The organism is Sphingopyxis sp. JAI128 (genome assembly GCF_014207235.1).
In the GTDB taxonomy this organism is placed as follows: domain Bacteria; phylum Pseudomonadota; class Alphaproteobacteria; order Sphingomonadales; family Sphingomonadaceae; genus Sphingopyxis.
Genome location: NZ_JACHDA010000006.1, coordinates 114,361 through 227,813, shown reverse-complemented (window position 1 = coordinate 227,813; position 113,453 = coordinate 114,361). Strand labels below are relative to the sequence as shown.

Here is a 113,453-nt window from a genome sequence, read left to right as displayed (position 1 = left end):
ACGATATCGGCATAGAATTGCGTCGCGGCAAAGCTGCCGCCGGTCTGATAGCTTTCGAGCTTGGTCATGTTGACGCCATTGGTCGCAAAGCCGCCGAGCGCCTTGTAAAGCGCCGCGGGAATATTCTTCACCTCGAACATGAAGGTCGTCATCACCGGCCCTTCGATCGCCGAAAAATCGGGCAGCGGCTCGCGCGCGAGCACGACGAAGCGCGTCATATTATGATCGGCGTCCTCCATCCCGGTGCCGTGCAGCGTCAGCCCGTACAACTCGGCGGCGTGCGGCGGCGCGAGCGCGGCCAATCCCACTTCGTCGCTGTCGGCGACCCACGCCGCCGCGCCCGCGGTGTCGCTGTGCGCAACCGGGGCGATATTGTTGGCGCGCAGCCAGTGGCGGCATTGTCCGAGCGCCTGCTCATGGCTCATCGCGCGGGTGACGGGGCCAAGGTCGCGGCTCATCAGCCCGTAACGGATCGGCAGAAAATGCTCGCCGACGATCGACAGGCCGGATTCGGGCAGCAGAAAATGAATGTCGGCGACGCGGCCGTGCAGGCTGTTCTCGATCGGGATGATCGCGCGATCGACGCGGCCGTCGCGCACGGCGTCGATCGCATCCTGAAAGGCGTAGCAGGGCATCGGTAGCGAGTTCGGGTCATATTCGCGCGCGGCAAGATCGCTGTTCGCCCCCGGCGCGCCCTGAAACGCGAGCCCGCGCGCCGGATCGGCAAGTGCCACCGTCCGCATTTTATCGACCAGATGCTGCGCCGAAGCCGAATAACTGCCCATGACTGCCTTCCCAGGGTGGAGCCGCGGCGCATAGCCGCCCCGCAGCGGCCGCGCAACCGGCGCCCGCCCTCTTCGCTCCCCACCCGATTTCATCCTCTTGCGCCGCCGTCGCCGCGCCAGTAAGGGAGCGTCCAAATCAAATATGCGCCCGCCACACGGGCGTCAGCTAACGGGGCTGTTAGAGCATGGACAATCGCAACAACACTATTGCCGGCTGGGTGCTGTTCGCCGGCATTTGCGCGCTGGGCCTGACGATCGGGTCGAGCATGTTGTTCGCCAGCCACGCGCCGGAAAAGCCCGGTTACCCGATCGAAGACGCCGAAGCCGGCGCGGGCGGCGGCGAATCGGCCGTGCCGCTCGCCAACCTGCTCGCCGCCGCCGACCCGGCGAAGGGCGAAGCGGTGTTCGCGAAATGCGCCGCGTGCCACACCATCAATTCGGGCGGCGCGAACGGCATCGGTCCCAATCTGTTCGGCGCGCTCGGCAAGACCCACGGCCATGTTCCGGGCTTTGCCTATTCGGATGCGCTGAAGTCGGTTCCCGGCAACTGGGATTTCGAAGGCATGAACGCCTGGCTGACCAGCCCGCGTAAATATGCCCCGGGCACCAAAATGTCCTTCGCGGGCCTCAGCAGCCCCGAAGATCGCGCGAACCTGATCGTCTATATGAACACGCAGGGTTCGAACCTGCCGCTTCCCGCCCCCGAAGCCGCGCCGGCGGCTGCCGAAGGAACGGCCGCGGCGGAAGGCGACGCTGCGGCACCCGCCGCCGAAGGCGCCGCCGCCCCGGCCGCCGACGCAGCGGCAGCAGCCCCCTCACCGGCCGAAGCCAAGAAATAATGCGGACCGCGCCCGTCCTGCTGGCGGGCGCGCTGGCGCTCGCCGGTTGCGGCAAGGGCGACGAGCAGGGCAGCCAGTCAGACCCGGCGGCGCCCGGTTCCGTTCCCGAAACCCCGGCCGTCGCGCCAACAGCGGCGATGGGCGAACAGGTCTTCCGCCGCTGCGTCGCCTGCCACACGATCGACGAGGGCGGCGCGAACGGCATCGGCCCCAATCTGCACGGCGTTGTGGGGCGGCCGGTCGCCTCGCACGCGGGCTTTTCCTATTCGGGCGCAATGAAAGCCAAGGGCGGCATCTGGGACGAAGCGGCACTCGACACCTATCTGGAAGCGCCGATGAAGGTCCTGCCTGGAACGCGCATGGCCTTTGCCGGGGTGATCGACCCCACGGATCGCAAGGCGCTGATCCTCTATCTGGGAAGCCAGAAATAGCCTGAAAAATCCCCCCTGTGACGAAGTCATGGAGAGGTGGCAGCGCCCCTCGGCTGCCTTGCAGGCGCTGTGCGTGAGCTGCGCGCCCTTGGCGCAGCCGCTGACGGAGGGGCGTTGCGAGGTTGCAGCCCCTCCACTACCGCCTATTGCGGCGCCCCCCTCCCCACCGCTGCGGCAGGGAGGATTCGAAACCTCAATGCTGTTCGATGTTCGTGTAAAAATCCTGAATGATTTTCCACGCCTCGTCGGCGGTCTCGACGAATTTGAACAGGTCGAGATCGCGCGCGCTCACCACGCCTTCCTCGACCAGCGCATCGAAATTGACGACGCGGTGCCAGAATTCCTTGCCGAACAGCACGATGGGGATCGGCTTGATCTTGCCCGTCTGGATCAGCGTCAGCAGCTCGAACATCTCGTCGAACGTCCCGAAGCCACCGGGAAAGACGCAGACGGCGCGCGCGCGGAGCAGGAAATGCATCTTGCGCAGCGCGAAATAGTGGAACTGGAAGCTCAGCGACGGGGTGACGAAACGGTTCGGCGCCTGCTCGTGCGGCAACACGATGTTGAGCCCGATCGATTCGCGACCTTCATCGTCGGCACCGCGGTTCGCGGCCTCCATGATCGACGGCCCGCCGCCCGAACAGACGACGAAATGGCGGCACCCCTTGTCGTCGCACGGATATTGGCTCGCGAGCCGCGCGAGCGCGCGCGCCTCGTCATAATATTTTGCCTTGGCCTTCAGGCGCCGGGCGATATTGCGCGTGGCATCGTCGGTCGCGGCCGCCTCCAGCGCGTCGGCCTGCGACGGTTCGGGAATGCGCGCCGAACCATAGATGACCAAAGTCGATTCGATTCCCGCTTCGTCGAGCAGCAATTCGGGCTTGAGCAATTCGAGCTGGAAGCGGACGGGGCGCAAATCCTCGCGCAGCAGGAAATCATTGTCCTGGAACGCCAGTTTGTAGGCCGGGTGTGCCGTCTGGGGAGTGGTGGTCGCCTGCTGGGCGAACTGCGCGTCGTCCTTGGCCTTGTGAAACCGCGAACGATGGGGTTGTTTGTCTTCTGCCATTGGCGGACGGCTAGCGGGTTCGGCCCGCTTTGCCAAGCTCAGCGGCAGTAGCCGTTGCCGCTCATGTCGAAATGGAAATGATTATAATGCGCCGCGTTGTAATCGGGCCCAAGCACCGTCCCGAAGCGGCGGCAGCCCGATTTGTGGAGCGCGCGCAGGAATTCCTGCGAGGACCTGTCGCCCTTCCACCCGCCGTCGAGCATGATCCGGCGCCCGTCGGCCAGCACAAAGCCCGACACGTCGATCGCATTCGAATAGGCATGCTGCGACAGGCGCCCCGAACGCCCGCCGTAAATGTTGCGGCAGCTATAGGTGCCGAAAGTCTCGATCTTCACGACCTCGGTGCCGAAATATTTGCGCGCCGCGGGTTTCACCGCATATTGCGCCCACGCCGCGAAATTGCGGGCGAGCGGACAGGTCATCGCGCCGAGTCCCGAAACCGGGACGCCGACGTCGAGCAGCTTCACCGAATCGATCGACGTACAACCGCCGCCATGATCCTGGTTGGCTAGCGGCGTGAAGCGCACTCCTGCCTGCTTCAGGTCGAACGCACATTGCTGCGCCTCGGCGCTGGTAAAGGAGGGCGTTCCGACCGCTTGCGGCCGGCTGGGCTTGCTCGCCGCCGGACGCTTGCCGCCGCTATTCTTCATCGCCTCGGGGGCGCCGAAACAGGCGGATAGCGCCAACGCCGCGCAGGTGGCGATCAACATCCGGGGCTTCAGGAAAGTCGGGATCGGCATGGCCGTCAAAATACCGACGAAATGGTTAACAAGCTGTATACCCTTTGCTCCACTCATCGAAAATTTCGCGCGGCCGGTGCAATTTGTTTGACAGTTGCGCCCCCGCCCCTAAAGGCGGCGCCGGGCCACGCGGTCCCAACGCCGCGCGAGCTCTCTGCAAGGAGAGACTATGATGAGTGAAGTGACGACGCCACAGGTGCGCCCGACGCGCCCCTATTTTTCCTCCGGACCCTGCGCCAAGCCGCCGGTCTGGTCCCCCGAAAAACTCGCTACCGAATCGCTGGGCCGTTCGCATCGTGCGAAGATCGGCAAGACGCGCCTCGCCTGGTGCATCGACCTGATGCGCGAGATGCTGCAGCTTCCCGACACGCACCGTATCGGCATCGTTCCGGGCAGCGACACCGGCGCCTTCGAAATGGCGATGTGGACGATGCTTGGGCAGCGCCCGGTCACGACGCTCGCATGGGAGAGCTTCGGCGAAGGCTGGGTGACCGATGCCGCGAAGCAGCTCAAGCTCGACCCCACCGTCATTCGCGCCGATTACGGCCAGCTTCCCGATTTGACCCAAGTCGACTGGTCGAACGACGTCCTTTTCACCTGGAACGGCACCACCAGCGGCGTCCGCGTTCCGAACGGCGACTGGATCGCCGCCGACCGTGAAGGCCTGTCCTTTGCCGACGCCACATCGGCCGTGTTCGCGTACGACCTGCCGTGGGACAAGATCGACGTTGCAACCTTCAGCTGGCAGAAAGTGCTCGGCGGAGAAGGCGGCCATGGCGTGCTGATCCTTGGGCCCCGCGCGGTCGAACGGCTCGAAAGCCACACCCCCGCCTGGCCGCTGCCCAAAGTATTTCGCCTGATGTCGAAAGGCGCGCTTGCCGAAGGCGTGTTCAAGGGCGAGACGATCAACACTCCCTCGATGCTCGCGGTCGAAGATGCGATCTTCGCGCTAGAATGGGCAAAGTCGCTCGGCGGTCTCGACGGCCTCAAGGCGCGCAGCGATGCGAACGCCGCGGCACTCGACAAGATCGTTTCGGAACGCGACTGGCTCTCCCACCTTGCCGCCGATCCCGCCAGCCGCTCGAAGACTTCGGTCTGCCTGTCGGTCGCGGGCGCCGACGCGGATTTCATCAAGAAATTCGCCGGCCTGCTCGAGAAGGAAGGCGCAGCATACGACATCGCGGGTTATCGCGACGCGCCCCCGGGGCTTCGCATCTGGTGCGGCGCGACCGTCGATACCGCCGATATCGAAGCGCTCGGGCCGTGGCTCGACTGGGCCTACGCCAGCCTTTCGGCCTGACCTTTGCGTACCCCGGCGAAAGCCGGGGCCATTTCCCCATTCCGCCACAGGTCCCGGCTTCCGCCGGGATACGGAGACTTAAAATGACCGCACCCAAAGTCCTCATCAGCGACAAGATGGACCCGAAAGCCGAAGCGATCTTCAAGGAACGCGGCATCGACGTCGATGTCATCACCGGCAAGACCAAGGACGAACTGATCGCAATGATCGGCGCCTATGACGGCCTCGCGATCCGCTCGGCCACCAAGGTCACCGCCGACGTCCTCGCCGCCGCGACCAATCTGAAAGTCGTTGGCCGCGCCGGCATTGGCGTCGACAATGTCGACATCCCCGAAGCGTCGAAAAAGGGCGTGATCGTGATGAACACGCCCTTTGGCAACAGCATCACCACCGCCGAACACGCAATCGCGATGATGTTCGCGCTCGCGCGGCAGATCCCCGAAGCCAATGCCGGTACGCAAGCCGGAGAATGGCCGAAGAACGACTTCATGGGGGTCGAGCTGACATCGAAGACGCTCGGACTGATCGGCTGCGGAAATATCGGCAGCATCGTCGCCGAGCGCGCGCTGGGCCTCAAGATGAAGGTCGTCGCCTTCGACCCCTTTCTGACGCCCGAGCGCGCGATCGAACTCGGCGTTGAAAAGGCCGATCTCGATACCTTGCTCGCCAAGGCCGACTTCATCACGCTGCATACGCCGCTGACCGACCAGACCCGCAATGTGCTGTCGAAGGAGAATCTCGCCAAGACCAAGAAGGGCGTGCGCATCATCAACTGCGCGCGCGGCGGATTGATCGACGAGGCAGCATTGAAGGAAGCGCTCGACGGCGGTCATGTCGCTGGCGCGGCACTCGACGTGTTCGCACAGGAGCCGCCGCCGGCCGACCACCCGTTGTTCGACACCCCCAACTTCATCTGCACCCCGCACCTCGGCGCCTCGACCGACGAAGCGCAGGTCAATGTCGCGATCCAGGTTGCCGAGCAGCTCAGCGACTATCTGCTCACCGGCGGCATCACCAACGCACTCAACGTCCCCAGCCTCTCGGCCGAAGAAGCGCCGAAGCTGCGCCCCTATATGAGCCTTGCCGAAAAATTGGGCAGCCTCGTGGGCCAGCTCGCGCACGACAACCTCACGACGATCTCGGTGGAGGTCGAGGGTGCAGCAGCCGAACTGAACCTCAAACCGATCACCGCTGCGGTGCTGACCGGCCTGATGCGCCGCTATTCGGACAGCGTGAATATGGTCAACGCCCCCCACCTCGCGCGCGAACGCGGTCTCGACGTGCGCGAAGTCCGGCATGATCGCGAAGGCGACTATCACACGCTCGTGCGCGTGACGGTGGCGACCGAAGCGGGCGATCGCTCGGTCGCGGGCACGCTGTTCGGCAACAACGAGCCGCGTCTCGTCGAAATGTTCGGCATCAAGGTGGAGGCCGACCTCGACGGCGACATGCTCTATATCGTCAACGAGGACGCGCCGGGTTTCATCGGCCGCATCGGCGGCGCGCTGGGCGATGCAGGTCTGAACATCGGCACCTTCCACCTCGGCCGCCGCGCCGCGGGCGGCGAAGCCGTGCTGCTTTTGAGCCTCGATTCGCCGATGCCCGAACCTTTACTGTGGCAGGTCTGCCAGCTTCCCGGCGTGAAGACGGTGAAGGGCCTGAAGTTCTAAAAGACGAACTCTCTTTCCCGCTCGTGTCGAGCGAAGTCGAGACACCCATCGGTGTCCATGCCGTCCCGGCATCCCGACTTCGCTCGATGCGAACGGAATTCGGGATTGTTGACTCTCCTAGACCATCCTAAGGCCAGCCCCATGACCAAGGCCCCTGCCCTGCTGCCCGAAGGCCTCCGCGACCGCCTGCCCGCGCAGGCCGAGGCCGCCTCACGCGTTACCCGCGCGCTCGTCGATGCAATGCGCGCGCACGGCTATGGCCGCGTGTCGCCGCCGCTCGCCGAGTTTCGCGAAACGCTCGGCGGCGACGACGAGCGTTCGACGCGCGACCTGCTGCGCTTTACCGATCCGGTGTCGCAGCGCACGCTCGCGCTGCGCCCCGACATAACGCGGCAGGTCGGGCGCATCGCGACTTCGCTGCTCGCCAAGGCGCCGCGCCCGCTGCGCCTCTGCTACGCCGGGCAGGTGGTAAAACTCCGCGCAAGCCAGCTGCGTCCGGCGCGCGAAATGCTCCAGGTCGGCGCCGAACTGATCGGCAGCGACAGCGTCGCGGCGGCGCGCGAGATCGTGACGGTCGCGATCGACGCGCTCGAAGCGGCAGGTATCGGCCCGGTCACGATCGATTTCACCCTGCCCGATGTTGTTGACCTGCTCGCAAGCGGGCCGCTGCCTGTCGAAACCGATATCCAGCAATTGCGCGACGAGCTCGATGCCAAGGATGCCGGCGCGCTGACGCGGATCGGCGCAACCGCCTATCTGCCGTTGCTCCGCGCGACCGGCCCGTTCGATCAGGCGATCGCCGATCTTCGCGCTTTCGATACCAGCGGAGTTCTCACCGCCCGTATTGACGCGCTCGAAGCCATCGCCGCGCCGATCCGCGATCGTGTGACGCTGACGCTCGATCCGACCGAGCGCCATGGCTTCGCCTATCAAAGCTGGTTCGGCTTCCAGATCTTTGTCCCCGGACTGGGCGACGCCGTCGGCCGTGGTGGCGGCTATTCGATTCCTGTCGGCGAACAGGAAGAGGCGGCGGTCGGCTTTTCGCTCTACCCCGATCCGCTGATCGACGCCGGACTTGGCGCCGAGAGTGACCGCGAGCGCCGCATCTTCCTGCCGCTCGGCCACGATCCCGCGCTCGCCGCGAGCCTGCGCGCGGACGACTGGCAGACCGTGGCGGCGCTCTCCGGCAGTGACGATGCGCGCGCACTGGGTTGCGGTTATGTGCTGGCGGCAGACGGCCCGGTCAAAGCCTGACTCACCGTGATCCCCGGCGCAAGCCGGGACCCGTGGACAGGTTGCGCGGCATTTATGGGCCCCGGCTTTCACCGGGGATCACGCGCCTAAAAATCCGCCCCGCCAAAGCGCGCTACGCCCCGATTGAACCCCGGCGGGTCGAGCACGGTGACGTCGAGGTCGACCGCTTCGCCGATCCAGTGTGCAAGGCTCGTATGGTCGGCAAGGTCGTCGTCGGTCAGCGGGTGAACCAGCGCGCGCAGCCCCGTCGGCGCGATCGCCGCGATCACGGCGTCGTGCGACCGGGCCAGAAAATGCACTTCATATTGTGCGATCGGATGCGGGCCGACCGCGCGGTCGGTCATTGCCCCCACGAACAGGATCGCGGGATCGCGCGTAAAATCGTCGCGCAGCGCGACGGCGGCGGGCCGCTCGGCTGGATCATAATAGATATGGGCGTGATAGGGAGCGTCGGGATCGGTCATGCCTCGATCCTATCGCCTGAATCAGCGTGCGAATACCCGCTTCAACCACGCATCCACCGTTGCCGTCGGCGCATAAGCCGGATCGCCGAGGCTGCGGTTGATCTCGGCATGGCCTTTTAGCCCTTCGCCGGGAAAGCTGCCGTGCTCGACCCTACTCCCGCCCGCTTCCAACGCCGAGCCCAGTGCCTTCGCCTGCCGCACACCATCGGGACGCTGCACATAGAGCAGCAGGAAGGCCGGCGCATTGGGCGCGGCGGCCTGCTGCGTCGGCGACAAGGCCTTTTGCCGCGCGGGATCGGTGCCGAATGCCTGGGCATAGGTTTTCTGCATGATCGGCGGCCCCTCCTTCATCTGCGCCGCAACGTCATAGGCCGCCCCGTCGATCGGGATCACCCCCGATATATCGGCAAAAGACAGGCCCGCGCCCTGCAGATATCGTTCGTCGGAGCCGACCAGCGCGACCAGATGCGCGCCCGCGCTATGTCCCATCAGCACGATCCGCCGCCGGTCGATCCCCAGCGTATCGGCGCGGTCGATCAGCGCCCGGACCGCGCTCGCCACATCGGCCGCCTGCTGTTCGACCGTCGCGGCGGGGACGAGCCGATAATCGATCGATGCGAAGGCATAGCCCTGCTGAGGATAATGTTCGGCCTTGAAGCGCCCCGTCGCATTGTCCTTGCTGCCACGCTTCCACCCGCCGCCATGGACAAACACGATCAGCGGCGCCGCGCGCTTCACCCCTTTGGCGCGCCAGACATCGAGGGCTTGAAGCGCGTCGCTGCCATATGCAATCGTCTCGCCGCCCGGCACCTTGGGGCCTTCATCGGCGCCCATGCGCTCGGCAAGGCGCGCGCCGATCCGGTCGCGCAGCCTTTCGCGGGCATCGGCGAAGGGGCCGGGCACCGAGACACTCGCGACCGCAAACGCGGCAACCGCCATATATCCCATCCAGTTTTGCTTGGTCATCGTCGGCCTCCGCCATCCCGGTTTCGCACCGTGCCGCCCAAATGTCGCAATTTCATCCCACCTCCCTTGCCTCTGCGGCCAAATCCGCTAAGGCCGCGCCGGGTCAGGATGGCCCCGCACAGCAGGACATTGTCATGGCAAATGTTACCGTCATCGGGTCGCAATGGGGCGACGAGGGCAAGGGCAAGATCGTCGACTGGCTCGCCAGCCGCGCCGATGCCGTGGTCCGGTTCCAGGGCGGTCATAACGCCGGCCATACGCTGGTGGTCGGCGAACAGGTCTACAAGCTGTCGCTGCTTCCTTCGGGCATCGTCACGGGCACGCTGTCGATCATCGGCAACGGGGTCGTGCTCGATCCATGGGCACTGCGCGACGAGATCACCAAGTTGCGCGGCCAGGGCGTCGAGATCAACGCCGGCAATTTCGCCATCGCCGACAATTGCGCGCTGATCCTGCCCTTCCACCGCGACCTCGATGCGCTGCGCGAGACGGCGGCCGGCGCGGGCAAGATCGGCACCACAGGGCGCGGGATCGGCCCCGCCTATGAGGACAAGGTCGGCCGCCGCGCGATCCGCGTCTGCGACCTCGCGCATCTCGACAAGCTCGAACCGCAGCTCGACCGCCTGACCGCGCATCACGACGCGCTACGCGCGGGTTTCGGCGAGCCGCCGATCGACCGCGACCGCCTTATCGCCGACCTTCGCGAGATCGCCGATTATGTGCTCGAATATGCGCAGCCCGTCTGGAAGCGCCTGAAAAAGGTCCGCAAGGCCGGCGCGCGCATCCTGTTCGAAGGCGCGCAGGGGGTGCTGCTCGACATCGATCACGGCACTTATCCTTTCGTTACCAGTTCGAACACCGTCAGCGGCACCGCCGCGAGCGGTTCAGGCCTCGGCCCTTCGGCGGTGGGTTTCGTGCTCGGCATCGCCAAGGCCTATACGACGCGCGTCGGCAGCGGCCCCTTCCCGACCGAGCTCGAGGACGAGATCGGCCAGCGGCTCGGCGAACGCGGGCATGAGTTCGGCACCGTCACCGGGCGCAAGCGCCGTTGCGGCTGGTTCGACGCCGTACTTGTCCGGCAGAGCTGCGCGGTTTCGGGCGTCACCGGCATCGCGCTCACCAAGCTCGACGTGCTCGACGGCTTCGACACGATCCGCATCTGCACGGGATACCGCCTACGCGGCAAGATCCTCGACTATTTCCCGGCGCATGCCGCCGATCAGGCTGAGGTCGAACCGATCTACGAGGAAATGGACGGCTGGCACGAATCGACCGCGGGCGCGCGCAGCTATGCCGACCTGCCCGCGCAGGCGATCAAATATATCCAGCGCGTGCAGGAACTGATCGAAACCCCGATCGCGCTCGTGTCGACGAGCCCGGAGCGCGAAGACACGATCCTGATCCGCGACCCGTTCAGCGACTAGACCAATCCTCCCTGTGGCGAAGCCATGGGGAGGTGGCGGCGCGAAGCGCTGACGGAGGGACTTCGGCGCCGACGTCGCGGCCCCCTCCACCACTCGCTGCGCGAGCGGCCCCCTCCGCGTGCCTACGGCGCAGGGAGGCTTATTTGCCAGCTGCCACGTCGCGGATTGCCGCGAAAAAGCCCGCCGGGTCGTCTTCCTGGATGAAATGTCCACCTCTCAGCGTGCGGTGCGCCATGCCCTGCGCGTCCGGCACCCGCGCCGCGAACGGCATGTCGCCCCGCGCGCGGGTCGCCGGGCCGATCATATGGCGATACAGATAGGACCAGGTCGGCTCGCCGTGCAACATCGGTACCGGCTGCGCATCCTTCGCCCCTTCATCGATATAATGGACGCGAAGCCCGTCCGCGATCTCGACATATTTCGGTGCATAACGCCAGTCGGCCAGCCCCGCAAAACGCTCGTCCGGCGCGCGGTAGACGCGCATCATATCCCCCCCATGGTCGATGGCAGCTTAGGCGGCTTCCGTTTCGGCGCAAGCCATGCCAGATTGCGGCATGACCCGACATATCCTTGTCTTTTATGGCAGCTATCGCCGCGACCGGCAGGGCATCAGGCTTGCGTGCTGGCTGGTCGATGCCATCGTTGCGCGTGGCGACACTGCGGAGCTGATCGACGCCAAGACGGTCGACCTGCCGATGCTCGACCGCATGTACAAGGAATATCCGAAAGGCGAGGCGCCCGCCGCGATGGAGGAACTCGCGGGGAAGATCCGCGCCGCCGACGGCTTTCTGTTCGTTACCGGCGAATATAATTGGGGGCCGCAGCCGGGGCTCAAGAACCTCACCGACCATTATCTCGAGGAATGGTTCTGGCGTCCCGCCGCAATCGCCTGCTATTCGGCCGGGCCGTTCGCGGGCGTGCGCGCGATGATGGGCTGGCGCGATACGCTGGGCGAAATGGGAATGGCGGTCACCTCGTCGATCCTGCCCGTCGGGCGGATCGGTGGTGCCTTCGACGCCGAAGGTCAGCCGGCGGGCGAGGATGGCGCGCGGCTGGTCAAGAGTTTCCCGCGCTTCGCCGACGACCTCAATTGGTGGATCGACGCCGCCAAGGCGCAGCGCGCCAAGGTCGATCCGCCCTATTAACCCGATTTCAGCTCGCGGCTGAGCCGCAGGCTGGCGCGCCAGAAGAAGAAGGCGGGTATCAGCCCCAGCCAGGCCGCGCCGTAAAGGACGTAGCGTACGCTTTCCTGGCCATAGGCCGGCGCGAGCGCGTCGGACAGCACGCCGAACAGGAAGGGGCCGAAGCCGAGGCCGATCAGATTCTGGCCGAACAGCATGATCGACGCCGCGACCGCGCGCGCCTGCGGTCGCACCAGCCCCTGCACGCAACCATAGGCGGGTCCGTAATAGGCCGAATTGAGGATGGTGGGCACGATCAGCAAGGCGACCGCGATAATCCAGTTTTCCATATAATAGCCGAGGAACAGCACCGGCGCGGCGATGGCCATGCCATAGGCCGGCAGCGTCAGGATATGTTTCTTGTCGCGCGAACCCAGCTTGTCGGCGACCTTGCCGCCCAGCCAGGTCCCGAACACCCCCGCGACGCCCAGCACGACCGCCATCGACAATCCCGCCTCGGTGGTCGACAGGCCATGGCTGCGGATGAAGAAACTAATCGTCCACAGCGCCTTGCCATAGCCGAGAAATGCAACGACCGACGACGCGATCAATATGTAGACGAACGCGCGCGACGAAAATATCTCGCGCATCGCCTCGCGGGTCGACAGCGGCGTCACCGCCCTTGCGGTCGCGGTGGCTTCGGCGGTCCGGCTGTGCCGCGGTTCGCGCATCACGAAGAGCACGACGAGTGCGAGCAGCAGCCCCGGTGCGCCGACGAGCATCAGCGCGATGCGCCATCCGTAGAGATCGTTGACGATGCCGCCGATGATCAGGCCGAGCAGCGACCCGATCGGGACGCCAAGGCCATAGAAGGCGATCGCCGAGGATCGTTTCTCGGGCGCGACACTGTCCGAAATCAACGAATGTGCGGCGGGCGTGCACCCCGCCTCGCCCACGCCGACGCCGATCCGGGCGAAAAGAAGTTGCACGAAATTCTGCGCGAGGCCGCATACAGCGGTCATCGCCGACCAGACGGCGAGCGCAAGCGAGATCAGGCGAACGCGGTTCGTCCCCTCCTTGTCTGCATATCGCGCGATCGGAATACCAAGCAACGCATAGAAGACCGCGAAGGCCGGACCCGCGAGCAGGCCAAGCTGGGTATCCGAAAGCCCGAGATCCGCCTTGATCGGTTCGGCGAGGATATTGACGATCTGCCGGTCGAGGAAATTGAAGATATAGACGATCAACAGGATCCACAGCATCGTCCGCGTTTGCGCGGAAACGCCGTCGGCTGACGGCGAAACGATACCCGGAGCCGGCGCGGCTTTGTCAGTCATTCAAGTCTCCCGCCGCCATGGGAGCAGACTCGAGGGACCGGTGTCAACGTCCATGCGACGCGCCGGAAATGCCCGCTCGCAAATGCCGTTACGGCGCCCGCCGTGTAGCGCGCGGAAAAATTTTTCGGCCGGTCAGGGTCGGTCGCGCAGCGGCTTCCGATCCCGGCCCTCCAGTTCGAGCAATTCCATCGGCACATGAATCGCGCGTACCGCCAGCCGGACCTCGATCAGGAAGAGGATCAGCGAGACGAGCAGCAACAGCATCGCCGCCGCAAAAGCCCAGGAGGCGGCAACGCCGAGGTTGGCGCCGGTAAAGGCCTGCGTAAAAAGCAGCGCGACGAGCAGGCAGACGACGATCCCGCAGGCCACGGCGGAGAGGATCGAATTGTTGATGATCCCCATTCTTCGGTCGGCAATGCGCAACTCGGCCACGATGCGTTCATGCTCGAGGCCTTCGGTTTCGGCCCAGCGCTCCATAAGGTTGCGCGAGCGATCGACGACGCGCGCGAGGCGGCCGGCGATGACATTGAGCAGGCTGCCGGTCGCGACCAGCAGGAACACCGGCGTGACCGACAGCTGGATCGTCTGCGCAATCGCGCCGGCGTCGAGGTCCATCATCCCCCGGCTGCAACCGACGGCGTGTTGACTCCATGCATCGCGAGGAACTTGCGAACGTTGCGCGCAGCCTGCCGGATACGCTGTTCATTCTCCACCATCGCGATGCGGACATAACCCTCGCCGTCCTCGCCATAGCCGACGCCGGGCGCGACCGCGACCTTGGCATGGGTCAGCAATTGTTTGGAAAATTCGAGGCTGCCCATGTCCTTGAGCGCGGGCGGCAATGGCGCCCAGGCGAACATCGACGCGGGCGGGCTCGGAATATCCCAGCCGGCGCGACCGAAGCTTTCGACCATCACGTCGCGGCGCTTCTGATACAGTTCGCGGTTCTTCGCGACAATGTCTTGCGGCCCGTTGAGCGCCGCGCACGCCGCGGCCTGGATCGGGGTGAAGGCGCCGTAGTCCAGATAGGATTTGACCCGCGTCATCGCGGCGATCAGACGCTTGTTGCCCACCGCGAAGCCCATGCGCCAGCCCGCCATCGAATAGGTTTTCGACATCGAGGTGAATTCGATCGCGACATCCTTGGCGCCCGGCACCTGCAGGATGGAGGGCGTCGGATTGCCGTCGTAATAAAGCTCCGAATAGGCAAGGTCGGACAGGACCCACACCTTATTCTCCTTCGCCCAGGCCACGAGGCGTTCGTAGAAGGCAAGGTCGACCGCCTCGGCCGTCGGGTTCGATGGATAGTTGACGACAAGGATCGACGGGCGCGGCACGGTGAACGCCATCGCGCGGTCGAGCGCGCGCCAGTAATTCTCGTCGGGCGTCGTCGGCACGCTGCGGATCGTCGCACCGGCGATGATGAAGCCGAAGGTATGGATCGGATAGCTGGGGTTCGGCGCCAGCACGACGTCGCCGGGGCCGGTGATCGCAGTCGCGAGACTCGCGAGCCCTTCCTTCGATCCCATCGTCACGACGACTTCGGTCTCGGGGTCGAGGTCGACGTTGAAGCGGCGCCCGTAATAATTGGCCTGCGCGCGGCGAAGCCCCGGAATACCCTTCGATTGCGAATAGCCGTGCGCGTCGGGCTTCATCGCGACTTCGCACAATTTTTCGATCACATGGGCGGGCGGCGGCAGGTCGGGATTGCCCATCCCCAGGTCGATGATGTCCTCTCCCGCGGCGCGGGCGGCCGCACGCATCGCATTCACTTCGGCGATGACGTAGGGCGGCAGGCGCTTGATGCGATAGAATTCATCTTCGGACATGGGAAACTAGAACAACTCCTTTGCGTATGCGTTTTGACCTATGCTTTTGAATTGACGCGCGCGGCAACCTCGCCAGCCGCATCGCGGCTTGTTATAGGCATAATATCCGCACTGACCAGCAGGAACGAGCATGAGCGATACGGGCAAGGACGACACGATCGAAACACCGAATCCCTTCATCCCGTCGCCCGAAGATATGCAGCATTGGGCCAGCGTGATCGGCCGCGCGCAGCAGATGATGCTCGAATATGCGCTGGGCCAGGCGAACGAAGGCAACGCCAGCGCCGCGGCGCTGTTCGATCCCGCCAAATGGGCCGATAATCCCGCAGCAAAGCTCTGGTCCGAACAATTGGCGAGAATGTGGGATCAGGGCGTCGCCTTCTGGACCTCGCTGGCGACGCTGAACCCGATGGCTCCGCCGCTGCCCGATGCTGCGGCGAAGGATCGTCGTTTCGCGGACCCCGACTGGACCGCCAATCCGGTGTTCGCGATGATCCGCCAGACCTATGGCCTGCTCGCCGAACAGATGCTCGCGACGACGCGCCAGTTCGACGGTCCCGACCCCGTGGCGCGCGCCAAGATGGAATTTGCCGCCAAGGCGATGGCCGACGCGATGGCGCCCACCAATCTCGCGATGACCAATCCCGAAGTCATCCGGCGCGCGGTCGAAACGCGCGGCGAGAGCCTGCTCAAGGGTTTGAAGCACATGCTCTCCGACCTGTCGCGCGGCCAGCTCAGCCATGTCGACCCCGATGCGTTCGAGGTCGGGGTCAATATCGCGACGACGCCCGGCAAGGTGATCCACGAGACCGACCTCTACCAGCTCATCCATTATGCGCCGACGACGAAAGAGGTCTTCGCCGTCCCGCTCGTCATCTTCCCGCCGTGGATCAACCGCTTTTACATCCTCGACCTGAACCCCGCGAAAAGCTTCGTCGCATGGGCGGTCGAACAGGGCCTCAGCGTCTTCATGGTTTCGTGGAAATCGGCAGACGCGTCGATGGCGGAGATCGTCTGGGACGATTATGTCGCGGCGCAGGTCGACGCGATCGATACGGTGCGCGAATTGCTCGACGTGCCGCACGTCCATACGATCGGTTATTGCGTCGCCGGCACAACGCTCGCCGCGACGCTCGCGATGCTCGCCGCACGCGAAGAGGCGGACAAGGTCAAGTCGGTGACCTTCTTTACCGCGCAGGTCGATTTCGAACAGGCCGGAGATCTCAAGCTGTTCGTCGACGACAGCTATCTGGCGCTGCTCCAGCAATTGTCGGCGCCCGGCTTCCTCGACGGGCGCTATATGGCGGCGACCTTCAACTCGCTGCGCGGACGCGACCTGATCTGGAATTATGTCGTCAGCAATTACCTGCTCGGCAACGACTATCCGCCTTTCGACCTGCTCTACTGGAACGGCGACGTCACCAACCTTCCCGCGAAATGGCACCGGCAATATCTGATCGACCTTTATCGCGACAACCGGATGGTGATCCCGAACAGCCTGTCGGTGATGGGCACGCCGATCGACCTCAGAAAGATCGACACTCCGGCCTATATCCAGGCGGGCCGCGAGGATCATATCGCGCCCCTCGCCAGCGTGTGGCGGCTGATGGACCATCTGTCGGGGCCCAAGACCTTCCTGCTGGCCGGGTCGGGGCATATTGCGGGGGTCGTCAATCCGCCGGCCGCGGGCAAATATCAATATTGGACCGGCGACGGCACCGCCGCCTCGCTCGACGAATTTGTTGCGGGAGCGACCGAGACGAAGGGCAGCTGGTGGCCGCACTGGATCGAATGGATTGCGGCACAGGATGGCGCAAAGACCGCCGCAAAAGGCGCGCGCATTCCCGGCAAAGGTACTAAAAAGGCGATCGAGGATGCTCCCGGCCGCTATGTCAAACAGCGGTAATATCGGGGCGTTAAAAGGCCCTTGAGGTCGCGATCGGAATTTTTTTGTGCACTGCACAAAAATCTCTTGAAATCGCCGAACCCCTCCTATATTGTGCACTGCAACATAAAGGAGTTGTCCCGATGGCTACCAAGATGGATAGTGCCGAGAAGGCTTTCGAAGCCGCGACGCTGGAAACCGCCGCCAAGCCGGTGGCTGCTCCTGCCGCCCCGGTCGTCGAAGCTGCTCCCGCAGTAAAGGCCCCGGTGCCCGCAAAGACCAAGACCGTCGCGGCGAAGGCCAAGCCGGTCCAAAAGAAAGCCGCAAAGCCGGCAGCCAAGAAGGTCGCCCCCAAGAAGGCGGCTGCAAAGACCGTTGCCCCCAAGACCAAGGTTGCGCCGAAGCCGGCCGTCCTTGCCAGCAAAGGATTCAAGACCATGAACGACACCGTCAAGAAATTCGCCGACGAAGCGAAGACCCGCACCGAAGCCCTGACCGCCGACTTCAACGAAAAGGCGAAGGAAGCCATGGCCAAGACCAGCAAGCTCGCCGAAGAAGCCGTCGAATTCAACAAGGCGAACATCGAAGCGCTCGTTGAATCGGGCAAGATCGCTGCCAAGGGCATCGAAACGCTCGGCCAGGAAGGCGTGACTTTCGCCCGCAAGAGCTTCGAAGACACGACCGCCGCGCTGAAGGGCTATACCGCCGTCAAGACCCCGGCCGACTTCTTCAAGCTCTATGCCGAAAACAGCAAGAAGGCGTTCGACGCCGCTGTCGCGCAGACCTCGAAGACCAGCGAACTCTTCGTCAAGCTGACGAACGACAGCTTCGCGCCGATCTCGAACCGCGTTTCGGTCATCACTTCGAAGATGAAGGCCGCCTAAGGCGCTTTCAACTTCCACCGTTGGCGCGGGCACCTCCCCTCCCTCCCCGCCGGCGCCGACACCCCCAAGGCCGCTCGCTTCTTCGGAAGCGGGCGGTTCTTGTTTGCAGAGCGCGCAGGAAAAGGGGGTTAATGTCGCCCCGCCCTCTTGCGAATCCGCTGCGGCGTGCGATATTCTGCCAATGATGACCGCTTTCCCTTCCCGCATCCGCGCCATGGCGGACAAGGACGACGGCGCCTCCGGAACCCCCGGGGTCGGCATTGCGACGCGCACCCGCGCCAAGGCGAAGAAGCCGTCGATGTACAAGGTGCTGCTGCTCAACGACGATTATACGCCGATGGAATTCGTCGTCATGGTGCTCCAGCGCTTCTTCAACATGGACATCGAACAGGCGACACAGGTCATGCTGCACGTCCACCAGCAGGGCGTCGGCGTGTGCGGCGTGTTCAGCTATGAAGTCGCCGAGACCAAGGTCAACCAGGTGATGGACGCCGCGCGCCAGAACCAGCACCCGCTGCAGTGCACGCTGGAAAAAGCCTGATCAGCCAGATTTTGCGGCCTGCTCCGCGCTGAGCGCGGGCGAGGGTTCACCCTTCAGATCGCCATAACCCAGCGGCACGCCGCAGCCCGGACAGGCCGTTGACGTGCCGACGTCGGCGCCGCAGGCGCGATGAATATAGCGCATCGCCGGTCCCCCGCCCGTCTCGCCCGGCGCATAGGCCCATTGTTCGGCCCAGTTGCGCATCGCGTAAAGGACGTCGAAGAGATCCTTGCCTTTCGCGGTCAGGCGATATTCGTGGCGGAGTGGCCGGTCCTGATAGGCGTGGCGCCCGACCACGCCTTCGCCTTCGAGCAATTTCAGCCGTGCCGACACGAGTTGCGGCCCCAGCCCCGTATTCACCGCAATCGACTCGAACCGCCGACGCCCGAAAAAAAGATCGCGCAGGATCAGCAGCACCGCCCGGTCGCCCAGCAATTCGGCCGACCGCCCGACGGGGCAGAATGTGTCCGACAGATCCGCGCGTTTGGGCAAATTCAAACCTTCCCCTCGTCATTCCCGCGAAAGCGGGAACCCAGTTGCAGCACCGGCTCGCTGGATTCCGGCTTTCGCGCGAATGACGGATGAATTTCTCACTTGTCACTATGATTATCATAGTTACTATCGGGCGCAAGAGGAGAGTCGCCCATGCCCACCCCTGCCGCAGTCATCGTCGGAGCCGGCGACGCCACGGGCGGCGCGATTGCGCACGCCTTTGCCGCCGAAGGGCTCACCGCCTGCGTCAACCGGCGCGAGCGCAACGCCGTCCAATTGGAAGCGCTGGCGCAATCGATCCGCGATGCCGGGCACAAGGCGCGCGCCTTCCCCGGCGACGCCCGCGACGAAAATGCGATGATCGCGCTGTTCGAACAGGTCGAGGCAGAGGTCGGCCCGGTCGAGGTTGCGGTGTTCAACATCGGCGCCAATGTGAACTTCCCGATCGCCGAAACGACGCTGCGGGTCTACACCAAGGTCTGGGAAATGGCGTGTCTTGGGGGCTTCCTGATGGGCCGCGAAGCCGCGAAGCATATGGCGCCGCGCGGCCGCGGCACGATCATCTTCACCGGCGCCACCGCGTCGCTGCGCGGCGGGTCGGGCTTTGCCGCCTTTTCGGGCGCCAAGGGCGCACTCCGCATGCTTGCGCAGTCGATGGCGCGCGAGCTGGGGCCGCAGGGCATCCACGTCGCGCACACGATCATCGACGGCGCGATCGACACCGAATTCATCAAGGGCCGCCATCCCGATTTCGACAATGCGAAGGCGCGCGACCTCATCCTCAACCCCGATGCCATCGCCGCCAATTACGTCATGCTCCACAGGCAGCCCAAAAGTGCGTGGACGCACGAAATCGACCTTCGCCCCTGGGGAGAAAAATGGTGAGCAAGACGCTCGAGCTGATCTTCGACTTCGGCAGCCCCAATGCCTATTTGTGCATGAAAATGCTGCCCGAACTGCTCGACCGGACGAGCGCCGACCTCGTCATCACGCCGTGCCTTCTGGGCGGCATCTTCAAGGCGACGGGCAACAAGGCGCCGATGATCCAATATGCCGACGCGCCCGCCAAACTCGCCTATGAAAATCTTGAGATGCGCCGCTTCATCGAACGGCACGGCCTCTCCAGATTCCGGCTCAACCCGCATTTCCCGGTCAACACGCTGACGATCATGCGCGGCGCCATCGTCGCCGATGACGAAGGCAATCTCGACGACTATGTCGACGCGGTGAACCGGGCGATGTGGGAAGAAGGGCTCAAGATGGACGACCCGGAGGTGATCGCGGCCTTCCTGTCGGACAACGGCTTCGACGGCCCCACGCTCCTCGCCCGCACGCAAGAGCCCGACATCAAGGCGAAGCTGGTGGCGAATACCGAGGCGGCCGTGGCGCGCGGCGTGTTCGGCATCCCCACCTTCTTCGTCGGCGGCGAGATGTTCTTCGGCAAGGACCGGCTGGCGCAGGTCGAGGAAGCGCTCGCCTAGGCTTGCGCCGCAGCCGGCGCACGACCCGCAACCAGAATGCCGGCGACGATCAGCGCCAGCCCGGCGACATGGAACAGGCGCAGCGTCTCGCCGAGGAACAGCATCGCGAGTCCCGCGCCCATCAGCGGCATCACGTTCATATATTGCCCCGTCGCCGCCGATCCGATCAGCTCGACCCCGCGATTGAAGAAGAGATAGGCGAGGAAGGAGGGGAAGACCGACACATAGGCGATGGCAAGCGCGCTGCCCGCTGCCGGAACGATCAGCCGCCCCGACCAGAGCTCGTGCAGGTAAAAGGGCGCGATTACCGCGATGCCGACGACCATCGACGCCGCGAGAAAGCTCAGCGGATGCACCGCCGGGCGGCGACGCAGCAGCACCGAATAGAGCGCCCAGATCATCACCGCGCCGCCGATGATCGCATCGCCGATATTGAGCCGGAGCTCCAGTAATATCGCCGGATCGCCGCGCGCGATAATCGCGAGCACGCCGGCGAGCGAGACGGCAACGCCCGCAATCTGGCGCGGGCTGGTGCGATCGCCCATCACGACTGCGCCGACAATCAGCACGAGCGCGGGCAGCGCCGACTGGATCAGCATCGAATTGAGCGCGGTCGTGTTCTGCAAGCCCGTATAGAGCAGGATGTTGAAAGACCCGATCGCCAGCGCGCCGAGCAGCGCGACGATCCTCCAATTCGCGCGGATCGCGGGCCAGTCGCGCTTCAGATGTGGCCAGGCGAGCGGCAAAAGCAGCACGAGGGCGAACGTCCAGCGCCAGAAGGACAAGGCAGCCGGCGGCACAAGGTCGCGCGCCGCGCGGCCGACGATCGAATTGCCCGCCCAGAACAGCGCCGTCACCGTGAGCAGCGGATAGGCACGCGACCAGATTGCCGCCGCAGGACCCACGTTTTTCACCATGCTGTCCCCATCCCCCTTGCCCAAACGCGCTCCCGTCTTTCACGGTTCGAACGAAAGATGCAATCGGGGTGGATGACGGCCAGCGACCGGAGGTGGACGTTCGATCCTCCCTGTGGCGAAACCATGGGGAGGATTGGCCGATTTCGACCGATAGTTGCCATAAGATCCTCCCTGTACCCCAGGCATGGGGAGGCGCGAAGCGCTGACGTAGGGGCTTAACGCGGCCCCTCCACCACTCGCTACGCGAGCCGTCCCCCTCCTCATCGCTTCGCGACAGGGAGGATATTAGTGTCCGCTCACCAACCAAAAGCGACCCTTTGCTCGCCCGCCGGCCGCCAGTCGTCAGCTAAAGTCGAGCTGGATGATATCGCTCGGCGTCGCGCGGCAATACATTTCGATCTGCTTCGCTCCGTCGGGATAGGTAGCGGTCATCGCCGCGCGGATACGCCAGCCGCCATTGCCCTGCTCGAGATGGATCAGCCGGTCGTACGACAGCCGCGTGCCCCCGGTGATCCCGATCTGCCGGGCGGCATCGGTCATGCAATTCTGGACCGAAGGCCGCGATCCACTCGGCAGACCGCTCAGGTTTGCGCTGAGCGTCGCCGGGCCCTGCGGCGGATGCGTCGTCACGCTTTCGTCAGCGGTGCCGTCCGCCTTCTTCTTTTTCTGGCTTGCGAGCAGCGCGAGCAACCCGCCGGCCACAACGATACCCCCGATGATCAGCCCCGTACTCGGCCCCTTGTCCTTTTCGGGGGGGCGCGTGTTGCGATAGCCATAGCCGAACTGGGCGCGGCATCCCTTGTCGACCCATATATAATCATTGGTGTAGCCCCACTGGCGTCCGGCATTGCACTTGCCCGCGATCTTTCGTGTCAGCTCGACGCGATTGTCGGTGCGCACATTGCACTGCTCATAGCGATATTGCCACGATTCGCAGTTCAGCGTGCCCGCAAAATCACCCCCGGGATAGCCGCCAGCATAGCCATAGCGGAATTCGGCGCGGCAACCGCCCGACACCCAGATCTGGTTGGCGTCGAACCCCCAGTCGCGTCCTTTCGAGCAACGCCCGCCGATCACCCGCGTCAAATCGACGCGATTGTCGGTCCGCACGGTGCAGCGCTGTTGGCGATTGCCATAGGATTCGCAGCGGATAGTCCCCGCATAGTCCCGATCATATCCCAGCTGCGGCTTGGGCATCGGATAAGGATAGGTGGTCGTTTGTGCAAAGGCCGGAATCGCTATTTGCGACGCGATAAGCGAGGCCGTCGTAACGGCTGTGACGACTGGATTGCGCATGCCCTTGTCTCCCCGGTTGAACCTGTTTCGTCGCAAGCCCCTGTTCTGCGATCTTCGCGCGATAGTTTCATAATTTCCTGTCTAACGCCACGATCAAAACAAGGCGGGCCGATGCGCATTTAACCATGATATTCTCTCCTGCGGGTTCGGCGGCCCCGGCGCGCCTGCCGCATAGCTAGTCCGCTTGCACGGCCCCGCGCATGCGCTAAAGACGGCCGATGGATCAAATCGTCATTCGCGGCGGCCAGCGACTCAAGGGCCGTATTCCCATCAGCGGTGCCAAGAATGCGGCGCTCACCCTGCTGCCCTGCGCCTTGCTGACCGACGAGCCGCTGACGCTCAGGAACTTGCCGCGCCTCGCCGACGTCGACGGCTTCGGGCATTTGCTCAACCAGCTCGGCTGCTCGACGACGATCGAGGGATCGCGGCCCGAGGATTTTGGCCGCGTGATGACCGCGCGCGCGACGACGCTGACCTCGACCGTCGCGCCTTATGACATCGTCCGCAAGATGCGCGCCTCGATCCTCGTGCTCGGCCCGCTGCTCGCGCGCGCGGGCGAAGCGACCGTATCGCTTCCCGGCGGCTGCGCGATCGGCAACCGCCCGATCGACCTCCACCTGAAAGCGCTCGAGGCCTTTGGCGCCGAAATCGAGCTGGCTTCAGGCTATGTGAAGGCCGTCGCACCCGGCGGGCGCCTGACGGGCGGCAAATTCACCTTTCCCGTCGTCTCGGTCGGCGCCACGGAAAACGCCGTCATGGCCGCGGTGCTCGCCAAGGGCACCTGCGTCCTCGAAAACGCCGCGCGCGAGCCCGAGATCGTCGATCTGTGCAACTGCCTCGTCGCGATGGGCGCGCATATCGACGGCATCGGCACCGAAACGTTGACGATCGAGGGCGTCGACCGCCTCCACGGTGCCACCTATCGCGTCATGGCCGACCGGATCGAGGCCGGCAGCTACGCCTGCGCCGCGGTCATTACCGAGGGCGATGTCGAACTGGTCGGCGCGAAGGCGGACGAGATGGACGCGACGCTTGCCGCGCTCCGCCAGGCGGGCGCGACGGTCGAGGATACGAAGGGCGGCATCCGCGTCGCCATGTCGGGCCGCGCCGAACCCGTCACGCTGTCGACCGCGCCCTACCCCGGCTTTGCGACCGACATGCAGGCGCAATTCATGGCGATGGCGACGCTCGGCAAAGGCGCATCGCTATTCACCGAAACCATTTTCGAGAATCGCTACATGCACGTTCCCGAACTCGCGCGCATGGGCTGCGACATCGACGTGCGCGGCCGCAGCGCTGTCGTACGCGGCGTCGACCATCTGGTCGGTGCGCCGGTCATGGCGACCGACCTCCGCGCATCGATGAGCCTGATCATCGCTGGCCTGGCCGCGCAGGGGCAAACCGAGGTCAACCGCGTCTATCACCTCGATCGCGGTTACGAGCGGCTGGAGGAAAAGCTGCAGGCCGTCGGCGCCGATATCGAGCGGATCAGCGCGGGGTGAGATTCTCCGAACGGCCATAGGGTCCGCGCGCCTTGCCCTTGATCCAGTCGCCGAGCAGCTTGAGATAGCCGTCGGTAATACGCGTCGCGCTACGCGATCCGTCGGCATTGGTCCTGTATTCGAACATGCCGTGATCGGTGTCGGGGAACAGATACACGTCGAACGGCTTGCCGTCCTTCGCGAGGCCGAGCAGCGCGCCGCGCGTCGTTTCGATCGGCGCCTCGCGGTCCTCGCCCGCAAGCACCCACAGCAGCGGCGTATCGAGCTTCCTCAACGCCGCCACGGCGTCATAGTCCCAGATCAGTTCGAGATTGTCGAAACGCGCGGCGCCGATTCGCCGAAGCTCCTCGTTCGGCATGCGCGCGATCGCGCCGCTATATTCGCCCTCGATCTTTGCCGGCCAAGGCTTGTCCGCCATCTCGCGCCGCACGGCGTCGAGCGCGTCATAGCCGGTGCGGAAGTCTGAGAGCAGGAGGCTGGCGGTCGCCTGCGACAGGCGTGTGACCAGCGATTCGGCATCCTTGCCCAACCCCGCCGCGCGGACCTCCGAAATCATCTGCTCGCGGTCTTCCTCGATCGGCGAGGCGACAAGGCCAAAGCCGACCGCGACAAAATCGGCCTTGGTCCGCGTCGCTGCCAGCGGCGCGACCCAGCCGCCCTGGCTGCCGCCAAAGAATCCGGCACGGCCATAGCGGCCCGCCGCCATGCCCCGGGCGGTGTCGAGCGCTTTCGCCGCATCGGCACCCAGCAGCTCGAAATTCTGGGTATATTCGCCGTCCGACCCACCCGTTCCGCGCTTATCGTAAACGAAGACCGATATCCCCTGCGCCGCCATCGCATAGCCATAAAGTCCCCCGATCGGCGAACTGCGTTCCGACCCGTGGACCATGACCACGAGCGGGCGCTTCGGATCGACCCCCGGCGGTTCGATCAGCATGCCGGTCATCCGCGTGCCGGCGCTGTCGAAATTCGCCGGCGTCTCGCGGAACGCAATCGGTTGCCACGCCGCGCCTTTCACCGTCACGCCATCGGCATTGCAGGCCAGCGGTGCATTCGCGTCGGAGGTGGCGCCCCGGCGACCATCGCGAAACAGATAGCGCAACCCGGGCGCGGGAATTGTGGGCAGCTCGACGAGAACGACGAAATCGCCGTCGGGGGCGGCATAAGCGCCCGGCAGGCAGGCCGACTGGGCCAAAGCCGGTGCGCCCGGAATCGCGGCGAGAAGCAAAAGCGTGCTGGCGAATATCCTCATGCAGCCGTATTATTACGGCAATACAGTTATGGCAACTGCTCTTCCGGCGGTACCGGCATCGAAACGCTGTTGCCGCTGACCGATGGCCGCTCGGGACGCCGCGCGACCGCGATTCCCAGCCCGATGAGCGCGGCGATGCCGCCCGCGATCGACAGCGCCGCCCAACGATAATTTTCGAACGCGGTCGAAAAACCCATCGCGATGATCGGGATCAGCACGCTCGACCAGGCGGCCTGCCCCGGTCCGACGGCCCGGATAACGTTGAAATAGAGCGGAAAGGTCACCGCGCTCGCGACGATGCCCAGATAAAGGACCCCGCCGACATAGGCGGCGGTGGGCTCGATCGCCGGCGGACCCGTCGTCGCCCACGCATAGCAGCCGTCGGCGATCGCGCCGAACAGCATTGCCCAGGCGATCATCACCACCATCGGCTGCGAGCGGGCCATGCGCGTTCCCTGCATGATATTCGCGGTCGATGCGCTCAGCACGCCGGCAAGGGTCAGCGTGGTGCCGATCAGTACCTCGTCCGCGCCGACCGCGGCAACGCGATATTCGTGAAGGATCATCAGCCCGACGCCGACGATCGCGATCCCCGCCCCGGCCAGAAAGCGGCGCTCGAGCGGCGTCTTGAGGAACGCGCGGCCAAGGAGCGTATTGGGAACGATGAGCAGCGCGAACAGCACCGCGACGAGCCCCGAAGTGATATGCTGCTCGGCGCGATAGACGAAATTGAAGTTGAAGGTGAACTGCGCGACGCCGAGCACCGCCGCAAACGCCATCGCGCGGAAATCGAGCAGCAAATGTTCGCGGCGCACCATCGCAAATGCGAACATCGCGACCGCCGCGACCGCAAAGCGATAGGTCACCGACCAGCTGGGCGGCACGATCCCGAGCTGACCCTTGATGACGATCCATGTCGAGCCCCAGATCAGCGTCACCAGCGCAAAAGGCAGCAGGATACGCGGACTGAGCAGCGTCGGCTGCTCGCTGGTCATAGCGAGCCGATCGCGGCTGCCAGCGGCGCGACCGCCTGCGCATCCTGGTCCCAGCTGACGACAAGCCGAGCCGCCCCTTCGCCCCAGTCATAAAAGTCGAACCCTGCGGCGCGCAGCTTCGCGGCCTCTTCGGCGGTGAGGCGAACGAACAGCTCGTTCGCCTCGACCGGATACATCAAGCGGCTGCCGCATGCCGCCGCGAGCTTGGCGGCGCCGGCGTTGGCCGCGCGGGCATTCGCCAGCCACAGATCGTCTTTCAGCATCGCCCGGATCTGCGCCGCGACGAAGCGCCCCTTGCTGAGCAGGTGGCCGCCGCGCTTCTTGAGTTCGCGAACGCCCGGGCCGCCGCTGCCGCCGAAAAAGACGATCGCTTCGGCCATCATCGCCCCATTTTTGGTGAAGCCGAAGGACAGCGCATCGACCCCGGCGCGCCAGGTGACGTCGGCCGGCGCGCGATCGAGATAGGCGACAGCATTGGCAAAGCGCGCGCCGTCCATATGCAGTTTCATGTCGCTACCCTTGGCGATTTCGCTGATCTCGCCGATCTCCGCTGCGCGCCAGGCGAGGCCATATTCGGTCGCGTTGGTGATGCTGATCGCGGCGGGCTGCACCTGGTGCACATCCTTGCGGATTCCGGCGATACGCGCCTTCAGCGCTTCGGTGTCGATCTTTGCCCCACGCCCCGGCACGGTCATCAACTTCGCGCCGCCCGAATAAAAGGTCGGCGCCCCGCATTCATCGACTTCGATATGGGCTTCCTCGTAACAGAGGATGCCTTGCCACGGTCGCACGAAATGCGCCAGGATGATGCTGTTCGCCGCGGTGCCGGTCGGGATCCACACGACTTCGCAGTTCGTTTCGAACAGGTCCGAAAAGGCGGCATCGAGCGACTGGCTGAGCGCGTCGCCGTCATAGGCGGTATCGACATGATTGGCGGCGGCCAGCGCTTCCATCACCAGAGGATGCACCGTCGCAGCATTGTCGGAGAAAAATCGGGTCGCAGTCACGATTCGCGCCTTAGCGCAGTCGCGCTGCCCTGCTAACCCTTGATTTCGGCTGCACGCCGCCCGGCGGATCGACCGCCTCTGCGGCCCCTGTCCCGCCCCTTCTCCTCAGGCCGAATAGCTGCGGTAAATGCGGCGCCCCATGCTGCGCGATTGACGCACCATATAGCGCCCGGGCAAAAGCAGGCTGAGCCGGGTGCCAAAGCGCGTCGTCTTCAGGGCTATCCGCGGCAGAAGGATCGAACAGGGCCGCCATTCATAAATGGCGGGGTCGATCGGCGTCGTGTTTTCCATAAACCACCTTGTGACCCAATGCGGCCTCTCCCGGATGGTTCCGATCCTGTTGTCGAACTCCACGAATAAAAATACCGCATCGCGCCGCCGCTGTCGCGGCAAGGGCGACAACGACGGTGACGGCGGGGCGCAAAAATCCCACCGCTCGGCAAGGCGAAGCAGGACGGCGCGACGAACCGAACGGCGCGCAAGTCATTAGGATGATTTAAGCCGGCTCCGCAAAGCGCCGACTCGATCAGCGGTCGCGCTTGGCCAGCAGCTTCAACCGCAGCGCGTTCAGCTTGATGAAGCCGGCCGCATCCTTCTGGTCATAGGCGCCGGCATCGTCCTCGAAGGTCACGTGGCGCTCGCTATAAAGGCTGTTCGGCGACTTTCGGCCGACGACACTCGCATTGCCCTTGTACAGTTTCAGCCGCACCGTGCCACCGACCTTTTCCTGGCTGTGGTCGATCGCCGCCTGCAGCATCTCGCGCTCGGGCGCGAACCAGAAGCCGTTGTAGATGAGCTCGGCATATTTCGGCATCAGCTCGTCTTTCATGTGCGCGGCGCCGCGATCGAGCGTGATGCTCTCGATCCCCCGATGCGCACGAGCGTAGATTTCGCCGCCCGGGGTTTCGTACATGCCGCGCGACTTCATGCCGACAAAGCGGTTCTCGACCAGGTCGAGCCGGCCGATGCCATGCTTGCGGCCGAGGTCGTTCAACGCCGCGAGCAGGCTTGCGGGCGACATCGCCTGCCCGTTCAGCGCAACGCCGTCGCCCTTCTCGAAATCGATTTCGATATATTCGGGCGTATCGGGCGCATCCTCGGGATTGACCGTGCGCGAATAGACATAGTCGGGGGTTTCATCCCACGGATTTTCGAGCACCTTGCCCTCCGACGAGGTGTGGAGGAGGTTGGCGTCGGTGCTGAACGGGCTTTCGCCGCGCTTGTCCTTCGGCACCGGAATCTGGTTCTTCTCGGCGAAGTCGATCAGCGCGGTGCGGCTGGTCAGATCCCATTCGCGCCACGGCGCGATGACCTTGATGTCGGGGTTGAGCGCATAGGCGCTGAGTTCGAAACGCACCTGGTCGTTGCCCTTGCCCGTCGCGCCGTGCGCGACCGCGTCGGCGCCGGTTTCCTTGGCGATCTCGACCAGCCGTTTCGAGATCAGCGGGCGCGCGATCGAGGTGCCGAGCAGATAGTCGCCCTCGTAACGCGCATTGGCGCGCATCATCGGGAAGACGAAGTCGCGGACGAATTCCTCGCGCAGGTCGTCGATATAGATATGTTCGGGCCGGATCCCCATCAGTTCGGCCTTGGCACGCGCGGGCTCGAGTTCCTCACCCTGCCCAAGGTCGGCGGTGAAGGTCACGACCTCGCAGCCATAGGTGACCTGCAGCCACTTCAGGATGACGCTGGTATCGAGGCCGCCCGAATAGGCGAGGACGACGCGCTTGAAGGACTCGGACATGCTGGCACCTTTGGCGAGGGAAGACGCGGGCGCGGCTAGCAGGGCGCCGCGGAAGGCGCAACCGCATAGGACGCAACAAACGAGTTGGCGGCTCGAGCGAAAGCCGGCCGAAATCTGCCGAACGTCCCGCGCGAATCCCTGTCCGGCGCCGTCCGGGCGCCCGTCGCCGCGCTTAAAGCGACAAAGGATGGGGACATATCAAGCGAAACTGCCTCCTTTGTCGCGATATCGTTGCAGGGAAGAAAGGAACGACTCGTCGGGTCGGGTTGGGACGTCATGAACGCGCTACCCGATGTGGTTGTCCGGAAACGGGCGATTACGGATATCCTCCCTGCGGCGAAGCCATGGGGACGACGCTTTCCTCGTCATCCCGGACTTGATCCGGGCTCCATGACCGCCAGCGCTGCGATGGATCCCGGATCAAGTCCGGAATGACGAATGTCTGGAATCCTCCAAAGCCGGCGCCTGAAAAAAGGCCTTTCCTACAATATCCGGCTATGCCAGCCTCCGTCCCAGCTCTTTCAGATGGTAGAAAAAGGCGCTTGTCCGCCGGTGGGCGCCAGCGATCGCGGCCGGGCGCGTCCCGCATCCCCGCGGCGGCCAATCGGGCGGCGCACAGGGCTGACTTTTACTGACCTTTGGACAGCTTCGCAGGCGGTGGCGGCTTCCCGCCCTTAAGCCGGACCCCGCGCACCGTCCGGGTCCAGACGCTCAAGATAGCGCCTCTCGGCCTCCGCCATATAGGCGCGCGTCAACGGCAGCGCGTGGCGGCTGCGCGCGAACTGTATCTGGTAATTGCCCATCCCGCCGCTCTCGAACGCCGCGGTCGCCCCGGCGAGATAGAAGCACCACATGCGGAAGAAGCGCGCGCCCATCATGGCGACGATCTCGTCCTCATGCGCCAAGGTGCGCGCATACCATTGGCGCAGGGTCAGCGCATAATGCAGGCGCAGCGTCTCGACGTCGGTCGCGATCAGCCGGCTTTTCTCGCTGGCCGCCAGCGTCTCGCTCAATGCCGGGATATAGCCGCCGGGGAAGATATATTTGCGCGTGAACGCGTCGGTCGACCCCGGCTTGCCGAAACGGCCGATCGTGTGGAGCAGCATCACGCCGTCGGCGGTCATCAGATTGGCCGCAGCGCGAAAGAAGGTTTCGAAATTGGCCGCGCCGACATGTTCGAACATCCCGACCGAGACGATGCGGTCGAACCGGCCCGGCTCACGCGCAGCAAGGTCGCGATAGTCGATCAGTTCGAACCGGACCCGGTCCGCCACTCCCGCCGCCTCGGCGCGCTGTCGGGCCAATGCGAGCTGTTCTTCGGATAGCGTGATCCCCAGCACCTCGACCGCTTCGAGCTTGGCGAGCGTGATCGCCATCCCGCCCCAGCCGCAACCGATGTCGAGGATGCGCTGTCCGGGCGCGAGCGCCAGCTTTGCCGCAATATGCGCCTTTTTCGCCGCCTGCGCCGCTTCCAGCGTCATGTCGGGCCGCGACCAGTATGCGCAGCTATATTGCATGTCCTCGTCGAGGAAGAGCCGGTAGAGGTCGTTGCCGATGTCGTAATGATGTTCGACGTTGGCGCGCGACTGGCGCTGGCGATTGATCGAACCGATCCGCGTCTTCACCCATTCGGCGCGGCGGCCCAGCCATGTCTTGTCGCGCAGTTTCGCCCCGCGGTCCCATGGCGTATTCATGCGGATCAGGCCGATCAGATCCATGATGTCGCCGTGAACCAGCTCCATCTCGCCATCCATGAACGCTTCGGCGGCGCCCAGCCGGGGGTCGAGGATGATGCGGCGCATCCCCCGGCGGCTGGTGAAACGGACGGTGACCTCGGGAAATCCGGGCGCCGGCTGGCCATAGTCTTCGCGCACGCCATCCGGCGTGACGACGGTCAGCCGCCCCTGACGCATGACCCGGGAGAGAAACGGACGCAAGATCGACATATTTTATCCACCGAACAATCGTACCGCGAAATGGTTCCGGTCAAATTCCCGCATACCATTCATAATCGATACGATCTTCCCAATAGCCACCCTTGCCCGCGCCGATCCGGCCAAGATGCGAAACCGCCTCGATGGTATCCACATATTTGGCGTGCTTGTAGCCCAGTTGCCGCTCGATCCGCAGGCGCAGCGGCGCGCCATTGGCGATCGGGAGCAGTTCATCGTTGAGCGCCCACGCCATGATCGTCTGCGGGTGCAGCGCATCGACCATGTCGCAGCTTTCATAATAAAGCGCGTCGCCGAGCCGGTCGGCGCAGCGGAAGACGATGTAGCGCGCGCTGTCCTTGACCCCCGCCGCGGCAAGGATGCGGCTGAGCTGCGGCCCGGTCCACTGTCCGATCGCGCTCCACCCTTCGACGCAGTCGTGCCGGGTGATCTGCGTTCGCTGCGGCATGGCGCGGATATCGGCCATCGACAGCGAGAGCGGCCGCGCGACCAGGCCGGTGACCTGCACGCGCCAGTCGACGAAACCCGCCGCGGCGTGCGCCGCATAGGCATCGCCCGGCGGCAATTTCGTCCCGTTCGAGCGGAAGGTCGGCGACAGGTCGGCGCGCGTAAATTCGCGGGCGAGCGCGTCCCGATCCATCAGCGCGCGCTGGCTGGCGCGGTTCATTTCTTCGCCCATCGACAAAATCTTGCGGACCGTGGGCGCCTCGTTGATCGCATCGCAGCCCGCGAGCAGCGGCAGCGCCCCCACTGCGGCCACAAGGCCGCCTGCGCGCGCGATGGCCTCGCGGCGCGGAAGGATAAGATCGCTCATGCCTCCTGGTCCCTTTCGGGCGGGAGCCGGAACCGGCCGGTGAGCATCGACCGGATTTCATTGACCGGCCCGGCGAGCACCACCATCGCGATATGGACAAGGAAGAAGAGGACAAGCGCCCAAGCGGCAAGGAAGTGGATCGACCGCGCCGACTGGCGCCCGCCGAACAGGTCGAGCAGCCAAGGCGCCGACGCGTTCATGCCGGGCGACATGGTGAGGCCGGTGGCGATCATCAGCGGCAGCAGGACAAAGATGACGCCGATGTAGCTCAGTTTCTGAAGGATATGATAGCGGGCGGCGGCCTGCCCTCTCGGGAAGCGGAGGCGCGCGTGATTCTTCACATCCTGCCAGATATGGCGCGGTCCCCATTCGGCGCGGCGGATGTGCAGGTCCTTTTTCAAATGCCCACCGAAGAGGCTCCAAAGCATGTAGAGTGTCAGGCTGATTGCCAAAACCCACGCGAAGAGTAGGTGCCAGCGGCGCCCGTCGGCAAGGCTGTAGCCGGTCGGAATCGTCGCCCAGCCGGGAAAAGCCCAAGTCTGCTCGGCGCCCTTGGCATCGGTCCAGCGTCCCAATACCCCGGTCGTCTCGATCCGCGTTTCGCCGATACGTACGAATCCCGTCTTCGGCGTCGAACCGACCGCGAACCAGGCATAGTCGGGGTTCGCGCCATATTGACCCCAATAAAGGCGGGGATGGGCGTTGAAGATCATGAGTCCGCTCATCAGGAGAACAACCAGCGTGACGGCATTGACCCAATGCCAGACGCGTACGGGCAGCCGGTGGCGATAGACGCGCACTGGCTCCGGTTTCTCGGAAGCGACGGGATTTTCAGGCTCGGCCATGGTCCCGGTTCGCTCCTTCTTCCCGCTTGGTTACGCGACGGCCTCCGCCGCATATTCCTCGCGGTAGCGCGTGCGCAAGCTGACCTTATCGATCTTTTCGCTGCCCAGCTTGGGCAAGGCGTCGTTCGACATCCAGATTCGGCACGGCACCTTATAGGGTGCAAGGCGGGCGTTGAGGAAGGCGACCAGTTCCTCGGCCGTCACATTGCTGCCGGGTTTCATCCAGACCACCGCGCCGACGCATTCGCCAAGCCGCTCGTCGGGAAGGCCGAACACAGCGCATTCGTTCGTTTCGGCATGTTCGTAGATCGCCGCTTCGACTTCCTGGCAGCTGATATTCTCACCGCCGCGGATGATGATGTCCTTCTTGCGGTCGACGATGAACAGATAGCCGTCGGCGTCGAGGTAGCCGAGGTCGCCCGAACGGAAATAGCCATTTTCGAAGAAGGCGGCCCTGGTCGCGGGCTCATTGTTCCAATAACCTTCGAAATTGCATACCGAGCGGATGCACACTTCGCCGACGCCGCCGTCCGGTACCGGCTCGCCACTATCATCGAGAATCGCGAGGTCGACGAGCGGTTTCGACGCCGGGCCCGTCGACAGCGGCTTTTCGACGTAATTTTCGTTGATGATGCCGCACCCGACCGCGTTGGTTTCGGTGAGGCCGTAACCGAGCAAAGGCTTGGCCTCCCCCATCTCCGACGCAAGACGGCGCACATGTTCGGGCGGGCGCGGAGCGCCACCGCCGGCGTAGCTCTTGCACGTCGACAGGTCGTAATTCTTGCGGTTCGGGCTGACGAGTATCTCATAGCTCATCAGCGGCACTCCGACGAAATAATTGCATTTCTCATCCTGGATCAGCCGCATCGCCTCGTCGGCGTTCCATTTGGGCATCAGCACGAGTTTACGGCCCAAAGCGAAGCTTTGCAGGAACACGGGGATTTCGGCGGTGACATGGAACAGCGGCGTGCAGATGAGCGTCGCAGGCTGGATCTCCGACATCTGGCCGTCTTCGGTCAGCAAATGGACGATGCTCGCGGTCTGCGTGACATAGTTGAAAATCGCCTGCACCACGGCTTCGTGCCGCGAATAGGCACCCTTCGACTGCCCCGTCGATCCCGATGTGAAAAGGATGGTCGCGAGATCCTGCCCGGTCAGCGTCGGCAGCACCGTCTCCGCATTGCCTTTCGACGCGATCGGCGCGATCGCTTCGTCGATCGACTGCGCGATATCGAGCGTGACGATTGTCGCGCCATGCTCGATACCGTTAAGCCGCGCGGCGCGCTGCGGGTCGGCGATCACCAGCGTCGCTTCGCTGTCGATGATCCCCGCGGCGAGTTCGCCCCCCTGCCACCAGCCATTGAGCAAGGTCGCGCAGCCGCCCGCCATCAATATCCCGATATAGGAGACGCACCAGGCGTTGGCGTTGCGCATTGCCAACCCGACGCGATCGCCTCGCTCGATGCCAAAGCCTTCTACCAGCCCCGCGGCGACCTGCCGCGCCGCCAGATAGACCTGCTTGAACGACAATCGCTCGTCGCCTTCGACAAGAAAGGTCGCGTCGCCATGCTGCGCCGCGAAAAAAGCGACATAATCGGCGAGGTTGGTCGGCGCATTGGTGATGAAGGGAAGCTGTCGGCCGAAGCGTTCGACGGACCCGACCTGGATCGGTCCGCCCGGACCGGTGATCAGATTATAGGCGGCTTCCAGGCGCAAATCGAGCGCTGATGGCATCTTGTATCTCTCCTCTTGGTCTCGCTCGCCATACCCCTTATGGGGAGGCCTCTCCTGGGGAAGGACAGCGCGACTATATGTTTCTTTTTGCAACCTTAGCCGAAGCAACGCAATATGTGAACTTTCACGATCTCATGGGCGAGAACTCCGAGATCGCATTCAGCGTCTTCGGCCTGCCGATCCGCTGGTATGCGCTTGCCTATCTCGCTGGGATTTTCGTTGGTTACTGGTATCTGCTCAAGCTGATTGCGCAGCCCGGCGCCCCGATGGCGCGGCGCCATGCCGACGATATGATCTTCTATGCGATGCTCGGGATTATCCTCGGCGGGCGGCTCGGCTATGTGCTCTTCTACAACCTTGGAAACTATATCGAGAAGCCGCTCGAAATCTTCAAATTATGGGATGGCGGCATGTCGCTCCACGGCGGCGTCGTGGGCGTGCTGATCGCGATCTGGTATGTGACGAGGAAGGAGAAACTGAGCTTCCTGCGGTTCTGCGACTATGTCGCCTGCGTCGTGCCCTTCGGGCTCTTTTTCGGCCGCCTCGCCAATTTCGTGAACGGCGAACTGTGGGGGCGCGCGACGACCGTGCCCTGGGCGATCATTTTTTCCGGTAGTGGCACAATGGACCCGCGCCACCCGAGCCAGCTTTATGAAGCGGGGCTGGAGGGGATCGTGATGTTCGCAATCCTCGCCTTCTTCTTCTGGCGCACCGATGCGCGCTACAAGCCGGGCTTCTTGTTCGGCCTCGCAGCGATCATCTATGGCCTCAGCCGCTTTGCGGTCGAGTTCGTGCGCGAACCCGACGCTCAGCTTGGCACCCTGTCGTGGGGGCTGACGATGGGGCAAACGCTGACCGTCCCGATGCTGCTCGCAGGTGCTTGGCTGGTCGCGACCGCGAAGGGACGCCGCCAGCGGATCGAACCGGTGGCCGGAACCGACAGCATTGCGTGACGGCCCGCCGACCCCGAACGAACTGATCAGCGCAATCGCGGCCGCCCGGCCGGTCACGGTCGCCGACTATATGGCCGCTGCGAACGCGCGTTATTATGCCACGCGCGACCCACTCGGCGCGGCGGGCGATTTCACGACTGCGCCCGAAGTGAGCCAGATGTTCGGCGAGATGGTCGGCGTCTGGATCGCCGATCTCTGGTCGCGTGCGGGCAGTCCGGCGTTCCATTATGTCGAGCTTGGCCCCGGCCGTGGGACGCTCACCGTCGATGCGCTGCGGACAATGGCGCGCTTCGGCTGCACGCCGACCGGCATCGATCTGGTCGAGACGAGCCCGACGCTGCGCGCCGCGCAGCGCGTGCGCCTGCCCGGCGCCGCGCATCATGACGAGGTCGATGCGCTGCCAGACGACACGCCGTTGATCATCGTCGCCAACGAATTTTTCGACGCGCTGCCGATCCATCAATATGTCCGTACCGGCATAGGTTGGCGCGAGCGCATGGTCGAGCGGCGCGACGGCGTGCTGGCGCCGGTCGCGGGCGTCATTCCCGCCGAGGAAGCCGTGTCGCCTTCACTCCGCGACAAGCCCGAGGGGACGATCGTCGAGACCGCGCCGGTCTCGGCCGCGGTCATGCAGCGCCTAGCCTTTCGGCTTGCGCGGCAAAGCGGCGCGATGCTGGCGATCGACTATGGCTATAGCGGCCCTGCGGCGGGCGACACGTTGCAGGCGGTCAAGGCGCACCGCTTTGCCGATCCCTTCGCCAATCCGGGCGAGGTCGACCTGACCGCGCATGTCGATTTCGCTTCGCTGGCCGGCGCTGCGAGCGGCGCGGGCGTAGCCGTGACCCCGCTCGCAACGCAGGGCGAGTGGCTGCGGCGGCTGGGCATCGACGCGCGACTGCAATCGCTCGCCGCCGCCGCTCCTGCCCGCGCCGACGAATTGCAGGGCCAGCGGGACCGGCTCGTCGAGCCAAAAGCAATGGGCGACCTGTTCAAGGTGATGGCTTTCACCGCCAGGGACTGGCCCACGCCTGCAGGATTCACAGGAGACTCTGCATGACCCCCATTCGATTGGCCAAGCCCGGAGATGCCGAAGCGATCGCCGCCTTTGCCAACGGAGCGTTCACCCACACCTTCGGGCATATCTACGACCCCGCCGACCTCGCGAGCTTCCTCGCCGACTGGAATCCGCCCGAACGCGTGCGCGCGCAGATCGCGAGCGACGATCACGACATCGCGCTGGTGCGAAACGATGCGGGCGCGATTCTCGGCTATATCAAGATGGGGCCGCTCGATTTCGAGCTGCCAAAGGGCCAGCCGACCGACAGCGCGGTCGAACTGCACCAGCTCTATGTCGCCGAAGCCGCCAAGGGCACGGGCGTCGCGGCGGCGTTGATGGACTGGGGTATCGACTGGGCGCGGGCACGCGCCGCCATCCTCTACCTCAGCGTCTTCACCGAGAACGACCGCGCGCAGGCCTTTTATCGCCGCTACGGCTTTTACGACGTCGGTCGCAACGCCTTTCGCGTCGGCAATCATATCGACGAAGACCGTTTTTTCAGGCTCGACCTGTGAGCGCGCCGTTCGTCACCGCGCCGACGCTGGGCGGCATCGCCCACGGCTTTTTCGGGCGCCACGGCGGCGTCTCGGCGGGCGACCTCGCCTCGCTCAATTGCGGGCTCGGGTCGGGCGACGACCCGGCATTGATTGCGGAGAACCGCCGGCGCGTGACCGATGCCGCGCTGCCGGGCGCGGCCTTGGCCGGCCTGTATCAGGTTCACGGCAATCGCTGCATCACCGTTGACGAAGACAGCGACCTTGCCGCACGACCCGAGGCAGACGCCCTCGCCACGCGGACGCCGGGCATATTGCTCGGCATCCTGACCGCCGACTGCATCCCCGTGCTGTTCGCCGACCGCGAGGCCGGGGTCGTCGGCGCGGCGCATGCAGGGTGGAAGGGCGCGATCGCGGGGGTCACCGACGCGACGCTCGATGCGATGGAAAGCCTCGGCGCGCGGCGCGCCAACATCGCCGCCGCGATCGGCCCGTGCATCGGCCGCGCCTCCTATGAGGTCGACGACGGCTTCGTGCAGCGCTTCGTCGCCGACGACCCCGCGAACGAACGCTTCTTTGCTGCAGGAAGGCCCGGCCATGCGATGTTCGACATCGCCGCCTATGTCGCCGCGCGCCTTGCCGCGGCCGGCGTCGCGCGAATTGCCATCGGCGGACAGGACACCTATGCCTTGCCCCAAGATTATTTCAGCTATCGCCGCGCGTGCCATAAAGGGGAAAATTCCTATGGTCGCCAATTGTCGGTGATCGGGCTGGCGGGAGGATAAGAGGCAAGATGACGCGCACGCGCTGGCTGGGATTGATCGGCGGGATGCTCGTTTTTGGCATCATGCTCCTGATCCCCGCCCCCGCGGGCATGGAAGTCACCGCCTGGCGCGTCGCGGCGCTGACCGTCCTGATGGCGATCTGGTGGATGACCGAGGCGCTGCCGCTGACCGTCACCGCGCTCCTCCCCTTTCTGACCGTGCCCGCTTTCGGCGTGATGGACGCCAATGCGATCGCGAAGGAATATTATTCGCCGATCCTGTTCCTGATCCTCGGGGGGGCCTTCCTGGCGCTCGCGATCGAGCGCGTCGGGTTGCACCGCAGGCTGGCACTCGCACTGCTCAAGCGCGCCTCTCCCACCGCATCGGGCCTGCTCTTCGCCTTCATGGCGGCAACCGCGCTGCTCAGCATGTTCATTTCGAACACCTCGACGACGCTGATCATGATCCCGATCGCGCTCGCGGTCGTTCGCGCCGGCGGCGTGCGGGACGGCGAGACCGACGGCTTTGCCGGTGCGGTGATGATGGGCATCGCCTTCGCCGCCTCGCTCGGCGGGCTCGGCACGCTCGTCGGCAGCCCGACCAATGCGATTGCCGCCGGGCTGATCGAAAAGGCGCTGGGTCTGCGCATCGCCTTTCTCGACTGGGCGATCTATGGCGTACCCGTCGTCTTGCTGTCGGTGCCCGTCGCGATGCTCGCAGTCGCGCGCGTCCAGCGACTGGCCGATCATCCGTTCGAGGGCACGGCGGCCGCCACGGCGCTCGGCAACCAGGCGATCTGGTCGACCGCCGAACGCCGCGTCGTGCCGATCTTCCTCCTCGTCCTTGTCGCATGGATCGCGCAGCCCTGGCTCGAACCTATGCTGCCCGACGGCGCGCTGACCGACGGCACGATCGCGGTCGCGGGCAGTCTGCTGCTCTTCGTCCTTCCCGACGGCAGCGGCCGCCCGCTGCTGCTCTGGAAGGAAGCCGACCGCGCGCCGTGGGGCGTCATCATGATGTTCGGCGGCGGGCTCGCGCTCGCCGCCGCGATCACCGCGAGCGGCCTCGCGGCATGGCTCGGCGCCGTGCTCGCCCCGCTGGGCAGCGTGCCGACAATCCTGCTCGCCGCGACGATCGTCGCGCTGACGATCCTCGTCACCGAATTTGCGAGCAATGTCGCAACCGCGAGCGGGATCATGCCCGTGCTCGCGGCGCTGATTGCGGCGACGGGGGTTGACCCGATCCTGCTCGCGCTGCCCGTCGCCATGGCCGCCAGCTGGGGTTTCATGCTGCCGTCGGGCACCGGCCCCAACGCGCTTGCCTGGGCGACCGGCCATATCGCGCTGCCGCGCATATTGAAGGCGGGGTTTGCGCTCGACATCATCGGCGTCCCACTGCTCATCGGGGTCATCTGGGCGATCGCGCTGATCGGTTGAGCCACGCAATATAGTTTCAAACGAAACTTCGAACGCTATAAGGACCGCCACATTCAAGGAGCATCTCATGGCCATGCGCGGCAAACCCAAGACGAACAACAAGAAAATCGGCGACAAGGACCTCAGCCCGGCAACGCTGATGATGGGACTCGGCTATGATCCCGTGCTTTCCGAAGGATCGCTGAAGCCGCCGATCTTCCTGACCTCGACCTTCGCCTTCGAAAGCGCGGCAGCGGGCAAGCGATTTTTCGAGCATATCACCGGCAAGCGCGAAGGGCCGGCCGACGGGCTCGTCTATTCGCGCTTCAATGGCCCGAACCAGGAAATCCTCGAGGATCGCCTGGCGGTATGGGACGGCGCCGACGACAGCCTCGTCTTTTCGAGCGGCATGTCGGCGATCGCGACCCTGCTCCTCGCACTCGTCGACCAGAATGACGTGATCGTCCATTCGGGACCGCTCTACGCCGCGACCGAAACGTTGATCGCGCGCATCCTGTCGCGCTTCGGCGTCAGCTTCGTCGACTTCCCCGCCGGCGCGACGCGCGAGGAACTCGACGCGATCCTGGCGCGCGCAAAGGCATTGGCGGACGAAAAAGGCGGCAAGGTCGCGCTCGTCTATCTCGAAAGCCCCGCGAACCCGACCAACGCGCTCGTCGATGTCGAGGCAGTGCGTGCCGCACGCGATGCCGCCTTCGCCGGCGACCAGAAGCCCGCGATCGCGATCGACAATACCTTCCTCGGCCCGCTGTGGCAGAAGCCGCTGAACCAGGGCGCCGAACTCGTCGTCTATAGCCTGACCAAATATGCCGGCGGCCATTCGGACCTCGTCGCGGGCGGCGTGTCGGGCGATCAGGCGCTGATCAACGCGATCCGCCCGATGCGCAACACGATCGGGACGATCTGCGACCCCAACACCGCGTGGATGCTGCTGCGCAGTCTCGAAACGCTCGAACTCAGGATGAGCCGCGCGGGCGAAAATGCGCTGAAGGTCTGCACCTACCTCCGCGATCATCCGAAGGTCGAAGGGCTCGGCTATCTGGGCTTCATCAGCGACGCGCGGCAGAAGGATATCTTCGACCGCCATTGCACCGGCGCGGGTTCGACCTTCTCGCTGTTCATCAGGGGCGGCGAGGAAGAAAGCTTCCGCTTCCTCGATGCGCTCAAGATCGCCAAGCTCGCGGTCAGCCTCGGCGGCACCGAGACGCTCGCGAGCCATCCCGCCGCGATGACTCACCTGTCGGTGCCGCAGGAACGCAAGACCGCGCTGGGCATCACCGACAACCTCGTGCGCGTGTCGATCGGGATCGAGGACGCCGACGACCTGATCGCCGATTTCGCGCAGGCGCTGGATGCGGTTTGACCGTCGCACCCTCTTAAAGCCACAAAAGCCCCGCATTCGCGGGTCGGGACTGTGTCCTTTGTGGCTTTAGGGCGGCGCCCGACGTACCGGCAGAATCGGCTGTCGCGGATCGGCGCTGGCGTCATTCCACGACGCTAATGCGCCGCGATTTTGTAGGACAGCGCTATTTTCGGGCGCGCCAGTCGACGACCCGCCAGCCCATTTTGGGAGCAAGCTGTTTCAGCTTGCGCGAAGGGGTCGTCGCCACCGCCTCATCGGCGAACCGCAGCATCGGGTGATCGGAGACATGGTCCGAATAGGCGCGGACATGCATCTGGTCGCGCGTCATTTCGTTCGCCGCAAGCCAGTCCGAAATGCGCGCGAACTTCGCATCGCCATAGCAATTGTCGCCCGCCAAGCGCGCGTGGATATGGTCGGTGCCATCGGGTTCGTCGAGCCGCGTCGCGAGAACATCGTCCATCCCCAGCCGCCGCGCGATCGCATCGACATAAAGATGGAAGGACGCCGTCGCGAGCAGCAGCCGATACCCCGCCTCGCGGTCGGCGGCGATCTGTTCGAGCGCCGCTGGGTGCAGACCGCGTGCGATCACCTTGTCGGCATAGCTTTCGGCGAGCGGAGCGATTTCGGTGCGGCGAAAGCGTTTTCCCACCAACAGCCGCAGATTGATCGCCTTCAGCCGTGACCGGTCGATCAGGCCCAGCGACCAGGCCACGCCGGCGAGCCCCACGAGTGGCAGCAGCAGCAGCCGCCATTGCTGGCGTTGCCGCGCAACATGCATGAGGAACCCGCTGTAAGTGCCTGAACGCGTTATCGTCCGGTCCATGTCGTACATCGCGACACGGTGCGCATAGTCGAGGATCGGCGTGGCGGGCGGGTCATCCATGACCCACCCCATAGTATCGGGCAGCATGGTGGCCAAGGGTCGACAAGCCATACCATGGATTCACTTGCCGCCGGGGGGTAAATAATACAATGTCGCCCGCACGATGGTGGCCAGGGCGGATTTCGAACATAGCGACGGTGCCGAAGGTGCCGAGGTTCGCTTCACCGGCCGGCTGACACTGGCGCGCCTGGGGGATGTCCCCGCGCGCCTCGACGCGCTCGGCCCGATCGCGACGCTCGACCTTTCGGCGCTCGAACGCATCGATACCGTCGGCGCGTGGATCGTGACCCGGACGGTGAACGAACATGGCGCGAAAATCGTCGGCGCCAGCCCCGACGCCGAACGATTGCTCGAAGCCCTTGCCAGCGACAAGAGCGAATATCGCGTTCATCGCGACCGGCGTCCGGCATGGATCCGCATGCTCGAACAGGTTGGGACCGCGAGCACCGCGATCTGGCACGAGTTGCTTGGCATCGTCGGCTTCTTCGGCGCGATGATCGTCGCGCTCGGTACCCAGATTCGCGCCCGCCGCCGCCTGCGCTGGAATGCGGTGGTCACGCGTTTCCAGACCGTCGGCGTCGATGCGCTGCCGATCATCGGGCTGATGAGCTTCCTGATCGGGATCGTCATCGCGCAGCAGGGGGCGGTCCAACTCGAACAATTCGGGCTCGAGGTATTCACGATCAACCTTGTCGGCCGCGCGTCGATCCGCGAGCTTGGCCTGCTGATGACCGCGATCATGGTCGCCGGCCGCTCTGGATCGGCCTTTGCCGCGCAGATCGGCACGATGAAACTGACCGAAGAGGTCGACGCGATGCGAACGATCGGCGTGTCGCCGATGGAAGCGATCGTGCTTCCCCGCGTCGCGGCCTCGACGATCACCATGCCGCTGCTCGGATTTTACGCCAGCCTCTGCGCGATCGCCGGCGGCGGCGCCTTTGTCTGGATCGGGCTCGACATTCCGCCGCTCACCTATATCCAGCGCCTGCGCGAAATCATCCCGATGACCGATTTCTGGATCATGCTGATCAAGGCGCCGGTGTTCGGCATATTGATCGGCGTCACCGGTTGTTACGAAGGCATGCAGGTTCGCCAGAATGCCGAGGAAGTCGGCAAGCGCACCACGTCGGCGGTGGTGGCCGCGATCTTCCTCGTCATCGTGCTCGATGCCCTGTTCGCCGTCTTTTTCTCTTCGCTCGGATGGAATTGATGAGCGAAGAGGATCGAAACCATATCAGCGAAGAGCTTGCTGCGGCCGACGCCGTGCGCCCCGAAAAGTTCGAGAATGCGATCTGCATTCGCGGGCTCAGGAACCAGTTCGGGGACGCGGTGATCCACGACGGGCTCGACCTCGACGTCCAATCGGGCGAGATATTGGGCGTCGTCGGCGGATCGGGTACCGGCAAATCGGTGCTGATGCGTTCGATCATCGGCCTCCAGACGCCGACCGCCGGCGAGATCGAGGTCTATGGCAAGACGCTCGACACGATCGCCGACGAAGAGGAATCGCGCGACCTGCGCCGGCGCTGGGGGGTGATGTTCCAGGGGGGGGCGCTGTTCTCGACACTCAGCGTCGCGGAGAATATCCAGGTCCCCTTGCGCGAATTCTACCCGCGGCTCGACCAGCGGCTGCTCGACGAGATTGCCGCCTACAAGGTCGCGATGGTCGGGCTGCCCCCCGACGCGGGCCCCAAATTTCCCGCCGAACTGTCGGGAGGCATGGTCAAGCGCGCCGGTCTTGCGCGCGCGCTCGCGCTCGACCCGGCGCTGCTGTTCCTCGACGAACCGACCGCGGGGCTCGACCCGATCGGCGCCGCCAAGTTCGACGAGCTGATCCGCGAACTTGCCGACACGATGGGCCTCACCGTCTTTCTGATCACGCACGATCTCGACTCGCTCTATGCAACCTGCGACCGGGTCGCGGTATTGGCAGAGAAGAAGGTGATCGCCGTCGGAACGATCCCCGAACTGCTTGCCACCGAGCATCCGTGGATACAGGATTATTTCAATGGCCCCCGCGGGCGCGCAGCCGCAGGCTGCAACATCGCCACCGAGCGGCAGGATAGGAAAAGCTGATGGAAACACGGTCGAACAATGTGCTCGTCGGCGCTTTCGTCCTCCTCTTCACCGCGGCGCTCGCCTTTTTCGTCGTCTGGCTCGCCAACGACAGCGGCGGCGCCAAGCGCGAATATGATATATTTTTCAAACAGTCGGTCGACGGACTGAACAAGGGCGCACAGGTGCAGTTTTCGGGCGTGCCGTCGGGGCAGGTGCGCGAAATCGCGCTATGGCCCGACGATCCGCAATTCGTGCGGGTGCGGATCGAGGTCGATGAGGGCGTGCCCGTCCTGCAAGGAACCACGGCGGCGCTGGAAGGCGTCGGCTTTACCGGTGTGTCGCAGATTTCGCTGTCGGGCGCCGTCAAGGGTGCGCCCCCCATCGCCGACAAGGGGCCAGCGGGCAAGCCTGTGATCCCCGCGCGCGTCGGGGGTCTTGGCGAATTGCTCAACACCGCGCCGCAATTGCTCCAGCGCCTGTCGACGCTGACCGAGCGGCTGGCCGAACTGGCCGACGATGAAAATCAAGCGAGCCTTCGCGGAATCCTGAACAATGTCGAGGCGTCGACCGCGATCCTCGCGCGCAACGGCCCTGCCATCGAACGCGCGCTCGCCGATACGCGCATCGCGATCCAGCAGACAGGCAATGCGGCCGAGCAGATCGGCAACCTCGCCGCGTCGGCGCAGGGCACGATCGACCGCAATGTCGATCCCGCGATGGCAAACCTGCGCGACACGCTGAAATCGGCCAATGCGTCGATGGCGACGCTGGAGGCCGCTATTTCCGACGCGCGCCCGGGGCTCAAAACCTTCAGCGAAACGACGATCCCCGAGGCGAATGCCCTGATCCGCGACCTGCGCCGCACCTCCGCCTCGCTGTCCAGCCTGACCGACAAGCTCGACCAGCAAGGCGCCGGGGCGATCATCGGCGGCAGCAAGCTGCCCGATTACAAGCAATGAGGACCGATATCATGATCCGCCGCCTTCGCGCACCGCTGCTCGCCGCCTTCGCCGCCGTCTCGCTGTCGGCGTGCATCGGCCTGGGCGGAAAGACCCCGCCCTTTCTGCTGACCCTCGATGCCGATGCTGCACCGGTGGCCGGCGGGGTACGTACCGCGTCCGAAGCCGCGACGCTGACGATCCTGATCCCGACCGCGCCGCAGAAACTGCGTACTACGCGCATTCCGGTGCAGCAGGACGGGGCCAGCGTGACCTATGTGAAGGACGCGCAATGGGTCGAGGCGCCGTCGCGCCTGTTCCAGCGGCTCGTGTCCGAAACCGTGTCGGCGCGGACGTCGCGCGTCGTGCTCGACGAGGGCCAATATCTGACCGCGCCGGGCGAGCAGCTCGCAGGACAATTGATGGAATTCGGCGTCGATGCGGCCACCAACGAGGTCGTCGTCGCCTATCAGGCGATGCTGGTTTCGGCCGGCGGCAAGACGGTGACCCAGCGGCGGTTCGAGGCCCGCGAGGCGATCGGCGGCAAAGTCGAGGCCAAACCGGTCGGCGAGGCGCTCACGCGCGCGGCGAACAAGGTCGCGGGCGAGGTAAGCGACTGGCTCGGCAAATAAGGTAAACGGCGTCCAGATCGGCTTCATGACGCCGATCGTTATCGGCGTCGTGGGCACCAAGCCGTTTTTCGCGAATTGAACGCCCCCCAATCATTCAGCCGTCGTCCAGGGCGCTCCCGGCGTAAGCGGGGGCCCGTGCGCCGCGCTTCGAACGGAGCCTAGCGCAACACGCCCTTCGCCGCCTGCGCCCGTGCATAGAGGAGCAGCGCGAGCAGGATCACCCAGATGGTCAGGCTGATGTACAGCGGCACGTCGCCCAGCGCCTCCCTGAACGCCGCGCCGTGCGAGACGAGCTGGTAATAGGTTACGCCCGCGAGCCCCACTGCCGAAACGAGGAACGCCGTCACAGCGTGGCGGGAGCGGAACAGCAGCAGCAGCGAGCCGAGGAACGAGCCGAAACCGCCGAGCGCCCAGCAGACGTTCGACCAAGCCGGCGCGCCGAGGATGAGCGCGCGCTGCGCCTCGTTATATTGCGACAACCACGCCTCGCTCTGCATATTGGTCATCGTGAAATCGATGACAGGATAGGCGTTCCAGAGCAGCGACACGATCCCCACCACCCACAGGTGCAAGGGCGTTTTACCGGCGTCCGTCATAATCCTCTCCCCCTCCAGAAAGACCGGGCGAAACTATCATCCTTTGCGATCGTCGGCAATATGGTGATATAGTCTCACAATACAGTGATGTTGCGGTCGAAACGGCCGATGGACCGTTGGCAGCTTGGCAAGCGCGACGCGATCCCCGATATGCGCGGCATGTGTGTCGTCGCCCTTGCCCACCGCGTCCATCCCGACTGGCCCCTCATCCTCATCGGCAACCGCGACGAGTTCCATGCGCGGCCTGCGGAGCCGCTCCACGAGTGGGGGGACGGGAGCGGCCTTGTTGCGGGGCGCGACCTGCAGGCGGGCGGGACCTGGCTCGGCATCCATCGCCCGAGCGGCCGCGCGGTCGTCGTCACCAACGTCCGCGGCGCGATGCCCGATCCCGCAAAGGAATCGCGCGGTGCGCTCGTGTCCGACCTGCTGCGCGGCGCAGGGCGCTTCGCCGATCCGGTGGCGGCGGATTTGCCGCGCTTCAACGCTTTCAACCTGTTCGCCATCGACGGCGGCGGCGCGCGGTTGCTCACCAACCGCCCGGTCCCGCTGATCATGCCGCTCGAGCCCGGCGTGCACGCGCTCGCCAACGAGCCCGTCGATGCCCCCTGCCCGCGCGCCGAACGGCTGCGCGCCGCGCTCGCGGACGCCGTCGCGGCGGGGAGCGATCCCGAAGACCTGCTCGACGCGCTGATGGCGGAGGACGGCCCGGCGCTGTTCCTGCGCGGCGACATTTACGGCACGCGCGCGTCGACGCTCGTCGCAATCGCGGCGGACGGCGCGGTGCGGATGATCGAGCGCCGATATGAAGCGGGTGGCCGTCCCGCTGGAACGACCACCCTCGAATTCCAAATCGGCTGAATTGATCCTCCCTGTCGCGAAGCGATGGGGAGGCGGCAGCGCGAAGCGCTGACGGAGGGGCTGCAGCACGGCCCCTCCACCAACCGTTACGCGGGCGGTCCCCCTCCCCACGGCGACGCCGCAGGGAGGATCGAATGGCTTACTTCGGCGCGAGCACCATCAGCATCTGGCGGCCTTCGGTGCGCGGATGCGCCTCGACCTTCGCGATCTCGGCGGTCATCTCGGCGACGCGCTGAAGCACGTTGAGCCCAAGCTGCGTGTGGCTCATTTCGCGGCCGCGGAAGCGCATGGTCATCTTGACCTTGTCGCCTTCCTCGAGGAAGTCGAAGACCTTCTTCATCTTCACGTCGAAATCATGATCGTCGATATTCGGACGCATCTTGATCTCTTTGATTTCCTGCGTCTTCTGGCTCTTGCGCGCGAGGTTCGCCTTTTTCTGCGCCTCGTACTTGAACTTGCCGACGTCGAGGAACTTGCACACCGGCGGATCGGCGTTCGGAGATACTTCGACCAGGTCGAGGCCAACCTCGGCCGCCTGCTCGATCGCTTCGGCTGTCAGCATCACGCCCAGATTTTCGCCCTCCTCGTCGATCACGCGGACTTTGGGCGAGGCGATGAATTCATTATAACGCGGACCGTTTTTAGGCGGCAGCGGTGCCATCGAGCGACGGGTCATGGGCGGTGGTATAGCTGTATCTCCTGGGTCGTTTAAAAAGGGCGTGCGGAATCGATGCGCCGCGCGCTATGTCCATATAGTGAACGCGCGCGCCGCGTAAAGGCTGCGACGCTGTGCGTCGCGGCGCTTTTTCGTCCGACTGTGGCGACTATGCCACTAATGTTCGGCGATCACCATTTGGTCGGCGCGGGATCGACGACCCGGAACCCGCCCGCGCCGATCTCGCTCACTTCGAGCGCGCGGATCGCGATGCCCCGATTATTGAAGCGAAAAATGCCGTCGATCCCGCCGAAACCGTCGGCGGCAAGCAGCCGCGTGGCGGGGAAGCCGGTGCCCGGCTTCCAGTCACGCGCGATGCGGACGGTCAGCAGCACCGAATCGTAACCGAGGCTTGCGAGCCGGTACGGTGCCCGGCCGAAACGGGTGCGGTATTTGGTCGCAAGCTGCCCGTAAAGGCCGTCCGACACGCTGGCGAACCATGCGCCGCGCATCGCCGCGCTGCTGCCGAGCCCGGCATCGGTATTCCAGAGTTCGGTGCCGAGTATCTGCCGGTCCCCGCCACCCTTGATCACGGGCACCGCGCGAATGGCGTTGCCACCGCTGTCGGCGATCAGAACGGCGTCCATCGCGCCGGCATTGGCGAGCCGCCGCGCGGCGCCCGTCAGCGCGGTGGCGCTGCGGTCGTAGCTTTCGACGGCGACCAAGGTGCCGCCCGCGGCGGACACCGCGGCGCGGAAAGCCGCCGCCGACCGGTCGCCATAGACATTTTTGGGGACAAGTGCGCCGAAGCGCTGGTGTCCCTTTGCGCGCGAAAAGGCGACGACGCGCTCGACCGACTGGCCGGGAACGAAGCCCATGATGAAGACGCCATTACCCGCGACGCTGCTGTCGTTCGAAAAGCTCAGCACCGGCACCTTTGCCGTGCGCGCGATCGGCGCGACCGCCGAGACATCCTCGCTGAGGAGCGGCCCCAGAATCAGCTTGTTGCCGTCGGCGACCGCCTGCCGCGCCGCGGCGGCGGCGCCGAGCGCGGTGTCATAGGTGGTGATACGCACGCGCTCGGTACGCGAATCGAGCAGCGCGAGCGTCGTCGCATTGGCGATCGCGGTCCCGACATCGGCGTTGGGCCCCGTCTGCGGCACGAGGAGCGCGACGCGGTGGCGATCGGTATCGGTAGGAAGGCCGGGGCCGACATTGTCGTCGGGATTGGTCGGCGGCGGGGGGGTCGCGGGGCCGTTCGATTTCGGCACCACCTGGCACGCCGCGAGCAGCCCCGCCATCGCCGCCATGCCCAGCCCGCGCAGCATCCGGCGGCGCAGCGACGCATTATTTTGGCGCGCGCCCTGATGGCAGTTTGGCGCAGTTTCTGCCATTTTCGGCCTCATGCCAGATTCGAACATCTCAGATTCTCCCTTGCCCGGTCTCTATATCGTCGCGACGCCCATCGGCAACCTTGGCGATATCAGCCCGCGTGCGGCCAAAATGCTCGCCTCCGCCGACCTGATCGCCGCGGAGGATACGCGCGTGACCGCGAAGCTTCTCGCCCATCTGGGTTTGCGCGTGCCGATGACCCCCTATCATGATCATAGCGACGAACGCACCCGCGCCGCGCTGGTTGCCCGCATGGACGCCGAAGTTGTCGTTTTGGTGTCGGACGCGGGCACCCCGCTGATTTCGGATCCCGGGTACAAGCTGGTACGCGACGCGCGGGCGGCGGGACGGCATGTTGCCACCCTGCCCGGCCCCTGCGCCGCGATCGCCGGCATCACCCTCTCCGGTCTGCCGAGCGACCGCTTCCTCTTCGCGGGATTCCTGCCCAACAAGGCGAAGGCGCGCGCCGACACGCTCGCCGAATTCTCAAAGCTGCGCGCGACGCTGGTCTTTTACGAAAGCGGCCCCCGGCTGTCGGCGTCGCTCGCGGCGATGGCCGAAGGACTGGGGGACCGCGAGGCGGCGGTCGCGCGCGAGATCAGCAAGCTGTACGAGGAATGCGTGACCGGCACGCTGAGCGAACTCGCCGCGCGCTATGCCGATGCACCGCCCAAGGGCGAAATCGTCGTCGTCGTCGGCCCGCCGGGCGAAGCAGTCGTCGAGGAAGCCGACGACGCGACGCTCGATGCCGCGTTGCGCGAGGCGATGGCCGCAAAGCCGGTCGCGCAGGCGGCCAAGGCGGTCGCCAAACGCTTCGGGCGCGATCGCCACGACGTCTATGCCCGCGCGCTCGCGCTGAAAGAGCGTGCTTGAACCGCGCCGCGGCCGAGGCGCGCGGGCGCAAGGCCGAACGCCGCGCGGCGTGGTGGCTGCGTCTTCACGGATGGCGCATATTGGGCGAACGGCTGCGCCTTCCGGTCGGCGAGGTCGATCTGGTGGCGCGGCGCGGGCGCACCATCGCCTTCATCGAGGTGAAGTGGCGCGACAAGCCCGAAGACCTCGACCTTGCGATCGACCAATATCGCCTGCGCCGCGTAGCCGCGGCCGCCGGAATGCTCGTCCCGCGCTTCGCCGGGCCCCGCGACGACATCAGGATCGACGTGATCCTCCTTGCACCCGGGCGCCTGCCACGCCATCTGGTCCACGTCTGGCAACCCTGAGGATGATCGAATGACCCTGCGCGCCGCGGTACAAATGGACCCGATGGATGGCATCAACATCGGGGGCGACAGCAGTTTCCACCTGATCCTGAAGGCGCTGACCCGCGGATATGAGCTTTATCATTACGATGTTCGCGGGCTGACATGGGAGGCCGGGCGGCTGACGACGAAGGCGCATCGCATCGTCGAGGCGCAGCGCGAGGCCGGCGCGCATTACAAGTTCGGCGACGAAATATTGCTCGACCTCGGCCGCGACGTCGATGTGGTGCTGATGCGGCAGGACCCGCCTTTCGACCTCGGCTACCTCACCGGCACCTGGCTGCTCGAACGCATCCGGCACGAAACGCTGGTCGTCAACGACCCGGTTTCGGTCCGCAACGCGCCCGAAAAAGTGTTTGTGCTCGACTTTCCCGAATTCATGCCGCCGACGATGGTCACACGCGACCTGGACGCGGTGAAGGATTTCCAGGCGCGCTACGGCGCAGTGGTGATCAAGCCGCTGCACGGCAATGGCGGCAAGGCGGTGTTCCGTATCGACGCCGATGGCGGCAACCTCGGCGCGCTCGTCGAGCTGTTCGGACAGGTGTGGCCCGAACCCTTCATGGTCCAGCAATTCCTCCCGAGCGTCGCCCAGGGCGACAAGCGCATCGTGCTTGTCGACGGAGAGGTAGCGGGCGCGATCAACCGCAAGCCCGGCGAAGGCGAATTCCGCTCGAACCTCGCGGTCGGCGGCTATGCCGAAGCAGCCGAGCTCACCCCGCGCGAGCGGGAGATTTGCGACGTTCTTGGCCCGGCCTTGCGCGAACGCGGGCTGGTTTTCGTCGGGATCGACGTGATCGGCGGCGAATGGCTGACCGAAATCAACGTGACCTCGCCCACCGGGATCGTCGCGATCGACCGGTTCAACAACAGCGACACGGCCGGAATGATCTGGGATGCGATCAAGCGACGCATCGGCTGAGCCAGCGGCGCGTTACCCCTCGCATGACCGATTTCATCCTGAACCTGATCCAGAGCTGGGGCTATGCGGGGATTTTCGTCCTCATGTTCCTCGAAAATGTCTTCCCGCCGATCCCGTCGGAAGTGATCATGGGATTGGGCGGGATCGCCGTCGCGCAGGGCCGGTTCGATTTCTGGATGCTCGTCGCGGTCGCGGTCGCGGGAACGACCGCGGGCAATTGGGTCTGGTATGCCATCGGGCGCTGGATCGGCTATGAGCGACTTCGGCCCTTCATCGACCGCCACGGCCGCTGGCTGACGCTCGACTGGGACGAGGTCGAACGGTTGCACGATCTGTTCCTGAAATATGGGCCGGCGATCGTCTTTGTCGCGCGCTTCATGCCCGTCGCGCGGACGATGGTCTCGCTGCCCGCGGGCATGGTGAAGATGAATCAACTCAAATTCCTGCTCTGGACCGCCGCCGGCTCGACGATCTGGATCGCAGCGCTCGCCGGCGCGGGCAGCTGGTTCGGCAAGCAGTTCGCCAACCTCGACGCCTTCGTCGGCCCGCTCGCGCTGGTCGCGATCGGTTCGCTGATCGCGCTTTATCTCTACCGCGTGATCACCTGGAAACCGGCAAAGAACGACTGAGCCGACATTTTCTCCGCGGGAGAGTGGCGGGTTGCGACCGGTTGCGGACGTCTGGCTTCCTGCTACGCTGCTGCAATGGCATCACGATGTTTCGCGCCGCTGTTCTTCGTTGCGCTCCTTTCCGCCTGCTCAGCCAATGCGCCTCCCGACACGACTGCGCGGATAAAAAAGGAATATCGCGTCGAGATTTGCGAAGGTTCAAAAGTGGCGATCATTTATGATCTGCTGACCTTGGCCAACACCACTACCTATCAAATCAGCTTCCCGAATAGCCAATGCGTCAACAAATTTCTGCAAAGCCTAGTCGCTGATTCGACCTATGAGCACCCCTTCGACGACGAATCGAAGTTGCTGGGTTCGAGCGACAAGAAACACATGCTCTTCTCGACCGTCCGGAGCGGAAAGGTTGTGATCTTTCGAGTTACCCGGACGGCGGAGATGAATCAGAAGTTCGAGAGCTCGTAGCGCGCGCCAAAAGTCGATTTGGGCTCCGCCCCACACCTCCACAACCGCTCTTACCCCAGCAGGCTTTTTGACGCCTGTTCGGTCACGTCGCGCGACAGGCCCGGCTGCGCCAGAATGCGTTCGAGTTCGGCGCGCATCAGCCGCTGCCGTCCCTCGTCGAACCGTTTCCAGCGGCCGAGGGGCGGAATCATCCGTGCCGCCGTCTGCGGGTTTTTCGGATCTAGCGCGATGACAAGGTCGGCGATCAGCCGGTACCCGGCGCCATCGGCCTGGTGGAATGCGGCCTGATTGCCCGTCAGCGCGCCATAGAGCGCGCGCACGCGGTTGGGGTTGGCGAGCGTGAAGTCGGCATGCCGCGCAAGCTCCTTTACCGCATCGACGGTATCCGGACGGAGCGACCAGGCCTGCACCTGAAACCATTTGTCGAGCACGAGCGGATTGTCGCGATAGCGCTGGTAGAAGATGTCGAGCGCCGCCACGCGTTCGTCGCTGTCGCCGTGCGCCAGCGTCGCCAGCGCCGCCTGCCGTTCGGTCATCCCGTCGGCATCCGAGAAAGTCTTGAACGCCAGCGCCGGGATATCCGCCATGCCGGTCGCCGCGAGATAGGCGAGCGCGACGCCGCGCAGGCGGCGGCGGCCCTTCGCCGCGCGTGACAGGTCGGCCGCAGGCGGCGCCGCGCCGGCAAGGATCGCGCGCCATTCGCTTTCGAGCGCCGTGCCGATAGCGCCCTGCAACGCCAGCCGTTCGCGGCGGATCGCGTCGGGGTCGACCGTCACCATCTGATCACCGATGAACGCCTCGCTGGGGAGCAGCACCGCCTCGGCGGCGAAAGCGGGGTCTTCGCCGGCCCCTTCCAGCGTCCGGGCAATCGCGTCGATCACCGCGTCATTGGCGCGGGCTTCGCCCGACACGGCGGCGACGAGCGTGTCGAGCATCAGCTGCTGCAAGGCTTCGTAGCGCGCGAACGGATCGTCGTCGTGCGCCGCGAGCCACGCCAGTTCACCGTCTTCGCGGGCGAAATCGACGATTACCGGCGCCGAAAAACCCCGGTTGATCGAGAGCATCGGCCGGCTGCGATATGGGCCGAGCGGCACCGCAAGCTCGGCGCGGTCGAGCAGCACCAGTCGCTCGGCCTCGTCGCCATGGCCGCCATCGAGATCGAAGGCCTTGATGCGCAGCGGGATCAGCATCGGCTGCTTGTCGGGCTGCCCCGGCGTCGGGGGGACCGTCTGTGCCAGATGCAGCGTGCGCTCGCCCGTCGCGGCATTGGCGTCGACCCGCGCGGCGACGCGCGGCGTCCCCGCCTGTTCGTACCAGCGGCGGAACTGCGTCAGGTCTATGCCCGCGCCATCCTCGATCGCGCGCACAAAATCCTCGCACGTCGCAGCTTCGCCGTCGTGACGGTCGAAATAAAGGTCGGTGCCTTTGCGGAAGCGATCGGGACCGACCATCGTCGCCATCATGCGGATGATCTCGGCGCCCTTGTTGTAAATGGTCGCGGTGTAGAAGTTCGAGATTTCCTGATAGGAGTCGGGGCGGATCGGGTGCGCGAGCGGCCCGGCATCCTCAGGAAATTGCGCGGCGCGCAGAAGGCGCACATCCTCGATCCGCTTGACCGCTGGCGACCCCATGTCAGCCGAAAAGCTCTGGTCGCGAAAAACGGTGAAGCCCTCTTTCAGGCTCAGCTGGAACCAGTCGCGGCAGGTGACGCGGTTGCCTGACCAATTGTGGAAATATTCATGCGCGACGACGCCCTCGACGCCGTCATAATCCATATCGGTCGCGGTGTCGGGATCGGCAAGAATATAGCGCGTATTGAAGATGTTGAGCCCCTTGTTTTCCATCGCCCCCATATTGAAATCGCTGACCGCGACAATGTTGAACAGGTCGAGGTCATATTCGCGGCCATAGACGCGCTCGTCCCACGCCATGCTGTCCTTCAGCGCCTGCATCGCATGGCCGGTGCGATCGAGATCGCCGTCGCGCACCCAGATGCCAAGCTCGACGTTCCGCCCCGACATCGTCGTGAAGCTGTCGCGGTTGACGACCAAGTCGCCCGCGACGAGCGCGAAGAGATAGGAGGGTTTCGGCCAGGGGTCTTCCCACAGCGCCCAATGATCGCTCCCCTCCTCGCCCCGGTCGATGCAATTGCCGTTCGACAGCAGGATCGGGAATTTCGCCTTGTCGCCCTGCATCCGCACCTTGTAGCGGCTGAGCACGTCGGGTCGGTCGGGGTGGAAGGTGATGCGGCGGAACCCCTCGGCTTCGCACTGGGTACTGAGCATGCCGTTCGACGCGTAAAGCCCCGACAGCTGAGTGTTGGACGCGGGATCGACGACGGTATCGACCTCGACCGTCGCCGCCGTCCGGTCGCCCAGATCGACGATCAGGTCGCTGCCGTCGAGGCGCCAGTCGTTCCACACCTCGGCATCCACGCGTACTGCCGCCGGTGTCAGCCCGTCGCCGCGCAGCACGAGCGGCACCGGCGTGTCGGCGTGGCGCACGACCGACAGCGCGGCGGCGACGCGGGTCGCGTCGATCCCCAGCGCGAAATCGAGCGCGATATCGGGGATCTGCCATTCGGGCGGTCGATAATCGCCGCGATGGATGGTGACGGGCATGGCGGGCGTGGAAGAGGCGTCGGTCATGCGATCGGTCTAGGCATCGCGCCGCCGACGCGCAATAAGGCGCGCGATGAGACAGATGCTGATTTTCGGAATGGGCTATACCGCAAACCACCTTGCCGACCGGCTGCGCGCGCGCGGCTGGGATGTGGGGGGGACAACCCGGGACGGACGCGGTGACAGTATCGCCTTCGGCGACGACGGCGCGGTTCTGGCAGCGCTGCGAAACGCGACACACATCCTGTCGTCGGTCCCGCCGGCCGCGGGGACGGACCCCGTGCTCGATCGTTATGGAGAGGCGATCGCGCTCGCCCCCGCGACATGGACCGGCTATCTGTCCTCGACGGGCGTCTATGGCGACACCGCCGGCGCATGGGTCGACGAAAGCGCACCGGTCAACGGCCGCCGGCCCGACCGCAACGCCGCCGACGCGGCATGGCGCGCGCTGCGCGGCGACATGCGTGTCTTTCGCCTGCCCGGCATCTATGGCCCCGGACGCTCGATCCTCGATCGCATCCGGGAAGGTCGCGCGCACCGGATCGATCTGCCCGGACAGATATTCAGCCGTATCCATGTCGACGACATCGCCGGCGGGATCATCGCATCATTCCGCGGCCCCGCGGGCCTCTACAATCTTGCGGATAACGAGCCCTGTCATCAGAACAGGCTGGTCGAATGGGGCTGTGCGATGCTGGGCGCCGCGCTGCCGCCGCTCCAGTCGCTCGACGACGCCGGCCTGTCGCCCGCCGCGCGCGCCTTTTACGCGGAGAATCGCCGCGTCGCGAACGCCAAGGCGAAGCGGCTGCTCGGCTGGAGCCCGCGCTATCCGACGTTTCGCGAGGGATTGGCGGCGAGCGGCTAGATCAGCACATCGACGGTGTGGATCAGCACGCCGACGAGCCCGCCGACCAGTGTGCCGTTGATACGTATATATTGCAGGTCGTCGCCGACGGCATTTTCCAGCCGGTCGGTGATCGTCTTCGCGTCCCAGCTGCGGATCGTGTCGGACACCAGCTTGAGCGCGGTTTCGCCATAGCTGTCGACCATACCGACGACGGCGCGGCGGGCATAGCGGTTGAGCGTGCGCTTGATGTGCGCATCTTCGCCCAGCATCGCGCCGAATTGCGTGACCAGCTCGCCGATCCGCCCCGCCAGCATCGTATCCGGATTGCGCGCCGCCTTCAGCAGCGCGCCGCGCCCCTGTTCCCACAGGCCATCGAGCCAGCGTTTGACCGCCTTGTTTTCGAGCAGCTCATCGCGCACGCGCGCGACTTTCGCCTGGACCTCGGGGTCGTGCTGCAGGTCAAGCGCCATCTTGGCGAGCCCCTCCTCAACGCGGATGCGCAAGGGGTGCGTTTCGTCGACCGCCATTTCGCTGAGCAGTTTCGACAGGCCGGCGACGATGCGGTTCGAAATGCTCTCGTCGAGCCCGGTGAACCGCACGATCGCATTCGAATTGTCGTGGACCATCTGGTGGATCAGATGCTCGTTGAGTTCGAGCGTCTTCGATCCCCATTTGACCATCGCGTCGAGCAGTGGCTGGTGGCGCCCCTCGCCGAGCGCAGCCTGCAACGCCTGCCCCAGCAAGGGTGCGACATCGAGCTCGCGCAGGCGATCCGCGATCGCCGATTTGACCATGCCGCCGAGCCGTTGCTGGTCGAGCGCGCCAAGCGCATCGGCGATGATGCGCGAGGCGCCAAGGCGCAGGCGCCCGCCCCCCTCGGCGGGTTCGGCGAGGAATTTTCCCACCGCACCCGCGACGTCGAGCGTCTGCATCTTGCGCGCGATCAGCCGCGGCAGTAGGAAATTGGTGAGCAGGAAACGTGCGAGCGTATCGCCGATGCGGTTCTTGTTGCGCGGCACGATGGCGGTGTGCGGGATCGGCAGGCCCATCGGGTGCCGGAACAGCGCCGTGACCGCGAACCAGTCGGCGAGCCCGCCGACCATCGCCGCTTCGGCAAAGGCGCGGACGAAACCGACCGCCGGATGGACGTCCTGATAATATTTGGCGCTGACGAAGACGATCGCCATGACGACGAGCATCCCGGTCGCCACGACGCGGATATTCGACCCTTTCGCCGGAATGGCGACGCCAATCGGGCGGGGAAGCGTGCGCTCGGTCATGCGAACCAAATGGCGAAATGCCGCAAAGGTTGCAACACGCGCAGTCGCTTACCGCGCCGGTAGATCCCTCTACTCAGCCGGTTCGGGCGTCGACGCCCCGTGCGGTTTCGTATCGTCGCCCTTGCGGTAGGTGAGCAGGTTGCGCGAGAAGAAGCGGCCGAGACGCTTTTCGATGCTGTCGGCCAGGCTGAAGCCTGCGGGCACGATCAGCAGCGTCAGCAGCGTCGACAGGATCAACCCGCCGATCACCACCACGCCCATCGGCGCGCGCCACGCGCCATCGCCCGACAGCGACAGCGCGGTGGGCACCATGCCCGCGACCATCGCGACCGTGGTCATGACGATCGGCTGCGCACGCTTGCGCCCGGCATCCATCAGCGCCGCCGATTTTTCGACGCCATGGTCCATCTCTTCGATCGCGAAATCGACGAGCAGGATCGAGTTTTTGGCCACGATGCCGAGCAGCATCAGCAGGCCGATAAACACGGGCATCGAAATTTCCATTCCGGTCACCGCGAGGCCGAGCAGTCCCCCGAGCGGCGCGAGCAGCAGCGACGACATGTTGACCAGCGGCGACAGGAAACGGCGATAGAGCAGCACCAGCGTCGCAAAGACGAGCAGCAGGCCCGCGACCACGGCGACGAGGAAGTTGGTCATCATCTCCGCCTGCCACTTGGCATCGCCCTGGATCACCTTGCGGATGCCCTGCGGCATGTTGGTGATCGACGGCAATTTGTCGATCTTGGTCTGCGCGTCGCCGGTCACCAGCCCTGGCGCCAGGTCGGCGCCGATGACGATGCGCCGCGTCTGGTTGTAGCGGCGAAGCTCGGTCGGCCCCGCGCCGAAGCCGATCTCGGCGACCGATTTCAGCGGCACGGTGCCGCCGCGCGCGGTCGGCACGGGGAGATTCTCGATCGTCGCGAGACTGCGGCGCGAATCCTCCGACAACAGAACCCGGATCGGAATCTGGCGGTCGGACAGCGAAAATTTCGCCGCATTCTGGTCGATGTCGCCCAGCGTCGCGATGCGGATCGTCTGGCTGAGCGCCGCGGTGGTCACGCCGAGTTCGGCGGCGAGGTCCATGCGCGGATTGACGATAATCTCGGGGCGAGGAATGTCGCCCTCGATGCGCACAGCGCGCAATTCCTTGAGCCCGCTCATCTCGCGGACGATCTTGCGCGCGTGATTTTCGAGCGCCACCGGATCGTCGCCGCCGACGATGAAGGTGATGTCGCGGCCCGAAAAACCTCCCGACTGGCTCTGGAACGACACGCGCGCGTCAGGGATCGCGGCCATCTTCGGCTGCAGGCTGCGCTCCCATTCGACGCTGCTGGTCGGGCGATCCTTCTTCAGCGTGATATACACGCCGCCGCCGCCGACATTGACGTCGTAAAAAGCGTTGTCGACGACGTCGTTCGCCGCGAGAATCGCGTTGATCTGGTTCGCGATCACGTCGCTCTGCGCCAGCGTCGATCCCGGCGGCAGTTCATAGCTGATCTGGCTATAGTCGCTGTTGATTGTCGGCTGGAACTGCTTCGGCAGCACCGCGAACAGGACGATGCTCGACACAAAGGCGAGCACGCCGATCCCGACGATCCACACGCGATGGTCCGACATGCGGGCGCCGGCGCGCTGCGCCATGAAATAAGACCAGAGGCTGACGCTCCAGTAATGCGCACCGAACAGTTTGCCGAACAGCCATGCCAAAAGCCCGAGCCCAACGGCGACGACCATCACGCTCGCCCAGGTCATGAGCGCCATGCTGGGCGGCGCGAGCATGCCCGCGAGCCAAAGCACTGCGCATAGCACGGCGGTGACCCCGCCGATCCAGGCATAAGCCTTCAGGATCACCGAGAAAGCCGCTCGATTGGTCCAGATGATCAGCGCGCCGAATATGATGACGAGCAGGCTGATCAGCAGAAACGCGATGATCATGCTGAGCGGCGTCGCGAGCATGAAATGCATCGCCGGGTTGGGCGCATCCTGTCCGGCGGGGACGGGCTGATAATATTGGAATATCATCAGCGCCAAGACAGCCGCCGCCGCAAGGAACGACAGGGCGAAGAACATCGGGCGCGTCTGCACGACATCGAGCGCCGCGCGCTTCGCCTTGTGCTTGCTGCTGTCGAGCGTCCAGCGCAGCACATTTTCATACCGGTCCACCCAGGGACCCGAGGCATGATCCTGTTCGCCCTGCGCCGACAGGAAATAGGCCGCAATCATCGGCGTGATCATGCGCGCGACCGCGAGGCTCACGAGCACCGCGAAGACGACGGTCATACCGAACTGAATGAAGAACTGGCCCGAAATACCGGGCATCAGCGCAACGGGCAGGAACACCGCGACGATCGACATCGTCGTCGCGACGACCGCCAGCCCGATCTCGTCGGCGGCGTCGATCGACGCCTGATAGGCGGTCTTGCCCATGCGCATGTGCCTGACGATATTCTCGATCTCGACGATCGCATCGTCGACGAGCACGCCGGCGACGAGGCTCAGCGCGAGCAGCGACAGGCCGTTGAGCGAAAAGCCCATCAATTCCATGAACCAAAAGGTCGGGATCGCGGAGAGCGGGATCGCGAGCGCCGAGATGAGCGTCGCGCGCCAGTCGCGCAGGAACAGGAAAACGACGACGACGGCGAGCACCGCACCCTCGATCATCGCGGCCATCGAGCTGCGATATTGTTCCTTGGTATATTCGGTGCGCGTGAAGAGGATCTTGAAATCGACCTTGGGGTTGTTCTTCTTGATCTCTTCCAGCTTTTTCATCGTTTCGTCATGGACGGTGACGTCGGATGCGCCTTTCGCCTTTTCGATCGAGAAGCTCAGCACCTGCTTGCCCTCGATCTTCGCGAGATTGCGCTGTTCGGCATAGCCATCGGTCACCTTGGCGACGTCGCTCAGCCGGATCGTTCGGCCGTTGCCCAGCGATAATTGATAATCCCCGAGCTGATAGGCGCTGCCAGCGTTACCGAGTACGCGCACCGCCTGTTCGGAGCCCGCGATTTCGGTGCGTCCGCCAGCGGCGTTCACGTTGATCTGGCGCAGTTGCTGGTTGATCTGGCTGGCCGTGATGCCATAGCTTTGCATACGCGAGGGATCGAGGATGACGCGGATCTCGCGATCGACCCCGCCCGAGCGGCGCACCTGGCTCATCCCAGGAATCGACAGCAGTTCCTTGGCGACCGTGTTGTCGACGAACCACGACAATTGCTCGAGCGTCATGTCGGTCGCCTCGACCGCAAAATAGGTGATCGGCCCGCCGGCGATATCGACGCGCACGACCTGCGGCTCGAGGATGCCCTCGGGCAGGTCGCTGCGGATCTGCTGCACGGCCTGGTTGACGTCGTTGTAGGCGCGGTCGATCGGCGTACCGATCGCGAATTGCACGAAGGTGCGGCTGTTGCCCTCGCTGACATAGGAGGACATTTCATCGACCCCGCTGACGCCGCGTATGGCGGCTTCGACGCGCTGGGTCACCTGCGTCTCCAACTCGGTCGGCGCGGCGCCGGGCTGCACCACGACGACCTGCACCGCCGGAAATTCGATGTCGGGATTGTCGTTGACATCCATCCGGTTGAAGCTGACGAGCCCCGCCAGCAGCAACAGGATGAACATCACGATCGGGGGCACCGGATTGCGGATGCACCAGGCGGAAATGTTGCGGAAGCTCATGATCAAACGCCCTTGTGCACTAAATTCCTACGCGCCGTCCGGCCCGGTTATTGCGACGATTTCTGGACGACCGGCTTCACCTTGTCGCCGGGGTTGAGGAAGGCGCCCGCGAGCGCCACGACCTTTTCGTTCCCGGTCAGGCCCGACGCGATCGACACGCCGCCGTCGGTCACCGTGCCGACCTTCACCGGCACGCGCTTGATCACATTGTTGCCATCGACCACCAGCACGAAATTGCCGTCGACGCCGCTCTGTACCGCGCTTTCGGGAAGCAGCGGGGCCGAAGTCGTGCCCGCGATCAGCCGCGCGTCGGCAAAGCCGCCCGGACGCAGCGCTTCGCTGTACGGAAGCGCGATACGCACCGTGCCCTGCCGCGTGTCCATGTTGATGACCGGCGACTTCTGCCAGACTTGGCCGGCGATGCTGAGGTCGCTGCCGACGGGTGTCACCGCCGCACGGGTCCCGACCTTGACGCGGGCCAGGTCGGCCTCGGCCATTTGCGCCAGCATTTCCATTTCACCACCGCGCGCCATGCGGAACAGCACGCCGCTGCCCGCGCCGACGATCTGCCCCGGTTCGACCTGGCGCGTCAGCACCAGCCCCGCGGCGGGCGCGACGATGTTGAGCCGGCCGTTGCGCGCGACCGCTTCCTGATATTGTGCCTGCGCGACGCGGACGCGCGCGTTGGCGGCATCGCGGGTCGCGCGCTTGCGATCCATGTCGGCCTTGGAAATGAAGCCGCGGCCGACGAGCGCCTGCGCGCGTTCGAGTTCGGCCTGCGCAAGATCGGCATCGGCCTGTGCGACACGGATCGACGCGGCAAGGCTTGCCGCCTGCTGCGCCTGCACCGACCGGTCGATGACCGCAAGCGCCTGCCCCGCGCCGACCCACTGGCCCGGCTCGACAAGGACGCGGACGACCTGCCCGCCTTCGCCCGCGACACCGACGGGCATTTCCCGGCGCGCCGCGATCGTGCCATTGGCCGCAATCGCCGCCTCGACCGACACGCGTCCCGGAACGACAACGGTGACGTTCGGGACCGCCGCAGCACTTTGGCCGTCGGCGCCGGCTGCGTCGCTGCCGTGGGTGAAGGCATAATAAGCTGCGCCGAGCGCGAGCGCGATCAGCACCAGCGCGACGATCATTCGCGTCCGCTTGCGCCGGCTGCTGTCGGCGTCCTCATAATAGCTTTGCGTGCCCGCCAGGCTGTCCATCACATCCACTTTCCGCTCGTAGTTCACGCCGAAAACCCTCCCTGCTTCGCACGGCATCAAACTGCGACGGGCGCAAAGCGCCACCGCCCCTCCGACCCCGCACGACAGGATCATTCCTCAACGAGGTGTATTACCGAATTAAATCACCTCTGGCAAGAGGCGAAACCTTGCCCGGCCACCCGCCCCTCCGACGCGCGTTCATACGGAGCATCCATCCGGATTTCCAGTGGTTTGCAGGCATGAAAAAGGGTGACGCGCCCGGCGGCGGCCACCCTTTTTTCCGGCCGATCCCGCTGCGATCGGCTCTCCGACGGGCAGGACGTCAGCGCAAACGGCCGCGCCGGACAAGGTTGACGATCCCGAGCAGGACCACCGCGCCGATAAAGGCGGTGAGCAAGGTCATCGGATCGAAGGCGTCGCCGCGCAGATGGCCGCCGCCGAGGAAGCGGCCGAACAGGAAGCGACCGAGGATCGACCCGAGACAGCCGACGATGATATTCAGGAAGATGCCCTGCTGGGCATCGGTCCGCATCACGATGCTCGCCAGCCAGCCGATGACGCCGCCCATGATTATTGCAATAATCCAAGTCATATGATGACCCCCCTACGATCGTTTCTGCCGCCTACTCGCGCAGGCGTTTCATTGGTAACGCAAATAATTGAAATCGCCTAGCAGAATGGCGGCGGCGCGATCCCCCGCCGCCGCCAGTCCGTTCAGCGGACGCTGCCGCGCCGTATCAGATTGACGATCCCGAGCAGCACCACCGCGCCGATAAAGGCCCAGAGCAGCCCGATCGGGCTGAAGGTGTCTAGACTTGCGCCCATGCCGAAGAAACTGCCGAGGAAATTGCCTAGAAATGCGCCGACAATCCCGACGACGACATTGAGGATGATCCCCTGCTGCGCATCGGTACGCATGACGATGCTCGCCAGCCAGCCGATGATGCCGCCAACGATCAACGTGACGATCAAACCCACCATAATGATATCCCTTCCCTGAACCGGCCGGAGCACAGAAGGCTACGGCCCTTGCTGGAACGCTCCGCCGTGGCGGAACCTCGCCTTGGCGATGTCCAAACAATGCCGAATGGAGTGGAAAGGTTCCCGGCCGGACCACTTGGTCCGGTCCGGGAAAGTGGGATCGGTTCCGATTCGGGAACGTCTCCGGGTCGCCCGATGGTGCTAGCCAAGCATCCTTGACGGGAATGTGACGACTGTCACAGCCGGAAAAATAAAGATTGGGCCGCGGCGGCGATGCGCGACGGGCCGCAGCGGTGTGTGCGCTACCGCGGGGCGCAAGATCCGCAGCGCATACGAAATGGGGGCCGGCATCGCTGCCAACCCCCACTATCCGGCTTTGCCCCACGCACTCCGCTTCACCTCATCCCGGTCCGCTTTTCTTGCGATCAGCGGCCCGCAAAACGATGCGTTGCGGCGCACGCCGGAACAATCCGGCGACGGTTTGGTCGGCCCCCTTTCGGGGGCCGGCCGCACCTGGAAAGCCCTTCATCATCTCTTCCAGCGTCTGCCGAAGCAATCGCTGTCCAAGCGATGGACTGCATTTCCTGTACCTGGTCGGGTTCGCATCAACTCGTGGGAATCGCTGCGTTCCGTGACCCGGCTATCGGTCGATTTCTTCGTCGGTCCGTTCCGTTCTCTTCCGGCTAGTCTTGCAACCACCCTTGATGTCCCGGCGGTGCGACGTCTCTGTCGTCCGATGATTTGAAGCTGACATGAAGCGTTCGGGGCGCCAACAAAAAATGGCAGAAATATCCTCCTCGCGCGCTCCCGCTTGTGGATAAGTCCGGCATTAGCAACAAGCGGATTCGTTGCAGCATTTTTGTAACAGCGGTGCAGCATTTTCGGATTCGCTTGGCGGACGACCGCGGCGCGAATCGCCCGTCCGATTCGCCTCCACGACCCGAAATTGATTCGCTGCTTGCCGGATCAGGCGCGGCCGAGATCGCCCTTGCCCACCGTCCCCGATGCCATTTCGAGCATCCGGTCGAGGCTCTTGCGTGCCGCGAGGCGAAGCCCCTCCTCCATTTCGATCTGCGGCTTCAGATCGCGCAGCGCGAGATAAAGCTTCTCCATCGTGTTGAGCGCCATATAGGGACAGATGTTGCAGTTGCAGTTGCCGTCCGCGCCCGGCGCCCCGATGAAAGTCTTTTCGGGCAGCGCGAGTTCCATCTGGTGGATGATGTGCGGCTCGGTCGCGACGATCAGCGTGTCGCCGGGGAAATTCTTGGCGAATTGCAGGATGCCGCTCGTCGATCCGACATAATCGGCGTGATCGACGATATGCGGCGGGCATTCCGGGTGCGCCGCGACGGGAGCGCCCGGATGCTGCGCCTTCAGCTTCAGCAACTCGGTCTCGCTGAACGCCTCATGCACGATGCAAACGCCCGGCCACAGCAGCATGTCGCGTCCGAATTTGCGGTTCAGATAGCCGCCGAGATGGCGGTCGGGACCAAAGATGATCTTCTGTTCGGGCGGGATCTGGCTGATGATCGTCTCGGCGCTCGACGAAGTGACGATGATGTCGCTCAACGCTTTCACCGCCGCCGAACAGTTGATGTAGGTCAGCGCGATATGATCGGGATGTGCCTCGCGGAAGCGCTTGAACTGTTCGGGCGGGCAGCTGTCCTCCAGACTGCATCCCGCGTCCATGTCGGGCAGGATGACGGTTTTTTCGGGGCTCAATATCTTGGCGGTCTCGGCCATGAACTTCACGCCGCAAAAGGCGATGACTTCGGCATCGGTGTCGGCGGCCTTGCGCGACAGTTCGAGACTGTCGCCGACGAAATCGGCAAGATCCTGTATCTCGGGCTTCTGGTAATAATGCGCGAGGATGACCGCGTTGCGTTCCTTGCGGAGGCGGTCGATTTCGGCGCGCAGGTCGAGACCCGAGAGATTCTCGCGGATGGGAGCAGTCATGGCATTTCCTTATATGGCTCAGCCTTGACGACCCCCTACACCGCGACCCGCGGCAGGGCAACGCAGCGTCAGCCGCCGGCGAGCTTTTCCGCAAGCGCGACGACGGGGGGCGTCATCGACAGAAGGTAAATGGTGACGCGCACCGCGACCACAATCGCCGCGACCGCTTTTGTCGCTGGGTGGACGCGACCAAGCGTTCGCCGGTCGTAAAGGGCGACGATGCCGACCACCGCGAGCTGGATCAGCCCGACCGGGATATCGGACCAGCCGATCATCAGCGGCATGGGAAGCAGCCGCCCCAGCGCCGGTTCGAGAATGACAATCGTCGCCCCGATCATCAGCCGCCGGTGCCACGCCGTCCGGTGCCGCCGGCGCACCGCCGCCCATACAACCGCCCCGAAGGCGAGCGACTCCACAACCGTGAGCGCAAGGAAATAGGGCGGCGAGAAAAAGGGTGGGAAACGGTGCAGCAACAGCGATGCGACGCCGGTGAAGATACCAAGGCAGGTAATAAAGATCGCGAGCGCCGCCCCTGCCCAGCCGAGCTTGCGATGCAGCGCCAGATTATCGCGTGAAACAAGCGTCGGCTGCGCGATCAGCAGCGCCAGCCAAGCCAGCATCGCGACGCCGTGAAGATGCACCCAGAAGGGCGCCGCGACCGGATCGACAAAACCCCTCAGCGCGAATTGCAGGAAGCCGAAGACGATGAAGATCGCGAGGCCGATCGCCATGCGATGCCAGAAAAGCTCGGCGCGTGCGGCGCCCCCCACGGTGCCAACCATGTTGTTCCCCTGCCCGACCCAGGCGCGAGGATAGCAAAACCGCGGAAGCTCGGAAAGCGCGATCTATCCGCTTGGCGCGGCGGCGAAGCGCGCCGTGACCGTTGCATCGATCCCGGCCGCCTTCAGCGGCATCGCAAAGCCCTGTTCGACCGCAGTGCGCGCGGCGCGCTGCGCAAGGCGCATCGGCGTCGTCGCCTTCGCCTGCTTGATCAGTTCGGCCTGCGCCGCCCTGCGGTTCGCGGCGTCGAGCGTGCGTTCGGCATCGGTCAGCGTCAGCAGGATTTCGCCATCGCGATATTCGCTGATCGCGTCGATATCGATCTCGGGCCCCGCCAGCCGGAGCGGCGGCAGTGTGACGGTCAGCGCCCTGGCCGCGGCATCCCAGTCGAGATCCGACTGCTTGAGTTTGCCAAGGTCGAGTTCGTAACGCACCGTGCCCGGCATGATCAGCGTCTTTTTGGCGCTCAGCCCGAGCCGGCTCTGCGTCGAGGTGACGACGGCGACATAGCGCGCGGTGAAGGGCACCAGGACATTCTGTTCCTGCAGGCCCTGCAGGCTCGCCGCGACGACGGTTTCGGGGTCATAGCCGCTCTGCCAGTCCTGCCACGCCCGCCAGCCGAAGAAGAGCGCGAGCGCCAGCATCAAGGCGACCGCGGCGCGGAACAACCCCTTGCTCATGCGACCAACGTCCAGCTGTCAGCATCGCGCGCGACGCGGCCGCGATTTTCCAGATCGATCAGATGCGCGAGCACCGAGCGGCCGGCAGCGCCGGTCAGCCGTGGGTCGAGCCCTTTGTACATATGCTTCACCATGTCGGGAATCACGCGCGGGCCCTTTTCGAGTTCCCGCAATATCTGCCGCTCGCGCTGTTTACGGTGACCAAGCATACCGCGCACCAGTTGGCGCGGCCTAGTCACCGCGGGGCCATGCGCCGGATAATAGACACGGTCGTCGCGCTCGTAGAGCTTCGACAGGCTCGCCATATAGGCTGCCATGTCGCCGTCGGGCGGGCTGACGACACTTGTCGACCACGCCATAACATGATCCCCCGTGAACAGGGCGCGCGTTTCGACGAGGCCGAAGCACAGGTGGTTCGATGTATGACCGGGGGTCGCGACCGCCTCGATCGTCCAGCCCTCCCCCGAAATCCGTTCGCCGTCGGTCAGGACGCGGTCGGGCGTATAATCGGCGTCGAAGGCCGAATCGGCGCGCGGGCCGTCGTCGGACAGCGCCAGCGGCGCGCAGCCGATGATCGGCGCGCCCGTCGCCTGCCTGAGCGGCGCGGCGGCGGGCGAATGATCGCGGTGCGTGTGGGTGCAGAGGATCGCGGCGACACGCTGGCCGCGGGTCGCGCGCAGGATCGCGTCGACATGGCCCGCGCCGTTGATATCGGCGGGATCGCCGATGCTGAGCCCCGAACCGGTCGGCCCCGGGTCGATCACCGCCACGTCGCGCTCCGCCCCGACGATCCACGTCTGGGTGCCGGTGAAGGTATAGGGCGACGGGTTCGGCGCGAGCACGCGGCGCACCAGCGGCTCATGCTGCTCGCACTCGCCAGCGCGGATACTGTCGGGCCAAGGCTTTTCTTTGCTCATGCCATCCATGTGGCATCGCCAACCGCCGAGGAAAAGGGATAGCGGGTAAAAATCGGGACACGAAAAAAGGGAGCGACATGGGCCGCTCCCTTCCCCGCCCCTGCCGCCGGCCCCACCGGGGAGCAAAGGCCGGCGTCGAAGCTGTTCGGGCCTAGTGGTTCGATTTCTCCATTTCGGCGATCGCCTTGTCGAGGTCGGCGGCGACCTTGGCGCGCATGGCCTCCGACAGGTGGCGGTCGCTCTCGATAAAGCGTTCGCGCGCTTCCTTGAGCGCCGACAGGCGCTGCGCCTTCGCCTCCGGCCCGTCGGCGCAGGCGATCATGACGTACCGACTGCGCTTGCCGGCCGTGACTTCTTCGCGATCGACCATCGGCGCGACCTGCCCCGAACCGCAGCGGGCAACCGCAAGCGTATGCCCTTGAGCCGGTGCCCAGGCGGCCGGCGGACGAGGCGCCTTGGGCGGCACCGGCGGCCGCGGCGGCATGGGAGCCAGCGCGGTCCGGAACCGTTCCTTGCGCTTCGCTTCCAGCCTGTCCGCGATGGCGTCGGCCTGCTTGCCGTCGATCCCCTGTTCTTTCAGCGTCGCAAGCACATCGTCGCGCGACAGGCTGCCGAGGGTACGAATCTCCACCTGCCGGACCTTGGGCACCGTGCCATCGGCAGGAGCGACCGTGACGGTCTTCGCCCCGTCGCCTTCGCCGTCGTGGCGGATGACGATCCGGTGCACTTCGCGCCTTTTGCCGTCGTCGGACGTGGTTACGCTTTCGGTCACATCTTCGCCGGTCGAGGTGAAAATCACGGCGTCGGGCGCTGGGGGCGCATCGACGGGCGGTGGCGGAGCCGGGGGTTCGGGCACGTGGGCAATTTGGGCGCGCGCCCGCGCCGTGCCGGCGGGGACGAGTGTGGCGGTCGTCGCCAGCACCGCGATCGCCGCCCCGCCGATCAGCAGCCGCCCCATCAGGCTGCGTTTTTTCGAAATATCCTGCTGCAACAACATCGTCAGCCTCTCCTGAAGATTGTCGTGGACCGCCATCGGCGCCGCGAGCGACAGCCGCGAGCCCACCGCCGCCTTGGCAATCGCGGTCGCATAGCTGGCGGTACGCGCGCCGCGCGCACTCTGATCGGCCATCGTCAGCACGCGCGCGTCGCACGCGGCCTCCTGGTCGAAACGAAAGGCGCGGATCGCCCGCCAGGCAAAGGGATTGAACCATTGCGAGGCAAGCAGGACGAGCGCTGCCGCATTTGCCCACAGATCGCCGTGCCGGTGGTGCGCCAGTTCATGATCGACCGCGAGCGCCCGCTCTTCGGCGACATAGCGCGCGAAAAAATCATGCGGCACGGCGACGAAACGACGCCACAGGCCAAAGGCCACAGGCCCGTCGACCGCATCGGTCATCACCAGCCGGATCGAACCGATCGGTTCGAGCTCGACCGCCTCTGCCAGCACGGCGGCGCGGAACCGATGGTGTGAGAGCGTCGCCATGACGAGCACGACAACCATCCCCACGGCCCAGAGCAGGACAAGATAGGGCATGGCGTCGGTCAGCGACCAGGCCGCAGGCTGCGCGGCGGCATCCACCGGCAGCATTACCGCCGCGCCGGCATCAGGAATCGCGCTGGCGACGGAAACCGGTTCGGCGAAGGGCAGCGGCGGCAGCACGAGCCGCAGCGCCGGGATCAACCATAGCGTGTAGGTGAGCCGCGGCCCGAAATGGCGCGCAAAGGGTTTGCGGACGAGCAGGACTGCAAGGACGAGGAGCGCGGTGACGAGCATCGTGTCGCCCCACAGCTGCATCAGCGTTGCGGCGCTCATGACTTGAGCTTCTTCAAAAGTGCCTCGATTTCGGCAATGTCGGTATCGGAGAGCGCCTCGCGGTCGGCAAGATGCGCGATCAGCGGGCTGACGCGGCCGCCGAACAGGCGATCGACGAAGCGCTGCGATTCCTCGCCGACTGCATCGGCGCGCTCGATCGCGGGGCTGTAGAGATAACGCCGGCCGTCGGCCTCGGCCGTTACCGCGCCCTTCTGGACCAGCCGTGCGAGCAGGGTTTTCACTGTCGCCTGCGTCCAGCCGTTGATCGTGCCGATGCGCGATGTCAGGTCGGCGGCGGTCTGCGGGGCTTCGTCCCACAAGGCCGACAGCACCTGCATTTCTGATTCGCTTGCTCGTTCTGCCATGCGGACCCCTCCCATTGGCGTCGTCGACTATGATGCGACTACAAATGTAGTCAATGGGCTGAACGCTTGCTGAACGAAGCTGAACACCGAACTGTCGGGATTTTTGACAACGGCACGGGACGGTAAGAAATTGCTAACCAGCGTCTCCCGCCGAAAAACAGGCAAGCACCAATCTGGCACGGCATTTGTATGATGGTCCATGTTCCCGAGTGTTCCGCTCAATGGAGCGGTGGGGGACATCGGTCTGGTCCCTGATGTCCCCTGCCCCCACCCGGGAAATCCCCACTTGCCCCCGACGCAGACGGGGGGCGGAGCGGCCGAAAGGCCCCGCCCCCCGGATGCTTTTTTGCATATCATTATATAAAAATGGGACGGGCCGCCGAAGCGACCCGTCCAGATAGGACCGCCGAATCCGGCGGCCAGCCCATTTCGTCTATTGGGCGTCCTGCTGTTCGGCCGCCTTCTTAAGCTGCCCCTTGGTCATGCCGGTCACAAGGACGTCGCCGGACCCCGCAAAGCTCGCCGCGGGCAGCGTCGCGACACGATCGCCGACCTCGACCGTCACGGCCTGCACGACACCCCGGCCGGTCTGGCGCAGATCCTGTACATATCCGATCACCTTGCCACGAGCATCGGTGACCGCCATGCCGGGTTCGACGGCGAACATGCCGGCGCTGTTCGCGGCACCGCTGCCCGCTGCGGCAAGCTGGCCAAGGCCGCCCTGGAAGCTGCCCGCGACCGAACCGGCGCCGTTTGCGCTGCCCGAGACGTTCGACAGTGCCGAACCCGTCCGGTCGCGGACAGTCCCGACCGCGCCGCGCGCGGTGCCCGTTGCGGTCGAAGCCGCGCCTCTTGCGGTGCCGACCGCACCCTGCGCCGTGGTCCCGACGAAATCGGTGCCGACCGCCTGCGCATCGATGCTGCCGCTGCCCGAGGCGCTGCCGGTGCCACCGGCGCTGCCGCCGAGACTGTTACCGAGCAGGTCACCACTGCCATTCGCCCGGCCTTTGCCATTTGCGTCCGCATTGCCCTTGCCGCTCACGCGGCCCGAACGGCGATCGACCTGCGCCTCGCCGCGCCCCGATCCCGCGAGTTCGCCAGCGCCGCCAAGCGTGCCGCCGATCGGTCCGGTCGGATTGCCGAGCGTCCCGCCCAGCGTCCCGCCGAGATTGCCGCCCAGCCCGCCGCTGCCGCCGAGCAACTGCGCCGATGCCGGTGTCGAAAGGGCGATCGCCGAAACCGCAAGCGCCGAAATGAAGATATGCTTTGCCATTGTCCTGCTCCTATATCGGCCCGGAGGGGGTGGGCCTTACAGGGAGAACGACGGTGCTTTCGACTTTCTTCCCGAAAAAATCTGGAGCCCGGCCTATCGGCCGCCGCAGCCGCCGCAAATCAGGCCGTGGCCATAGATTTTGTCGCGTCCCTTCTTGCCGAGGTCACGCGCCTCGAACACCAATGCGGTCACGGCGGGGGCGATTCGGTCGACCGACGGCGCCGGATATTGGAGCGCGAGCCGGCCGGCGACGAGCGGCGCGGCGAAGGATGTGCCGCGCAGCCGGTCGGTACTCGCCGCGCCTGTGGCCGCCAGGACCGCATCGCCGGGCGCGGCGAAGTCGATATGCAGCGCCCGCCCCGCCTCGGGCAGGGCGCGGTCTTTCGTATCGACTCCGGTCACCGCGAACACGCCTTTATAGGATGCCGGATAGGCAGGCGGGGCGGCCGGCCCGTCGTTACCCACCGCCGCGACGATCAGCATTCCGCGCTGCTGCGCACGGCCGACCGCCGCCGCCAGCAATTTATTGTCGGGGCCGACAAGGCTGATCGTCGTGACCGCAACCCCGCTCTGCGCCAGCCAGCCGAGCGCGCGAGCGATCGCGCTGGCATTGCCGCCTGCCGGATCGCGTCCATAAACGTCGGCGGCGAGCAGGTGCTGCCCGGGCGCGGCGCCCGCCACCGTCCCGCTGCCGACAAGCAGCGAGGCCACGGCCGTGCCGTGGCGGCTCGCCGACGGCGCGCCCCTGGCAAAGCCGCGCTGTTCGACGCGCCCGGCGACCGATGGATGCGCCGCGACGCCGCCGTCGATCAGGCCAAGCCGGGACCGCCCGCCCGCCGCCGCAGAAGCCAGCGCGGCGTGCGGCAGGCCGCCGCCGGGTCCGCTCGCGAAATAGATATGATCGACATCCACCGCCGCGCCCGGAAGCAATTTTGCAAGCTGCTTGCGCGCACGCACAAGGCTCCGCCCGCCGGGCACATGAAAGCGCGCGATGTCGAGGTCGAGCCCCTCGATGCGCTCATGGTCGATCAGCGCGAAGCCCGCCTTGCCGGCGCGCGCGATCATCGCAGCGTCGACCCCGCTCGCGACGAGCACGCCGCGCACCGCCGGCGCACCGCGTTCGTCGAGTTCGACGGTATCGCGATTTTGGCGCAGCAGCGTTGTAATCCGATCGAGCCGCATCTGCGCCAACCGCTCGGTGATCGTCCCCAGCCTGCCCGGATCGACGTCGGACAGTGGCGGCAGGCTGCGCCCGATATCCGGCAGTTGCACCGGCGGCAGGAGGACCTGCGCCGCGACATGCCCCGCCCCGCCAAGCAGGAGGCAGGCTAACGCCGATAATATCGCCCAAAATCGCATCGCAAATCTCGCACAGAACTCACATGGGCCGGCGACCGCGCCGGTTCCTGAAAAAATGTAGCATGGTATGGAAGAAACGATAGAAGCTACTCGTTTCTTCCTCGATTGAGCGAAAGGCAACAATGCGCTTCGAAGAGGAACTGGTCGAGTTGCTACCCCGCCTGCGCCGTTTTGCGCGCGGGCTGGCGCGTCACGCCAGCGACGCAGACGATTTGTGCCAGGCCGCCATCGAGCGCGCGTTGAAATCGCAGGATCAGTGGCAAGCCGGAACAAGACTGGACAGTTGGATGTACCGCATCACCCGCAACCTTTGGATTGACGAGCGCCGCGCCGCGGGCCGGCGCGGCGTCCACGCGCCGATCGACGAATCGGTCACGCAGATCGCCGGCGATGGCGCGGCCGAGGTCGAGGCCGGCGCGTTGCGCGGCGATGTCGGCGGGGCGATGGCCCGCCTTCCCGACGAACAGCGCGAGGTCGTGCTGCTCATCCTTGTCGAAGGCTATGCCTATCGCGAAGCCGCGGACATACTCGACGTACCCATCGGCACGGTCACCTCGCGCCTTGCGCGCGGCCGCGAGACGCTGATGCATTTGCTGGGAGAAGCCGCATGAGTTTCGATCCCGCCACCGTCGCCGCCTTTGTCGATGGCGAACTCGACGACCTGACCGCGCGCCGCATCGAGCGCGACGCCGTAAGCGACCCGGCGCTGGCAGCCGAGATTGCCCGCCACCACGCGCTGAAGGCGGAGCTCGCGGCGCATTATGCCCCGATTGTCGCTGAACCGGTGCCCGAACGGTTACGCGCGCTGCTGATCCCGCGCGCGGCGGTCGATACCAGCCTCGCGGCACGCCGCGAGGCGAAGCGCATGCGCTTCGGCCCCGTCCATTGGGGGGCTATCGCGGCGTCGCTCGTGTTCGGGCTCACGCTCGGGCTCCAGCCGTGGATGCCCGCCGCCAGCGTCGGCGAGGCAAATGGAACGATCGTTGCCGCGGGGCCTCTCGCCAGGGCGCTCGATATGCAACTCGCCTCGACGCAGCCGTCGAACACCCCGATACGGATCGGCCTTAGCTTCAAAGACAGCGCCGGCCGCTATTGCCGGAGCTTTGAAAGCCGGTCGCTGAACGGCATCGGCTGCCGCGACGGCGACGGCTGGTACCTCGAACGCACGATGGCGGGACAGTCCGGCACCGTTTACCGCCAGGCCGCGTCGGGCGAACTTGCCGCCGCCGCCGCGGCGATGATGAAGGGCGAGCCGCTCGACGCCATCAGTGAAAAGGCGGCGCGCGACACCGGCTGGACGCGCCGCTGACCTTCGGCCGCGCGCTTCTCCCCCTGCTATGGCTGTCTTGCAAACCAAAGCCGCGCGTATCGCCGAGAGCCATCCCGGACTGATCCGGGATCCATGACTTCGGCGCCGCAGTGGGTCCCGGATCAAGTCCGGGATGACGAAGCTGGGGGCTGCACCGTCCGCTCACCACCCTTAGGCAGACAAACAAAAGCCCGCCGGGGCGCATGCTCCGGCGGGCTTTGTAACTCGCGAACAGGCCGCTTATTCGGCGCGCGCCGGAATACCCGTCATCAGGGTGTGCAGTTCGCCCGCTTCCCACATTTCCATCATGATGTCCGATCCGCCGACGAATTCGCCCTTCACATAAAGCTGGGGGATCGTCGGCCAGTCCGAAAATTCCTTGATGCCCTGGCGGATTTCCATGTCCTGCAACACGTCGACCGTTTCATATTCGATGCCGAGGCGGTCGAGCATCGCGATCGCGCGCGACGAAAAGCCGCACTGCGGGAACAGCGGCGTGCCCTTCATGAACAGCAGCACGGGGTTGTCGGCGACCAGCTTGGCAATGCGGTCGTGGGTAGCAGGATCGCTCATCTCATGTCTCCGGCGGCGCGGCGCGCCCAAAATGTTTCGCTTCTCGTCCCTATGAAGGAACTGCGGTCGTCAATTGCAAGGCATGAAGTTCGCCGCCCATGCGACCGCCAAGCGCTGCATAGACCGCCTTGTGCTGCGCGACGCGCGTCATCCCGCGAAAGGCGGCGCTGACGACATGCGCCGCATAATGATCATTGTCGCCGGCAAGGTCGGTAATCCGGACCTCCGCATCGGGAAAGGCCGCGACGATCATCGCCCGCAGGTCATCCTCGCGCATGCCCATCGCCGCCGCCTCAGTTCTGGCTGTCGATGAACTGGCGGCGCGCCTCGGCGGTCTTTTCGTTCAGCACCGCGCGGATTTCGGCGTCGCTGATTTCTACGGCGGCAGCGGTCAGGTCGCCCGCCAGCTTGCGGATGACGTCTTCGTCGCCCGCTTCCTCGAAATCGGCCTGAACGACCGCCTTGGCATAAGCGTCGGTTTCTTCGGGGGTCAGCCCCATGCGTTCGGCGGCCCATTGGCCGAGCAGGCGGTTGCGCCGCGCGGTGATTCGGAACTGCACCTCCTGGTCGCGTGCAAATTGCGCCTCGAAAGCCCGTTCACGATCGTCGAATCCGCTCATCTTGTCCTCACCGGAATGAAATGTCCTCCCGCAGATAGGTTGCGCGCTGCGGCGGCGCAAGCCGCCTGTGCCGCAGATCACTTCCCTTTCGCTTGCGAAGGGTTTAGGGTCCGACATCAGGGAATGGGTCGTACCGCAGCAATAAGGGACTGCGCCTTGCCGGCAATATAGCGTCGGCACGGCGTTTCTGTGCATGTGCTTGGGGGATGGGTAATGACCGTTCGACGTCCGCAATTTGTGCCGCTTCTGGCGCTGCTGGCCTTGGCCGCGCCCGGCGGCGCGCTCGCGCAGGGTGGCGACCCCACGCTGCGCGACAGTTTTACGATCGGCGCCCAGGGCGGATCGCTCTGCGAAGTGCAGGCCACCGTACGCGACACCGTGGTCAAGGGCATGTTCGACCGCGCGTGGACGATCGTCTGCCGCGACGCGAGCCAGCCGGTGGGCTATCTCCGCATGCTGCGCGCGACGCCCGAGGAGGCGCACGCCCGCATCGTCGGCGATGTGGGCCGGGCGGGCAAGATCGTCTGCGTCAAGGACGGCGGTTGCACCGTGCACGACAGCAATGTCGCCTGGACGACGCGCATCGAGGCCGCGGGCGAGACGACCTATGCCGTCGAAGGCTTCGAGGCCTATGGCGATGCGCTCAACCTGGCGCTCGAATCGGTCCGCCAGCGCCAGGTCGTCCCCGGCGTCATCAAGGTTGCGACGACGTCGGTCGGCGGCAATGACGGCTTTGCGCGCACGCTGGCGGGAACGATCGACGTCGACAAGGCGCTGGCCGAAGGATATCGGCGCAACCACAGCGGCGATTATGCCGAGGCAGCCGAATTTTTCGAAGCGCTGTCGCGCCGCACCGCCGAAGAGCAGGCGTCCACAGGGCTCGACCCCACCGAATTCACGCTCAACCGCGCCCTGCAGGAATCGAACCTCGGCGAATTTTCCGAAGCCGGCCGCCTGTTCGCCGAAGTCGAGGCGGTGCCGACAAGCGACCCGGTCCAGCTCCGCCTCCGCCGCAATTTCCGCGCCATCCATGCGCTGAACCAGCGCGATTACGCCGGCGCTGCCGAGCTGCTGCGGCGGCCGATCCCACCGCTAACCGGCGCCGTCGGCGTGGCCGGCGATACGATCACCCTGACCCCCGAAATCGTCGCCGGCGTGAACAGCGGCAACAGCGCGCGCGCGATCCGGCAGACCTCTGATCGCGAACGGCTGAGCCCGCTCGAACGCGCGCAGATCATCGACGCGCAGGCGGTACATCTGCTCGGCACCGTCGAACGGCTGCGCGGCGACGCGCAGGCGGCGAAAGCGGCGCAGCTCCGGGGCCTGTCGGAGGCGCTGGCGGTCCGCGAAGGGCGCGTCACCTCGATCATCCGGCTGCGGTCGCAAATGCTCGGTGAACTCGCGCTCGCCGAAGAGGCGCTGGGCGACAACGCCGCCGCCGATGCGCGCTTCCTCGAAGCGATCCATGCGCTGGCGATCGAATATCCCGAAACCAACGCGCTTGCATCTGCGCGCGCGCGCTATGCTGCCTTCCTGACCCGCCGCGGACAGGACGATAAGGCGATCGCCATCTATCGCGAAGTCGTGACCGCGCTCGCCGGATCGCAGCGTTCGACAACCGGCATGGCAAATATGATGGCGCCTTATTACCGCCTCCTCGCCAGCCGCGCGGCAACGGATCCGGCCGCGATCGGCGATTTCTTCGTCGCCAGCCAGTTGCAGGTCCGCCCCGGCGTCGCCGATACGCAAGCCGTGCTGGCCCGCGAATTGTCGAGCGGCAGCGACGAAGGCGCGCGGCTGTTCCGCCAGGCGACGACACTGAACCGCGATATCGAACGCGCGCGGATCGAGGATGCCCGCCTCGCCCAGCTGCCGGTGTCGCCCGAGGTCAACGCGCTGCGCGCCGACCTCAAGACGCAGCTCGACAATCTTGCGTTCCAGCAGGCCGAAACGATCGTCGCGCTGTCTGCCTTTCCGCAATATCGCGTCGTGGCGTCCGGCAAGCTCGACCTGCCCGAATTGCAGCAGGTGCTGCGCCCGGACGAAGCCTATCTCAAAATGCTCGTGGTGGGCGACGCGGTCTATGCGATGCTGGTCGAGCAGGGCGGCGCGCAGCTTTGGAAATCGGACATCAGCGCGTCGGGACTCGACACCGCGGTCGATACCATCCGCTCGACCATCTCGATCGTCGAGAACGGTCGCCGCGTCACTTATCCCTTCGACGCCGCCACCGCGTACAAGCTGTACGGGCAGTTGTTCGGCCCCGTCACGGCGCGTTTGCCGGCAGTGCCGCACCTGATCTTCGAACCCGACGGCGGTATGCTGCGCCTGCCGGTCAACCTGCTGATCACCGCCGATACGGGCCTCGCCGCCTATGAACAGCGGCTGCTCGATCCCGACGCCGACCCGTTCGACATGCGCCAGATCGCATGGCTCGGCCGGACGACGCGGCCGAGCACCGCCGTTTCCACCCTCGCCTTCCGCAACGCCCGGCAGGCGGCGCCGTCGACCGCGACGCATCAATATTTCGGACTGGGGCAGAATCAGCCGGTCAGCGGCGTCCTACCCTCGCTCGGCACCCGCGGGGACGCGGGCGGCAGCGTCGATAGCGACTGCATGTGGGACGCGTCGCTGTGGGCGCGCCCGATTTCGGCGGACGAACTGGTGACGGCGCGCAACGCCATGGGCCGCGAGGCCGCGACATTGCTGACCGGCGGCGCCTTCACCGACACGGCGATCAAGAATCGCGCCGACCTTGGCGATTATCGGATCATCCATTTCGCGACCCACGGCCTCGTCACAGCACCCAAGCCGGCCTGCCCGGCGCGCCCCGCGCTCGTGACCTCCTTCGGCGGGACGGAATCAGACGGGCTTCTGACCTTTCAGGAGATATTCGACCTCAAGATCAATGCCGACCTCGTCATCCTGTCGGCGTGCGATACGGCGGGGGCCGCGTCGGTCGCCGTGACGCGCGAAGCGGGACTGTCGGGCGGCGGCAACGCGCTCGACGGGCTGGTGCGCAGCTTTATCGGCGCCGGCGGGCGATCGGTGATCGCAAGCCATTGGCCCGCGCCCGACGATTTCGACGCGACCGAACGGCTGATCGCCGGCCTGTTTGCAGCGCGCCAAGGAACGAGCGTGGCCGACGCGCTTTGGGCCACGCAGTCGCGGCTGATGGACGACAAGCAGACGTCACACCCCTATTATTGGGCCGGTTTCGCGATCATCGGCGACGGCGGGCAGGCGCTGCTCCACGGCGGGACCACCGCCGCAGCAAACGGGGAGGCCGCCGGCCGCGCCGCCCGCTGATCCGATGACGACAGCCGAACCCATCCAACCCGAAGCGAGCGATGCCGCGCCGGACGGCAGGCCGGCCGCCGTGCCGCTGCGCAAGCGGGTGCGCCGGCTTGTCACGCAGCTCGGGCCGTCGCGGATGGCGGCGACCATCCTTTTCCTGCTCGTCGCCGTGCTGATCGCGCGCTTCAGCTGGCAGATGCCGCTGATCGATGCCGCCGAACGCGCGCTTTATGACGCGCGCGCGACGCTGATGGCGCCGCATGTCGAACAGGACAAGCGCATCGTCATGGTCACCTATAATGACGAGACGCTGTTCAACACCGGTATCCGCTCGCCGCTCGACCGCACCTTGCTGGCCAACGCGCTCGGCAATATCGACCAGATGGGCGCGAAGGCGATCGGCATCGATATCGCGTTCGATTCGCCGCGCCCGGACGACGATTTGCTGAAGGCGCAGCTGCGCGCGATGAAAACGCCGACCTGGCTCGCCTATGCCGAACAGGCGAGCAATCCGAACACCATCTTCTTCGAACAGCAGAAATTTCTCGAAACCTTCATCGCCGACGTCGCGACCGACAGGACAAAGCCGACAAGCGTGCTGTTCCGCACCGACGACGACAGCGTGATCCGCAACTGGCCCGACCGACCCAAGAATCTGCCGCCGCTGATGTCCAATGCGCTGGCCCCCGTCGATCCCGCCCACGCCGATTTCCAGGGCAATATCCGGTTCCTCGTGCCCGCACGCGCTGCCGCCGGGCAGGAGGAGCCCGTTTTCGCCAACATCCCGATCGACACGTTCGCGCTGCCGATGGATGCCGACATGCGCGCGGGCTTCGCCGAGCTGGTCAAGGGCCGTTATGTCCTGATCGGCGGCGACATCATCGACAACGACCAGTTCAATACGCCATTGAGCCGCTTTCCCGACGCGATCACGGGGCAGCACGAAACGATGATCGGGCTCGAGGTCCATGCGCATATGCTCGCGCAGCAACTCGACGGCGCCTGGACGCGGCCGATCGCCGGGCCGGCGCTGTGGGCGCTCGCGATCCTGATCGTTCTCGCCGGGGGGCTGACCAGCCTGATCGACCTGCGCGCGCGCTGGGTCGCGCTCGCCTTCCTCGGGCAAATGGCCTTTTTCATCGCCTTCCCCTTCTGGTTGCAGGGGCGCGGAGTCGACACGACCACCCTGCCCACCTTCGGCTGGGCGATCGGCTGGCTGTTCGGCTATGCTGCCGTCGGCACCGCGGCGCGCACCGTCGGGTCGCGCCAGCGCGCCTTCGCGCAGTCGGCGCTCGGCAAATATCTGCCCGCCGACGTCGCCGCGCAGATCATGCGCGACCCCGACCAGCTCTCGCTGCATGGCGAGCGGCGCAACATCTTCTGCGTCTTCACCGATCTCGAAGGCTTCACCAAATTGAGCCATGCGGTGACGCCGGAAACCGTCGCCCGCCTGCTCAACGAATATCTCGACCGTCTGTCGGACATCGTGCTCGCGCACGGCGGGACGATCGACAAATTCGTCGGCGACGCGGTCGTCGCCTTCTGGGGCGCGCCCCTCAGCCGGCCCGACGACGGCCCGCAGGCGGCGGCGGCGGCGCTCGACATGTATGAAGCCGGCGAGAAATTCCGCATCGACCTCGCCGCCGAGGATATTCCCCTGATCGGCATGACGCGCGTCGGGCTGCATGTCGGCGACGCGATCGTCGGCAATTTCGGCGGCGAAGGACGCATCCAGTACACCGCGCTCGGCGACAGCATGAACACCGCGTCGCGGCTCGAGGCGGCGAACAAGAGCCTCAAGACCGGTGTGCTGGTCTCGGCCGAGGCGGCGGCGCGATCGGGCCGCGACGACCTGGTGCCGATGGGCCGCGTGACGCTTCGCGGGCGCGCGCAGCCGGTCGATGTTTTTACCCCCCGCCCCGATCTTGCGGCGGAACGGCGCGCGCGCATCGGGGCGCTTGTCGCGGCGCACGCCGCGGGCGATAAAAATGCCTATGTGACCGGCGCCACAGCGCTGGCAGAGGAATTTGCTCAGGATGCATCCATCATGTTCCTGATAGAACGCCTGAACGAGACCGAAAGAGGAGAAAGCTATGTCCTTTCCTGACATGCCGATGCGCCGCCTGGGCCCGACCGCCGTTGCCGCCGTGATGGCGGTCGCGATGGTCGGCACCGCCGCCGCGCAATCGATGGTCGTCCGTTCGACCGGGCCGTCCGCGGGCAAATATCCGACCGGCGCCAAGCTGAAATCGACCGACAAGCTGAACCTGGTCGCCGGCGACAAGATCGTGCTGATGCAGGCGGGCAAGACGCGCACGCTTTCGGGGCCCGGGACGTTCGGGGCCACCGGCACGGTACAGGCCAGCCAGTCGCTTGGCGGCAATGTGGCGCGCATGTTGGCCAAGGGGCCGACGATGCGGTCGCGCGGCGGGTTTACCCGCGGCGATCCGGCGGCACCCCAGCCCGCCGATATGCGGGCGCCCAATCTCTGGCTGCTCGACTATCGCGAAGGCGGCACCTTCTGCGTCGCCGATCCGGCGACCCTGATGCTGTGGCGCCCCAATATGGTGGGCGACACCGCGCTGGAGATCGAGAGCGCGGGCAAAAAGACCATGGTTGCGATCGTCGACGGCGCCAATTTCCGCAAATGGCCGGTCGATGTCCTGCCGGTGCAATATGACACCGACTACCGCCTGTCGGGCGGCGGGCTGGCGCAGCCGGTGACGGTCCGCTTCGCCGCTATGGATACGATACCCGACACGGTCGAGGGGTCGATCGACATGCTGATGACCAAGGGCTGTTCGCCGCAGCTCGACCGGTTGGTCGATACGATGTCGGAAGCGGAGGCAGGGCAAGGTTGAACGGCGCGGGCGGCATTGAACCCGCCCGGACCATCTGATAATAATCAGGAGAAAAGCCGCCACCCATAGGCGGAGCCTTTCCTTGGGTCGAAATTCGCGCTGCCGGTTTCCGGCGGGGCCGTTTGAATTGGGGCGCCGCGGCCTTGCGGCGCCGCCGTACGCAAGGGGTGGTGATGATCACGGGGGAAGTGGAACATATTCGGGTGGCGCGGCCCCGCAGGGCAGCCATTCGCCGGACCGCGATCCGTTCGGCGGCGTTGGTCTCCGCGGCGCTGCCCGCCGCGGCGCTGGCACAGGCGACACCGCAAGTCCCGACGCGCGAGGAAATCCAGCAGCCGGTTCTGGCGCCGGTGACCCAGCCGAACGAACAGGTCGTTTACGCCGACGACAGCATCGAGCGCGCACCCTGCCCGCTTGCCAATCCCGAATTTGCCAACATCCGCTTCACGCTGCGCGGCGTCGAGTTTGCGAATGTCGAGGGCATCGACACCGCCCTGCTCGCGCCCAGCTGGTCCGACAAGGTCGGGCAGGAGCTGCCGATCGCCGCCGTTTGCGACATTCGCGACCGCGCCGCCACGCTGTTGCGATCGCGCGGCTATCTCGCGGCAGTCCGCGTGCCGGCCCAGACGATCGGCGACGGGATCGTCCGCCTCGATATCCTCTCCGCCCGCATGACGCGGGTCGAAGTGCGCGGCGACGCCGGGGCGAACGAACGGCTGTTGCAACGCTATCTGTCGCGGCTCGACGACCAACCCGTGTTCAACGTTGCCGAGGCCGAACGCTATCTGCTGCTCGCGCGCGATATCCCCGGCATGGACGCCCGGCTGACCTTGCGCCCCGGCGGTGCGCCCGGCGAAGTCGTCGGCGAAGTGACCGTCGCGCGCACGCCCGTCCTGTTCGACTTCAACGCCCAGAATTTCGGATCGCGCGACGTCGGCCGCTGGGGCGGCACCGCGCGCGTCCGCTTCGCCGGGCTGACCGGCATGGGCGACCTCACCACCGCCAGCTTCTATTCGACCCCCGACTTCGACGAGCAGAATGTCGTGCAACTCGCGCACGAGTTTCGCGTTGGCGGCGAAGGGTTGCGGTTCGGCGCAAGCTATACCCGCGCGTGGACGCGCCCCGACATCGCGGCCTTCCCGATCAAATCGAAAACGCAGATCGTCAGCCTGTTCGCATCCTATCCCGTCACGCTGACGCAAGCGGAGCGGATCACGATCGGCGGCGGGCTCGACCTCATCGACCAGGACATCGCTCTGGGCGGCGTTCCGATCAACCGCGACCGGCTGCGCGTGTTCAACCTGCGCGCCGACGGCAGCTGGATCGATCCCGCATCGATATCGGGGCGCGGCGGGTTCAGTCCGTCCCAGCCGCGCTGGTCCTATTCGACCTCCTTGGAATTGCGGCAGGGCGTCGATTTCCTTGGCGCCAGCGACGATTGCGGCTCGACCGGCGCCGCCTGTTTCCTGCCCGGCGCGGTTCCGCTGACGCGCATCGAGGGCAAGCCCGACGCCTTCCTCGTCCGCGCCAGCGCGCAGGCCGAATGGCGTCCGGCGAAACTCTTTACCCTGTCGGCGGCCCCGCGCGCACAATGGGCGAGCGATCCGCTGCTCGCCTATGAGGAATTTTCAGGCGGCAATTTCACCGTCGGGCGCGGGTTCGATCCCGGCACGGTGATCGGCGACAAGGGCGTCGCGGTGGCGCTCGAGGCGCGCTATGGCTCGTTCGTCCCGGCCAACACCAAAAGCTTTGCCGTCCAGCCCTTCGCCTTTTTCGACGCCGCCTGGGTGTGGAACAAGGACAATGCCTTCAACGGGCTGAACCCTCAGAAACTCTATTCGGCTGGCGGCGGCGTACGCGTCGCCTATGGCGACCTTGGCCGGCTCGACGTGACCCTGGCGGTCCCGCTCAACCGCGGCGGCTTCCTGGCCGAGCGACCCGACCCGCGGCTGCTCGTGTCGTTGACGACCCAATTCGGCGTGCGGGCGCGCTGATCATGACCCCTGCCCATGTCTCTGCATCGAGGACGACCGCCATGCGTGCCACCGCCACCCCCTCGCCGAGCTGCCATGGAAAACGACGCCTGTTCGAAAGCTGTGCGATCGCCGCCGGGCTGATTGCGCTGGCCTATGGTGGGCCGGCGCTGGCTCAGGTGGCGGGATCGGGTACGATCACCAATCTGCCCGGGGGCACGACGGGGGGCACCGGGGTAAACCCGTCGACGGTCAATGTCACCGGACCCCAGAATATCGTCACCTGGACCCCGTCGAACGCGCCGGTCGACGGCGTGATCGACTTCCTGCCGTCGGGCAACACGCTGAACTTCGTCGGCGACACGTCGGGCTATATCGTCCTCAACCGCTTCACCTCGGGATCTGGCGCATCGATCACCGACCAGATCGCGCTCAACGGCACTGTGAACAGCTATCTCGGCGCAACCACCGGCCCGCGTGGCGGCAATATCTGGTTCCAGAACGCCGGCGGCGTCCTGATCGGCAGCAGCGGCGTCATCAATGTCGGCAGCCTTGTCCTGACATCCAACGACATCGACACGACGGGCGGGCTACTCGGCCCCGGCAACACGATCCGCTTTCGCGGCGCACCGGGCAGCACCGCCTCGGTCGGCGTTCTCGGCGCGATCAACGCGAATAATGTGGGCGATCCGGGCAGCAGCTATGTCGCGCTGGTCGCGCCGCGCGTCGTTCAGGCAGGCGCCGTCAGGGTCGATGGCTCCGTGGCCTATGTCGCTGCCGAACAGGCCGATATCCGAATCAACAGCGGGCTGTTCGACATCAATGTCCTCGTCGGCGCCGAAGGCGGCAACGTCATCACGCACACAGGCAGCACCACCGGCCCCGCGCACCAGCAGGGCGATACCGACCAGAGCCGCATCTATATGGTCGCGATCCCCAAGAATGACGCGGTGACGATGCTGGTCGGCGGCGCGATCGGTTATGACGACGCGCTTTCGGCCCAGATCGATCCCGACGGTGCGGTCCGCTTGTCGGCGGGCTATAATGTCACGGGCGGCGAACTCGACGCCGCGCCGGTGAATACGACCGCGGCGAATATCGCCGCCGGCGACACGCTGTTCCGCAGCGACGTCGTGGCACGCGCCAGTGGCACCTTTGCCGCCGCCGCGACGCAGACGCTGCCGTCTTCGCCGACGCCGCTGTCGGCCGAGGGCCAGTTCTTCGTAGAGGGCAATGGCAGCTTCACCGGCGATGCCGGCGCTTCGCTGAATCTTGGAGCGGGACAGCAGGCGGGCGCGACGGGCAGCTTTACCATCCAGTCGGGCGGAACCGCCGCCGCGGCGGGCAATGCCGCGATCGACGTCAGCGGCGGCACGCTGGCGGCAGGATCGCTCACGGTACAAGCGTCGGGGACACCCGACGCCGTGACGGGGGACGCGCAGGGTGGCACCGCCAGCTTCACCCAGACGGGCGGCACGGTGTCGGTCGGCGACATGCGGGTCGGTGCCGACGGCTTCGGCGGATCCGCGGACGGCACGTCAGGCATCGGCATCGGCGGCACTGCGACGATCGACCTCAGCGGCGGCACGATGAACGGCGCCAATATCTTCGCGACCGCGGATGGCTTCGGCGGCGGCGGGCTTTCGGGCAGCGACAATGATCCGTTGAACATCGTCCCCGGCGGCGACGGGGGCCAGGGTCGCGGTGGCTCCGCGACCATCAACATCTCGGGAACCGCGGTGGTCGACGCCAGCGTCATTCAGGCGAGCGCGGTCGGCAGCGGCGGCGTGGGTGGCGACTTTTTCAACTTTTCGAGCTTCGGCGGCGTTCCCGGCACGCCCGGAAACGGTGCGGAGGGGATCGGCGGCAACGCCGCAGTCCAGGTCACCGGCGGAACGACGACCGCGAGCAGCATGATCGCCGACGCATCGGGCATCGGCGGCACCGGCGGCAACAGCTTTTTCTCGAGCAGCAGTGGCGGCGCGACCAGCGTCGGCGTCGGCGGCACCGGCGGTACCGGCCGGGGGGGGATCGCGACGATCGGGCTTGAAACGGCGATCGGGGGTGTCGGGACCGCGAGCAGCGTTGCGCAGGGCGTCGGCGGTGCCGGGGGCAATCACAATGACGGCGGCGACGGCGGCGACGGCTTCGGCGGACTTTCCCAAGCGATCGTCACCGGATTCGACGCCGGCGAACTGGCGATCACGATCGATTCGTCGGGCCTCGGCGGCAACGGCGGCGGCGCGAACGATGGGGCCGGCGGGGATGGCGGCGATGGCAGCGGCGGCGTATCGCGCTTCGCGGCCGAGGGCAACGCAAGCGCGACCGCGGTGCAAACCAATTTCATCACTGACGGCATCGGTGGCAATGGCGGCAACGCCCAGCTTGGGTTCGGCGCTTTCGAGCTGACCGGCCCCTCGGGCGGCGACGGCGGCAACGGACGCGGCGGCACGATCGAAATCGCCGCCAACGACGGCGGGACGGTCACGCTCGGGCTGATCGACGGCAGCGCCATCCAATTCGACAATGCGGGGATCGGCGGCAATGGCGGCAGCGGCGCGAACAGCGTCTTCGACGCCAATGCGGCGGCGGGCAATGGCGGGCTCGGCGGAGGCGGCTCCGGCGGCACGCTTCACCTCGTTACGAACGGCGGCACGCTCAGTTCGAACGGCGAAGCGGTCGCAATCAGTGTCGGCGGCGTGTCGGGCACCGGCGGATCTGGCGGTATTGGCAACGGCGGCGGCAGCGACGGCACCGGCGGCGGCGCACTGGCCACGACCGGCGGACGCGTCGTGATCGAGGCATTGAACGGCCCGGCCGGCGCGGGCACGATCACTCTCGGCAATACCCAAATCGACGCCAATGGCGATGTCGCGGGGCGCATCGAACTGCGGGCCGAGGGCAATATCGACTTCCTTAGCTTCGATGCCGAAGCTGCGGGCTTTGCCGATCCGACCAACAACGACACCGATGTTGCGCCAGCGGGCATTTTCCTTGCAATGAACGGCGGCACGATCAGCAGCCAGGGTGACGTGACGTTCACGACGGACAGCTCGATCGGCGCCTACGCGCAGTCGAACGGCATCTTCGACGTCGATGGCGTCCTGACCATCGATGCCGTCGATCAGATCGACATACGGCATGACTTTCGCGAGGGTCTTGCCCCGACGATCCGCGCGGACGGCAACCTGACCGCCACCGCGAGCGGCATCAGCGGCGGCCCGGGCAGTTTGCTGGCATCGGGCGGCACGCTGTCGCTCACCTCGACGCTCGGAGCGGTGGGGGTCGACCAGCTCGACGCTGTCGATATTACGATCAACGCCGCGGGCGCGGCGGCGGTCGAACATGCCGAAGCGGTCAATGGTTTCACCGCGACCGGCACCAGTTTTCGTACCGGGCTCAATTCGATCGTCACCGGCGGCGATATCATCGTCACCACGCCCGGCACGGTCGATCTGGGCAATTCGACCGCGGGCGGCTTCGTTTCGGTCAGCGGGCTGTCGATCGTCTTCAACATGATCGACGCGGGCAGCTCGGTCTTCCTCAGCGCCAACGACGACGTGCCGGGCGCGCTGGGCATCAGCGGCGGTTCGATCGATTCGGGCGGCAATGTCGATCTCAACGCCGCGCGTATCGCGATCACCGGCACGGTCGGCGGGACCGGTGCCCTCTTTGCGAACGGCTATGCGGGAGATGTCGCGATCGGCCTCGCAAATTTCGATGGTCCCATTTCGATCTCGGCGACGGGCGATATCGGGGGCACCTATAATTCGGGGGGCGATATCCGCCTCAATTCGGGCGCCGACATCAACGCAGCGGCCAATGCGATCGGCTCGCAAAATTCGAGCAGCGGTCCGCCGATCGCGGCGAGCGTGTTCGCCGAAGCGGCGGGCGATATCATCCTCGCGAACAGCAGCGCGTCGGGTATGTTCGGCGCCAACGCCGGCGGATCGGTTTCGCTGGCTGCGGTGACCGCGGGCGAAGATCTGCTGGTGCGGAGCGGCAACCTTGCGACGCTGGCCGATGTCGGCGCGGGCGATGACCTCACCGTCCTGTCCGACGGCGATATCGTGGCATCGGGGCTGCTGACGACCGGCGCCGGCCCCGATGGGCAGACGCTTTTCTACAACGACGATCCGGTGTCGTTCATCGGTTTCGGCGTGACGAGCTCGGCGCCCGACGGAGCGAACATCACCCTGACCGCGGCAAGCGGCAGCATCGCCGCAAACAGCGGCAATGCGTCGGGCAACCTGACAGTCACGGCAGACGGTGCGGTGACCTCGACCGGCCTGCTGCAATCGGGGCAGGCGACGACGGTCACCGGCGGCAATCTCGCCTTCGCCGCGATAACCGCCGGGACCGATATCGCGACCACCGCCAACGCCGGCGATTTCACGGCGACCGGGACGCTGACCGCGGGCCACGACATCGGGATCGCGGCGGTCGATGCCGTCGATGTCGCCGGACTCGACGCCGGCGACGATATTCGCGTCAGCAATGGCGGCGACGCCACCATCGGCAACGCGTTCAGCCGTGGCACCGGGCTCGACAATGAAGGCGACGGCAGCAACATCGTCCTGTCAGCGGGAATAGCCCGCGTCGACCATGCCGAGGCCGACAACGACTTCGCGGCCGATGTCGCCGGTTTCAGCACCGGACTCAATTCCATCATCACCGGCGGCGACATCATCATCGCCTCGGCGACGGGCGTCGACCTTGGCAATTCCACCGCCGGCGGCCTCGTGTCGGTGGGCGGCGAAACGATTGCCTTTAACAGCATCACGGCCGGGACGACGGTGTCGCTCAACGCGACCGGGCTTGCTGGCTCCGCGCCCGAGATCGAAGGAGGCAGCATCGCGGCCGGGGGGGACATCAACCTGTCGGCGAACCGGATCGCGGTCGATGGCCCGGTGACGAGCGATGCCGGATTGTTCGCCTTTGGCGGCGATACCGTCGCGATCGGCCAGTCCGATGTCTCGGGCGATATCATGATATCGGCTGGCGGCGACCTGACCGGCGCCTATGTTTCGGGCGGCAATATCCTGTTGACTTCGGACGCCGATATCACCGCCTCCGCAGTCGCCAACGGCGGCTATGTCGGTCCGAACGGGATCAGCGAAGGCCATGTGCTGGCGGACGCCGAGGGCAATGCCACGCTGTCGAACAGCGGCGCGGCAACCATGTTGGGCGTGCGCGCCGGACAGGCCGCATCGATCGGCAATGCGGCCGCGGGCGAAGATGTGTTCGTGACCGCGGGCACCAACGCGACGCTCGCCAATATCACGGCGGGCGACGACATTAGCGCCACCGCGGCGGGCAGCATTTCGGCGAACGGCCTGACGACGACAGTCACCGGCCCCGACGGCCGGAGCGTGATTTACGGCCCGATATCGGCGGGCATCGATGCGCTGCAGATCACCACGACGGCCGCCGACCAGTCGAATATCGCGCTGACCGCGTCGACGGGGAACATCACCGGCAGCGCGATGGACGCGTTCGACAATCTGTCGCTGACCGCCGCGGGCGCCATCGCGACCGCCGGCACGCTCCGGTCGGGCCAGGCGACGGGCATCGACGGCCGCGATGTCCTGTTCGACGCGATCGATGCCGGGACGACGGTCGGCATATCGGCGTCGGGGACCGCCACCGGCGCCGAAGGCATTCGCGGCGTCGACATCGGCGCGGGCGACAATATCACCCTCGACGGCAACAGCATTGCGATTACCGGCACGGTCGAGGGCGACGCGTCGCTCTTTGCCGCGGCCAGCGGCACCACCGCCGCGATCGACCAGGCCGATCTTGCCGGCAATATCGCGATATCGGCGGCGGGGAACCTGGCCGGCACCTATGTGGCCGGCGGCGACGTCGCCCTGACTGCGGGCGGCAACGTCGATGCGTCGGCGACCGCCAGCGGCGCCGCGGCGGAAGGCAATCTGTTCGTCGATGCCGGCGGCAATGTCGTGCTGGCGAACAGCGCCGCCGCGCGCATGTTCGGTATCAATGCCGGCGGCTCGGCGGCGATCGCGGGCGGCACGGCGGGCGAAGACCTGCTCGTCCGCGCCGGCACCACCGCCACGCTGGCCAACCTCACCGCGGGCGACGATGTCGATATTCGCACCGGCGGCAATGTCACCGCCAACAATGTCGCCGCGACGGGCAACGGCGCCGACACGCACCTGCTGGACTATCTGCCCGGCAGCGGCTTTACGATCATGCAGGGCGAAGGCGTGTCGTCGATCAACGGCTCGGATATCGCCGTGACATCGAGCAGCGGCTCGATCGACGCGACGGGCCTGTCGGCGGGCGACGATATCGTGTTGCTCGCCACAGGCGGCAATGCGGCGCTGAGCAATGCGACGACGCTGGGCCTCGGCGCTACGGGCGGCAGCAGCAACATCTCCGTCCAGGCGGTCGACGCAACGCTGATAGGCCTCGATTCGTCCGACGACGTGCTCGTAACGGCATCCGGGACAACGACCGCCGGCGGCACGGTCGTCGCGGATCGCAATATCGTGATCAATGCCGACTCCGTGAGCTTGGCGGCACTGTCGACGCCCGCGGGCAACCCGATCAACACGCTGGCGGCCGATGGCAATATCACGATCGCCTCGGCGAACGACATTGCCGGCGGGCGAATGAATGCGCTCGGCGACATCTCGCTGATCGCGGGCGGGGCGGTTGATGTCGGGGGCATCTATGGCAACAATGTCGCGATCGATGGCGCGACCGGCATCGCGGCGGACGAGCTGTTCGCCGTCGGCACGACGACACTCAACAGCGACAATGGCGCCATCGCGCTGAACACGCTGGTGTCGTCGGGCAATATCGATGCGAGCGCCGATTCGATCGTCATCGATGGCGGCAGCATGATTTTCTCGACTATAACCACCGATGTCGGCGATGCGATCGTGCGCGGCGGCGACCTGTTCGTTGTCGACGGCAACATCGCCGGAGGCGCCGAATTTTCGAGCAGCGGCGAACGGCTTGGCGTCACCACGCTGACCGCGCAAAGCGCCGTGCTCGAAGCGAGCGGCGGCTTCATGACGCTCGACAGCGTGAACGTCGCGGGCGCGCTGTCGGCGACAGCGCGGACTTCGCTCGGCATCACCGGCACCGTCACCGGCCAGTCGATCGCGCTCGCCTCGGCCGATATCGACATCGCATCGACCGGCCGCGTCGGCACCGCGGGGACCACGGGCGCGGTATCGATCGCGAACAACAATTCCGACAACCAGACCTTCGTCGGCGGCACCGGAACGCCGAACGGCTATCATATCGACGCCGGCGAGCTGACCCGCGTCTTCGGCAGCGATGTCGAGATTTTTGCGCCCGAGGTAGCGGCAGCGGGCGGCGGATCGGTCGGGTCGGCGGCGCCTCCCGACGTCATCGTCGACGGTTTCACCATGACCGGCGGCGCGGCGGGGTCGAACATCGGCGCCAACGGCCAGCTGACCATCCGTACGCCGGGCAAGATGCGCGTGGTCGGCAATGTCGAGCTGACCGGACTCACCGACGCCAACGCGCTCAACCTGTTCGCCGGCGAGGCGCTGGAAGTCATCCTCGGCCAGGGCAGCGTTCGCCTGCTGAATGGCAATGCCCCCGCCGGCCAGCTCAACATGGCCTCGGAAGACATCATCGTCGCGACCGCCGACGCGATCGCCGATGTCGGCGCCGCGACAACCACCCATGCGATCGAGACGCGCCTCGCCCAGAATGACGGCGTCCTCCTCGACGAAGGCGCGCTCTTCGCGCGCGGAATCCGCGCGGAGGTCGTGGGCGGCTTCTACGTCCAGAACAGCGGCGCCGGCACCGATTTCGCCCAGCGGCGCGGGCTGACCTTTGGCGCCGGCGGGCTCGACGTGCTTACCGAAGGCCCGTCGCGGATCGTCATCAACGGCGTCCATCTCGGGCCGAACGGACAGGTCACGGGGCTCGACACGATCCCGCTGCTGACGATTGCGGGCGGTGCGCCGACACCGGGCAGCTTCGATCCGCGGTCGACGTTCAATGGCTGCCTGATCGCGGCCACAGGCGCCTGCAACCTGCCGACCGAGGGCGGCGATTTCCCGATCCAGGACGTGATCGAGGAAGAGATCAAGGCCGACGAGGACGGCCAGGGCGACGGCAACACCCTGCCCCAGCCGCTGATCACGATGCGCGACCTCGACCCGCTGAGCGGCGAGCCCCTGCTCGACGATCCGGTGACCGGCGCGGGCAACGACGATTTGTGGACGCCCGAATTCGACAGCTGCGATCCGGGGAGCGCATCGGGCGGCACCTGCCCCGCGACGGAGTGAGCGCAGGAAAGCGTTTCGGTTGACGCTGACCCGCCCGCCGGGGCATGGGCGCGAAGATGACCGACGCCCCTGCCCTCCCCCTCAAGCTGTTCAACAGCCTGACGCGCTCCCTTGAGGAGTTCGTGCCCGTCCACCCCGGCGAAGCGCGCGTCTATAGCTGCGGACCGACGGTCTATAATTTCCAGCATATCGGCAATATGCGTGCCTATGTTTTCGCCGATACGCTCGGCCGGACGCTGACGTTCAAAGGTTATGCGCTCCGCCATATCATCAACATCACCGACGTCGGGCATCTGACATCCGATTCCGACGCTGGCGACGACAAGATGGAAAAAGCGGCCGCGTCGCAGGGAAAGACCGCATGGGACATCGCGGCATTTTACACCGCGGAATTCAAGCGCGACCTGTCGTGGCTCAACGTGCGCGACCCCGTCAAATGGACGGTCGCGACCGACTATGTGCCGCGAATGATCGATTTCGCCAAAAGCATCGCCGACCGCCATTGCTACGAACTCGATAGCGGCCTCTATTTCGACGTCTCGACGGTTGCGGACTATGGCCGTCTCGCGCGCGCCGTCACCGACGACGGCGAAGGCCGTATCGAAGAGGTCGAAGGCAAGCGCCACGCGGCGGACTTCGCGATCTGGCGCAAGACTCCTGCGGGCGAAACCCGCCAGATGGAATGGGATTCGCCCTGGGGCCGCGGCGCACCGGGCTGGCACCTCGAATGTTCGGTGATGGGCGAAGCCGAACTCGGCATGCCCTTCGACATTCACACTGGCGGCATCGATCACCGCGAAATTCACCACCCGAACGAGATCGCCCAGAATCAGGCGTATCGGGGCTGCGGCAGCCTCGATTGCGCAGACCATTCGGGCGCTCGGATGTGGATGCACAATAATTTCCTGATCGATCGCGGCGGCAAGATGTCGAAGTCGACCGGCGAATTTTTGCGCCTGCAACTGCTCGTCGATCGCGGCTACCACCCCCTCGCCTACCGCCTGATGTGCCTGCAGGCGCATTATCGCAGCGAGCTGGAATTTTCATGGGAAGGTCTTGGTGCGGCCTTCACCCGGCTCAAGCGGCTTCGTTATGCAGCTGCAGCGCTCGAGTGCGAAATTGAGCGAGGACGGCGGGAAACGGTGCCCGACTGCCCGGAAATTTTAGCGCTGCGCCGCGAATTCGATGAGGCTATGTCGAACGACCTCAACACGCCGCAGGCGTTGACGATCGTGGAACGGACATTTGCCGCCAAACATCTCAGCAAATGGCAGCGCGCCGACGCCGTTTCCGACTTTGGCGACGTGCTCGGCCTGAAATTCTTCTATGATGTGGCCGCATTGCCTCGAGTTCGCCCGAAGGCCGCCACGATCACCGAAGCCGAAATCAAAGCCATCCTCACCCGCCGCAAGGAGGCCCGCGCCGCGAAGGACTTCGCTACTTCCGATGCGCTCCGCGACGAACTCGCCGCCGGAGGGGTCGAAGTGATGGACGGCGACCCGCTCGGCTGGGACTGGCGGCTGGATAACTAACCGACGCTTCTTCCCATTCGTGTCGAGCGAAGTCGAGACACCCGGAAGGAGCGCGCTATCGAAGGGCATCTCGACTTCGCTCGATGCGAACGGGAATGGGAGAGCAAAGCAATGACCAAAACCGTCACCGTCCTGTCGGGCCTGATCCGTCCGCTCGTCGAAAACCGCCTTCCCGACTGGGTCGAACCGCGTTTCTTCGCGTCGAAGGAGGAAGCGCTCGACCTCGCGCCGCACGCCGAGATCGGCTGGTTCGACATGTACGACAAGAAGGATATGGCGGCCGTCATCGCCGCCGCAACGAACCTCAAATGGCTGAATTCGATCTACGCCGGGGTCGATGGCATGCCGCTCGACCTGCTGGGGCAGCGCGGAACGGTGGTCACCAACGGCGCGGGGATCAACGCGATCACGATCGCCGAATATGTCGTGATGGGGATGCTGACCGTCGCCAAGGGTTATCGCGAGGTCGTGCGTGCGCAGGAACGCCGCGAATGGTTGATGGACTCGCCCGGCAAGGTTGAACTTTTCGGTTCGAAGGCGCTGCTCCTTGGCTATGGCGCGATCGGCAAGCTGATCGAGGAGCGGCTGAAGGGCTTTGCGGTCGACGTGACGGTGGTGCGTCGTTCGCCCGGGAAAAATACGCTGACCCCCGACCAATGGCGCTCCAGACTCGGCGATTTCGACTGGGTGATCCTCGCGGTCCCCGCGACGCCCGAAACCGACGGCATGATCGGCGTCCCCGAACTGGCCGCAATGAAACCCACCGCTACACTGATCAACATCGCGCGCGGCAGCGTCGTCGATCAGGATGCGCTCGCTGCCGCGCTCGATGCGCAGCAAATCGCCTCGGCCTTCCTCGATGTCACCACGCCCGAACCGCTGCCCGAAGACCACCCGCTGTGGAGCCTCGACAATGCGCATATCACGATGCATCTGTCGGGCCGCGCGCAGGACAAGATGTTCGTCCGTTCGGCGCAGCGTTTCCTTGAAAATCTGGACCGGTGGAAGAAGGGCGAAGCGGTGGAGCCACGCGTCGATTTGTCGCTCGGCTATTGACCGGGCTTTTCCAGCACGCCGCGAATCTCCGCCAGCCCGTCGCGGACCGCGTCGAGCTTTGCCTTGCCCAGACGCGTCGCAATGCGCGCCTCCGCCTCGAGGCTGAGCCGGGTCAAGGTGGCGACCGCATCGTGGCCGCGAGGCGTCAGAACCACCAGCTTCGCCCGGCCGTCCGTGGGGTCGGGCCGAATCTCGACATAATCCAGCTTGGCGAGCGCATCGGTCAGATAGGCCATGCTCTGCTTGGTCATGTCCGCGCGCACGGCCAGATCGACGATACGTGATCCCGCTGGATCGAGATGGCGCAGGACATTTGAGTGCGAGGGACGCAGATCGACGAACCCCTCTTGCGCTGCGGCGGCATAGATTTGTTCGCGCAGATTGTCGTAAATCGCGCGGCAAAGCTGGGCGATGCGTTCGCCATCGAGGGGATGCATGTCAGTCATAAAATGGAGTCTTGCATAAGACAGTCTATCTGTCTATAAACCAGAAAGACAGATTAACTGACTAATGAGCTTGACCATGCCGATGAACATGATCGAACGAAATCTTGCCGTGGCGCACGAACATATCGCCAATGAGGGGCTGGACCCCGCATCGGTGATGACCCTCTATACCGACGATATCGTGCTTGAAGTGCCCGGCCGTGGACTATGGTTCGATACAAAGGCGGCGATCGAGGCGAATTACCGGCGCATGTTTTCCGCCCTCGCCGATGTGAAAATCATCCCGCTCGACCGCTTTGCCACCGAAACGCGCGTTGTGGACGACATGATCGTCCGATTCCGGCTGGTTGCCGAGGGGATGGACAACGCGCCGCTGCCCATCGGCTCGCACGTCGAATTGCGGCTTCTCCACGTCTTCCATATGAAAAACGGCAAGATCGCGCGCGAGATCGTCCACGAACAATGGACCAGACTCGACTAGCGCGGCGTCATCCGGGGCGCTCGGCCTTGAGTTCGCGTACCAACGGCTGCAGCCGCTCGTCATATTTGGCGAGCATCGTATGCGCGCCGGCATGGTCGTAAAAGCTCACCAACTCGCGCCCGTTCCAGCGGTGCAGCGCATAGGCGGGGTCTTCGGCGACGATCATCGGGCGATCGTCGGGCTTGTTCTCGTCGATCGGGCGAAGGTCGAGCGACACCTGCGGCGCGGTCGAGGAGCAGATCGCGATCGTGCGCCCCTCCCACGCGACGGTCACCGAGCGGTGAAGGTGGCCGCAGATCAGACCGCGGACTTGCGGATGGCGGCGCACGACCTCGGTAAAGGCCGCGACCCACGGCTCGTCAGGATCGGTATTCATCCACTCGATCCCGCTTTCAACCGGCGGGTGGTGCATGACGATATAGGTCGGCTTGGTCGGCGCCTTCGCCAGTTCGGCATCGAGCCAGGCGGCGCGCCGGTCGCAAAAGGCGCCGCCATGGCGGCCTTCCTCCAGCGTGTCGATCGTCACCAGCCTGAGCTCGGGCAGCTCGATCGCATATTGGACAAAGCCATTGCCGTCGTCGAACCCGGGGAAGCGCGCATGGAAAGCGTCGCGCAGGTCATGATTGCCCACGCTCGGCCAAACCGGAAAGGGGCAGCGCGAAAAGGCGGTGGCGAGGCGGCGATAGCTGTCCTCGTCGCCGCGATCGGTGATGTCGCCGGTTGCGAGTAACAGGTCGGGGCGGTTCGGCCCCTTGATCAGCACGTCGAGCACCTCGTCGAGGCGCTTGCGGTTATATTCGGCCGGATTGTCCGGATCGAACCCGATATGGATATCGGTGATCTGCGCGATCAGCATATCCGCCCCCTGCTTTCGCCGGTCTGGTCCGACGACCCAAAACCCTACCCGCCCCGCCTTGCCGCTTGCAAGGCAGGTGTGCGCCATGTCACTTCGTAAAGGCCCCGCCCCCCGGTGCCTGTGATCATGCTCACACCATAGCTAGCGGCAAGGGGTTTATTTGTGATTGCGGCAGTATTTTTTCTGCGCTGGCGCGGCGGCAACCAGGGTTTGCCGCCGTCCGAATGATATTCGTGGCACATCGCGCAGGGTGAGTCGGTCGCGGTGTCGACCTTCACCAGCCGCGCCCCGCCCTCGCCGACATGGCAGTCGCGGCACTGGCGCAGGCCAGGGACGAGCAGGTCGCTCGACACTTTCGACGCGGGCGCGGCGGTGTGACAGTCAGCGCAGGCGGTTTCCCTGTGCGCGTCATGGTCGAACCAGCCTTTTTGCAGATAGCGCGGCGTCTGCTCGACCGCCGCAACGCGCCAGCCGCGTCCCGCCTGCGGCGCGAAAATGGTGTGGCAGTCGTAGCAGGCCCCGCCCTTGGAAAAGACCGCGCGCACCGCATCCTGCGCGCGGCTCGGCCGCACTGCGACCTCGTTGAAATAGATATTATAGACCTGTCCCTCGGCGTAGGCGCCGGGGCGTCGCCGCTGCATCCCGCCTAGCTGGAGCGGCCGGGACGGCGGAGTCGAACGATAATAGGCGGTGAGGTCGGCGACGACCTGATCGGGCTCGCCATGGCGCAAGGTCCGCGTCACCCCGCCGACGGTCTCGAATGCCAGACTGTGGCACATCGCGCAGTCGCGCTCCATCTCCACCGGCTTGACGCGCACGCCGTCGGCTTCGACGCGGTGGCAATTTTCGCACTCGAGCTTCTTGCCGAAGTCATAGCGACCGCGGAAACTCGCCGCCATGCGGGCAACCCCGCCCGTCGCCTGTAAATGCAGGTCGTGGGGGAATTTCAGGCCGTTGTAATCGACCATTGCCTTGCCCGGTGCGGCACGCGCCAGCTTCGCTCCAGGCGCGGCGCGGACGAGCGGACGAAATTCGGGGTGTCCGGTGCCGAAATCGGCCGCGTCGGCCAGCATCGTCGGATGCCCCGCTGCTTTCAGCCGGCCCTGCATTCCCTCATGGCAATCGGCGCAGAATTTCTGCGGCGTCGCGGCCATCGGTCCCGCGCCCTCATGCTCGGTATGGCAATCGACGCAGCGACCCTGCGGCTTGTTGAAGGTCTTGGCAAAGCCCGCGAGAATCTTCTCGCCCACCCCCGGCGGGTGCCGCGCGGCGAGCAGCATCGCGGTCGGGGCATTGGCGTGCGCCATGCTCATCGCCCTATGCTCGCCGGTGTGGCAATTAACGCACGCCTTGTCGGTAACCGCGACGAAGGGCTCGACATGGCACGACTGGCAATCATTCTTCAGGCTGGCGTGCGCGCTCGACAGCGGCCCCGACAGCCAGGCGCTGTCGGCATGATAGCCGTCGGGGCGCTCGTTGACTTGTCTGTAGCTGTACCACGCCCAGATCGGCCCGACCAGGAAGGCCAGCAGCATCACCGCGGCGAACAGCCATGCCCCCATGCGCTTGCCGAGCATCACGCCCTGCAACGAGAAGGCCCTGGCCTCGTCAACGTCTTTCGACGATTGCGACAATTCGTCGATGCGCTCGACGAGCAGAATGATCTTGTCATCCTCGCGCGCGATCGTCAGCCGGTGCCCGCCGAAACGGAGCTCGCCGCCCGCCGCGCTGTCGATGTCGGCGAGAGTCTCTGTCCGGCCATTGAGCTCGAAGCCCAGCCCCTCCTGCGCCGCGACGCGCACCACGCGCCCGTCGGCGCTGCCGATCGTCGCATGATGCGGGTTCACCGCCAGATCGGCGACATGGATGCCGTTGTTGCCGTCACGGCCAAGCGTGATCGTGTCGCCGGGCAGCGCCGCATCGCGGATGATCTGCTTACCCGTCTTGGTCGTCGAGATGCGACGCAGGATGAAGCTCATCGTCCCCGCCTCACCAATAGAAAAAGACGCTGATGATATGCGCCGAAAGCGCCGCGATCAGCGCAAAGGTTAGCGGCACATGCACATAGAGCCAGATTTCGAGCAGCCCGCGAATCCTGAGATGCTGGCGCAGCCGTGCCAGCGCCGCCTCCTTTTGCTTGAGCAGCCCGACGACCTTCTCGCGCGCACCGGCATCGCTGCTGCGCGACAGCGTGAGCGCGCGCAGCGCCGACGATGTCGCGCAATTCGGATAGCGTCCCGACAATCGCGCGGCGATCCCGCCCGCGAACGGATCCTCATCGAGCGCCGCGAGCACCGGCGCGGTGTCTTCGGGCGTCAGCGGCTGCGCGGCACTGTGCAATTGCCGGTCGAAGGCGCGGATCGCCTCGAGCATCTGCATCTGCGTCATCTGTTCGCGATTGTTCGATAGCGCCTGCGGCAGCGTCGCATAGACGATGACGCCGTAGAGGCCCGACAGGATCACCAGCATCATCAGCGCCCACGCCAGCGTATGGACGTTCCACCCGAGCTGGAAACCCGTGTGCCAGGTGCCGACGACGATCAGACCGAGGCCAAGATAGACATGCGCCGAGGTCCACGCCTTCAGCGACCAGTGATCGCTCGTCATCTTGCGCTTGCGGTAGCCGAGTGCGGTGAGCCACAGGATCAGCAGCGCGCCAATCGTGCCGAGCGTATAGCCGTACCAGCTGCCGCCATTGTGCCGCGGCCTCACGTCGACCAGCGCGTAAGACACGATGATGAGCAAGCAGAGCCCGCCCGAAATCTTTGCCCAGCGGAACCCCGCATAGCGCAGGAACCCTTCGTGCCGTCGCTCGCGAACGCGCTCGACCTGTGTCGCCTTGTTGCGGCGGCCCAAAAGCCTTCTGGAAAACGGGCTCGCCATCAGTCGGTATCCTCGTCGAGCCGCGCGATCGACAGGAATTCTTCGGGCGAAACGCGGATCGCGGCCCCCGTCGGGCACGCACGCACGCACGCCGGGCCGCCGGCGATGCCCTTGCACATGTCACATTTGACCGCGATTTTCTTGGGCTTCTCGTCGCCCAATTGCTTCTTGGTCCATTTAGGCGACGGTTCACCCGGCCCGGGGCCGAAACCGGTGAGCAGCCAGCGCAGCAGGCTCGGTTTCGGCGGTGGCGCCGCCTCCATGCGGATCACGCCATAGGGGCAATTGCGCATACAATTGCCGCAGCCGATGCAGCCCGGCTCCATGAACACCTCACCGTCGGGGCCGCGGTGGATCACGTTCGGCGGGCAGTCGGCCATGCAATGCGGATGCTCGCAGTGGCGGCAGCTCGTCGGCACATGCAGATGCGCGAAGGTCTTCCCCGCCTCGCGGTCGAGCCGCGACAGGCCCTCATGGCTGTCGGCGCACGCTTTCTCGCAATTGTCGCAACCAACGCACAGATTCTCGTCGATCAGCAACGCATCAGTCGCCTCGCCCAGCCCCTCCTTCATGATGAAGCTCGCGGTGTCTGAATAAAGATCGACCGCGCTCGAATAGGTCGCCTTGCGCGATTCGATGAAGTCGTTCATCGCCGCGCGCTCGGCAACTGCCGCCTCGGTCGCTTCGCGCACCTGCGGCCGCGCGGCGAGCATCTTGCGGAAACTCTCGCCGGTCAGTTTGATAATCTCGCTGCCGACGGCGGCCTTGACCGTGGCGTTGCGCGGCTGCCCGCTCAGCACCCCCATTTCGCCGAAGAAGCTGCCCGCGGGCAGGTAGCGCAGGAAGATCGATTTGCCGCCGATATCCTTTTCGACGACCATCGAGCCCGACCGGATGACGTAAACATCGTCGCCCGGCTCGCCCTCGGTCAGTACGACCTTGCCCGCGGACACGCGCTCGACTTCTGCCGTCTCGACGACCGGCGCCAGATCCTCGACGGTCAGCCCGCCCTTGAAGATTTGCAGCAATTGTCGTTCGAGCGAGATGCGGTTTATCGCGCGCTTCGCGCCCGGCACCGCCGCCATCAGCTTCAGCGCCGCCGTGCGCGACACTTCGACAAAGATGCTGTCGGCGCCGGCGCGGATCGTCGCGCCGCGCTTGCGCCCCGAAATCAGCCCGACCTCGCCGAAAATAGACCCCTGTTCGATCGGCACGGTGACGTCCACCGCGACCTCGACCTCGGCATGGCCGTCGGCGATCGCGAACAGCGACGATCCCGGCTGGCCCTTTTCGAACACGACCTCGCCTTTGCGGTAAGAGGCGACCTTCGAATCGAGCATGAATTCGCGCATCTGGAGCGGCGACACGTCGGCGAAAATGCTGACGCGCTCGCGCAGATAGTCGAGCCATTCGCTCACCGATTTCTGCTGTGGCAGGCCCGCAAAGATCGCCGCCAGATCCTTTTCGTCGGCGGGGGTCAGGGCGGTATTGCCGCCCAGGAACTCGACGACATCATAACCCTGGTTCATGCAATGCTTGATCAGCGGATAGCCCGCGAGCGCACCGATCACGAAAATGCCGGGAACCGTCGATTCAAACGTCGGCGACAGCTTGGGAAAGGCTTCGCGGTCGGGCCCCGTAAACTCGATCCCCATCGACTCGACGAAACCGCGCGGCGCAACCGACCCCAGTCGCGCGACGATGACGTCGCAGGCAATGCGTTCCTCGCCATCGGGCGTATCGAGCGTCAGCCAGCCGGGTTCGACCTTCTTAGGCTGAGTCTCGGTGCGAATGCTCATCAGGCCGTTTTCGCCTGCCTCCATCATGTCGGAAACATTCTTGGCCTTGGCGCGCGCGAAATCCTTCGACCGATTGAGGATGGTGACCGTGTTCTCCAGCGCCTCTTCGGCGACGCCGAGCGCATTTTCGATCCCCGCATCGCCCGACCCGACGACGGTGATATGCTTGTCCTTGAAATCCTCGGGGTCGTCGACCTGATAGATGATGTGCGGCATGTCGGCGCCCTCGCAGCGCATCCGGTTCGGATTGCCCTGCGTGCCGATCGCCAGCACGATATTCTCGGCATGAAAGACGTCGCCCCTGGCGGTCTTGATCGCGAAAGCGCCCTTCTGCCCCGTCACCTCGGTGACGTCGGCATGTTTGACGACGTTGACCTTGTTGTTCGCGGCGTCCTCGTCCCAATTGCCGAGGATATATTCGCGCGCGCCTTCGGCGAAGCGGCAATCCGATCTGAGGTCGAGCCGTTCGGGCGTCGCGAGGACGCGCTTGCCCTTCTGATATTTGAAGATCGTGTCGGAGAGATGGTCGGTCTTTTCGAGCAGGACATGACTGAGCCCGAGCTGCCCCGCGCGCGACGCCGCGCTGAGCCCCGCGGGGCCCGAACCGATGATCGCGACCTTTACGCGATCGGGGGGGACCGGCTCGCTCATGCGGTCCCGCCTCCGCAGCCGAAGCGAAAATGCGCGATCAAGATATTGGCGAACGCATGCGCGGGCATCCCATTCCCCCTTATCGCTTACCCCTAAGCGACATAACCATGGATGCGACCCGGACTTATTCTGTCCTTCATCGAGCTATGCCCTTGATAGCGGGAAAAGGTCAACCGGGGAGGCAAAGCTGCGAGACGTTCGCAACTAGGCGCCGGTAGGGATGAGATAGAATGGCCGGTTTCGACCGATTGCGGTCTTTAATCCTCCCTGTGGCGCAGCCATGGGGAGGATATTCCACCCCTCGTCATCCCGGACTTGATCCGGGATCCATCGCGGCGTCGAAGTCATGGACCCCGGATCAAGTCCGGGGTGACGAGGGGGGAGCTGACAGTGACGGCTCTCCACCCCAAAGCCGACATCGATCACGCCAGTTCGAACATCTCGGAAATGCGTTGTGGCGCGCCCGGCTCGAAGCGCGACCAGCCATCGGGGCCGAGCTTTTCGAGCGGGCGGAAGCGCGCCTTGTACGCCATGCGCGCCGACCCTTCGATCCAGTAGCCGAGATAGACATAGGCCAGCCCCGCGCGCGCCGCGCGCTGGACATGGTCGGCGATGATATAGGTGCCCAGCCCCTCGCGCATCGGATGATGCGCGTCGAAAAAGCTGTAGATCATCGAAAGCCCGTCGCCCTGCCGGTCGGTCAGGCAACAGCCGACAAGGCGGCCCTTGCTGCCGTCGGCGGTCGGCTCGCGATATTCGATCATATAGCTGTCGACCGGAGTCTGCTCGACCATGTCGGCAAAATCCTGCTCGTCCATGTCGGCCATGCCGCCATCGGGATGGCGCGAGGCGAGATAGGCGCGCAGCAGCGCATATTGCTCTTCGGTCGCCCACGGCTTGCACGCGGTCGCGACCAGGTCGCCGTTGCGGCGCAGGTTGCGCTTCTGCGAACTGCTCGGCGCAAATTCGGCGGCGCAGACGCGCACCGACACGCATGCCGAACAATCGGCGCAACTCGGGCGATAGGCGACCGACTGGCTGCGCCGAAAACCGATGCGGCCAAGCGCATCGTTGAGTTCGTTCGCCGTGGTGCCGCCGAGTTCGGTGAAAACCTTTCGCTCGGTCTTGCCCGCCAGATAGGGACAAGGTGCGGGGCTCGTCACGAAAAAGCGCGGAAAACGGAATGGTGCGGACACGCGGAAAAGACCTCCGGACTAGCGATGCGGAGCCCCCCGACGCGGGTCCGACGCCCTATTTGCACCAACTATGCCGCGCGCCGTCAATGGTGCAAAGTGCATTTACCATTTTAGTCCGTCCCGTTCTGAATCAACGGGAAAATTTTGTGAATCGGCCGGTAACTTTTGTGCCGATTTGAATCGATCTTGATCCTCCCTGCGGCGAAGCCGTGGGGAGGGGGACCATCCGAAGGATGGTGGAGGGGCGGCGACGTCGCGCCCATTAGCCCCTCCGTCAGCGCTTTGCGCTGCCACCTCCCCATGCCTACGGCACAGGGAGGAATGCTACTCAGCTGTACCCGCGCAGTTCGTCGCCGGTCAGCGTTGCGACGTGAAGCACATTGGTCGACCCCGGGGTGCCGAACGGCACGCCCGCCATCATCACCAGCTTCGCGCCCGCCTTGCAGATTCCGTGACGCAGCGCCATGCGCTTGCCCTTGGCGATCATCTCCTCGAAGCTGCCGATGTCCTTGGTCGGCACGGCATGCGCGCCCCAGAGCAGGCCCATGCGCCGCGCCGCTTCGCGCTTCGGCGTCAGCACCAGCAGCGGCGCCCCCGGTCGCTCGCGCGCGACACGCCGCGCGGTCGAACCCGATGCGGTGAAGCAGATGATCGCATCGGCGGCGATCGTCTGGATGATCGTCCCCGCCGCCTCGGCGAGCGCGTCGGCGGTCGTCGCGTCGGGCGCGGTCTCGGTGAAATGCAGGCGGCGGTAATAATCGGGATCGCTTTCGACCGAGCGCGCGATCGAATCCATCATGGTGACAGCTTCCACCGGCCAGGCGCCCGCCGCGGTCTCGGCCGACAGCATGATCGCATCGGCGCCGTCGTAAACCGCTGTCGCAACATCGCTAACTTCCGCGCGCGTCGGCGACGGCGAGACGATCATCGATTCGAGCATCTGCGTCGCAACGACGACGGGCTTGCCCATGCGCCGCGCGGTCGCGACGATCTTTTTCTGAAGCGGCGGCACCGCTTCGGGGGGCAGTTCGACGCCCAGGTCGCCGCGCGCGACCATCGCCGCATCGGCGAGCTCGAGGATTTCCTCGATCCGCTGCACCCCCGACGGCTTTTCGAATTTCACGAGCAGCGCCGCCTTGCCGCCGATCAGCCGCCGCGCCTCGGCGACGTCCTCGGGCCGCTGGACGAACGAGAGCGCGATCCAGTCGACACCCTGTTCGAGCGCGAAGGTCAGGTCCTTGCGATCCTTTTCGGTGAGCGCGGCGAGCGGGACGACCACGTCGGGGACATTGACGCCCTTGCGGTCCGAAATCTTCCCGCCGACCTCGACCACCGTCTCGAGCCGGTCCGGCGACACGCGTTTGACGCGCAGCACCAGCTTGCCGTCGTCGATCAGCAGGCGTGTATCGGGCTCGGCCGCCGCGAACAATTCGGGGTGCGGCAAATGGACACGCGTCGCGTCGCCCGGCGTCTTGTCGGTGTCGAGGACGAATGACTTGCCCTTCACCAGCTCGGCCGGACCGTCCTTGAACGTCCCGACGCGCAGCTTGGGTCCTTGCAAGTCGACGAGGATCGTTGTCGGGCGGCCGGTGTCCTTTTCGAGCGCGCGGATCGCGGCGATCACCTTGGCGTGACCTTCATGGTCGCCGTGGCTCATATTGACGCGAAAGGCATCGGCGCCCGCGCGATGCAGTTCGGCGATCATCTCGGCATTCGCACTGGCCGGACCAAGCGTCGCAAGGATGCGCACCTTGCGTTGGCGGGGGGTAAAGCTCTGAACCACACATGCTCCGACGATTGGGGACGTTAGGGCAATGCCGCCTTGATGCGGTCAAGGCAACAACCGTATAGCTATTCAATCATCAAAGGAGCCAGCATGTCCTGCAGCGACGATCAGACGACCGGGAACGACGCCCTCGACCAACTCGACGACGCGGCCGCCGCCGCGGCTTTCCGCCGCCTCGTCCGCCTGCTCCAGCACCGCAGCGACGCCGCAAACATCGACCTGATGGGCCTCGCGGGCTTTTGCCGCAACTGCCTTGGCGACTGGATCGCCGAGGCCGGCGACATGGACAGGGAAACGGGTCGCGCGATCATCCACGGCATGCCGACGGCGGAATGGAAAGCGCGCTATCACACTGCCGCCACCCCCGAACAGCTCGCGCGGATGGAAGAAAGCATGGCGAAGAATCCCTGACCTCGCTAGGGACGCGCCGAGGCGATTCTCGCCACCTCACCTTTCATCCCAGCGGAGTATAAAATGAGCGAAGCCACCGTGTCCGACGAACAGCTGCGTCTTTTCATCGAACGCATCGAGCGTCTGGAAGAAGAGAAAAAGGGCATCGCCGACGATATCCGCGACACCTATAACGAAGCGAAATCGCAGGGTTACGACCCCAAAATCATGCGCCAGATCGTGCGCCTGCGCAAATTGCCGCCGCACGACCGCAAGGAAATGGAAGCGATTCTCGACGTCTATAAATCGGCGCTCGGCATCGACTGACGCCAATCCCTACCGCAGCCAGGAGAGTGACGATGTTCAGCACCACGACCAACACTGTCGAAGGCCATCCGGTCCGCGAATATCTGGGCATCGTCACCGGCGAGGTGATCGTCGGCGCCAACCTGTTCCGCGACCTGTTCGCGAGCATCACCGACATCGTCGGCGGCCGTTCGGGCAAATATGAGGATGTCCTCGCCCGCGCGCGCAAGGAAGCGATCGCCGAGATGGAAGCCGAAGCCGCGCGCCTCGGCGGCAACGCGGTGGTCGGCGTCGATCTCGACTATGAGGTGCTCGGCCAGAATGGTTCGATGCTGATGGTCAGTGCCTCCGGAACGGCGGTGATGCTGGGGTGAGCGTCGATATCCGCCCGGCGACATCGACCGATGCCGCGCGATGCGCCGAGATTTATGCACCCTATGTGACGGACACTTGGGTCAGTTTCGAACGCGATCCGCCCGATGCGGTGGAAATGGCGCACCGGATAGAGGCGTACGCAACCAGCCATGGCTGGCTGGTCGCCGAGGAGGATGGTAAAATTGCGGGATATGCCTATGGCTCCCCGCACCGCACGCGAGAGGCCTATGCGACCTCGGCCGATGTTGCGATCTACCTCGATGCGGCGTTCGCCCGCGCAGGAATTGGACGGCGGCTTTATGAGGCGCTGTTTCCAATTCTGAGCAATCGCAATGTCCACGCAGTCTTCGCGGGAATTGCCCTGCCGAATGGGGCCAGCATCGGCTTCCATGAGACAATGGGCTTCACTCCGGTCGGAATCTACCGCGAAGTCGGTTGGAAAATGGGCAGCTGGCGCGATGTCGGGTGGTGGCAGCGGTTGCTTTGACGTTCGGTCCTGATGTAAGCGCGCCTCCAGTTCCTCCCAGCCGTAAAGAAGAGAGCCATGGCCGGCCATAGTAAATTCAAGAACATCATGCACCGCAAGGGTGCGCAGGACAAAAAGCGCAGCAGCCTGTTTTCGAAGCTCAGCCGCGAAATCACGGTCGCCGCGAAGATGGGACTGCCCGACCCCGACGCGAACGCGCGCCTGCGCGCCGCGGTCAACGCCGCCAAGGCGCAGTCGATGCCGAAAGACAATATCCAGCGCGCGATCGACAAGGCCGCGGGCAATGACGGCGAGAATTACGAGGAAATCCGCTACGAGGGCTATGGCCCCGGCGGCGTGTCGCTGATCGTCGAGGCGCTGACCGACAACCGCAACCGCACCGCGACCAACGTCCGCACCGCCTTTTCCAAAAATGGCGGAAACCTCGGCACGTCGGGTAGCGTCAGTCACGGCTTCGACCGGCTCGGCATGATCAGCTACGCCGCAAGCGCCGGCGACGCCGACACCGTATTCGAAGCCGCGCTCGACGCGGGCGCAGACGACGTCGAATCGTCCGAGGATGGTCACGACATCTGGACGAGCGTCGACAGCCTGCACGAAGTCGCGAAGGCGCTCGAAGCCAAGCTCGGCGAGGCCGAGGGCGTCAAGCTCGCGTGGCGTCCGACGCTGAAGAGCGAGGTCGCCGACGAGGCGGTCGCGCAGACGCTGTTCAAGCTGATCGACACCCTCGACGACGACGACGACGTCCAGACCGTATGGGGCAATTACGAAATCCCCGACGCGGTGATGGAAAAGCTTGGCTAAACGCCAAAATCCGTTCGCATCGAGCCAAGTCGGTATACCCACCGGTCGCTCGCGCCCTCAGGGTGTCTCGATTTCGCTCGACACGAACGGACCAGCATGATCATCCTCGGTCTCGACCCCTCGCTCAGTTGCACCGGCTGGGGCGTCATCCGCGTCGAGGGCAGCCGGATCGGCCACATCGCCAACGGACAGGTCAAGACCGACGCAAAGGCCCCCCTGCCCGACCGGCTCGCCCATCTCGACACCGTGCTCGCGGCGGTGATTGCCGACCACCTTCCGCAATGCGCCGCGGTCGAGGAGGTCTTCGTCAACGACAATCCGCAATCGACGCTGAAGCTCGCGCACGCGCGCGGCGTCGTGCTGCTCGGCTGCGCGCGCGGCGGGCTGGCGGTCACCGAATATGCCCCGCGGCTGGTCAAAAAGGCGATCGTCGGCACCGGCGGCGCGGCGAAGGAGCAGGTGCAGGCCATGCTGCGGGTGCTGCTGCCCGGCGCAAAGGTCGTGGGCCCCGATGCCGCGGACGCGCTGGCAGTCGCAATCTGCCACGCCAACCACCGGCGACGCTGAGGAGTCCCCGCTTTGAGGTGGCGAACGGCCACCGCCGTCTCCGGTTGTGCCGGGGTCCCCGGTCGACGCCAGGACCGCGCAATCCTTCCAAAGGTCAGGAAAGGTCAGCCCTGTGCAGACCCGATTTGCCGCACCCGGCAGACATGCTGCACCCGGCTCCTTCCCGCAACCCCAAGCCGGGCGGCGAGCCGCTTCCGTCCACAAATTGAAAGAGCCGGGACGAAGGCTGGCACAGCCGAACAATGTAGGACAGCGCTTTTTTGCGCGACGGCCAAAAAAGGTGGGAAGCGGCCATTTTTGACGAGGCGGGGAAATTGATTCCCTTTTCGTTCTCCCCGCGCTAGCACCGACGCATGATCGCGAAACTCACCGGACGGCTCGATTCCAGCGGCGCAGGCCATGCGGTCATCGACGTCGGCGGCGTCGGCTATCTGGTCGAGGCATCCGCGCGCACGCTCGACGCGCTCGGCCCGGTCGGCGGCGACGTCACCATCCACACCGAGATGCTCGTCGGCGAGGATTTCCTGCGCCTGCTGGGCTTTGCCAAGGCCGAGGAGCGCGACTGGTTCCGCCTGCTCACCAGCGTGCAAGGCGTCGGCGCCAAGGTCGCGCTCGCGATCCTGTCGGCGCTGGAGATCGGCGAGTTGCAACGCGCCCTCGCCAGCGGCGACAGCGCGATGATCGCGCGCGCGAACGGCGTCGGCCCGAAACTCGCGCAGCGGATCGCGCATGAGCTGAAGGACAAGGCGGGCGCGCTTGGCGGGATTGCTGGCTCGGGTCCAGCCCTCTCCGCCACATCCGGCTCCCTTGGCGACGCCGTCGCCGCGCTTACCGGACTCGGCTTCAAGCCCGGCGAAGCGAGCGCCGCGGTCGCCGCAGCGAGCGAGGAGTTGGGTGCGGGTTCCAACCTCGACGCGCTGGTGCGGCTGGCGCTGAAGAAGGCCGCAAAATGAGTTGGTTCAAACGCGTACCTCAATTCGCTCCCATGTTTACCAAGGAAGGTGTTGCACGCATCTATGAGTTCGACGGCCAACTCTTTGTTTGCTCGGTCGCGGGCATCAGCGAAACCGACTCTCTTTCTGTTTTTCCAGACAATGTAGATAGCGATACGCTCGGCGAGGCCGCAATCCATCATTTAATGGAGTACGACCAAGAGGATTCGCGGGACATGCGAGAAGCCAAGCGTCACGATTGGAAGGCCTTCAAGGAGTCCGGTGCAAAGTCCGTCAAGGCTTTCGAGGATAAACTCTGGCACGTCGATGTTCGGATCAGCAATGGCGATATAACTATCGAAGCGCGTCCGAGACTTAGCTTGAAAAGCCATCTCGAGGTGACGGCTCATGCACGCTGCACAGACCCGGAGAAGGTTGGCGCGGCAGTTAAGGAAGCGATCCATGCCGCAAAGACGCTGCAGGCCAACGGTTTGATGTAGTGACCACCCGCCACGCCTCCTGCCGCTGCGGCCAGATCCGCATCGCCTGCACCGGCGAGCCGATCCGCGTGTCGGTGTGCCATTGCCGCGAATGCAAGGCGCGGAGCGGCAGCGCCTTTGCCGCGCAGGTTCGTTTCCCCGCCGAACAGGTCCGCATCGAAGGCGAAGCCGATGCGAAGATGTGGCAATATACCGGCGACAGCGGCAACACCGCCGACTTCTTCTTCTGCGGCATCTGCGGTTCGGGCGTATGGTACCGCGCGCGGCCTTATCATGACGCCTATGCGATCCCGCTCGGCAATTTCGCGCCCGGCCACGGCTTCGTCCCCGAATATTCGGTTTATGAGGAGCGCAAGGAGCCTTGGGTTTCGATCGCGGGCGAGGCAATAGAGCATTATGACTGAGCCGGACCTCACCACCCCCGTCCGCACCCCCGAGGATGCCGACGCTGCGTTGCGGCCGAAGTCGCTCGCCGAATTCGTGGGCCAAGCGGCGGCGCGCGAGAATCTGCGAATCTTCATCGAGGCGGCGAAGGCGCGGTCGGACGCGCTCGACCATGTGCTTTTCTATGGCCCGCCGGGGCTCGGCAAGACGACGCTGGCGCAGATCGTCGCGAAGGAACTCGGCGTCGGCTTCCGTTCGACCAGCGGGCCGGTGATCGCAAAGGCCGGCGATCTCGCGGCGTTGCTGACCAATCTTGAGGACGGCGACGTGCTGTTCATCGACGAGATCCACCGCCTGTCGCCCGCGGTCGAAGAAATCCTGTACCCGGCGATGGAGGATCGCGCGCTTGACATCATGATCGGCGAAGGGCCGTCGGCACGCAGCGTGCGCATCGACCTGCCCAAATTCACCCTCGTCGGTGCGACGACGCGGCAGGGGCTGCTCACGACGCCGCTGCGCGACCGTTTCGGCATCCCGGTGCGGCTCAATTTCTATACGCACAGCGAGTTGGAGCAGGTCATCGCGCGCGCGGCGCGGCTGCTGGCGCTGCCGATCGCGTCCGACGGCGCACTCGAGATTGCAAAGCGCTCGCGCGGGACACCGCGTATCGCGGGCCGCCTGCTCCGCCGCGTCCGCGACTTCGCGACCGTCGCGGGTCATGCCGTCGTCGATGCGCGCGCGGCCGACACGGCGCTCAACCGGCTGGAGGTCGACGCGCTCGGTCTCGATGCGATGGACCGCCGCTACCTCGCCATGATCGCCGATATTTATCGCGGCGGGCCGGTCGGCGTCGAAACGCTCGCCGCCGGGCTGTCCGAACCGCGCGACACGATCGAGGATGTGATCGAGCCTTACCTGCTCCAGATCGGCCTGATCGCCCGCACCGCGCGCGGGCGCATGCTCAACGCGAGCGCGTGGAAACACCTGGGTCTGAGCCCGCCTGCCGGATCGCAGGACGGCCTGTTCGACAAATAGCCGGCGCTTCCCTGCAATGACGGCGGCAGCGAGATGGGCAGGAATCGGCAGCTTCCTTCTATCAAATGGCGCGATCCTGCGACGAACTGTTCAAGAGGGCTTTGCGACGAGTCGTTGCGAGGCTATCGGTCGAAACGATGGTAAACGCCCCGCCTCCCTTCCTTCCCGGCGCATTCGTCGGGGCCGAACATCACTACCGGCTGCGCGTCTATTTCGAGGACACCGACCTCAGCGGCATCGTCTATCACGCCAATTATCTGCGTTATATGGAACGCGCACGGTCGGACATGCTGCGCCTGGCGGGGATCGACCAGCGCGCCGCAATGGAGGGCGGCGAAGGCAGCTGGGCGGTGACCGACCTCGCGATCAAATATCTGAGGCCCGCAAAGCTCGACGACGATTTGCTCGTCGTCAGCACGGTCAAGGCGGTGCGCGGCGCCAGCGTGATCATCGCGCAGCGCATCCTTCGCGGGACTGACACGTTTAGCGGCGAGACATTGACCGACGGGCAAGTCACTGCCGCCTTCCTGTCACCCGGGGGCCGGCCGCGTCGCCAGCCTGCGGGATGGGCCGACCGATTTACCGCCATCATGAATGGAGAAATTTTCCCTTGCTAGACAATATCTCGCTGGCCGCCGACGCGGCGACCCTGTCCCCCGTCGCGCTGTTCCTGCAAGCCGATATCATCGTGAAGGCGGTGATGATCGGGCTGTTGCTCGCGTCGATCTATGTCTGGGCGGTGATCTTTACCCACGGACGCGGGGTCGGCAAGCTGATGCGCGCGTCGGACCAGTTCGAGCGCGATTTCTGGCGCGCCGACAATATCGACAAATTTTACGACAAGAACAGCGGCGAGGAGTTGCCGAGCGCAAAGGTGCTTTCGGCAGGGATCAGCGAGTGGCGCCGGTCGACCAAGGGCAAGACTATCGACCGCGACGGGACGCGCGAACGCCTGGGCATCGCGATGAACAGCGCGGTTGCGGGCGAGGTCGATCGTCTTGCCGAAAAGATCGGAACACTGGCGACGATCGGCGCGGTCGCGCCCTTCGTCGGCCTGTTCGGCACCGTTTGGGGCATCATGCGCAGCTTCACCGCGATCGCCGCCGAAAATAACAGCAGCCTCGCCGTCGTCGCGCCGGGCATCGCCGAAGCCTTGTTCGCGACCGCGATCGGCCTGTTCGCCGCCATTCCCGCGGTCATCGCCTATAACGCCTTTTCGCAGCGGTTGAACCGGCTCGAATCGCGGCTCGGCCGCTTCGCCGACGGGCTGCACGCGACCTTCAGCCGCGAACTCGAGGTCGAAGCCTGATGGCGATGTCGGGACCTTCGGGCGGCATCGGCGGCCGGCGCGGTCGCGGCAACCGCCGCGCGCCGATGGCGGAGATCAACGTCACGCCGCTCGTCGACGTGATGCTCGTGCTGCTCATCATCTTCATGATCACCGCGCCGCTGCTTGCCTCGGCAGTGCCGATCGACCTGCCGGAAAGCCGGGCCAAGCCGGTCGAGACCGAGGAACAGGAGCCCGTACAGCTGTCGGTGGGTGCCGACGACGCCATCTATATCGGCGAAGAGGTGGTGCCCGAGGCAGAGCTGCCCGCGCGGCTCGACGCGATCGCGCGCGAGAATGAAGGCGAGGACAGGCCGCGCCAGATCATGCTGCGCGCCGACAAGGGGCTCGATTATGGCCGCGTCATGCGGATCATGGGCGAACTCAATCGCGCCGGCCTGACGCGCATCGCGCTGGTGACGACGGGCGCGAACGAGGCGCCGGCGAATGAAGCCACGGTCACCGACGGTTCAGAAACCGGGCAATAGGGTCGCGAAATGGCCGAAATACGGGCAGCGAGGGGGAATGAAGGACGCGGCTTTGCCATCGCGGTGGCGGCGCATGTCCTGATCATCGGCCTTCTCTCGGTCCAGTGGACTGCCGGAGATCGCCGGTTCGACAACCCGCCGATGGAAGTCGACCTGGTTGCCGAGACCGCCGCCGAATCGAGCGCACCGATCATCACCCAGGCGCCGCCGTCGGCCCGACTGGGCGAGGAGGATGCCGTCGATATCGCCGCGCCCGAACCGGTGCCGGCACCGCCGGTCCCCGAACCGGTCGTCCGCCCGACCCCCGCGCCGACCCCCAAGCAGGTCGCGCGTCCCGTCCCCGCGCCGCCCAAGAAACAGCCGCCGGCGGTGAAGAAGGCGCCGCCCAAGGCGTCACCCAAATCGGCGCCGGCGAAGAAGGCGCAGACGCGCCCGACCGGCCGGCTCGACGGGATCACCGACGGCCTTGGCCGCGAACAGACCAAGGCGCCCCCGAACAAGGGTGCGCCCGCGTCCAAGACGGCCGCCGAAGTCCGCCGCTCGATCGACGTCAGCATCAAATCGGCGGTCGCGCCGCGTTGGAACGGCTGCCGCATATCGGGGGTGGACGTCGATCAGCTCAAGACGGTCGTCAAATTCCGCCTGACCCAGTCGGGCGCGCTCGCCGGCTTTACCAGCGTCACAACCAGCGGCGAAAACGACAGCAACAAATTCCAGATCCAACGCCACCAGGAATGCGCCAAACGCGCGGTGGAATTGGCCGCGCCCTTCGACCTGCCCGAGGAAAATTACAGCTTCTGGCAGAATTACACGCTCGATTTCATCAAGAGGTAAGAGACATGTTGCTCCGTTCGACCGGCCTTTCGCTCGCGCTGCTGCTGACCACCGCGCCGCTGTTCGCGCAGACCGCCCCGACGCCGCCCGCCGTGACCACGACGACCGAACCGCGCGAAACCATCGAAGGCACGCTGTCGCAGGAACGTACCGTCATCGGCATTCCGCCGCTCGCGACGTCCTCGGTCCAGACCGTCGCGGGGCTACGCACCGACAGCCTCGGCCGCCAGATCGCCGAAGTCATCGCTGCCGATCTTGAACGCAGCGGCCTGTACGAACCGATCGGCCCCAGCGGCGTTCGCGCGATCACGCGTGCCGAGGTGCAGGCGCCGCGCTTTTCCGAATGGCAGTCGCGGGGCGCCGAAAATGTCGTCCACGGCTTTGTCGATGCCGGGTCGAACGGCAGTCTGATCGTCGGCTGCTATCTCTACGACACCGCGCTCGGCAGCGAGCTTGTCCGCAAGGGGTTCGAAATCCAGCCTGCCGACTGGCGCCGCGCCGCGCATAAATGCGCCGACGCCATCTATTCGCGCCTGTCGGGCGAAGCGCCCTTCTTCGACAGCCGCGTCGCCTATATCGCCGAGAGCGGGCCGAAGGGGAATCGCATCAAACGGCTGGCGATCATGGACTCGGACGGCGGCAACCACCGCTTCATCACCAACGGCCAGGCGCTCGCGATCAGCCCGCGCTTTTCGCCCGATTACAAGAAGATCGTCTATGTTTCCTATCTGAACAATCGCGTCCGCGTGTTCATCTATGACGTGGCATCGGGGTCGCAAAAGCTGGTGACCGAAAGTTCGAACGCGACCTTCGCGCCGCGCTGGTCGCCCGACGGCACCCAGATCCTCTATTCGATGGCGGTGAACGGGAACACCGACATTTATCGCATCTCGGCGAACGGCGGCACCCCGGTGCGGCTCACCAATACCCCGGGCATCGACGTCGGAGGCAGCTTCTCGCCCGACGGCAAGAAGATCGTGTTCGAAAGCGACCGGTCGGGCGGCCAGCAAATCTATACGATGAACATCGACGGGTCGAACCAGCAACGGATCAGCTTTGGCGGAGGCCGCGCCGCAACGCCGGAATGGTCGCCGCGCGGCGACCTGATTGCCTTTACCCGCATGGGCGGGGGCGAATTCCGCATCGGTGTGATGACCCCCTCGGGCGGCAATGTGCGCATGCTGACGAACAGCTGGCAGGACGAGGCGCCGACCTGGTCGCCAAACGGCCGCGTCATCCAGTTCTTCCGCACCACGCCCGGCCGCCAAGGCAAATCGAGCCTGTGGCAGGTCGACCTGACCGGCGTGAACCTTCGCCGCCTGCCCACGCCGCAGGACGGGTCGGACCCCAGTTGGGGGCCGGTGCTGCCGTGACGAGGGCGGAACCAAAGGAAGGTTCCTAGGGTTCCAATAGCGCGTCCTGAACGGGCCTTTTTGCCCGCAAGAACAGAATTTCCAACAACAACAAGAGGACAGAAGACATGACGATACGCAAAAGCACTGCCATGATCGCGGCGATCACCATGCTTGCTGTGGGTGCCTGCGCCAAAAAGGCGCCCGAAACGCTCCCGCCCGTTCCCGAAGGCACGGGTACCGACACCGGCGCCGACACCGGCACCGGCATCGTCCCGGGATCGCAGGAAGACTTCCTCGCCAGCGTCGGTCTCGAAGGCGACCGCATCTTCTTCGGTTTCGACCAATATAATGTCGATGCGCAGGACCAGGCGACC

General features: G+C 65.3%; 106 protein-coding genes (2 of these 106 only partly in view). 57 read left to right on the top strand and 49 right to left on the bottom strand.

Going from position 1 to position 113,453, the window contains the following annotated elements; all coding sequences use genetic code 11:
• Positions 1-785 carry the 5' portion of a prephenate dehydratase gene (locus HDC35_RS15620; protein ID WP_184648298.1) on the bottom strand. 109 nt of this gene lie to the left of the window's left edge, so 785 of the gene's 894 nt are visible here — the first part of the coding sequence; its start codon is at positions 783-785; its stop codon lies beyond the left edge, outside the window.
• Positions 786-970: 185 nt separating this feature from the next.
• Here HDC35_RS15620 and HDC35_RS15615 point away from each other — a divergent pair, with 185 nt between their 5' ends.
• Both HDC35_RS15615 and HDC35_RS15610 read left to right on the top strand, forming a co-directional pair.
• Complete coding sequence (locus HDC35_RS15615) at positions 971-1,624, top strand: cytochrome c family protein (RefSeq protein ID WP_184648297.1); 654 nt, start codon at positions 971-973, stop codon at positions 1,622-1,624.
• Positions 1,624-2,055, top strand: a complete 432-nt coding sequence (locus tag HDC35_RS15610) for a cytochrome c family protein (RefSeq protein ID WP_184648296.1) — start codon at positions 1,624-1,626, stop codon at positions 2,053-2,055. The genes HDC35_RS15615 and HDC35_RS15610 overlap by 1 nt, the downstream gene beginning before the upstream one ends.
• A 193-nt stretch (positions 2,056-2,248) precedes the next feature.
• Here the strand turns inward: HDC35_RS15610 and HDC35_RS15605 are convergent, their stop codons facing one another.
• Together HDC35_RS15605 and HDC35_RS15600 are read right to left on the bottom strand one after the other, a co-directional pair.
• Positions 2,249-3,121, bottom strand: a complete 873-nt coding sequence (locus HDC35_RS15605; protein WP_184648295.1) for an LOG family protein — start codon at positions 3,119-3,121, stop codon at positions 2,249-2,251.
• 38 nt (positions 3,122-3,159) lie between these two features.
• Positions 3,160-3,831, bottom strand: coding sequence for an extensin family protein (locus tag HDC35_RS15600; RefSeq protein WP_260397780.1), 672 nt, complete (start codon positions 3,829-3,831; stop codon positions 3,160-3,162).
• Between the two features lie 199 nt (positions 3,832-4,030).
• On the opposite strand from HDC35_RS15600, the gene HDC35_RS15595 reads away from it, so the two are divergent.
• The 3 genes from HDC35_RS15595 (at position 4,031) to HDC35_RS15585 (ending at position 8,085) form a co-directional block, all read left to right on the top strand.
• Positions 4,031-5,161 carry a phosphoserine transaminase gene (locus HDC35_RS15595; protein ID WP_409437959.1) on the top strand — a complete coding sequence of 377 codons (1,131 nt, stop codon included), beginning with the start codon at positions 4,031-4,033 and terminating at the stop codon, positions 5,159-5,161.
• Between the two features lie 83 nt (positions 5,162-5,244).
• Positions 5,245-6,831, top strand: a complete 1,587-nt coding sequence (gene serA, locus HDC35_RS15590) for a phosphoglycerate dehydrogenase (RefSeq protein WP_184648293.1) — start codon at positions 5,245-5,247, stop codon at positions 6,829-6,831.
• A gap of 141 nt (positions 6,832-6,972) precedes the next feature.
• Positions 6,973-8,085 (top strand): ATP phosphoribosyltransferase regulatory subunit, encoded by a 1,113-nt coding sequence (locus tag HDC35_RS15585; protein ID WP_184648292.1) that lies wholly within the window; start codon positions 6,973-6,975, stop codon positions 8,083-8,085.
• 86 nt (positions 8,086-8,171) lie between these two features.
• On the opposite strand, the gene HDC35_RS15580 is transcribed toward HDC35_RS15585, so the two are convergent.
• Together HDC35_RS15580 and HDC35_RS15575 are read right to left on the bottom strand one after the other, a co-directional pair.
• Positions 8,172-8,549 (bottom strand): DOPA 4,5-dioxygenase family protein, encoded by a 378-nt coding sequence (locus HDC35_RS15580; RefSeq protein ID WP_184648291.1) that lies wholly within the window; start codon positions 8,547-8,549, stop codon positions 8,172-8,174.
• A gap of 21 nt (positions 8,550-8,570) precedes the next feature.
• Positions 8,571-9,515, bottom strand: coding sequence for an alpha/beta hydrolase (locus HDC35_RS15575; RefSeq protein WP_184648290.1), 945 nt, complete (start codon positions 9,513-9,515; stop codon positions 8,571-8,573).
• Positions 9,516-9,649: 134 nt separating this feature from the next.
• Here HDC35_RS15575 and HDC35_RS15570 point away from each other — a divergent pair, with 134 nt between their 5' ends.
• A complete protein-coding gene (locus HDC35_RS15570; protein WP_184648289.1) occupies positions 9,650-10,939 on the top strand; it encodes an adenylosuccinate synthase in 1,290 nt (429 codons plus the stop codon).
• A gap of 139 nt (positions 10,940-11,078) precedes the next feature.
• Here HDC35_RS15570 and HDC35_RS15565 read toward each other — a convergent pair whose 3' ends face one another.
• Entirely contained in the window at positions 11,079-11,426 is a 348-nt protein-coding gene (locus HDC35_RS15565; protein ID WP_184648288.1) for a hypothetical protein, read from the bottom strand.
• A gap of 67 nt (positions 11,427-11,493) precedes the next feature.
• Between HDC35_RS15565 and HDC35_RS15560 the strand changes: the two genes are divergently transcribed.
• A complete protein-coding gene (locus HDC35_RS15560) occupies positions 11,494-12,084 on the top strand; it encodes an NADPH-dependent FMN reductase (RefSeq protein WP_184648287.1) in 591 nt (196 codons plus the stop codon).
• On the opposite strand, the gene HDC35_RS15555 is transcribed toward HDC35_RS15560, so the two are convergent.
• The 3 genes from HDC35_RS15555 to HDC35_RS15545 form a co-directional block, all read right to left on the bottom strand.
• On the bottom strand, positions 12,081-13,397 hold the full coding sequence (locus HDC35_RS15555) for an MFS transporter (RefSeq protein WP_184648286.1): 1,317 nt from the start codon (positions 13,395-13,397) through the stop codon (positions 12,081-12,083). The genes HDC35_RS15560 and HDC35_RS15555 overlap by 4 nt on opposite strands.
• A gap of 132 nt (positions 13,398-13,529) precedes the next feature.
• A complete protein-coding gene (locus HDC35_RS15550) occupies positions 13,530-14,015 on the bottom strand; it encodes a DUF2721 domain-containing protein (RefSeq protein WP_260397779.1) in 486 nt (161 codons plus the stop codon).
• Complete coding sequence (locus HDC35_RS15545; protein ID WP_184648285.1) at positions 14,012-15,226, bottom strand: LL-diaminopimelate aminotransferase; 1,215 nt, start codon at positions 15,224-15,226, stop codon at positions 14,012-14,014. The genes HDC35_RS15550 and HDC35_RS15545 overlap by 4 nt, the downstream gene beginning before the upstream one ends.
• 130 nt (positions 15,227-15,356) lie before the next feature.
• On the opposite strand from HDC35_RS15545, the gene HDC35_RS15540 reads away from it, so the two are divergent.
• The 3 genes from HDC35_RS15540 (at position 15,357) to clpS (ending at position 18,536) form a co-directional block, all read left to right on the top strand.
• A complete protein-coding gene (locus tag HDC35_RS15540) occupies positions 15,357-17,132 on the top strand; it encodes an alpha/beta hydrolase (RefSeq protein WP_184648284.1) in 1,776 nt (591 codons plus the stop codon).
• 122 nt (positions 17,133-17,254) lie between these two features.
• Positions 17,255-17,995: a phasin family protein gene (locus HDC35_RS15535; protein WP_184648283.1), complete on the top strand. Its 741-nt coding sequence runs from the start codon at positions 17,255-17,257 to the stop codon at positions 17,993-17,995.
• A 181-nt stretch (positions 17,996-18,176) separates the two neighbouring features.
• Positions 18,177-18,536: an ATP-dependent Clp protease adapter ClpS gene (gene clpS / locus HDC35_RS15530; RefSeq protein WP_409437958.1), complete on the top strand. Its 360-nt coding sequence runs from the start codon at positions 18,177-18,179 to the stop codon at positions 18,534-18,536.
• Here the strand turns inward: clpS and HDC35_RS15525 are convergent, their stop codons facing one another.
• Positions 18,537-19,028: a helix-turn-helix domain-containing protein gene (locus HDC35_RS15525; RefSeq protein WP_184648282.1), complete on the bottom strand. Its 492-nt coding sequence runs from the start codon at positions 19,026-19,028 to the stop codon at positions 18,537-18,539.
• Positions 19,029-19,181: 153 nt separating this feature from the next.
• Between HDC35_RS15525 and HDC35_RS15520 the strand changes: the two genes are divergently transcribed.
• Both HDC35_RS15520 and HDC35_RS15515 read left to right on the top strand, forming a co-directional pair.
• A complete protein-coding gene (locus HDC35_RS15520) occupies positions 19,182-19,913 on the top strand; it encodes an SDR family oxidoreductase (protein WP_184648281.1) in 732 nt (243 codons plus the stop codon).
• The gene (locus tag HDC35_RS15515) at positions 19,907-20,509 is read left to right on the top strand and encodes a 2-hydroxychromene-2-carboxylate isomerase (protein ID WP_184648280.1); all 603 of its coding nucleotides are present in this window, start codon (positions 19,907-19,909) and stop codon (positions 20,507-20,509) included. Before HDC35_RS15520 ends, HDC35_RS15515 begins: the two co-directional genes overlap by 7 nt.
• Here the strand turns inward: HDC35_RS15515 and HDC35_RS15510 are convergent.
• Together HDC35_RS15510 and HDC35_RS15505 are read right to left on the bottom strand one after the other, a co-directional pair.
• The gene (locus HDC35_RS15510; RefSeq protein ID WP_184648279.1) at positions 20,506-21,426 is read right to left on the bottom strand and encodes a DMT family transporter; all 921 of its coding nucleotides are present in this window, start codon (positions 21,424-21,426) and stop codon (positions 20,506-20,508) included. The two genes, HDC35_RS15515 and HDC35_RS15510, sit on opposite strands and share 4 nt — an antisense overlap.
• Before the next feature lie 342 nt (positions 21,427-21,768).
• Positions 21,769-22,722: a DUF3011 domain-containing protein gene (locus HDC35_RS15505; protein WP_184648278.1), complete on the bottom strand. Its 954-nt coding sequence runs from the start codon at positions 22,720-22,722 to the stop codon at positions 21,769-21,771.
• 218 nt (positions 22,723-22,940) lie between these two features.
• Between HDC35_RS15505 and murA the strand changes: the two genes are divergently transcribed.
• Positions 22,941-24,224 (top strand): UDP-N-acetylglucosamine 1-carboxyvinyltransferase, encoded by a 1,284-nt coding sequence (gene murA, locus HDC35_RS15500; RefSeq protein WP_184648277.1) that lies wholly within the window; start codon positions 22,941-22,943, stop codon positions 24,222-24,224.
• On the opposite strand, the gene HDC35_RS15495 is transcribed toward murA, so the two are convergent.
• The 9 genes from HDC35_RS15495 to HDC35_RS15455 all read right to left on the bottom strand — a co-directional run bounded on the left by HDC35_RS15495 (position 24,211) and on the right by HDC35_RS15455 (position 34,567).
• Positions 24,211-25,476 (bottom strand): S9 family peptidase, encoded by a 1,266-nt coding sequence (locus HDC35_RS15495; protein WP_184648276.1) that lies wholly within the window; start codon positions 25,474-25,476, stop codon positions 24,211-24,213. The genes murA and HDC35_RS15495 overlap by 14 nt on opposite strands.
• A gap of 26 nt (positions 25,477-25,502) precedes the next feature.
• On the bottom strand, positions 25,503-26,471 hold the full coding sequence (locus HDC35_RS15490) for a DMT family transporter (protein WP_184648275.1): 969 nt from the start codon (positions 26,469-26,471) through the stop codon (positions 25,503-25,505).
• A complete protein-coding gene (locus HDC35_RS15485) occupies positions 26,468-27,478 on the bottom strand; it encodes a beta-eliminating lyase-related protein (RefSeq protein ID WP_184648274.1) in 1,011 nt (336 codons plus the stop codon). Before HDC35_RS15485 ends, HDC35_RS15490 begins: the two co-directional genes overlap by 4 nt.
• A gap of 105 nt (positions 27,479-27,583) precedes the next feature.
• Positions 27,584-27,769, bottom strand: coding sequence for a hypothetical protein (locus tag HDC35_RS15480; RefSeq protein WP_184648273.1), 186 nt, complete (start codon positions 27,767-27,769; stop codon positions 27,584-27,586).
• A 235-nt stretch (positions 27,770-28,004) separates the two neighbouring features.
• Complete coding sequence (locus HDC35_RS15475) at positions 28,005-29,222, bottom strand: argininosuccinate synthase (protein ID WP_184648272.1); 1,218 nt, start codon at positions 29,220-29,222, stop codon at positions 28,005-28,007.
• A 674-nt stretch (positions 29,223-29,896) separates the two neighbouring features.
• Positions 29,897-31,168: a cyclopropane-fatty-acyl-phospholipid synthase family protein gene (locus HDC35_RS15470; protein ID WP_184648271.1), complete on the bottom strand. Its 1,272-nt coding sequence runs from the start codon at positions 31,166-31,168 to the stop codon at positions 29,897-29,899.
• 40 nt (positions 31,169-31,208) lie between these two features.
• Positions 31,209-31,988 (bottom strand): molybdopterin-dependent oxidoreductase, encoded by a 780-nt coding sequence (locus HDC35_RS15465; protein ID WP_184648270.1) that lies wholly within the window; start codon positions 31,986-31,988, stop codon positions 31,209-31,211.
• The gene (locus tag HDC35_RS15460; RefSeq protein ID WP_184648269.1) at positions 31,985-32,833 is read right to left on the bottom strand and encodes a cytochrome b/b6 domain-containing protein; all 849 of its coding nucleotides are present in this window, start codon (positions 32,831-32,833) and stop codon (positions 31,985-31,987) included. The genes HDC35_RS15465 and HDC35_RS15460 overlap by 4 nt, the downstream gene beginning before the upstream one ends.
• Positions 32,834-32,863: 30 nt before the next feature.
• Positions 32,864-34,567 carry a class I adenylate-forming enzyme family protein gene (locus HDC35_RS15455; RefSeq protein WP_184648268.1) on the bottom strand — a complete coding sequence of 568 codons (1,704 nt, stop codon included), beginning with the start codon at positions 34,565-34,567 and terminating at the stop codon, positions 32,864-32,866.
• A 77-nt stretch (positions 34,568-34,644) separates the two neighbouring features.
• Here HDC35_RS15455 and lgt point away from each other — a divergent pair, with 77 nt between their 5' ends.
• The 6 genes from lgt (at position 34,645) to HDC35_RS15425 (ending at position 40,631) form a co-directional block, all read left to right on the top strand.
• Positions 34,645-35,520: a prolipoprotein diacylglyceryl transferase gene (gene lgt, locus HDC35_RS15450; RefSeq protein ID WP_184648267.1), complete on the top strand. Its 876-nt coding sequence runs from the start codon at positions 34,645-34,647 to the stop codon at positions 35,518-35,520.
• Positions 35,513-36,577, top strand: coding sequence for a class I SAM-dependent methyltransferase (locus HDC35_RS15445; RefSeq protein ID WP_260397778.1), 1,065 nt, complete (start codon positions 35,513-35,515; stop codon positions 36,575-36,577). The genes lgt and HDC35_RS15445 overlap by 8 nt, the downstream gene beginning before the upstream one ends.
• A complete protein-coding gene (locus tag HDC35_RS15440; RefSeq protein ID WP_184648266.1) occupies positions 36,574-37,092 on the top strand; it encodes a GNAT family N-acetyltransferase in 519 nt (172 codons plus the stop codon). Before HDC35_RS15445 ends, HDC35_RS15440 begins: the two co-directional genes overlap by 4 nt.
• A complete protein-coding gene (pgeF, locus tag HDC35_RS15435) occupies positions 37,089-37,856 on the top strand; it encodes a peptidoglycan editing factor PgeF (RefSeq protein ID WP_184648265.1) in 768 nt (255 codons plus the stop codon). The genes HDC35_RS15440 and pgeF overlap by 4 nt, the downstream gene beginning before the upstream one ends.
• An 8-nt stretch (positions 37,857-37,864) precedes the next feature.
• A complete protein-coding gene (locus HDC35_RS15430) occupies positions 37,865-39,271 on the top strand; it encodes a DASS family sodium-coupled anion symporter (protein ID WP_184648264.1) in 1,407 nt (468 codons plus the stop codon).
• Between the two features lie 67 nt (positions 39,272-39,338).
• Entirely contained in the window at positions 39,339-40,631 is a 1,293-nt protein-coding gene (locus tag HDC35_RS15425; RefSeq protein WP_184648263.1) for a cystathionine gamma-synthase family protein, read from the top strand.
• A gap of 163 nt (positions 40,632-40,794) precedes the next feature.
• Here the strand turns inward: HDC35_RS15425 and HDC35_RS15420 are convergent, their stop codons facing one another.
• Positions 40,795-41,514, bottom strand: coding sequence for an HAD family phosphatase (locus tag HDC35_RS15420; RefSeq protein ID WP_184648262.1), 720 nt, complete (start codon positions 41,512-41,514; stop codon positions 40,795-40,797).
• Between the two features lie 103 nt (positions 41,515-41,617).
• Here HDC35_RS15420 and HDC35_RS15415 point away from each other — a divergent pair, with 103 nt between their 5' ends.
• The 4 genes from HDC35_RS15415 to HDC35_RS15400 are packed head-to-tail and all read left to right on the top strand — an operon-like array spanning position 41,618 to position 45,142.
• Complete coding sequence (locus HDC35_RS15415) at positions 41,618-42,724, top strand: ABC transporter permease (protein ID WP_184648261.1); 1,107 nt, start codon at positions 41,618-41,620, stop codon at positions 42,722-42,724.
• Positions 42,724-43,590 carry an ABC transporter ATP-binding protein gene (locus HDC35_RS15410; RefSeq protein WP_184648260.1) on the top strand — a complete coding sequence of 289 codons (867 nt, stop codon included), beginning with the start codon at positions 42,724-42,726 and terminating at the stop codon, positions 43,588-43,590. Before HDC35_RS15415 ends, HDC35_RS15410 begins: the two co-directional genes overlap by 1 nt.
• Positions 43,590-44,531 (top strand): MlaD family protein, encoded by a 942-nt coding sequence (locus tag HDC35_RS15405; protein ID WP_184648259.1) that lies wholly within the window; start codon positions 43,590-43,592, stop codon positions 44,529-44,531. The genes HDC35_RS15410 and HDC35_RS15405 overlap by 1 nt, the downstream gene beginning before the upstream one ends.
• 11 nt (positions 44,532-44,542) lie before the next feature.
• Positions 44,543-45,142 carry an ABC-type transport auxiliary lipoprotein family protein gene (locus tag HDC35_RS15400; protein ID WP_184648258.1) on the top strand — a complete coding sequence of 200 codons (600 nt, stop codon included), beginning with the start codon at positions 44,543-44,545 and terminating at the stop codon, positions 45,140-45,142.
• Positions 45,143-45,300: 158 nt separating this feature from the next.
• Here the strand turns inward: HDC35_RS15400 and HDC35_RS15395 are convergent, their stop codons facing one another.
• Positions 45,301-45,738 (bottom strand): hypothetical protein, encoded by a 438-nt coding sequence (locus HDC35_RS15395; RefSeq protein ID WP_184648257.1) that lies wholly within the window; start codon positions 45,736-45,738, stop codon positions 45,301-45,303.
• A gap of 108 nt (positions 45,739-45,846) precedes the next feature.
• Between HDC35_RS15395 and HDC35_RS15390 the strand changes: the two genes are divergently transcribed.
• Entirely contained in the window at positions 45,847-46,596 is a 750-nt protein-coding gene (locus tag HDC35_RS15390) for an NRDE family protein (protein WP_409437957.1), read from the top strand.
• A 139-nt stretch (positions 46,597-46,735) separates the two neighbouring features.
• Here HDC35_RS15390 and infC read toward each other — a convergent pair whose 3' ends face one another.
• A complete protein-coding gene (gene infC, locus HDC35_RS15385) occupies positions 46,736-47,272 on the bottom strand; it encodes a translation initiation factor IF-3 (protein ID WP_184648256.1) in 537 nt (178 codons plus the stop codon).
• A 170-nt stretch (positions 47,273-47,442) separates the two neighbouring features.
• Complete coding sequence (locus HDC35_RS15380) at positions 47,443-48,579, bottom strand: penicillin-binding protein activator (RefSeq protein ID WP_184648365.1); 1,137 nt, start codon at positions 48,577-48,579, stop codon at positions 47,443-47,445.
• A 76-nt stretch (positions 48,580-48,655) separates the two neighbouring features.
• Here HDC35_RS15380 and rsmI point away from each other — a divergent pair, with 76 nt between their 5' ends.
• The 5 genes from rsmI to HDC35_RS15355 all read left to right on the top strand — a co-directional run bounded on the left by rsmI (position 48,656) and on the right by HDC35_RS15355 (position 51,918).
• On the top strand, positions 48,656-49,516 hold the full coding sequence (gene rsmI, locus HDC35_RS15375) for a 16S rRNA (cytidine(1402)-2'-O)-methyltransferase (protein ID WP_184648255.1): 861 nt from the start codon (positions 48,656-48,658) through the stop codon (positions 49,514-49,516).
• The gene (locus HDC35_RS15370; RefSeq protein WP_184648254.1) at positions 49,513-49,863 is read left to right on the top strand and encodes a YraN family protein; all 351 of its coding nucleotides are present in this window, start codon (positions 49,513-49,515) and stop codon (positions 49,861-49,863) included. Before rsmI ends, HDC35_RS15370 begins: the two co-directional genes overlap by 4 nt.
• 10 nt (positions 49,864-49,873) lie before the next feature.
• Positions 49,874-50,824: a glutathione synthase gene (gshB, locus tag HDC35_RS15365; RefSeq protein ID WP_184648253.1), complete on the top strand. Its 951-nt coding sequence runs from the start codon at positions 49,874-49,876 to the stop codon at positions 50,822-50,824.
• Between the two features lie 23 nt (positions 50,825-50,847).
• Positions 50,848-51,453 (top strand): DedA family protein, encoded by a 606-nt coding sequence (locus HDC35_RS15360; protein ID WP_184648252.1) that lies wholly within the window; start codon positions 50,848-50,850, stop codon positions 51,451-51,453.
• Positions 51,454-51,528: 75 nt separating this feature from the next.
• Positions 51,529-51,918: a hypothetical protein gene (locus tag HDC35_RS15355; protein ID WP_184648251.1), complete on the top strand. Its 390-nt coding sequence runs from the start codon at positions 51,529-51,531 to the stop codon at positions 51,916-51,918.
• 50 nt (positions 51,919-51,968) lie between these two features.
• Here HDC35_RS15355 and pepN read toward each other — a convergent pair whose 3' ends face one another.
• Positions 51,969-54,566, bottom strand: a complete 2,598-nt coding sequence (pepN, locus tag HDC35_RS15350) for an aminopeptidase N (protein WP_184648250.1) — start codon at positions 54,564-54,566, stop codon at positions 51,969-51,971.
• Between the two features lie 46 nt (positions 54,567-54,612).
• On the opposite strand from pepN, the gene HDC35_RS15345 reads away from it, so the two are divergent.
• Positions 54,613-55,404: an SDR family NAD(P)-dependent oxidoreductase gene (locus HDC35_RS15345; protein ID WP_184648249.1), complete on the top strand. Its 792-nt coding sequence runs from the start codon at positions 54,613-54,615 to the stop codon at positions 55,402-55,404.
• On the opposite strand, the gene HDC35_RS15340 is transcribed toward HDC35_RS15345, so the two are convergent.
• The 5 genes from HDC35_RS15340 to HDC35_RS15315 form a co-directional block, all read right to left on the bottom strand.
• Complete coding sequence (locus HDC35_RS15340) at positions 55,401-56,666, bottom strand: DUF445 domain-containing protein (RefSeq protein ID WP_184648248.1); 1,266 nt, start codon at positions 56,664-56,666, stop codon at positions 55,401-55,403. The two genes, HDC35_RS15345 and HDC35_RS15340, sit on opposite strands and share 4 nt — an antisense overlap.
• Before the next feature lie 69 nt (positions 56,667-56,735).
• Complete coding sequence (locus tag HDC35_RS19725; protein WP_260397777.1) at positions 56,736-60,341, bottom strand: efflux RND transporter permease subunit; 3,606 nt, start codon at positions 60,339-60,341, stop codon at positions 56,736-56,738.
• A gap of 47 nt (positions 60,342-60,388) precedes the next feature.
• Positions 60,389-61,582 (bottom strand): efflux RND transporter periplasmic adaptor subunit, encoded by a 1,194-nt coding sequence (locus tag HDC35_RS15325; RefSeq protein ID WP_409437956.1) that lies wholly within the window; start codon positions 61,580-61,582, stop codon positions 60,389-60,391.
• Between the two features lie 295 nt (positions 61,583-61,877).
• A complete protein-coding gene (locus tag HDC35_RS15320) occupies positions 61,878-62,147 on the bottom strand; it encodes a GlsB/YeaQ/YmgE family stress response membrane protein (RefSeq protein ID WP_184648247.1) in 270 nt (89 codons plus the stop codon).
• A 122-nt stretch (positions 62,148-62,269) separates the two neighbouring features.
• Entirely contained in the window at positions 62,270-62,533 is a 264-nt protein-coding gene (locus HDC35_RS15315; RefSeq protein ID WP_184648363.1) for a GlsB/YeaQ/YmgE family stress response membrane protein, read from the bottom strand.
• A gap of 340 nt (positions 62,534-62,873) precedes the next feature.
• On the opposite strand from HDC35_RS15315, the gene HDC35_RS15310 reads away from it, so the two are divergent.
• Complete coding sequence (locus HDC35_RS15310; protein WP_184648246.1) at positions 62,874-63,281, top strand: hypothetical protein; 408 nt, start codon at positions 62,874-62,876, stop codon at positions 63,279-63,281.
• 221 nt (positions 63,282-63,502) lie between these two features.
• Here HDC35_RS15310 and nadA read toward each other — a convergent pair whose 3' ends face one another.
• The 8 genes from nadA to HDC35_RS15270 form a co-directional block, all read right to left on the bottom strand.
• A complete protein-coding gene (gene nadA, locus HDC35_RS15305) occupies positions 63,503-64,492 on the bottom strand; it encodes a quinolinate synthase NadA (RefSeq protein WP_184648245.1) in 990 nt (329 codons plus the stop codon).
• 68 nt (positions 64,493-64,560) lie between these two features.
• Complete coding sequence (locus HDC35_RS15300) at positions 64,561-65,274, bottom strand: adenylate cyclase (RefSeq protein WP_184648244.1); 714 nt, start codon at positions 65,272-65,274, stop codon at positions 64,561-64,563.
• A gap of 63 nt (positions 65,275-65,337) precedes the next feature.
• Positions 65,338-65,952: a DUF4230 domain-containing protein gene (locus tag HDC35_RS15295; protein WP_184648243.1), complete on the bottom strand. Its 615-nt coding sequence runs from the start codon at positions 65,950-65,952 to the stop codon at positions 65,338-65,340.
• Positions 65,949-66,869 carry an MBL fold metallo-hydrolase gene (locus tag HDC35_RS15290; protein WP_184648242.1) on the bottom strand — a complete coding sequence of 307 codons (921 nt, stop codon included), beginning with the start codon at positions 66,867-66,869 and terminating at the stop codon, positions 65,949-65,951. The genes HDC35_RS15295 and HDC35_RS15290 overlap by 4 nt, the downstream gene beginning before the upstream one ends.
• Positions 66,870-67,020: 151 nt before the next feature.
• Positions 67,021-68,682 carry a M56 family metallopeptidase gene (locus tag HDC35_RS15285; RefSeq protein ID WP_184648241.1) on the bottom strand — a complete coding sequence of 554 codons (1,662 nt, stop codon included), beginning with the start codon at positions 68,680-68,682 and terminating at the stop codon, positions 67,021-67,023.
• On the bottom strand, positions 68,679-69,047 hold the full coding sequence (locus tag HDC35_RS15280; protein ID WP_184648240.1) for a BlaI/MecI/CopY family transcriptional regulator: 369 nt from the start codon (positions 69,045-69,047) through the stop codon (positions 68,679-68,681). The genes HDC35_RS15285 and HDC35_RS15280 overlap by 4 nt, the downstream gene beginning before the upstream one ends.
• A 433-nt stretch (positions 69,048-69,480) precedes the next feature.
• The gene (locus HDC35_RS15275) at positions 69,481-70,320 is read right to left on the bottom strand and encodes a hypothetical protein (protein ID WP_184648239.1); all 840 of its coding nucleotides are present in this window, start codon (positions 70,318-70,320) and stop codon (positions 69,481-69,483) included.
• A gap of 93 nt (positions 70,321-70,413) precedes the next feature.
• Positions 70,414-71,679 carry a S8 family serine peptidase gene (locus HDC35_RS15270; RefSeq protein WP_184648238.1) on the bottom strand — a complete coding sequence of 422 codons (1,266 nt, stop codon included), beginning with the start codon at positions 71,677-71,679 and terminating at the stop codon, positions 70,414-70,416.
• Positions 71,680-71,801: 122 nt separating this feature from the next.
• On the opposite strand from HDC35_RS15270, the gene HDC35_RS15265 reads away from it, so the two are divergent.
• Positions 71,802-72,290, top strand: coding sequence for an RNA polymerase sigma factor (locus HDC35_RS15265; protein WP_184648237.1), 489 nt, complete (start codon positions 71,802-71,804; stop codon positions 72,288-72,290).
• On the top strand, positions 72,287-72,988 hold the full coding sequence (locus HDC35_RS15260; protein WP_184648236.1) for an anti-sigma factor: 702 nt from the start codon (positions 72,287-72,289) through the stop codon (positions 72,986-72,988). The genes HDC35_RS15265 and HDC35_RS15260 overlap by 4 nt, the downstream gene beginning before the upstream one ends.
• A gap of 240 nt (positions 72,989-73,228) precedes the next feature.
• On the opposite strand, the gene grxD is transcribed toward HDC35_RS15260, so the two are convergent.
• From grxD to HDC35_RS15245, 3 genes are read right to left on the bottom strand one after another with little or no spacing between them, the layout of a single operon-like run.
• Positions 73,229-73,561 carry a Grx4 family monothiol glutaredoxin gene (gene grxD, locus HDC35_RS15255; protein WP_184648235.1) on the bottom strand — a complete coding sequence of 111 codons (333 nt, stop codon included), beginning with the start codon at positions 73,559-73,561 and terminating at the stop codon, positions 73,229-73,231.
• 49 nt (positions 73,562-73,610) lie between these two features.
• Positions 73,611-73,844, bottom strand: a complete 234-nt coding sequence (locus HDC35_RS15250; RefSeq protein WP_184648234.1) for a BolA/IbaG family iron-sulfur metabolism protein — start codon at positions 73,842-73,844, stop codon at positions 73,611-73,613.
• Positions 73,845-73,854: 10 nt separating this feature from the next.
• A complete protein-coding gene (locus HDC35_RS15245; protein WP_184648233.1) occupies positions 73,855-74,181 on the bottom strand; it encodes a DUF1476 domain-containing protein in 327 nt (108 codons plus the stop codon).
• Positions 74,182-74,394: 213 nt separating this feature from the next.
• On the opposite strand from HDC35_RS15245, the gene HDC35_RS15240 reads away from it, so the two are divergent.
• The 7 genes from HDC35_RS15240 to HDC35_RS15210 all read left to right on the top strand — a co-directional run bounded on the left by HDC35_RS15240 (position 74,395) and on the right by HDC35_RS15210 (position 93,197).
• A complete protein-coding gene (locus HDC35_RS15240; protein WP_184648232.1) occupies positions 74,395-77,490 on the top strand; it encodes a CHAT domain-containing protein in 3,096 nt (1,031 codons plus the stop codon).
• Positions 77,491-77,494: 4 nt separating this feature from the next.
• A complete protein-coding gene (locus HDC35_RS15235; protein ID WP_184648231.1) occupies positions 77,495-79,585 on the top strand; it encodes an adenylate/guanylate cyclase domain-containing protein in 2,091 nt (696 codons plus the stop codon).
• Positions 79,572-80,339 carry a hypothetical protein gene (locus HDC35_RS15230; protein ID WP_184648230.1) on the top strand — a complete coding sequence of 256 codons (768 nt, stop codon included), beginning with the start codon at positions 79,572-79,574 and terminating at the stop codon, positions 80,337-80,339. Before HDC35_RS15235 ends, HDC35_RS15230 begins: the two co-directional genes overlap by 14 nt.
• A gap of 173 nt (positions 80,340-80,512) precedes the next feature.
• Positions 80,513-82,333, top strand: a complete 1,821-nt coding sequence (locus tag HDC35_RS15225; RefSeq protein WP_184648229.1) for a ShlB/FhaC/HecB family hemolysin secretion/activation protein — start codon at positions 80,513-80,515, stop codon at positions 82,331-82,333.
• Between the two features lie 41 nt (positions 82,334-82,374).
• Complete coding sequence (locus tag HDC35_RS15220; RefSeq protein ID WP_184648228.1) at positions 82,375-90,609, top strand: hypothetical protein; 8,235 nt, start codon at positions 82,375-82,377, stop codon at positions 90,607-90,609.
• A gap of 56 nt (positions 90,610-90,665) precedes the next feature.
• Positions 90,666-92,141, top strand: a complete 1,476-nt coding sequence (cysS, locus tag HDC35_RS15215) for a cysteine--tRNA ligase (protein WP_184648227.1) — start codon at positions 90,666-90,668, stop codon at positions 92,139-92,141.
• A 111-nt stretch (positions 92,142-92,252) separates the two neighbouring features.
• Positions 92,253-93,197: a D-2-hydroxyacid dehydrogenase gene (locus tag HDC35_RS15210; RefSeq protein ID WP_184648226.1), complete on the top strand. Its 945-nt coding sequence runs from the start codon at positions 92,253-92,255 to the stop codon at positions 93,195-93,197.
• On the opposite strand, the gene HDC35_RS15205 is transcribed toward HDC35_RS15210, so the two are convergent.
• Entirely contained in the window at positions 93,191-93,643 is a 453-nt protein-coding gene (locus HDC35_RS15205) for a MarR family winged helix-turn-helix transcriptional regulator (protein WP_184648225.1), read from the bottom strand. The two genes, HDC35_RS15210 and HDC35_RS15205, sit on opposite strands and share 7 nt — an antisense overlap.
• Before the next feature lie 76 nt (positions 93,644-93,719).
• On the opposite strand from HDC35_RS15205, the gene HDC35_RS15200 reads away from it, so the two are divergent.
• Positions 93,720-94,124, top strand: a complete 405-nt coding sequence (locus HDC35_RS15200; RefSeq protein ID WP_184648224.1) for a nuclear transport factor 2 family protein — start codon at positions 93,720-93,722, stop codon at positions 94,122-94,124.
• 7 nt (positions 94,125-94,131) lie between these two features.
• On the opposite strand, the gene HDC35_RS15195 is transcribed toward HDC35_RS15200, so the two are convergent.
• From HDC35_RS15195 to pyk, 6 genes are all read right to left on the bottom strand, one after another.
• Entirely contained in the window at positions 94,132-94,980 is an 849-nt protein-coding gene (locus HDC35_RS15195) for a phosphodiesterase (protein WP_184648223.1), read from the bottom strand.
• Positions 94,981-95,024: 44 nt separating this feature from the next.
• On the bottom strand, positions 95,025-96,959 hold the full coding sequence (locus HDC35_RS15190; RefSeq protein ID WP_184648222.1) for a cytochrome c3 family protein: 1,935 nt from the start codon (positions 96,957-96,959) through the stop codon (positions 95,025-95,027).
• A gap of 10 nt (positions 96,960-96,969) precedes the next feature.
• Complete coding sequence (locus HDC35_RS15185; protein WP_260397776.1) at positions 96,970-97,863, bottom strand: hypothetical protein; 894 nt, start codon at positions 97,861-97,863, stop codon at positions 96,970-96,972.
• Positions 97,863-100,313, bottom strand: a complete 2,451-nt coding sequence (locus HDC35_RS15180) for a cyclic nucleotide-binding domain-containing protein (protein ID WP_184648221.1) — start codon at positions 100,311-100,313, stop codon at positions 97,863-97,865. Before HDC35_RS15180 ends, HDC35_RS15185 begins: the two co-directional genes overlap by 1 nt.
• A 422-nt stretch (positions 100,314-100,735) precedes the next feature.
• Entirely contained in the window at positions 100,736-101,509 is a 774-nt protein-coding gene (locus tag HDC35_RS15175; protein WP_184648220.1) for an arginyltransferase, read from the bottom strand.
• Between the two features lie 328 nt (positions 101,510-101,837).
• Positions 101,838-103,292 (bottom strand): pyruvate kinase, encoded by a 1,455-nt coding sequence (gene pyk, locus HDC35_RS15170; protein ID WP_184648219.1) that lies wholly within the window; start codon positions 103,290-103,292, stop codon positions 101,838-101,840.
• 93 nt (positions 103,293-103,385) lie between these two features.
• On the opposite strand from pyk, the gene HDC35_RS15165 reads away from it, so the two are divergent.
• From HDC35_RS15165 to pal, 16 genes are all read left to right on the top strand, one after another.
• A complete protein-coding gene (locus HDC35_RS15165) occupies positions 103,386-103,706 on the top strand; it encodes a DUF1244 domain-containing protein (RefSeq protein ID WP_184648218.1) in 321 nt (106 codons plus the stop codon).
• 63 nt (positions 103,707-103,769) lie between these two features.
• Positions 103,770-104,012, top strand: a complete 243-nt coding sequence (locus tag HDC35_RS15160) for a DUF2312 domain-containing protein (protein WP_011540653.1) — start codon at positions 103,770-103,772, stop codon at positions 104,010-104,012.
• Between the two features lie 32 nt (positions 104,013-104,044).
• The gene (locus HDC35_RS15155) at positions 104,045-104,365 is read left to right on the top strand and encodes a heavy metal-binding domain-containing protein (RefSeq protein WP_184648217.1); all 321 of its coding nucleotides are present in this window, start codon (positions 104,045-104,047) and stop codon (positions 104,363-104,365) included.
• On the top strand, positions 104,362-104,853 hold the full coding sequence (locus HDC35_RS15150) for an arsinothricin resistance N-acetyltransferase ArsN1 family B (RefSeq protein ID WP_184648216.1): 492 nt from the start codon (positions 104,362-104,364) through the stop codon (positions 104,851-104,853). The genes HDC35_RS15155 and HDC35_RS15150 overlap by 4 nt, the downstream gene beginning before the upstream one ends.
• A gap of 57 nt (positions 104,854-104,910) precedes the next feature.
• A complete protein-coding gene (locus HDC35_RS15145) occupies positions 104,911-105,657 on the top strand; it encodes a YebC/PmpR family DNA-binding transcriptional regulator (protein WP_184648215.1) in 747 nt (248 codons plus the stop codon).
• A 96-nt stretch (positions 105,658-105,753) separates the two neighbouring features.
• Positions 105,754-106,224 (top strand): crossover junction endodeoxyribonuclease RuvC, encoded by a 471-nt coding sequence (gene ruvC / locus HDC35_RS15140; protein WP_184648214.1) that lies wholly within the window; start codon positions 105,754-105,756, stop codon positions 106,222-106,224.
• Positions 106,225-106,577: 353 nt separating this feature from the next.
• A complete protein-coding gene (ruvA, locus tag HDC35_RS15135; protein WP_184648213.1) occupies positions 106,578-107,177 on the top strand; it encodes a Holliday junction branch migration protein RuvA in 600 nt (199 codons plus the stop codon).
• Complete coding sequence (locus tag HDC35_RS15130; RefSeq protein WP_184648212.1) at positions 107,174-107,656, top strand: hypothetical protein; 483 nt, start codon at positions 107,174-107,176, stop codon at positions 107,654-107,656. The genes ruvA and HDC35_RS15130 overlap by 4 nt, the downstream gene beginning before the upstream one ends.
• The gene (locus HDC35_RS15125; protein ID WP_184648211.1) at positions 107,656-108,060 is read left to right on the top strand and encodes a GFA family protein; all 405 of its coding nucleotides are present in this window, start codon (positions 107,656-107,658) and stop codon (positions 108,058-108,060) included. Before HDC35_RS15130 ends, HDC35_RS15125 begins: the two co-directional genes overlap by 1 nt.
• Positions 108,053-109,075: a Holliday junction branch migration DNA helicase RuvB gene (gene ruvB, locus HDC35_RS15120; protein WP_184648210.1), complete on the top strand. Its 1,023-nt coding sequence runs from the start codon at positions 108,053-108,055 to the stop codon at positions 109,073-109,075. The genes HDC35_RS15125 and ruvB overlap by 8 nt, the downstream gene beginning before the upstream one ends.
• A gap of 137 nt (positions 109,076-109,212) precedes the next feature.
• Entirely contained in the window at positions 109,213-109,692 is a 480-nt protein-coding gene (locus HDC35_RS15115) for a YbgC/FadM family acyl-CoA thioesterase (protein WP_184648209.1), read from the top strand.
• A complete protein-coding gene (gene tolQ / locus HDC35_RS15110; RefSeq protein ID WP_184648208.1) occupies positions 109,686-110,384 on the top strand; it encodes a protein TolQ in 699 nt (232 codons plus the stop codon). Before HDC35_RS15115 ends, tolQ begins: the two co-directional genes overlap by 7 nt.
• Positions 110,384-110,890 carry a protein TolR gene (gene tolR / locus HDC35_RS15105; RefSeq protein ID WP_184648207.1) on the top strand — a complete coding sequence of 169 codons (507 nt, stop codon included), beginning with the start codon at positions 110,384-110,386 and terminating at the stop codon, positions 110,888-110,890. The genes tolQ and tolR overlap by 1 nt, the downstream gene beginning before the upstream one ends.
• Before the next feature lie 9 nt (positions 110,891-110,899).
• Positions 110,900-111,724, top strand: coding sequence for a hypothetical protein (locus HDC35_RS15100; protein ID WP_184648206.1), 825 nt, complete (start codon positions 110,900-110,902; stop codon positions 111,722-111,724).
• 5 nt (positions 111,725-111,729) lie between these two features.
• A complete protein-coding gene (gene tolB / locus HDC35_RS15095) occupies positions 111,730-113,097 on the top strand; it encodes a Tol-Pal system beta propeller repeat protein TolB (protein ID WP_184648205.1) in 1,368 nt (455 codons plus the stop codon).
• Between the two features lie 107 nt (positions 113,098-113,204).
• A protein-coding gene (gene pal, locus HDC35_RS15090; protein WP_184648204.1) for a peptidoglycan-associated lipoprotein Pal crosses the window boundary here: on the top strand, positions 113,205-113,453 show its 5' end (the start). The gene runs 270 nt beyond the window's last position; only the first 249 of its 519 coding nucleotides appear in the window; its start codon is at positions 113,205-113,207; the stop codon falls past the right edge of the window.

Excerpts from the sequence above, each read along its gene's own strand:
- HDC35_RS15615 (WP_184648297.1), top strand. The coding sequence starts at position 971 with ATGGACAATCGCAACAACACTATTGCCGGCTGGGTGCTGTTCGCCGGC.
- HDC35_RS15610 (WP_184648296.1), top strand. The coding sequence starts at position 1,624 with ATGCGGACCGCGCCCGTCCTGCTGGCGGGCGCGCTGGCGCTCGCCGGT.
- HDC35_RS15605 (WP_184648295.1), bottom strand. The coding sequence starts at position 3,121 with ATGGCAGAAGACAAACAACCCCATCGTTCGCGGTTTCACAAGGCCAAG.
- HDC35_RS15600 (WP_260397780.1), bottom strand. The coding sequence starts at position 3,831 with ATGTTGATCGCCACCTGCGCGGCGTTGGCGCTATCCGCCTGTTTCGGC.
- HDC35_RS15595 (WP_409437959.1), top strand. The coding sequence starts at position 4,031 with ATGATGAGTGAAGTGACGACGCCACAGGTGCGCCCGACGCGCCCCTAT.
- serA (WP_184648293.1), top strand. The coding sequence starts at position 5,245 with ATGACCGCACCCAAAGTCCTCATCAGCGACAAGATGGACCCGAAAGCC.
- HDC35_RS15585 (WP_184648292.1), top strand. The coding sequence starts at position 6,973 with ATGACCAAGGCCCCTGCCCTGCTGCCCGAAGGCCTCCGCGACCGCCTG.
- HDC35_RS15580 (WP_184648291.1), bottom strand. The coding sequence starts at position 8,549 with ATGACCGATCCCGACGCTCCCTATCACGCCCATATCTATTATGATCCA.
- HDC35_RS15575 (WP_184648290.1), bottom strand. The coding sequence starts at position 9,515 with ATGACCAAGCAAAACTGGATGGGATATATGGCGGTTGCCGCGTTTGCG.
- HDC35_RS15570 (WP_184648289.1), top strand. The coding sequence starts at position 9,650 with ATGGCAAATGTTACCGTCATCGGGTCGCAATGGGGCGACGAGGGCAAG.
- HDC35_RS15565 (WP_184648288.1), bottom strand. The coding sequence starts at position 11,426 with ATGATGCGCGTCTACCGCGCGCCGGACGAGCGTTTTGCGGGGCTGGCC.
- HDC35_RS15560 (WP_184648287.1), top strand. The coding sequence starts at position 11,494 with ATGACCCGACATATCCTTGTCTTTTATGGCAGCTATCGCCGCGACCGG.
- HDC35_RS15555 (WP_184648286.1), bottom strand. The coding sequence starts at position 13,397 with ATGACTGACAAAGCCGCGCCGGCTCCGGGTATCGTTTCGCCGTCAGCC.
- HDC35_RS15550 (WP_260397779.1), bottom strand. The coding sequence starts at position 14,015 with ATGATGGACCTCGACGCCGGCGCGATTGCGCAGACGATCCAGCTGTCG.
- HDC35_RS15545 (WP_184648285.1), bottom strand. The coding sequence starts at position 15,226 with ATGTCCGAAGATGAATTCTATCGCATCAAGCGCCTGCCGCCCTACGTC.
- HDC35_RS15540 (WP_184648284.1), top strand. The coding sequence starts at position 15,357 with ATGAGCGATACGGGCAAGGACGACACGATCGAAACACCGAATCCCTTC.
- HDC35_RS15535 (WP_184648283.1), top strand. The coding sequence starts at position 17,255 with ATGGCTACCAAGATGGATAGTGCCGAGAAGGCTTTCGAAGCCGCGACG.
- clpS (WP_409437958.1), top strand. The coding sequence starts at position 18,177 with ATGATGACCGCTTTCCCTTCCCGCATCCGCGCCATGGCGGACAAGGAC.
- HDC35_RS15520 (WP_184648281.1), top strand. The coding sequence starts at position 19,182 with ATGCCCACCCCTGCCGCAGTCATCGTCGGAGCCGGCGACGCCACGGGC.
- HDC35_RS15515 (WP_184648280.1), top strand. The coding sequence starts at position 19,907 with ATGGTGAGCAAGACGCTCGAGCTGATCTTCGACTTCGGCAGCCCCAAT.
- HDC35_RS15510 (WP_184648279.1), bottom strand. The coding sequence starts at position 21,426 with ATGGTGAAAAACGTGGGTCCTGCGGCGGCAATCTGGTCGCGTGCCTAT.
- HDC35_RS15505 (WP_184648278.1), bottom strand. The coding sequence starts at position 22,722 with ATGCGCAATCCAGTCGTCACAGCCGTTACGACGGCCTCGCTTATCGCG.
- murA (WP_184648277.1), top strand. The coding sequence starts at position 22,941 with ATGGATCAAATCGTCATTCGCGGCGGCCAGCGACTCAAGGGCCGTATT.
- HDC35_RS15495 (WP_184648276.1), bottom strand. The coding sequence starts at position 25,476 with ATGAGGATATTCGCCAGCACGCTTTTGCTTCTCGCCGCGATTCCGGGC.
- HDC35_RS15490 (WP_184648275.1), bottom strand. The coding sequence starts at position 26,471 with ATGACCAGCGAGCAGCCGACGCTGCTCAGTCCGCGTATCCTGCTGCCT.
- HDC35_RS15480 (WP_184648273.1), bottom strand. The coding sequence starts at position 27,769 with ATGGAAAACACGACGCCGATCGACCCCGCCATTTATGAATGGCGGCCC.
- HDC35_RS15475 (WP_184648272.1), bottom strand. The coding sequence starts at position 29,222 with ATGTCCGAGTCCTTCAAGCGCGTCGTCCTCGCCTATTCGGGCGGCCTC.
- HDC35_RS15470 (WP_184648271.1), bottom strand. The coding sequence starts at position 31,168 with ATGTCGATCTTGCGTCCGTTTCTCTCCCGGGTCATGCGTCAGGGGCGG.
- HDC35_RS15465 (WP_184648270.1), bottom strand. The coding sequence starts at position 31,988 with ATGAGCGATCTTATCCTTCCGCGCCGCGAGGCCATCGCGCGCGCAGGC.
- HDC35_RS15460 (WP_184648269.1), bottom strand. The coding sequence starts at position 32,833 with ATGGCCGAGCCTGAAAATCCCGTCGCTTCCGAGAAACCGGAGCCAGTG.
- HDC35_RS15455 (WP_184648268.1), bottom strand. The coding sequence starts at position 34,567 with ATGCCATCAGCGCTCGATTTGCGCCTGGAAGCCGCCTATAATCTGATC.
- lgt (WP_184648267.1), top strand. The coding sequence starts at position 34,645 with ATGTTTCTTTTTGCAACCTTAGCCGAAGCAACGCAATATGTGAACTTT.
- HDC35_RS15440 (WP_184648266.1), top strand. The coding sequence starts at position 36,574 with ATGACCCCCATTCGATTGGCCAAGCCCGGAGATGCCGAAGCGATCGCC.
- HDC35_RS15430 (WP_184648264.1), top strand. The coding sequence starts at position 37,865 with ATGACGCGCACGCGCTGGCTGGGATTGATCGGCGGGATGCTCGTTTTT.
- HDC35_RS15425 (WP_184648263.1), top strand. The coding sequence starts at position 39,339 with ATGGCCATGCGCGGCAAACCCAAGACGAACAACAAGAAAATCGGCGAC.
- HDC35_RS15420 (WP_184648262.1), bottom strand. The coding sequence starts at position 41,514 with ATGGATGACCCGCCCGCCACGCCGATCCTCGACTATGCGCACCGTGTC.
- HDC35_RS15415 (WP_184648261.1), top strand. The coding sequence starts at position 41,618 with ATGGTGGCCAGGGCGGATTTCGAACATAGCGACGGTGCCGAAGGTGCC.
- HDC35_RS15410 (WP_184648260.1), top strand. The coding sequence starts at position 42,724 with ATGAGCGAAGAGGATCGAAACCATATCAGCGAAGAGCTTGCTGCGGCC.
- HDC35_RS15405 (WP_184648259.1), top strand. The coding sequence starts at position 43,590 with ATGGAAACACGGTCGAACAATGTGCTCGTCGGCGCTTTCGTCCTCCTC.
- HDC35_RS15400 (WP_184648258.1), top strand. The coding sequence starts at position 44,543 with ATGATCCGCCGCCTTCGCGCACCGCTGCTCGCCGCCTTCGCCGCCGTC.
- HDC35_RS15395 (WP_184648257.1), bottom strand. The coding sequence starts at position 45,738 with ATGACGGACGCCGGTAAAACGCCCTTGCACCTGTGGGTGGTGGGGATC.
- HDC35_RS15390 (WP_409437957.1), top strand. The coding sequence starts at position 45,847 with ATGGACCGTTGGCAGCTTGGCAAGCGCGACGCGATCCCCGATATGCGC.
- infC (WP_184648256.1), bottom strand. The coding sequence starts at position 47,272 with ATGACCCGTCGCTCGATGGCACCGCTGCCGCCTAAAAACGGTCCGCGT.
- HDC35_RS15380 (WP_184648365.1), bottom strand. The coding sequence starts at position 48,579 with ATGCTGCGCGGGCTGGGCATGGCGGCGATGGCGGGGCTGCTCGCGGCG.
- rsmI (WP_184648255.1), top strand. The coding sequence starts at position 48,656 with ATGCCAGATTCGAACATCTCAGATTCTCCCTTGCCCGGTCTCTATATC.
- gshB (WP_184648253.1), top strand. The coding sequence starts at position 49,874 with ATGACCCTGCGCGCCGCGGTACAAATGGACCCGATGGATGGCATCAAC.
- HDC35_RS15360 (WP_184648252.1), top strand. The coding sequence starts at position 50,848 with ATGACCGATTTCATCCTGAACCTGATCCAGAGCTGGGGCTATGCGGGG.
- HDC35_RS15355 (WP_184648251.1), top strand. The coding sequence starts at position 51,529 with ATGGCATCACGATGTTTCGCGCCGCTGTTCTTCGTTGCGCTCCTTTCC.
- pepN (WP_184648250.1), bottom strand. The coding sequence starts at position 54,566 with ATGACCGACGCCTCTTCCACGCCCGCCATGCCCGTCACCATCCATCGC.
- HDC35_RS15345 (WP_184648249.1), top strand. The coding sequence starts at position 54,613 with ATGAGACAGATGCTGATTTTCGGAATGGGCTATACCGCAAACCACCTT.
- HDC35_RS15340 (WP_184648248.1), bottom strand. The coding sequence starts at position 56,666 with ATGACCGAGCGCACGCTTCCCCGCCCGATTGGCGTCGCCATTCCGGCG.
- HDC35_RS19725 (WP_260397777.1), bottom strand. The coding sequence starts at position 60,341 with ATGAGCTTCCGCAACATTTCCGCCTGGTGCATCCGCAATCCGGTGCCC.
- HDC35_RS15320 (WP_184648247.1), bottom strand. The coding sequence starts at position 62,147 with ATGACTTGGATTATTGCAATAATCATGGGCGGCGTCATCGGCTGGCTG.
- HDC35_RS15310 (WP_184648246.1), top strand. The coding sequence starts at position 62,874 with ATGGGGGCCGGCATCGCTGCCAACCCCCACTATCCGGCTTTGCCCCAC.
- nadA (WP_184648245.1), bottom strand. The coding sequence starts at position 64,492 with ATGACTGCTCCCATCCGCGAGAATCTCTCGGGTCTCGACCTGCGCGCC.
- HDC35_RS15300 (WP_184648244.1), bottom strand. The coding sequence starts at position 65,274 with ATGGTTGGCACCGTGGGGGGCGCCGCACGCGCCGAGCTTTTCTGGCAT.
- HDC35_RS15295 (WP_184648243.1), bottom strand. The coding sequence starts at position 65,952 with ATGAGCAAGGGGTTGTTCCGCGCCGCGGTCGCCTTGATGCTGGCGCTC.
- HDC35_RS15290 (WP_184648242.1), bottom strand. The coding sequence starts at position 66,869 with ATGAGCAAAGAAAAGCCTTGGCCCGACAGTATCCGCGCTGGCGAGTGC.
- HDC35_RS15285 (WP_184648241.1), bottom strand. The coding sequence starts at position 68,682 with ATGAGCGCCGCAACGCTGATGCAGCTGTGGGGCGACACGATGCTCGTC.
- HDC35_RS15280 (WP_184648240.1), bottom strand. The coding sequence starts at position 69,047 with ATGGCAGAACGAGCAAGCGAATCAGAAATGCAGGTGCTGTCGGCCTTG.
- HDC35_RS15275 (WP_184648239.1), bottom strand. The coding sequence starts at position 70,320 with ATGGCAAAGCATATCTTCATTTCGGCGCTTGCGGTTTCGGCGATCGCC.
- HDC35_RS15270 (WP_184648238.1), bottom strand. The coding sequence starts at position 71,679 with ATGCGATTTTGGGCGATATTATCGGCGTTAGCCTGCCTCCTGCTTGGC.
- HDC35_RS15265 (WP_184648237.1), top strand. The coding sequence starts at position 71,802 with ATGCGCTTCGAAGAGGAACTGGTCGAGTTGCTACCCCGCCTGCGCCGT.
- HDC35_RS15260 (WP_184648236.1), top strand. The coding sequence starts at position 72,287 with ATGAGTTTCGATCCCGCCACCGTCGCCGCCTTTGTCGATGGCGAACTC.
- grxD (WP_184648235.1), bottom strand. The coding sequence starts at position 73,561 with ATGAGCGATCCTGCTACCCACGACCGCATTGCCAAGCTGGTCGCCGAC.
- HDC35_RS15250 (WP_184648234.1), bottom strand. The coding sequence starts at position 73,844 with ATGGGCATGCGCGAGGATGACCTGCGGGCGATGATCGTCGCGGCCTTT.
- HDC35_RS15245 (WP_184648233.1), bottom strand. The coding sequence starts at position 74,181 with ATGAGCGGATTCGACGATCGTGAACGGGCTTTCGAGGCGCAATTTGCA.
- HDC35_RS15240 (WP_184648232.1), top strand. The coding sequence starts at position 74,395 with ATGACCGTTCGACGTCCGCAATTTGTGCCGCTTCTGGCGCTGCTGGCC.
- HDC35_RS15235 (WP_184648231.1), top strand. The coding sequence starts at position 77,495 with ATGACGACAGCCGAACCCATCCAACCCGAAGCGAGCGATGCCGCGCCG.
- HDC35_RS15230 (WP_184648230.1), top strand. The coding sequence starts at position 79,572 with ATGTCCTTTCCTGACATGCCGATGCGCCGCCTGGGCCCGACCGCCGTT.
- HDC35_RS15225 (WP_184648229.1), top strand. The coding sequence starts at position 80,513 with ATGATCACGGGGGAAGTGGAACATATTCGGGTGGCGCGGCCCCGCAGG.
- HDC35_RS15220 (WP_184648228.1), top strand. The coding sequence starts at position 82,375 with ATGCGTGCCACCGCCACCCCCTCGCCGAGCTGCCATGGAAAACGACGC.
- cysS (WP_184648227.1), top strand. The coding sequence starts at position 90,666 with ATGACCGACGCCCCTGCCCTCCCCCTCAAGCTGTTCAACAGCCTGACG.
- HDC35_RS15210 (WP_184648226.1), top strand. The coding sequence starts at position 92,253 with ATGACCAAAACCGTCACCGTCCTGTCGGGCCTGATCCGTCCGCTCGTC.
- HDC35_RS15205 (WP_184648225.1), bottom strand. The coding sequence starts at position 93,643 with ATGACTGACATGCATCCCCTCGATGGCGAACGCATCGCCCAGCTTTGC.
- HDC35_RS15200 (WP_184648224.1), top strand. The coding sequence starts at position 93,720 with ATGCCGATGAACATGATCGAACGAAATCTTGCCGTGGCGCACGAACAT.
- HDC35_RS15195 (WP_184648223.1), bottom strand. The coding sequence starts at position 94,980 with ATGCTGATCGCGCAGATCACCGATATCCATATCGGGTTCGATCCGGAC.
- HDC35_RS15190 (WP_184648222.1), bottom strand. The coding sequence starts at position 96,959 with ATGAGCTTCATCCTGCGTCGCATCTCGACGACCAAGACGGGTAAGCAG.
- HDC35_RS15185 (WP_260397776.1), bottom strand. The coding sequence starts at position 97,863 with ATGGCGAGCCCGTTTTCCAGAAGGCTTTTGGGCCGCCGCAACAAGGCG.
- HDC35_RS15180 (WP_184648221.1), bottom strand. The coding sequence starts at position 100,313 with ATGAGCGAGCCGGTCCCCCCCGATCGCGTAAAGGTCGCGATCATCGGT.
- HDC35_RS15165 (WP_184648218.1), top strand. The coding sequence starts at position 103,386 with ATGTCCTGCAGCGACGATCAGACGACCGGGAACGACGCCCTCGACCAA.
- HDC35_RS15160 (WP_011540653.1), top strand. The coding sequence starts at position 103,770 with ATGAGCGAAGCCACCGTGTCCGACGAACAGCTGCGTCTTTTCATCGAA.
- HDC35_RS15155 (WP_184648217.1), top strand. The coding sequence starts at position 104,045 with ATGTTCAGCACCACGACCAACACTGTCGAAGGCCATCCGGTCCGCGAA.
- HDC35_RS15145 (WP_184648215.1), top strand. The coding sequence starts at position 104,911 with ATGGCCGGCCATAGTAAATTCAAGAACATCATGCACCGCAAGGGTGCG.
- ruvC (WP_184648214.1), top strand. The coding sequence starts at position 105,754 with ATGATCATCCTCGGTCTCGACCCCTCGCTCAGTTGCACCGGCTGGGGC.
- ruvA (WP_184648213.1), top strand. The coding sequence starts at position 106,578 with ATGATCGCGAAACTCACCGGACGGCTCGATTCCAGCGGCGCAGGCCAT.
- HDC35_RS15130 (WP_184648212.1), top strand. The coding sequence starts at position 107,174 with ATGAGTTGGTTCAAACGCGTACCTCAATTCGCTCCCATGTTTACCAAG.
- ruvB (WP_184648210.1), top strand. The coding sequence starts at position 108,053 with ATGACTGAGCCGGACCTCACCACCCCCGTCCGCACCCCCGAGGATGCC.
- HDC35_RS15115 (WP_184648209.1), top strand. The coding sequence starts at position 109,213 with ATGGTAAACGCCCCGCCTCCCTTCCTTCCCGGCGCATTCGTCGGGGCC.
- tolR (WP_184648207.1), top strand. The coding sequence starts at position 110,384 with ATGGCGATGTCGGGACCTTCGGGCGGCATCGGCGGCCGGCGCGGTCGC.
- HDC35_RS15100 (WP_184648206.1), top strand. The coding sequence starts at position 110,900 with ATGGCCGAAATACGGGCAGCGAGGGGGAATGAAGGACGCGGCTTTGCC.
- tolB (WP_184648205.1), top strand. The coding sequence starts at position 111,730 with ATGTTGCTCCGTTCGACCGGCCTTTCGCTCGCGCTGCTGCTGACCACC.